The organism is Sphaerisporangium rhizosphaerae, from assembly GCF_042665155.1.
Lineage (GTDB): Bacteria > Actinomycetota > Actinomycetes > Streptosporangiales > Streptosporangiaceae > Sphaerisporangium > Sphaerisporangium rhizosphaerae.
The window spans coordinates 285,996-379,466 of the sequence record NZ_JBHTCG010000005.1 but is presented as its reverse complement, the minus strand read 5'-3'; the positions used below and the strand labels follow the sequence as shown (position 1 = coordinate 379,466).

Below are 93,471 nucleotides of genomic sequence, written 5' to 3'. Positions count from 1 at the left end.
CGCTGTGCCTCAACGTCGAGGTGCTCTCCAGCGACGGCATGTCCATCGAGATGCGCGACACCGACGAGGACGTCTTCCGCGCGGCGGAGGAGCTCGGCATCGACCTGTCCCGGCGCGAGCCGAGCAGTGTCGAAGAGGTCTGATTTTCAAGCGAGGGGATAACAAGTGCTCGACGTCAACTTCTTCGACGAGCTCCGCATCGGCCTCGCCACGGCCGACGATATCCGGCAGTGGTCCCACGGCGAGGTCAAGAAGCCCGAGACCATCAACTACCGCACCCTGAAGCCCGAGAAGGACGGACTCTTCTGCGAGAAGATCTTCGGTCCGACCCGCGACTGGGAGTGCTACTGCGGCAAGTACAAGCGCGTCCGCTTCAAGGGCATCATCTGTGAGCGCTGTGGCGTCGAGGTCACGCGCGCCAAGGTGCGCCGCGAGCGGATGGGCCACATCGAGCTGGCCGCGCCGGTCACCCACATCTGGTACTTCAAGGGCGTCCCGTCCCGCCTGGGATACCTGCTCGACCTCGCCCCGAAGGACCTGGAGAAGGTCATCTACTTCGCGGCGTACATGATCACGTATGTCGACACCGACATGCGTGCTCGTGACCTGCCCTCGCTGGAGGCCAAGATCTCCGTCGAGCGGCAGCACATCGAGCAGCGCCGCGACGCCGACATCGAGGCCCGCCAGAAGAAGCTCGAGTCCGACCTGGCCGAGCTGGAGGCCGCCGGCGCCAAGGGCGACCAGCGCCGCAAGGTCCGCGAGGGCGCCGACCGCGAGATGCGTCAGCTCCGCGACCGCACCCAGCGCGAGCTGGACCGCCTCGAGGAGGTCTGGAGCCGCTTCAAGAACCTCAAGGTCCAGGACCTCGAGGGCGACGAGCTGCTGTACCGCGAGATGCGCGACCGCTTCGGCCGCTACTTCCGCGGCGGCATGGGCGCCCAGGCGATCCAGGAGCGGCTGAACAACTTCGACCTGGCCGCCGAGGCCGAGTCGCTGCGCGAGACCATCCGCAGCGGCAAGGGTCAGAAGAAGGCCCGCGCGCTCAAGCGGCTCAAGGTCGTCTCGGCGTTCCTCACCACCCGCAACTCGCCCAACGGCATGGTGCTCGACTGCATCCCGGTGATCCCGCCGGACCTGCGGCCGATGGTGCAGCTCGACGGTGGCCGCTTCGCGACCTCCGACCTCAACGACCTGTACCGCCGGGTGATCAACCGCAACAACCGCCTCAAGCGGCTTCTCGACCTCGGCGCGCCCGAGATCATCGTGAACAACGAGAAGCGGATGCTCCAGGAGGCCGTCGACGCGCTGTTCGACAACGGCCGCCGCGGACGTCCGGTCACCGGGCCGGGCAACCGCCCGCTGAAGTCGCTGTCGGACATGCTCAAGGGCAAGCAGGGCCGTTTCCGGCAGAACCTGCTCGGCAAGCGCGTCGACTACTCCGGCCGTTCGGTCATCGTCGTCGGCCCGCAGCTCAAGCTGCACCAGTGCGGCCTGCCCAAGCAGATGGCCCTGGAGCTGTTCAAGCCGTTCGTGATGAAGCGCCTGGTCGATCTCAACCACGCGCAGAACATCAAGTCGGCCAAGCGCATGGTCGAGCGGGCCAGGCCGGTCGTGTGGGACGTGCTCGAAGAGGTCATCACCGAGCACCCGGTGCTGCTCAACCGCGCGCCGACCCTGCACCGCCTGGGCATCCAGGCCTTCGAGCCGCAGCTGGTCGAGGGCAAGGCCATCCAGATCCACCCGCTGGTCTGCACCGCCTTCAACGCCGACTTCGACGGCGACCAGATGGCGGTCCACCTGCCCCTGTCGGCGGAGGCCCAGGCCGAGGCGCGCATCCTGATGCTCTCGACCAACAACATCCTCAAGCCGGCCGACGGCAAGCCGGTGACCATGCCCACCCAGGACATGATCATCGGTCTGTACTGGCTGACCACGCAGCGGGACGGCGCCGAGGGCGAGGGCCGCGTGTTCGGCTCGGTCTCCGAGGCGCTCATGGCCTTCGACCGCCGCGAGCTGGACATCCAGGCCCAGATCCAGGTCCGGGTCAAGGACGTCCCGCCGCCGCGGGGCTGGTCGGCCCCCGAGGGCTGGGAGGCCGGCGAGGCCTACCGCCTGGAGACCACGCTGGGCCGGGCGCTGTTCAACCAGACGCTGCCCGACAACTACCCGTTCGTGAACTCCCAGATCGGCAAGAAGCAGCTCTCGGCGATCGTCAACGAGCTGGCGGAGAAGTACCCGAAGGTCGAGGTCGCGGCCGCTCTGGACGCGCTCAAGGACGCGGGCTTCCACTGGGCCACGCGGTCCGGCGTCACGATCTCCATCGACGACGTCGTCGCGCCGCCGAACAAGGCCGAGATCATGGAGTCCTACGAGCGCCGGGCCGACAAGGTCCAGCGCGAGTACGAGCGCGGTCTGATCACCGACGAGGAGCGCCGTCAGGAGCTCATCGAGATCTGGACGCACGCCACGGCGGACGTCGAGACCGACATGGTGAACGCCTTCCCGGCGACCAACTCCGTCTGGATGATGGTCAACTCCGGCGCCCGAGGCAACAAGATGCAGGTGCGTCAGATCGCCGGCATCCGCGGCCTGGTGTCCAACACCAAGGGTGAGACGATCCCGCGGCCGATCAAGTCCTCCTTCCGCGAGGGCCTGTCGGTGCTGGAGTACTTCATCTCCACCCACGGACAGCGCAAGGGTCTGGCCGACACCGCGCTGCGCACCGCCGACTCGGGTTACCTGACCCGTCGTCTGGTGGACGTCGCGCAGGACGTCATCGTCCGCGAGATCGACTGCGGCACCGACCGCGGCGTCCCGCTGCACGTCGGCGAGCGCGACTCGGGCGGCAACCTGGTCAAGGCCGAGAACGCCGAGAGCAACGTGCACGGCCGCATCCTGGCCGAGGACGTCGAGGTGGACGGCAAGGTCGTCGCGACGGCCGGCGCCGACATCAACGACGCCATCGTCACGGCGCTGGTCGACGCCGGCATCGAGACGGTCCGCACGCGCAGCGCGCTGGTGTGCGAGGCCAAGATCGGTGTCTGCGCCACCTGCTACGGCCGCTCCCTGGCCACCGGCAAGCTCGTGGACGTCGGCGAGGCGGTCGGCATCATCGCCGCCCAGTCGATCGGCGAGCCCGGCACTCAGCTGACGATGCGTACCTTCCACACCGGTGGTGTGGCGGGCGCGGACATCACCCACGGTCTGCCCCGTGTCCAGGAGCTGTTCGAGGCGCGCGTCCCCAAGGGCGTCGCCCCGATCAGCGAGGCGGACGGCCGGGCGCGCATCGACGAGACCGACAAGACCCGCAAGATCGTGATCACGCCGGACGACGGTTCCGACGAGATCGCCTACCCGGTGTCCATGCGGTCGCGTCTGCTGGTCAGCGACGGTCAGCGCGTGACGGTGGGCCAGCAGCTCATCGCCGGTGCGGTCAACCCCAACGAGGTGCTGCGCATCCTCGGCCCCCGGGCCGTGCAGCTGCACCTGGTGGCCGAGGTCCAGCAGGTGTACCGCTCGCAGGGTGTGTCGATCCACGACAAGCACATCGAGATCATCGTGCGGCAGATGCTCAAGCGCGTGAACGTGCTGGAGTCCGGTGACACCGACCTGCTGCCCGGCGAGCTCGTCGAGCGGCCGCGCTTCGAGATGGTCAACCGCGAGGTCGTCGCCGAGGGCGGCACCCCCGCCTCCGGCCGTCCGGTCCTCATGGGCATCACCAAGGCGTCGCTGGCCACCGAGTCCTGGCTGTCGGCGGCGTCCTTCCAGGAGACCACGCGGGTGCTCACGGACGCGGCGATCCACGCCAAGTCCGACAGCCTGCTGGGTCTGAAGGAGAACGTCATCATCGGTAAGCTCATCCCGGCCGGTACGGGCATGTCCCAGTACCGCAACATCCGGGTCGAGCCGACCGAGGAGGCCAAGGCGGCGATGTACACCGTCGGCGGCTACGACGGCTCGGCGACCGACTACACCTTCGGCACCGGCAGCGGCGAGGCCGTGCCGCTGGAGGAGTACGACTTCGGTCAGTACAACCGCTGACGGCGGGGCCGGCGGCGCCGGTCCCACCTCGCGGCAGGGCGAACGCAGGGGCGCCCGCTCCCGGCAACGGGGGCGGGCGCCCCTCGCCGTGTTCCAGGGCCGTCCGGTGGCGTCCTGAGGGCCGCCGGGCGGCAACACGGGAAATCGTCGAGACGGGTCCGTGGGTGGCGTAAACTTGTCTGGTGCCCGATAGCGGCCGGGGGGAAACCGGCCGCGGGCCACGACACGAACCGAGCGCACAAGCGGCTCGGCGCAGCCGTTTTGACGTGTTGCGATGGGCTGGGTAGTCTTGCCCTTCGTGCCCGTGGCTTCATGGGCTCACATGCGTGCGCTCGCCAGGCCCTTCACGGGCCGGCCGGTCGCCGTGTGATCTCCTCCACCGGGTGCCGGCCTCTTCGCCGGGCGAAGTCGGCAAAGATCGCGACACGCCCGAGCGCGTGGGTCGGAGCCGAGGGAAAAACAGCAGGTCATGACACCGGCAGAGCCTGCGAAACGCACGACTTTTCGAATCACCGGCCAAGCACGAACGGAGACGCGGTGCCCACGATTCAGCAGCTGGTCCGCAAGGGCCGCCAGGACAAGGTCAGTAAGACCAAGACACCGGCGCTCAAGGGGAGCCCCCAGCGGCGCGGCGTCTGCACGCGCGTGTATACGACGACCCCGAAGAAGCCGAACTCGGCCCTCCGCAAGGTGGCGCGTGTCCGGCTCACCAACGGCATCGAGGTGACGGCCTACATCCCTGGTGTGGGCCACAACCTCCAGGAGCACTCCATCGTGCTCGTGCGTGGCGGTCGTGTGAAGGACCTGCCGGGTGTTCGCTACAAGATCATCCGTGGTTCGCTGGACACCCAGGGCGTCCGCAACCGCAAGCAGGCCCGCAGCCGCTACGGCGCGAAGAAGGAGAAGAGCTGACATGCCGCGCAAGGGTCCCGCTGGGCGCCGACAGCTTGTCGCAGACCCGGTGTTCAACTCGCCGCTGGTCACCGCGCTCATCAACAAGGTGCTTCTGAACGGCAAGCGCTCGCTCGCCCAGACGATCGTCTACGACGCCCTCGAGGGCTGCAGGGACAAGTCGGGCAACGACCCGGTTGTCACCCTGAAGCGCGCTCTCGACAACGTCAAGCCCACTCTTGAGGTCCGCAGCCGCCGTGTCGGTGGCGCGACCTACCAGGTGCCGGTCGAGGTGCGCGCGGCGCGCAGCACCACCCTGGCACTGCGCTGGCTGGTGCAGTACTCCCGCGCCCGCCGCGAGAAGACCATGACCGAGCGGCTGATGAACGAGCTGCTCGACGCGAGCAACGGTCTGGGCGCCAGCGTGAAGCGGCGTGAGGACACGCACAAGATGGCCGAGTCCAACAAGGCCTTCGCCCACTACCGCTGGTAACCCCAGCGGCGACGACGAGACGACGAGGACGCGAGAGAAGTGGCGACATCGACCGCTCTTGACCTGGCCAAGGTCCGCAACATCGGGATCATGGCCCATATCGACGCGGGCAAGACCACCACGACCGAGCGCATCCTGTTCTACACCGGTATCAACTACAAGATCGGTGAAGTCCACGAGGGCGCTGCCACGATGGACTGGATGGAGCAGGAGCAAGAGCGCGGCATCACGATCACCTCTGCCGCGACCACCTGCGAGTGGCTTGATCACACGATCAACATCATCGATACGCCCGGCCACGTCGACTTCACCGTCGAAGTGGAGCGCTCGCTGCGCGTCCTCGACGGCGCTGTGGCGGTTTTCGACGCCGTGGCCGGCGTCGAGCCGCAGTCCGAGACGGTGTGGCGGCAGGCGGACCGCTACGGCGTCCCGCGCATCTGCTTTGTGAACAAGATGGACCGCGTCGGCGCCGAGTTCCACCGCTGCGTCGACATGATCGTGTCGCGCCTCGGCGCGACGCCGCTCGTCATCCAGCTTCCCTGGGGCGTCGAGGCCGACTTCAAGGGCGTCATCGACCTGGTGAAGATGAAGGGCCTGATCTGGAGCGCCGAGGCGGCCAAGGGCGAGATGTACGACACCGTCGACATCCCGGCCGACCACGCCGAGGTGGCGCGCGAGTGGCGCGACCGGCTCATCGAGACGGCCGCCGAGCACGACGACCAGCTCATGGAGCTCTACCTGGAGGGCGTCGAGCCCACCGAGGAGCAGCTCGTCGCCGGCATCCGCCGCGCGACGCTGGCCAGCGCGCTCAACCCGGTCCTGTGCGGCACCGCGTTCAAGAACAAGGGCGTGCAGCCTCTGCTCGACGCGATCGTCGCCTACCTCCCCGCCCCGACCGACATCCCCGCCTTCAAGGGGCACGCGGTCGGCAAGGAGGAGGAGGAGATCGAGCGTCACGCGGACCCGAACGAGCCGTTCTCGGCGCTGGCGTTCAAGATCATGAGCGACCAGCACCTGGGCAAGCTCACCTTCATCCGCATCTACTCCGGCACGCTCGAGACCGGCACCTCCGTGGTGAACTCGGTCAAGGGCAAGAAGGAGCGCATCGGCAAGATCTACCAGATGCACGCCAACAAGCGCGAAGAGCGCCCGTCGGCGCACGCTGGTCAGATCGTGGCGGTCATGGGTCTGAAGGACACCACCACCGGTGACACCCTCTCCGACCCGGCCAACCAGGTCGTCCTGGAGTCGATGACGTTCCCGGCGCCGGTCATCAACGTGGCGATCGAGCCCAAGACCAAGGGCGACCAGGAGAAGCTCAGCACCGCGATCCAGCGCCTGGCCGAGGAGGACCCCTCCTTCCAGGTCCGCCGGGACGAGGAGACCGGGCAGACGGTCATCTGGGGTATGGGCGAGCTCCACCTGGAGATCCTCGTCGACCGGATGCGCCGCGAGTTCAAGGTCGAGGCCAACGTCGGCCGCCCGCAGGTCGCCTACCGCGAGACCATCCGCCGCAAGGTGGAGAAGGTCGAGTACACGCACAAGAAGCAGACCGGTGGTTCCGGCCAGTTCGCGCGCGTGATCATCGACCTGGAGCCGCTGGGCGAGGGCAACGACGGCTACGAGTTCTCCAACAAGGTCAGCGGTGGCCGCATCCCCCGGGAGTACATCCCGTCGGTGGACGCGGGCGCCCAGGAGGCCGCGGAGTTCGGCGTGCTGGCCGGCTACCCGATGGTGGGTGTGAAGGTCACCCTCCAGGACGGTGCCTACCACGAGGTCGACTCCTCCGAAATGGCCTTCAAGATCGCTGGTTCGATGGCCTTCAAGGAGGCCGCCCGCCGCGCGGACGCCGTGATCCTGGAGCCGATGATGGCCGTCGAGGTCACCACGCCCGAGGACTACATGGGCGATGTCATCGGCGACCTGAACGGTCGGCGCGGGCAGATCCAGGCCATGGAAGACCGTTCCGGGGCGAAGGTCATCAACGCCCTGGTGCCGCTGTCAGAGATGTTCGGCTACGTGGGCGACCTTCGCAGCAAGACCCAGGGCCGGGCTGTCTACAGCATGCAGTTCAACTCCTACTCGGAGGTGCCCCCGGGCATCGCCAAGGAGATCGTCGCGAAGGCTCGGGGCGAATAAGCACCGGACCCGGACGGCCGGGGACGTCGAGCGATCGTCGTCCCCGCCGGCGGGGGACAGGGACGACAAGTCCCAGACCCAACCGGCTCGGGCGGCGACCACCGCCGCCCGGGGATCGGGCTCCGAGCCCGAGTGAGACTAGCAAGTCACGTCAGAATCTCTAAGGAGACAGAGCAGTGGCCAAGGCCAAGTTCGAGCGGACCAAGCCGCACGTGAACATCGGCACCATTGGGCACATCGACCACGGCAAGACCACTCTGACCGCGGCGATCACCAAGGTGCTCCACGACCGTTTCCCTCACCTCAATGAGGCGACCCCGTTCGACAAGATCGACAAGGCGCCCGAGGAGAAGGCCCGCGGCATCACCATCTCCATCGCGCACGTCGAGTACCAGACCGAGAAGCGCCACTACGCTCACGTGGACTGCCCCGGTCACGCCGACTACGTGAAGAACATGATCACCGGTGCGGCGCAGATGGACGGCGCGATCCTCGTGGTCGCCGCCACCGACGGCCCGATGCCGCAGACCAAGGAGCACGTCCTCCTGGCCCGCCAGGTCGGCGTCCCCTACATCGTCGTCGCCCTGAACAAGGCCGACATGGTGGACGACGAGGAGATCCTGGAGCTCGTCGAGCTCGAGGTCCGCGAGCTGCTCTCCGCCCAGGAGTTCCCGGGCGACGACCTGCCGGTCGTCCGCGTCTCGGCGCTGAAGGCGCTCGAGGGCGACGAGAAGTGGGGCGACTCGATCATCGAGCTCATGAACGCCGTGGACGACAACGTCCCCGAGCCCGTTCGTGACACCGACAAGCCCTTCCTCATGCCGATCGAGGACGTCTTCTCGATCACCGGCCGCGGCACCGTCGTGACCGGTCGTATCGAGCGCGGCATCGTCAAGGTCAACGAGACCGTCGACATCATCGGCATCAAGGAGAAGAGCACCACCACCACCGTCACCGGTGTGGAGATGTTCCGCAAGCTCCTCGACGAGGGCCGGGCCGGTGACAACGTCGGTCTGCTCCTGCGTGGCATCAAGCGCGAGGACGTCGAGCGCGGCCAGTGCATCATCAAGCCGGGCACGACCACCCCGCACACCGAGTTCGAGGCGCAGGTCTACATCCTGTCCAAGGACGAGGGCGGCCGCCACACGCCGTTCTTCAACAACTACCGCCCGCAGTTCTACTTCCGTACCACGGACGTGACGGGCGTCGTGACCCTTCCCGAGGGCACCGAGATGGTCATGCCCGGTGACAACACCGAGATGTCCGTCCAGCTCATCCAGCCCATCGCGATGGAGGACGGTCTCAAGTTCGCCATCCGCGAGGGTGGCCGCACCGTCGGTGCGGGTCGAGTCACGAAGATCATCAAGTAGCACGACCGCGGGTCGGCGGTCGGACTCCGAGAACGGGTCCGGCCGCCGCACCACGAAGGGGTCGCCTCGGCGGCCCCGGAGCCCACGGTGAGCTCCGAGCCCAGCCGGGCCCGTGATCTCGCAGTCGTCTCGGCCGCCGCGACCGAGATGACTGCAAGATCACGGAAGAGGTGGCGGGCCATGGGGCGCAAGTCACGTGGGACACCCATAGCGGCAAAAGGCCGCACGAAACTTTTGCAGGACGACAGCGAAGGACACCGAGGCCACTATGGCGGGACAGAAGATCCGCATCCGGCTTAAGGCCTATGACCACGAGGTCATCGACAGCTCGGCCAAGAAGATCGTCGAGACGGTGACGCGGACTGGCGCGAAGGTCGCGGGCCCGGTGCCGTTGCCGACCGAGAAGAACGTGTACTGCGTCATCCGCTCGCCGCACAAGTACAAGGACAGCCGTGAGCACTTCGAAATGCGCACGCACAAGCGGCTGATTGACATCATCGATCCGACGCCGAAGACCGTCGACTCGCTCATGCGTCTCGACCTTCCGGCCGGCGTCGACATCTCGATCAAGCTCTGAGGGAACGCACTGACATGGCTAAGCAGATCAAGGGCGTCCTGGGCAAGAAGCTCGGCATGACCCAGGTCTTCGACGAGGGCAACCGGATCGTCCCGGTCACCGTCATCGAGGCCGGTCCGTGCGTGGTGACCCGCGTCCGCACTGAGGACAAGGACGGCTACTCCGCTGTTCAGCTCGGCTACGGGCAGGTGGACCCGCGCAAGGTGAACAAGCCGCTTGGTGATTATCTGCGCAAGCACGACATCACCCCGCGCCGCTACTTCGTCGAGCTTCGGACCTCCGACGCCTCCGAGTACACGCTCGGCCAGGAAGTTCTGGCCGACACCTTCGAGGCCGGCCAGCACATCGACGTGACCGGCAAGAGCAAGGGCAAGGGCTTCGCGGGTGTCATGAAGCGTCACGGCTTCAAGGGCCTCAGCGCCTCGCACGGCACCCAGCGCAAGCACCGCTCGCCCGGCTCCATCGGCGGCTGCGCCACTCCGGGCCGCGTTTTCAAGGGACTGCGCATGGCGGGCCGGATGGGCAACGTCCGCACCACCGTCCAGAACCTCAAGGTTCACGCCGTGGACGCCGAGAAGAACCTCATCCTGGTCAAGGGTGCGGTCCCCGGCGCCAACGGCAGCCTGGTCCTCATTCGCACCGCTGCCAAGAAGGGGGCTGCCAAGTGAGCACCACCGTTGACGTCCTCGACGCGGCCGGGGCGAAGACCGGGAGCGTCGACCTGCCGGAGGACATCTTCGGCGCCAAGGTCAACATCCCGCTGATCCACCAGGTCGTCGTCGCCCAGCTGGCCGCGCGCCGGCAGGGCACCCACAAGACGAAGACCCGCGGTGAGGTCAGCGGTGGCGGCAAGAAGCCGTACCGCCAGAAGGGCACCGGCCGGGCCCGCCAGGGCTCGACCCGCGCGCCGCAGTTCACCGGCGGTGGCACCGTCCACGGCCCGCAGCCGCGTGACTACACCCAGAAGACGCCCAAGAAGATGAAGGCCGCCGCCCTGCGCGGGGCCCTCAGCGACCGGGCTTCCGGCGGGCGCGTGCACATCGTGGACAGCCTGGTCACCGGGGACACCCCGAAGACCAAGGCCGCTCTCGATGCGCTCCGCAACATCTCCAAGGCTCGCAGCGTCCTGGTCGTGGTCGACGCGGACGACGAGCTCACCTGGCTGAGCCTGCGCAACGCCCCGGAGGTCCACCTCCTGGACGCCGGCCAGCTCAACACGTACGACGTGCTCTGCTACGACGACGTGGTCTTCACGCGTGAGGCGTACGACCAGGTCGTGGCTCGGCTGGGCGGCAGCGGGAAGGAAGACGCCTGATGCAGAAGATCGCCGACCCGCGCGACATCATCATCAAGCCGATCGTCTCTGAGAAGAGCTACGGCCTGATCGATGAGCACAACAAGTACACGTTCTTGGTGCGCAAGACGGCCAACAAGACGCAGGTGAAGATCGCTGTCGAGCAGATCTTCGGCGTCAAGGTCACCAGCGTGAACACGATCAACCGCCAGGGCAAGCGTAAGCGGACGAAGTTCGGTTACGGCCAGCGCCCGAGCACCAAGCGGGCGATCGTGAGCCTGGTGGAAGGCGATCGGATCGACATCTTCGGTCAGATCAGCTGATCTCCGCCGCCGCATTGCCAAGCAACATCGACAAGGGATGAACGAAAAAGATGGGCATCCGTAAATACAAGCCGACGACTCCGGGTCGCCGCGGCGCGAGCGTCTCGGACTTCGCCGAGATCACGCGCAGCACGCCGGAGAAGTCGCTGCTTGCTCCCCTGCACAGCAAGGGTGGTCGTAACGTCCACGGCCGGGTGACCGCGCGTCACCAGGGCGGTGGGCACAAGCGTGCTTACCGGATCATCGACTTCCGGCGCCACGACAAGGACGGCATTCCGGCCAAGGTCGCTCACATCGAGTACGACCCCAACCGGACGTCGCGCATCGCGCTCCTGCACTACGCGGACGGCGAGAAGCGCTACATCCTCGCTCCCACGGGCATCAAGCAGGGCGACCGCATCGAGAACGGCCCTGCGGCCGACATCAAGCCGGGCAACTGCCTGCCGCTGCGCAACATTCCGACCGGTACCTTCATCCACGCCGTGGAGCTGAAGCCGGGCGGCGGCGCGAAGCTGGGCCGGTCCGCCGGCGCGCAGATCCAGCTGCTGGCCAAGGAAGGGCAGTACGCCACGCTGCGTATGCCCTCCGGTGAAATGCGCCAGGTGGACGTGCGCTGCCGCGCTTCGGTCGGCCAGGTCGGCAACGCCGAGCAGGCCAACATCAACATCGGCAAGGCCGGTCGTAACCGCTGGAAGGGCAAGCGCCCGACCGTCCGCGGTGTCGCGATGAACCCGGTCGACCACCCGCACGGTGGTGGTGAGGGCAAGACCTCTGGTGGTCGCCACCCGGTGAACCCCAAGGGCAAGCCCGAGGGCCGTACCCGTCAGGCCAACAAGGCCAGCGACCGACTGATCATCCGTCGGCGGAGCAAGAGGAAGAAGCGGTAGGAGCAGCCTAAATGCCACGTAGCCTTAAGAAGGGCCCGTTCGTCGACGGCCACCTGATGAAGAAGGTGGACACGCAGAACGAAAAGGGCACCAAGAACGTCATCAAGACGTGGTCGCGGCGCTCCATGATCGTGCCGGACATGCTGGGCCACACGATCGCCGTCCACGACGGGCGCAAGCACGTCCCGGTGTTCGTCACCGAGTCGATGATCGGTCACAAGCTGGGCGAGTTCGCGCCGACGCGGACCTTCCGCAGCCACGTCAAGGAAGACCGGCGGAGCCGGCGGTAAGCGCCTTAGGAAACGAGGAGTAAGCGATGGAAGCCAGGGCTCAGGCGCGGTTCGTCCGCGTCACGCCCCAGAAGGCCCGCCGCGTGGTGGACCTCATTCGCGGGCTGCCCGCTTCGGAGGCGCAGGCCGTGCTGCAGTTCGCCCCCCAGGCGGCGAGCGAGCCGATCTTCAAAGTGCTCACGAGCGCGATGGCGAACGCCGAGCACAACTTCAAGCTCGACCGCGAGACGCTGGTCGTGAGCCGGGCGTGGGTCGACGAGGGCCCGACGCTGAAGAGGTTCCGTCCCCGTGCCCAGGGCCGTGCCTATCGGATCAACAAGCGGACGAGCCACATCACTGTGATCGTCGAAGCCCGGCCTGAAGGCCAGGGCAGGCCGAAGGGAAGGACCCGCTAGTGGGCCAGAAGGTTAACCCGCACGGGTTCCGGCTCGGCATCACGACCGACTTCAAGAGCCGGTGGTACGCCGACAAGCTGTACAAGTCCTACGTCGCCGAGGACGTCTCGATCCGCCGCATGCTGCAGAAGGGCATGGAGCGGGCCGGCATCTCCAAGGTCGAGATCGAGCGCACCACCGACCGCGTCCAGGTCGACATCCACACCGCCCGGCCGGGCATCGTCATCGGCCGCCGCGGCGCCGAGGCGGACCGCATCCGTGGCGACCTCGAGAAGCTGACCAAGAAGCAGGTCCAGCTGAACATCCTCGAGGTCAAGAACCCCGAGGTGGACGCCCAGCTCGTCGCCCAGGGCGTGGCCGAGCAGCTGTCGAGCCGGGTCTCCTTCCGGCGCGCGATGCGCAAGGCCATGCAGTCGGCGATGAAGAGCGGCGCCAAGGGCATCCGTGTCCAGTGCGCCGGTCGTCTCGGCGGCGCCGAGATGTCGCGCTCGGAGTTCTACCGCGAGGGCCGTGTGCCCCTGCACACCCTTCGCGCGGACATCGACTACGGCTTCTACGAGGCCCGCACCACCTTCGGCCGCATCGGCGTGAAGGTGTGGATCTACAAGGGCGAGGCCCCGACCAGCCGCGCCGAGCGCGAGGCGGCCGCGGCCGGCGCGCGCGAGGGCGGCCAGCGTCGCGACCGCACCGACAGGCCGCAGCGCGGCCGGGGCGCGGGCGGCGGCGGCGGTCGTGGCCGTGACGGCGGCGCCCCCCGTGGCGGCGGCCGTGGCCCGAGGACCGAAAGCACCGCGCCCGCTGGGGCGCCCGAGACCGGCCCGGCGGAGCAGCCGGGTGCTGAAGGGAGCTGACCATGCTGATCCCGCGCAGGGTCAAGCACCGCAAGCAGCACCGGCCTGACCGCAGCGGAGCCGCCAAGGGCGGCACCAGGGTCGTGTTCGGCGAGTTCGGCATCCAGGCGCTTGAGCACCACTACGTGACCAACCGCCAGATCGAGGCCGCTCGTATCGCCATGACCCGGCACATCCGCCGTGGCGGCAAGGTGTGGATCAACATCTACCCGGACCGTCCGCTGACGAAGAAGCCCGCCGAGACCCGCATGGGTTCCGGTAAGGGTTCGCCGGAGTGGTGGATCGCCAACGTCAAGCCCGGCCGCGTCATGTTCGAGCTCTCGGGCGTCTCCGAGCCGGTGGCCCGCGAGGCCCTCCGGCGCGCGATGCACAAGCTCCCGATGAAGTGCCGGTTTGTTAAGCGTGAAGTGGGTGAGGCGTGATGGCTAAGGGCCTGACCGCCGGTGAGCTGCGGACTTCTGACCAGGACGAACTGGTCACGAAGCTGAAGGAAGCCAAGGAGGAGCTGTTCAACCTCCGCTTCCAGGCGGCGACCGGTCAGTTGGAGAGCCACGGGCGGCTTCGCGCCGTCCGCCGCGAGATCGCCCGTATCTACACCGTGATGCGCGAGCGCGAGCTCGGCATCGTCACGGTCGAGAAGGAGCCGAGCGATGGCTGAGACAACTGAGAGCACCGACAAGCAGGCGCGGAACTACCGCAAGACCCGTGAGGGTCTGGTGGTCAGCGACAAGATGGACAAGACCGTCGTCGTCGCCGTCGAGGACCGCGTGAAGCACCCGCTGTACGGCAAGGTCATCCGCCGTACGACCAAGTACAAGGCCCACGACGAGGCCAACTCCTGCGGCGTCGGCGACCGCGTCCTCCTGATGGAGACCCGGCCGCTGTCCGCCACCAAGCGGTGGCGGGTCGTGGAGATCCTCGAGCGGGCCAAGTAAGTCGCCTTGCGGGAGACCCCTCTGGAAGGGGGTCTCCCGCGCGGGCGTCCCCCCTGGCGCCGGCCGTGCCGGCGCCAGGGCGCATCAGACCGAAATCTAGTTCCGCCAGGCTCATGATTGAGAACCGGCGTGACACACGGGAGTTGACGTGATCCAGCAGGAGTCGCGGCTCAAGGTCGCCGACAACACGGGTGCCAAGGAGATCTTGTGCATCCGCGTGCTCGGCGGCTCGGGTCGGCGCTACGCGGGTATCGGCGACATCATCGTCGCGACGGTGAAGGACGCCCTTCCCGCCGCCGGCGTCAAAAAGGGTGATGTGGTCAAGGCTGTCGTGGTGCGCACCACTAAGGAGCGCCGCCGCCCGGACGGCTCCTACATCCGCTTCGACGAGAACGCCGCGGTCATCATCAAGGACAGTGGCGACCCTCGGGGCACGCGTATCTTCGGTCCGGTGGGTCGCGAGCTGCGCGAGAAGAAGTTCATGCGCATCATCTCGCTCGCGCCGGAGGTGTTGTAAATGCCGAAGCTGCATGTGAAGAAGGGTGACCTCGTCCAGGTCATCGCCGGTAAGGACAAGGGTGCCAAGGGTCGTGTGATCCAGGCGATCCCGCGGGAGGACCGCGTGATCGTCGAGGGCGTCAACATGATCAAGAAGCACTCCAAGGTCACCCACCAGGGACCGCGCGGTGCCAAGGAAGGCGGCGTGCAGACCATGGAGGCCCCCATCCACGTGAGCAACGTCAAGAAGCTCAAGGATGAGGCGAAGAAGGACGACAAGCCCGCCAAGAAGGCCGAGAAGGCCGACGAATCGGGTGAGGACAACTGATGACCGCCACCACAACTGAGACCGAGCGCGCGGTTCCGCGCCTCAAGGAGCGCTACCGCGCGGAGATCGCCGACAAGCTGCGTGAGCAGTTCGGCATCGAGAACGCCATGCAGATCCCCAGGCTCACCAAGATCAAGGTGAACATGGGCGTCGGCGAGGCGGCTCGTGACTCCAAGCTCATCGAGGGCGCGGTGCGCGATCTCACCGCCATCACCGGCCAGAAGCCGGCCGTCGCCCACGCTCGCAAGTCCATCGCCCAGTTCAAGCTGCGCGAGGGCATGCCGATCGGCGCGCACGTGACGCTCCGCGGCGACCGCATGTGGGAGTTCCTCGACCGGCTGCTGTCCCTCGCGCTCCCGCGCATCAGGGACTTCCGCGGCCTGTCGCCCAAGCAGTTCGACGGCAACGGGAACTACACCTTCGGTCTCACCGAGCAGGTCATGTTCCACGAGGTGGACCCCGACCGGGTCGACCGTCAGCGTGGCATGGACATCACGGTCGTGACCACCGCCACGAACGACGACCAGGGCCGGGCGCTGCTCAAGCTTCTCGGCTTCCCCTTCAAGGAGGCCTGATGGCCAAGAAGTCTCTGATCGCGAAGGCCGAGCGCAAGCCGAAGTTCGGCGTGCGGGCGTACACTCGATGCTCGCGCTGTGGCCGGCCCCGCGCCGTCTACCGCAAGTTCGGCCTCTGCCGCGTGTGCTTCCGCGAGATGGCGCACCGGGGCGAGCTGCCCGGCATCACCAAGTCCAGCTGGTAGTCCGCGTGCGGGCTCCTCTTCGAGGGGCTCCCCGAGGGACATCCCTCCGGGAGGGGCCCGCACGGCGCCAGCCGTACATATAAGTCATATCAACCGGGCGCTGCTTCAAGCGCCCACGACCACACCGTAGGTCCCGGTCACAGGGAAACCGCGGTGAGGAGGGCCACCGGCCATGACGATGACCGACCCGATCGCAGACATGTTGACACGTCTGCGTAACGCGAACTCGGCATACCACGACACCGTGGCCATGCCGTACTCGAAGATCAAGGCGCACATCGCCGAGATCCTCCAGCAGGAGGGCTACATCCAGGCCTGGGCCGTCGAAGACGCCAAGGTCGGGAAGAACCTCGTGGTGGAGCTCAAGTTCGGGCCCACGCGTGAACGGTCAATCGCGGGCCTGCGCCGGGTTTCCAAGCCCGGTCTGCGGGTCTATGCAAAGAAGGACAACCTGCCCCGGGTCCTGGGCGGTCTGGGCGTCGCGATCATCTCGACGTCCGGCGGGCTCATGACCGACAAGCAGGCCGGCAAGCGTGGTGTGGGCGGGGAAGTCCTCGCCTACGTTTGGTAGAGGGGAGGAATCACAGCATGTCGCGAATTGGACGGCTGCCCATCCCTGTACCGAATGGTGTTGACATCACCATCGACGGCCGGGATGTCACGGTCAAGGGCCCCAAGGGCACGCTTTCGCACACGGTCGCCGAGCCGATCGTGGTCGAGAAGGGCGAGGACGGCGCGATCGCCGTCACCCGCCCCAACGACGAGCAGAAGGTCCGTGCGCTGCACGGGCTCTCCCGCACGCTGATCGCCAACATGGTGGACGGCGTGACCAAGGGATACAGCAAGACGCTGGAGATCGTCGGCGTGGGTTACCGCGTCCAGGCCAAGAGCCCGGCGCAGCTGGAGTTCTCTCTGGGCTTCAGCCACCCGGTGATCGTCGACGCCCCTGAGGGTGTCTCCTTCCGCGTCGACCGGCCGACCCTGTTCCACGTGGACGGCATCGACAAGCAGAAGGTCGGCGAGGTCGCCGCGAACATCCGCAAGCTGCGCAAGCCCGACCCCTACAAGGGCAAGGGTGTGCGGTACCAGGGCGAAGTCATCCGCCGCAAGGTCGGAAAGGCTGGTAAGTAGTCATGGCCTTCACCAAGGTTGCCAAGCACACGGCCGCGCGCGCGCTGTCGCGCTCGCGTCGTCACCGCCGCGTCCGCAAGAAGGTCGTGGGCTCTCCGGCCCGTCCCCGTCTGGTCGTCAACCGCTCCGCACGGCACCTGTTCGTGCAGATCGTCGACGACATCGCCGGCCACACGCTGGTGAGCGCGTCCACGCTGGACACCTCCCTGCGCACGGCCGAGGGCACCAAGACCGACAAGGCGAAGAAGGTCGGCGAGCTCCTCGCTCAGCGGGCCAAGGCCGCCGGGATCTCCACCGTGGTCTTCGACCGCGGTGGCAACCGCTACGCGGGCCGCATCGCGGCTCTCGCGGACAGCGCCCGTGAAGGCGGGCTGGAGTTCTGATGGGGCGAGGATCGCAACTGATGTCTCCGGCCGGCATCGCAATCAAGAGCAACGAGGAGAGGAACCACTGATGGCTGCAGCTCCGCGTCGCGGTGCCGGCGGCGGTGGTGAGCGGCGGGACCGTCGCGACGATCGCCGCGGCGGCGCTGCCGAGAAGGGCGTCTCGTACATCGAGCGCGTCGTGAAGATCAATCGAGTGGCCAAGGTCGTCAAGGGTGGTCGGCGCTTCAGCTTCACCGCCCTGGTTGTCGTCGGTGACGGCAACGGCCTGGTCGGTGTCGGATACGGCAAGGCCAAGGAGGTGCCCGCGGCGATCGCCAAGGGCGTCGAGGAGGCCAAGAAGCACTTCTTCAAGGTGCCGCGCATCCAGGGCACCATCCCGCACACCTCGCAGGGTGAGGACGCCGCCGGCGTCGTCCTGCTGCGTCCGGCCTCGCCCGGTACCGGTGTCATCGCGGGTGGCCCCGTGCGCGCCGTCCTTGAGTGCGCCGGCATCCACGACGTGCTGTCCAAGTCGCTCGGCTCGGACAACCCGATCAACATCGTCCACGCCACCGTGGCGGCTCTGAAGGGCCTCAGCAGGCCCGAGGAGATCGCCGCCCGCCGTGGGCTCCCGATCGAGCACGTCGCCCCCGTGCGCATGCTCAAGGCTCGCGCCGAGGGCATCGCCGAGGCCGCCGCGGCGGCGAAGGCGGTGAGCTAGCCGATGGCTCGTCTCAAGATCACCCAGACCCGGTCGAAGATCGGTGGCAAGCAGAACCAGCGTGACTCGCTGCGCTCGCTGGGCCTGAAGCGAATCGGCGATGTCGTCGTCAAGGAGGACCGCCCGGAGATCCGGGGCATGGTCGCCGTGGTGACGCACCTCGTCGAGGTGGAAGAGGTCGACTAGTCATGGCTAACGCTGAGAACACCAGCGGCGGCACGCCGCTGCGCCTGCACGACCTGCGGCCGGCCAAGGGCGCCAACAAGGCCAAGATCCGCAAGGGTCGCGGCGAGGCGTCCAAGGGCAAGACCTCCGGTCGTGGCACCAAGGGCACCAAGTCCCGCACGAACGTCCCTCTCGGCTTCGAGGGCGGCCAGGTTCCGCTCCAGCGGCGGCTGCCGAAGCGCAAGGGCTTCTCCAACGCCATGTTCAAGACGACCTACCAGGTCGTCAACCTGGACAGGCTCGGCGAGCTGTTCCCCGACGGCGGCGACGTCTCGGTGGACACGCTGGTCGAGCGGGGCGCGGTCCGCAAGAACCAGCCGGTCAAGGTGCTGGGAACCGGTGACATCTCGGTGGCGTTGAACGTGCAGGCGCACGCTTTCTCCGCCTCCGCGAAGGAGAAGATCGCTGCGGCCGGTGGCTCCGTCACCGAGCTGTAGTCAAGGCAGTACGAGGCGCGGGGGCTCCGTGGGAGCCGCCGCGCCCGTAGTGCGTTAGAGTGCGCTGGACAAAGGCTGTCCAGGGCTCGTTGATCAGAGACGTGCCGATGCATCACTTCCAGACCTTCGCTGACCGACACCGCCTTACAGGCGCGCAGGAGGGACCGTGCTGACCGCGATTACCCGGGCGTTCCGTACGCCCGACCTGCGCAACAAGCTGCTCTTCACACTGGCCATCATCGTGCTGTTCCGGCTGGGTTCGGTGCTGCCGACCCCGGGCGTCAACACGACGAACGTGCAGCAGTGTCTGAAAGAGGCGCAGGCGGGCGACTCCGCCAACATCTATGGCATGGTGCAGCTGTTCAGTGGCGGCGCGCTGCTGAAACTTTCAGTGTTCGCGCTCGGCATCATGCCGTACATCACCTCGAGCATCATCCTTCAGCTCCTCACGGTGGTGATCCCCCGCCTGGAGGCCCTCAAGAAGGAGGGCCAGTCCGGCACCGCGAAGATCACCCAGTACACGCGTTACCTGACCATCGGCCTGGCCGTCCTGCAGTCGACCGCGTTCGTCGCGCTCGCCCGCACCGGGCAGCTGTTCCCGAACTGCCGTCAGCCGCTCCTGGTGAACAACGACGCCTTCACCATCGTCACGATGGTGGTCGTCATGACGGCCGGCACCTCGGTCATCATGTGGCTCGGCGAGCTGGTCACCGACCGCGGCGTCGGCAACGGCATGTCGATCCTGATCTTCACCCAGGTCATCGCGGTCTTCCCCTCGGAGCTGCTGAACATCTTCCGGCAGAACGCCTTCACCTTCGTCGTGGTGATGGTGGTCGGAGTGTTCATGATCGCCGCGGTGGTGTTCGTCGAGCAGGCCCAGCGCCGCATCCCGGTGCAGTACGCCAAGCGCATGGTCGGGCGTCGCATGTACGGCGGGACCTCGACCTACATCCCGCTGAAGGTCAACCAGGCCGGCATCATCCCGGTCATCTTCGCCTCTTCGCTGCTCTACCTGCCGCAGCTGGTGGTCTCGCTGTTCGGCAACAAGGAGAACCCCGGCCCGATCGTGCAGTGGCTCGCACAGAACTTCGTCCGAGGCGACCACCCGGTCTACATGGTCACGTTCTTCGTGCTGATCATCTTCTTCACCTACTTCTACGTGTCCATCACCTTCAACCCGGTTGAGGTGGCCGACAACATGAAGAAGTACGGTGGATTCATCCCGGGCATCCGCCCGGGCCGGCCGACCGCCGAGTACCTCAACTACGTGCTCATGCGGCTGACCGCTCCGGGTTCGCTCTATCTGGGGTTGATCTCCATGGTCCCGATCATCGCGCTCGCGGTGGCCGGGGCGAGCCAGAACTTCCCGTTCGGAGGCACGAGCATTCTGATCATGGTTGGTGTTGGGCTGGACACCGTTAAGCAGATCGAGAGCCAGCTTCAGCAGCGGAACTACGAGGGCTTCCTCAAGTAGTGCGCGTCGTCCTGGTCGGGCCCCCCGGAGCGGGCAAGGGGACACAGGCCCAGTTCATCGCATCGAACCTGTCCATCCCGAAGATCTCGACAGGTGACATCTTCCGTGCCAACGTGTCGGGCGGCACGGAACTCGGCAAGCTTGCCAAGGAGTACATGGACCGCGGCGACCTCGTACCCGACGAGGTGACCGTCGCCATGGTCCGCGACCGCCTCGGGGAGCCGGACGCGCAGGAGGGTTTCCTGCTGGACGGCTTCCCGCGAAACGTGCCGCAGGCGCAGATTCTGAACAAGATGCTGGCCGAGTTCGGCACCCACCTCGACGTCGTGCTCGAACTCGTGGTCGACGACGAGGAGGTCGTGCGCCGGCTCGCCGGCCGGCGCACCTGCCGCTCCTGCGGCAAGGTGTGGCACGTGGTCTTCGACCCCCCTTCCCAGGAAGGGGTGTGCGACGCCTGCGGCGGCGATCTGTTCCAGCGTGATGACGACCGGGAAGAGACCATCCGCCACCGGCTGGAGGTGTACCAGCAGCAGACGGCTCCGCTGGTCTCCTTCTACGCCGACGAGGGCATCCTGCACGGTGTGGACGCGACCGGTCCGGTCGAAGAGATCACCCAGCGGGCGATGGCCGAACTGCGCCGCTTCGCCGACTGAGAGCCGCCGAGCGCGGCGATATAGGCACCGACGCCACCTTTGGGCCCGTCCCAAGGGTGGCGTCCGGCTTGTCGGGGGACAATCGGGGGAATTGGGATGCCGGGCGGTCCGTTGATTCACCCCAGGGGGTGCCAGTAAGTGTTCAAGAAGAACAAGCACGGAATTCAGATCAAGACACCTGAGCAGCTGGAGAAGATGCGGGCCGCCGGTCTGGTGGTCGGGCGCACGCTCCAGCTCCTGCGCGAATCCGTGCGACCCGGGATGACGCCGCTCGACCTGGACGCCATCGCCGAGAAGGCCATCCGCGACGAGGGCGCGATCCCCTCGTTCAAGGGCTACCAGGGATACCCGGCGACCATCTGCGCCTCGGTGAACGACGAGGTCGTCCACGGCATCCCGAGCGACCGCCGTCCCCTGCGCGACGGTGACGTCATCTCCATCGACTGCGGCGCCATCCTGGACGGCTGGCACGGCGACTCGGCGATCACCGTCGCCATCGGCGAGGTGGACCCGAAGCTCGCCGAGCTGATGCGGGTGACCGAGGAGGCCATGTGGCGCGGCATCGCCGCGCTGACCGTGGGGCGGCACCTGTCCGACGTCGGGTTCGAGGTCGAGCGTTACGTGCGCTCTCAGGGGCGCTACGGCATCCCGCAGGAGTACGGCGGCCACGGCATCGGCACCGAGATGCACATGGAGCCGTGGGTGGCCAACCACGGGCGGCCCGGCCGGGGCCCGCGCTTCGAGACCGGCATGTGCTTCGCCGTCGAGCCGATGGTGAACCTCGGCACCGATCGCACCCGCGTCCTGGCCGACGACTGGACGGTCGTCACCATCGACGGAAAACCGTCCGCGCATTTCGAGCACAGCGTCGCGGTGACCGATAATGGTCCTTGGGTGCTCACCGCCCTTGACGGGGGGAAGGCACGCCTTGGCGAGCTTCTGGGAGAGAAGGCCGGCACCGACGGCAAGACGGAGTGAGGCACTCCTTTGACCCGCTCGTGGAACGGCTCGTTGGCTGACGTCTGCGCGGGAGTTGATGGTGATGGCGGCGACACCGGACATGAGGGCGTCCGACGGCGACAGAGACAGGGTCGCGGCCGCGCTACGTGAGCACTGCGCCCAGGGCCGGCTCACCATGGAGGAGTTCAACGAGCGCCTGGAACTGGTCTACGCCGGGCGCACCTATGGCGACCTGCGAAAGCTCACCGCCGACCTGCCGGACATCGACCTGAACAACCTGCCCGCGGCGCAGGCGCAGGCGCCGGAGCGGCGCCGGCCCACGGGGATGCATCCCGGGTTGAAGGCGGCCTGGACCTCGTGGGCCAGCGTGTTCGGCATCTGCGTGCTCGTTTACGCCATGACCGACCTCGGCGGATATTTCTGGCCGATGTGGGTCGGCGGTCCCTGGGCGGTGATCCTGCTGATCAGCACCCTGTCCGGCTCGGACCCCAACGAGATCGGCAAGAGCAAGAAGGACAGGAAGCGCAGGGAGCGCTGAGGCTCCGGTCTCGGCCCGCTCTGTGTAGTAATACACGCTCGGCGTTCTGTGCGTATTCGTACGCAGAAGGGAACGGCGAGCCTCCATAACGTGAGCGTCGTCCGGAACGAGCGGCACACAGAAAGCTCGGCCGGCACGGGGAATCCGTCCTCATCCCGAGGACGCTCGCTCACAGGAGGAAACCGTGCGCAAGATCCGCAACCTGCTCGTCGGCACCGCCCTCGCCGGTGCTCTGGCGGCGGGCGTCGCCGCCGCCCCCGCCGCCTCGGCGTCGACGGCGAGCGCCACCGCCGCCACCGCCGCCACCTCGGCCTCCCAGGCCCTGTCCCGCCACAGCTTCGGCCCGTACTTCTCCGACTTCGGCGGGCGCGAGGACCGGGGCGACCGCTCCTACGTCCGCGGCTTCTGGGGCCGGTCGGGCGGCCGCTACTACCTCGACTTCGACCTGTTCGACCGCGACCGCGACCGCCAGTACAGCTGGCTGGACGTCTACTACCACAACGGCAGCGGCTGGCACTTCTACAACCGCTACCGCACCTTCGGCCACAGCGCCAGCAAGATCTTCTTCAACCGCGGCGTCGACGGCTTCCGCTTCCGCGTGGGCGAGGGTTCCACCCGTGACTACGACTGGAGCGGCTGGCACCGGTTCTGATCCGGTCTCCTCGAAGCGGTGATCAGACCTCCCGGTCTCAGTGAGGGGGACCGGAGGCGGGGGAAACAGAGCGGGCGCTCCTGGGGGAGCGCCCGCTCTCGTCGTGTCCGGCGACATCGGCCGGGTCCGTCCGTGGGGACGCTCGACCGCCGCGAGGCGTCGAAGCGTCCCCGGGACCGCGGCATCGGCCGGCCGGGGCGCACCCGGAGGTATCGGATGTCCTGTCCGGCGGTATCGGACTGTTCACGGGCATTGGACGCAGGCTTTGCCGCTGATGGCAGTTTCCCGGGTTGTCGCCGGGTAGGTGATCTTTTGCGGGCACATCCCCTGCGCGCACGAGCACGCGCCCACCCAGGCCCGGTATCGGCGGTACCGTGCGGCCGGGTGGGCGCGTCCATCCCCTTTCCCGCTTCGCTGAGGTACGCTGGTGGTCGGTTGTGTCCGGACAAACGTCAGGCGTTTCGCATTTCCACGCCGGTTGTCGTACACTCCTTTGTCGGCTCACTATGACCAGACGCGTCGGCGGTCAGCTATCGCCGCTCTCTCACGCGCGTTCTAGGTCGCGGCTGCTTAGTGATCCGATACCTCAGACGACCGATCAGTGAAACGCGAGGGACATGGCCAAGAAGGACGGCGCCATCGAGATCGAGGGCACTGTGGTTGAGTCGCTCCCGAACGCGATGTTCCGGGTGCAACTCGACAACGGCCATAAGGTCCTGGCCCACATCAGCGGACGGATGCGGATGCACTACATCCGGATCCTCCCCGACGACAGGGTCGTCGTGGAACTGAGCCCCTACGACCTCAGTCGTGGGCGGATCGTCTACCGATACAAGTAAGCCCCCCGTCCCGGCGGCGAGGTAGAACCGCGTCCACCGTGCGCTTAGCACGGCGCGCGCGGGTCGACCCGGCCGGACCGGCGGGCGGGCCGTCTGAGGAACGACAGGGACTATGAAGGTCAAGCCGAGCGTCAAGAAGATCTGCGACAAGTGCAAGGTGATCCGCCGGCACGGTCGCGTCATGGTGATCTGCGACAACCTGCGCCACAAGCAGCGCCAGGGCTGATCGCGGCCCGGACGGGAGGGCGGCCCCAGCGGGCGGCCGGCCCGGCCGGAACAACGTAATCGCGCACCACACCCGCGCAGGCGGCCGCAAGGCCGAACCGCGCGGGCGACCCCCGGTCGGAGGCCGGGGCCCTCACCCCGGGCATGGGGAGGGGTAGTGGGGCGCAGGACCTCCGCCACATCGAAGGAGAATGCCCGACCATGGCTCGCCTGGTTGGCGTCGACCTCCCCCGCGACAAGCGGCTGGAGATCGCTCTCACCTACATCTACGGAATCGGCCGCAGCCGCGCCCTGGAGATCCTGAACGCCACCGGCGTGAACGGTGACCTGCGGGTGCACCAGCTCAGCGACACCGAGCTCGTGCCGCTGCGTGACTACATCGAGGCCACCTTCAAGATCGAAGGTGATCTCCGCCGCGAGGTTCAGGCCGACATCCGTCGCAAGATCGAAATCGGCTGCTACCAGGGCATCCGTCACCGCCGCGGCCTTCCGGTCCACGGGCAGCGCACGCAGACCAACGCGCGCACCCGCAAGGGCAAGAAGAAGACCGTGGCCGGCAAGAAGAAGCCCGGCAAGAAGTAGTCCGCGACGGGGCGCCGAGCCGGGTCAGTCACTGGCCCGATGCCGCGCCCCCGTCCACGCAGCAGGACCGACCACCTCAGGAGATAGCGCTACATGCCTCCGAAGAGCCGCCAGGGTGCACCGAAGAAGGTGCGCCGCAAGGAAAAGAAGAACGTCGCTCACGGGCACGCCCACATCAAGAGCACGTTCAACAACACGATCGTTTCGATCACCGACCCGAGCGGGAACGTGATCTCCTGGGCCAGCGCCGGCCACGTCGGCTTCAAGGGCTCTCGCAAGTCCACGCCGTTCGCGGCGCAGATGGCCGCCGAGAACGCCGCCCGCCGGGCCATGGAGCACGGCATGCGCAAGGTCGACGTCTTCGTGAAGGGCCCCGGTTCCGGTCGCGAGACCGCCATCCGGTCCCTCCAGGCCACCGGCCTTGAGGTGGGGTCCATCCAGGACGTGACCCCGGTTCCGCACAACGGCTGCCGTCCGCCCAAGCGCCGCCGCGTCTGAGGCCCAGGAGAAATAGAGAAATGGCTCGTTACACCGGAGCGGACTGCAAGCTCTGCCGCCGTGAGAAGACCAAGCTCTTCCTCAAGGGCAGCAAGTGTGAGTCCCCCAAGTGCCCCATCGAGATCCGTCCTTACCCGCCGGGTGAGCACGGCCGCGGCCGTCCCAAGGAGTCGGAGTACCAGCTCCAGCTCCGCGAGAAGCAGAAGACCCGCCGCATCTACGGCATCCTCGAGAAGCAGTTCCGCAACTACTACGAGGAAGCCAACCGCAAGTCCGGCAAGACGGGTGAGAACCTCCTCCAGATCCTGGAGAGCCGTCTCGACAACGTCGTCTTCCGCGCCGGCCTCGCCGTGTCCCGTGACGCCGCCCGCCAGCAGGTGCGCCACGGCCACATCACGGTGAACGGCAAGAAGGTCGACATCCCGTCGTACCGCGTGCGCGAGCACGACATCATCGAGGTCCGCGAGAAGGCTCGCAACCTCATGCCGTACGAGGTGGCCCGCGCCACCGTCGGCGACAGGACCGTCCCGGCCTGGCTCGGCGTCGTTCCGGACAAGCTGCGCATCCTGGTGCACCAGCTCCCGGTCCGTCAGCAGATCGACACCCAGGTCCAGGAGCAGTTGATCGTCGAGCTCTACTCCAAGTAAGGCTCGAGTGAGTCTGCCGCAGAGCTGTACGGCATCCTGGTGGAGGCCGTACAGCTTCGGCAGTGAAGAACCCAATCGCGGTGGTCAAATAGCGGGCCCCGCGGAACCAGGGGAGAACCCATGCTGATCGCACAGCGCCCATCCCTTCTCGAGGAGTCCATCGAGGAGACCAGGTCGCGGTTCGTCATCGAGCCGCTGGAGCCGGGTTTCGGCTACACCATCGGCAACTCGCTGCGCCGCACGCTGCTGTCCTCCATTCCGGGGGCGGCGGTCACCAGCATCCGCATCGAGGGCGTCCTGCACGAGTTCTCGACCGTGCCCGGGGTCAAGGAAGACGTCACCGACATCATCCTGAACCTCAAGGCGCTGGTCGTGTCCTCCGAGCACGACGAGCCCGTCGTCATGTACCTGCGCAAGCAGGGCCCCGGTGAGGTCACGGCCGCCGACATCGCGCCGCCCGCCGGTGTCGAGGTGCACAACCCCGACCTGCACATCGCCACGCTGAACGGCAAGGCCAAGCTCGAGATGGAGCTGACCGTCGAGCGCGGTCGCGGCTACGTCTCGGCCGCCCAGAACAAGCAGCCCGGCCAGGAGATCGGCCGCGTGCCGGTCGACTCGATCTACTCGCCGGTCCTGAAGGTGACCTACAAGGTCGAGGCCACCCGAGTCGAGCAGCGCACCGACTTCGACCGTCTGATCCTGGACGTCGAGACCAAGCCGTCGATGAAGCCCCGCGACGCGGTGGCCTCCGCCGGCAAGACCCTGGTCGAGCTGTTCGGCCTGGCCCGCGAGCTCAACGTCGAGGCCGAGGGCATCGACATCGGCCCGTCGCCGACGGACGCGGCGCTCGCCGCCGACCTGGCGCTGCCGATCGAGGAGCTGAACCTCACCGTCCGCTCCTACAACTGCCTCAAGCGCGAGGGCATCCACACCGTGGGTGAGCTCGTCGCGCGCAGCGAGCAGGACCTTCTCGACATAAGGAACTTCGGTGCCAAGTCGATCGAAGAGGTCAAGCAGAAGCTGCACGAGATGACGCTGTCCCTCAAGGACTCCCCGCCCGGGTTCGACCCGACGGCCGTCGCCGGCGGCGACTACGACGACGACGACGCCCGTTACGTCGAGACCGAGCAGTACTGACCTGACCGGCTCGCGCCGGAGGCGAGCGCCTTCGGCGCGGCGGCACGCGTCACCGCATCACCTCATCAACGGGAGCCCTGTCCGAACGACCAGGGCTCCCGGCCCGACCCCGGTACCTGACACGGCCGGAGCGGGTTATCCCAAAGGAGAAGGACCATGCCCAAGCCTGCCAAGGGCGCACGTCTCGGCGGCAGCCCGGCTCACGAGCGGCTGATCCTGGCGAACCTCGCCACCCAGCTGTTCCAGCACGGCCGCATCCGCACCACCGAGACCAAGGCCAAGCGCCTCCGGCCGCTGGCCGAGCGTCTGATCACCAAGGCCAAGAAGGGCGACATCCACAACCGTCGCCAGGTTCTGACCGTGGTCAAGGACAAGGGCGTCATCCACCACCTGTTCACCGAGATCGCGCCGACCTTCGCCGAGCGTCCCGGTGGCTACACCCGCATCACCAAGCTCGGCCCGCGTAAGGGCGACAACGCCCCGATGGCGCTGATCGAGCTGGTGTCGGAGCCGCTGAACGCGGTCACCACGACCCGCACCGCGCCGGCCGCCGCCCCGGCCGAGGAGATCGTCGAGCTCCCCGAGAACGACGCTCCCGCCGACGCGACCCCGGCCGACGAGGCCCCCGCCGACGCGGCTCCGGCCGACGAGAGCGCGGAGGCCGGCGAGAAGACCGAGTCCAAGAAGGACGAGGCCTGATCGCCTAGCGGCCATCCCGGGGGCGCCGACGTCCCCGGGCACGGCCGGAGCCATCCGGCCGCCGATCGCGAAGACGGGCCCAGCACACCACCTCGGTGCGCTGGGCCCGTCCGCGTTCACCCCGCACCTCCAGCCCGCCCTCGACCGATACCTTCGCTCCACCGAACGCCCCAACGGCGATCCCGGCACGCAGGGGGACGCAGTGCCCACACCACCGCCCGCAGAGTCCGCACCCACCGCCCCGTCCCGTCCCGGGAACTCCTCGACGGCCCCCCAGGACGCTCCGCCACCGGCGGCGGAGGCGCCGTCCGCGATGCTGCGGTTGCGGATGGATCTCGGGTACGACGGCACGGCGTTCTCCGGCTGGGCCCGCCAGCCCGGACAGCGGACCGTGCAGGGCGAGCTGGAGACGGCGCTCGGCCGCATCCTGCGCCTCGAACCGCCCCCCTCCCTCACGGTCGCCGGCCGTACCGACGCGGGGGTGCACGCGCGGGGCCAGGTCGCCCATGTCGACCTTCCCCCCGAGGCGCTCCGCGCCGTCGAGGGACGCCGCAAGGACGCCGCCCCGATGAGCGGCGCTCAGCGCCTCTCCGCGCTCACCCGGCGGCTGGCCGGGGTTCTACCGCCCGATGTACGGGTCCATGCCCTCAGACAGGCCCCTGAGGGCTTCGACGCCCGGTTCTCGGCGCTGTCGCGGCGCTACGCCTACCGTGTCTGCGACGCCCCCGGTGGCGGTGACCCACTGCGCCGTAACGAGGTCCTGTGGTACCCGCGCCCCCTGGACGTCGGCCGCATGAACGACGCGGCCGTCCATCTCCTCGGGGAGCACGACTTCGCCGCCTTCTGCAAGAGGAGGGACGGCGCCACCACCATCCGCGAGCTCCAGCGCCTCTCGTGGACGCGCGACGCCGAGGGCCTGCTCGTCGCCACCGTCGTCGCCGACGCCTTCTGCCACTCGATGGTGCGCGCCCTGGTCGGATGCCTGCTCGCCGTCGGCGAAGGCCACAGGGCCGTGGAATGGCCCGCCGGTGTGCTCCTGAAGGCCGTGCGCGACTCGGGGGTGAACGTCGCCCCCGCCCGTGGCCTGTGCCTGGAGGAGGTCCGCTACCCCGCCGACCCCGACCTGGCCCCCCGAGCCCGCCAGACCCGCCACCTCCGCACCCTCACCCCCTGACCCCGCGAGCCCCCTCACCTCAGTCGGTCGGTGGGTCGGACCCGGGCGGGAGGTGCTCACCCGGGTCGTCTCCGTCGGTCGGTGAGGTGTCAGTCGGTGACGCGCTTTTCGATCACTTGGGCGGTGTGGTCGCGGAAGGCGCCGCTGACCGGGCCGAGGTCCTTCTCCTGGCCGGTGGGGGTGTGACCGTCGCTGTAGGTGGCGAAGCTGAAGACGATGTAGTGCCCCCAGACCAGCCCCGCCGCGTAACCGCCGGAGATGTCGGCCTTGTCGGTGCCGGTTCCCGCGCCGCCCGCCAGTCCGCGGAACCAGACGGTCTTCGCGAGGTTCTTCTTCTTGTCCGCCGCGACGGCCGCCTGCTTGGTCGGGAACACGGCGATGCCGGTCGTCACCGCGTAGCGGCGCTTGTTGTCCACGTACGTCGCCCGCAGGACCCGGGTGCACTTCTGGCGCTTCAGCGCCGTGGCGAAGCCGCCCACGGCCACCTTGTCGCACCGCGGCGTGATGTCCACCTTGGCGCGGGTGTAGGCGCGTCCGCCGACGATCAACCGCCGCTGGGCGAACGCCTCCTTGAGGGTGAGCTTCTTCGGGTCGGTCTTCACCGAGTCAAGGATGGTGGTGGCCGCCGTGCTCGGCTCCGGGGAGGCGGTCTCGGTCGGCTCCTCCTCGGGCAGGCGCACGTCCACCGACGGCAACGGGTCGGGCATGGTCACCGGCTTGCCGGCCCCGCTGTAGGTCTGGTACCCGAAGTACGCGGCCGTGCCGATCGCCGCGATCGCCACGGCGACTCCGGCGGCCAGCACCACCCGCTTCCCTGAGCGGGGAGCCGGCTCGGCCGCGCCCGTACCTGCGGGCGGCTCGGGCGGCGTGGCGCCGGGCGGTACGAACGGCGGCCGTTCGACCGCGACCTCCGACGCCGTCGGACGGTCGCCGGCCGCGAAGCCTCCGGTGAGCCCGACGCCGGTGCCCGGCCCGGATGTCACCGTGGAGGCGAGACCGCCGGCCGCCACGGCGCCCGCCACTGCTCCCGGTGCCCCCGTTGCCGCCGGTCCAGACGGTGCTCCCGCGGGTGCCGCCGATCCTGCCGGTCCTGCGGGTGCCGCCGGTGCGTTCGCTTCAGACGGTTTTTCCGGTGCGTTCGGTGCCGCCGGTCCCGCCGACGCCGCGTCCGGTCGTGTCGTCGTGGGCCCCGACAAGGGAGATCTCGCGGAGGCCGGTGTCCCGCCGCCTGCCGGTGTGGCGCCGGTGCCGGCGCTGGGTGGCGAACCTGCGGCACCTCCGGTGGCGGACGGCGTGCCGCTGACGGGCGGCGCGCTCGCGATGCCGCCGATCGCGGACGGGGCGCCGGCGTCGGCCGTGGACAGGGGGCCGGCGGGCGTGGAGGGGATGCCGGCGGGCGTGGACGGGGTGCCACCGGTGGTGGGCTGGTCGCCGCCCGCCGCGGTGCCGCCTCGGCCTCGGGAAAGGCCGGTCGCGGGCGCGGTGCTCTCGCCGGTCCCGGCGCCCTCGGCGGGCGATGCGGTGCCGCCGGCAGGCAGGGGGAGCGGCGAGAGGGTACGAGGAGCGGGCGGAAGCGGTGTGCCCGGCGCGGGCGCGGGCGGAAGACCTCGTGCTCCTGGACCGGAAGTGGGTGTGCCTGGAGCGGAGCCCTGTGCGCCCGTGGGCTGGTAGGGCCTGCTCGAGGTCAGGCCCCGCGTTCCGGGGGCCGGGTCGGTGGCGCCCGGAGCCGGCTGCTGGGCCGACCCCTCGGCGGCATCGCGTGAGAGCGGGTTGCGGGAACGCGGCGTCAGCGCGTCGCTGGTCAGCGGAGCCGGTGGCAGAGGCGTGCCGGGCAGACGGGCCGGTGCGGTGGGGCCCTCAGGCTTCTGAGCCCCCTGCGACGGCGTGTGCGTCCCCTGCGAGGGGCGGTCCAGCGGGGGGAGTGACATGGGCGCGGGCGGCAGCGGAGTGCCCGGCCGATGCGGGGGAGGAAGGGCCGCGCGCGGCGGAGGACCGGCCTGCGAACGCGGAATGGCCGGCAGGCCCTTCGCCTCGCTCCGCTTCGCCGCGTCGGAGGTGCCCGACGATATGCCGGAGTCGTTGAACCTGCCCGTCCCCTCCGACGTACCAGACATCGTGGACGCACCGGTTCCCGGAGACGCCGCGGTACCGGATGGTGGTGGCGTGGCGGGCGCGGCGGGACGCGGCGCAGGGATGGACGGCGCCGGGATCGGGGGCGGTGACGGGGCCGGAGGCGGTGACGGCGCCGGGATGGACGGCGTCGGCCTCGGATCGGGGGCCGGCGCCGGAGCGGGTGACGGTGTCGGTCCAGGTGCGGGAGACGGCTGTGACGGCGGCACGGACCCGGGTGAGGTCTCGGCCTGTTCGGTACCTGGTGGGGTCTCGGACCGCTCCGCGCTTGGCGACGTTTCGGGGCGACCGGTGCTCGACGACATGCCGGACGACCCGCTGACGTAGGAGGAGGCGCCACCGGTGTGCCTGCCGCCCTTGGCATCGGGGATGTGTGCCACGTCCGGCACCTTGGGGCGCTCGCCGTCCGCCGATCCGGCCGAGTGCTTACCGTCCTTGGCATCTGTAGTGGGCGGCGTGCCGTCCTGGATGCCGCCGGGGTTCGTCGCGCCGAGACGATCGTCGTCCAGCATGCCCGGCGGCGGCCAGACCGGGATGTCGGGGTATTGCGGTGTCTGAGGACGCCACGTGCCGTCGCCCGAGCGGTAGCCGCCGTCCTGCCGGCCGCCTTGAGAGGATCGAGCGGCGTTCTGCCCGGTGAGAGGCGCATCCTGCGGCGAGGTGGCCGGCCCGTCCTGCGGCTTGGGGGACGCCGATGACGCGTCCTGCGGCGTGGGACGTCCCGACAGAGGGTCGTGTGGCATGGGTGGCACCGATGAGACGTTCTGTGGCGTGGGGCCGTTGGGCGGCAGGTCTTGTGGTGCGGGTGGCGCGTCGTGTGGCGTGGACCGGCCGAACAGGATGTCCTGTGGGGTGGGCGGCGCGTCCTGTGGCACCGAACGACTGGACAGTGGTGCCGGGGGCGCCCAGGAGGCACCTTGCGGCGCTGGAGGCCCCCAAGGGCCGTCCTGCGGTGGCGTGGGCGTCCAGGAAGCATCTTGCGGCGCCGGAGGCGCCCAGGGGCCGTCCTGGGGTGTCGGCGGAGTCCACGGGGCATCTTGCGGTGCCGGTGGTGTCCAGGCGCCGTCCTGAACTGATGGCGGTGTCCAGGGGCCGCTCTGCGACGCCGGAGGCGTCCCCTGTGATCCCGGCGGCGTTCCCTGTGACCCGGGTGGTGTCCACGGGGTGTCCTGTGGGGCCGGCGGCGCCCATGGGCGGTCCTGCGGGGTGGGCGACGCCCACGGCGCCTGCTGCGGCGCCGAACCGGCCTGCGGTCCGGGGAGGGGAGGAGCCGGCGCGTCCTGGGGAGCCGCCGCCCAGTGTGGAGCGGGCCGGGGGGCGTCCAGCGGCGACGATGACCAGTTCTGCCCAGGAGACGCTGACGGGTTCTGCGCAGGAGACGTTGACCAGTTCTGCGCAGGTGACGTTGACGGGCTCTGCGCAGGAGAAGGCGCGTCCTGAGGAGCCGGAGTCGAGGGGACAGGGGGGACGGCCCAGGAGCTCGGCGGGCTGAGCGCCGGCGTCGAGACCTGCGGCTCGGCCGGCGCGGTCTCATGAGGAAGGAGCACCGGCGCGGCCCACAGCTGGTGCACACCTGACGCGGCGGACGGCTGGTCACCTGACGGGGGGCGCGTCCCGTCGCCGGTACCACCGAATGGCCCGTTCGCAGGTGTGCCGATAGGGCTGTTGTGGGTGGCGCCGTGGGACCCGTCCTGTGGCACGCCGTATGGCCGGCCGGTGGTCGGGTCGTAGGGCGCGGGGGACTGCCATGCCTCCGGGCCGATCCGAGGGGCGCTGCCCGGCGAAGCACCGCTCGCCATGCCGCCGGGCGGACCCGCCGCGCCACCGGTAGGACTCGCCATGCCGCCGGTAGGACTCGCCATGCCGCCGGGCGGACTCGCCAAGCCACCGGTAGGACTCGCCATGCCGCCGGGAGGACTCATCGCATCACCGGGCGGACTCGTCGCGCCACCGGGGGGCGTGCCGGCCGGGCCGCCATGGGAGGCGGCGAGGCCCTGATGCGGGCTCGCGGGAAAGCCGATCTGGGACGGTGCGGGTTGAGCGGCGGGAGTGGGGCTGCCGGAGGAGCCGACGGAGCGGTAGTTGTGCTGGGGAGGCTGGTCGGGATCGAACCACTCGTAGTCCAGGGGGAACCGGTCGGCCGGCCGGGCGTCGCCGGGGCGGCGGGACACGGTGTCGCCGGCGTGGGCGGTCGGGGTGTCGCCTGGGTGGTGGGACATGGTGTGGCCGGGGTGAGCGGTCGGGGTGTCGCCTGGGCGGTGGGACACGGTGTCGCCGGAGTGGCGGGACGTGGTGTCGCCAAGGTGGGCGGTCGGAGTGTCGCCGGGGTGGGCGGACACGGTGTCGCTGGGGTGGGCGGGCGGCGTGTCACCGGGGGTGGGAGTGGGTGTCCCCTGGGAGGAGGACGGGCCCCGCGCCTCTCTGAGGGCGGAGGATCTCACGTCCTGGGTCGAGTCGGGGTCCGTCACGCTCTGGTCGGTCCCTGGCACGTGCGGGCGTACCTGCCCGAAGCTCGGGGGTGGCATCGAAGGAGCCCCCGAGCTCTCGGTCCCGCGTTCGTGCTCGGATCCGGAATCCTGGCCACGCATACGCGGAAGCGTATCCACAGTCAGAGATCGGCATACCGCTATGGGCGTTTCCTGGTCTAGCTCGACAGGTGATTTGTGCGCTTAAGTGCCCATAAAGGGTGGTTTGACGGTCAGTTGCTCCGGGCCCCGGTGAGCGCTCGGGTGTCCAGCGCGGAGAAGACGGTCGTCTCGGTGATGTCCATCGCCGCCCGGTTGAGCCGCTTCAGCTCATCCTTGGAGGGCTTGTGCCCGTCCTTGTACTGGAACCACAGCAACACCAGGTAGTGCCCCTGGGGCCACGCTGTGGCGTACGACTCGCCGCCGCTGCCGAGCAGCTTGGTGGCGGAGTCCTTGCCCTGGAGCGGGCTGACGTAGTCCTCCAGTTCGCCGCCGGTGCCGGTCTTGGCCGCCTTCTTCGCCCCGGCGGCGGTGTTCAGGTTGGCCACGCCGACCGTGCCGATGAGCTTGCCGTGCGCGTCGCGGAAGCTGGCCCGCAGGAACTGCGTGCACTTGCCGGCCGTGAGGACCTTCTGCATCTCGGTGCCGTGCACGGCGTCCTTGCACTTCTTGTCCAGCCGTCGCACCGTCATGAGGTACGAGCGCCCGTGGGTGGTGACCTTCTTGCGCCCGAACACCTCGCCGAGGGTGAGCGGCTGGGGATCGCTCTTGCGCGAGGCCGCGAAGCCGTACTTGCCGCCTCCGACGCGGCCCACCACGGGCGCCTGCGCCGTCGCACCGCTCGGGGAGGGAGCGGCCGTGCCGGTGGGCCGGTCGCTGCCGCTCATGATGGCGATGCCCACGACGATCACGGCGACCAGCGCCAGGACGCCTCCGATCATGAAGAGCGGAGCGCGCGACGTGCGGGGCACCAGGTCCGGCTCGCTCCTCCTGGCCTCCTTGGGAGGCGGCGGCACCGCCCCCGCCGACCCGGCCTCGGACGGCTCCGCCTGCGCCCGCGTCCTGTCGAAGGACCCGGTCTCTGCACGGCGGCTCTCGAAGGATCCGGTCTGCGCGCGGGGGCTCTCGAAGGCCCCTGTCTGTGCGCGGGTGTTCTCGAACGAGGACGTGGACTGGGACGGGGTGGCGGAGAAGGGGCCCGTCTGGGACGGGGCTCGGGTGAACGGATCGTTCTGCGCCGGCGCGGGCGGCTCGAACGGCCGCCGGCCGAGGTCTTCGAAGGGACGCGGTCGCGCCTGCCGTCCGGAGAGCGGCCCGCTCTCGCGCGGCTCGAACGAACCGCCACGGGGCTCGAAGGAGCCCGCACGCGTCTCGGGGGAACCGCCGCGAGGCTCGAAGGAGCCTGCACGCGTCTCGGGGGAACCGCCGCGGGGATCGAACGAACCGCCACGGGTCTCGCCGGGCGACCTGCCTCCCTGAGTGTCGCCGTACGCCCCGCCGCTCTGCGTCCCGCCGAAGGAGCCGCCGGGGCCTTCCGCGCCGTACGCCCGCGTCCGGCCGTAGGCGCCGTCCCCGCCCGTGTCGCCACGGGTCTCGCCGTACGCCGGCCGGCCGGACGCCGCCCCCGCGCCCGTGTTCCCGAACGCCGACCCCTCGCCGGTGCTTCCGAACGCCGAGCCCGCTCCCGTGTTGCCGAACGCCGAGCCCGCTCCCGTGTTGCCGAACGCCGAGCCCGCTCCCGTGTTCCTGAACGCCGGCCCCGCGCCAGTGTTGCCGGGCGCCGGGCCTTCGCCTGTGTCGCCGAACGCCGAGCCCGCTCCCGTGTGCCCGTACGTGGCGCCGTCGCCCGCCCGTGGGGCCTCGAAGGGGCGGACGTGGCCCGGCTGCTCGGGGAAGGCGGAGGTGCGGGGCGTGCCGTACGTGCGGCCGACGCCGAAAGTGGGATCGCCGGACGCGCCGGAGGGGTCGCCATAGGGGTGTGGACGACGCTCGTCGGCGCGGGCCCAGGAGGGCGGGTCAGGGTCGGGTTCCGGCGTGGCCGTCCATGACGCCGGCCCGCCCGCCTCCTCCTGCGGCTCGGTCTCCGGCCGGAGGTCGCCGGGCTGCCGAGGTGTCTCGTACGGCTGGTAAGGCTGGCGGCGTGGCTGTCGATCCCCGGGGTAACCCATGCGCCGAGACTAGCCGGGCACGACGACACGACAAGTCAGGAATAGCCGAAGTCCTGTGTCCACCATGTGTCTCCCGAACCGTACGCGACGCCCACCCCGACGGTGGTGATCCGGCAGTTCAGGATGTTGCGGCGGTGCCCGGTGTTGGCCATCCAGCCCTGCACGGCCTCCTCGGCCGATTCGTAGCCGCGGGCGATGTTCTCGGCCGCGCTGTTGCTGTATCCCGCGCGGGCCATGCGGTCCCACGGGCTGAGCCCGCCGGGCGAGGTGTGGCCGAAGTAGTTCTTCGCGGCCATGTCCATGCTGTGGGCGCGCGCGGACCGGGTGAGCCGCGGGTCGACGCGCAACGGAGCGCATCCCCGCGCGGTGCGCTCCTGGTTGGTGAGGCGGACCGCCGCGGCCTCGAGCCGGGCGACCGGAGGTGCTCCGTCGGGGGGCGCCTGCGCCGTGTCGTCTCTGCCGCTCGCGGTGCCGACGCTCGTGCCGGGCGGCATCTCCGACCCCGAGCCGTCGATGGTGTAGCGCCGCCTGGTGGCCGTGGGCGTGGGCTGCGAGCGCGCGCCCGCGGTGGGGGAGACGAGCGGGCGCGTGACGTGGCCGAGGGGCGCGCGGTCGACCGAGGAGGTTGCGGTGGGCCGGGGCGCCGCGAGGAGCCGGGTGCGGGTCGGCGCGGGAGGGCCGGTCTGAAGGTAGATCTCGTCGGGCCGTTCGGCGCCGTTCAGTCGCACCACCACGAAACAGGCGACCAGGGCCAGTGTCAGGCATGCCAACAGACCCACGTGGGTCCGCCGACGGGGGAACCGCTGGGTGTGCCGAAGGTGAGGGCGCTGACACATACCGCTGCCAATATAGAGAGGTCAGCTCATGTTAAAGAAGAGACGCGAGGGACTGGTTTTCGTTGAGGCATTGGTCCGATCACGGAGTAGACTCGCCGGGCGGACCCGTTGTGACGGTCCAGGTTCCGGCGTCGCCGTTTTGACCCGAGCCCGTCACCGGCGGTAGTCTGCACATTTGTTGTGTGCGAACTGGTCCCTCGTGACCGGTGCGCGGCGCGGTCCGGCGTCATCTCCCTGCTCGTGGAGACGGAAGGTCTGGGCTGTCGTGCGCCCGCCCACGACCTCCGCCAGACACGCCAACCCGACAGAAGGCTTACCACCGTGCGCACGTTCACCCCTAAGGCCACCGACGTACAGCGTCAGTGGTACGTCATCGACGCCACCGACGTCGTGCTGGGTCGGCTGGCCACCCAGGTCGCGACGCTGCTCCGCGGTAAGCACAAGCCGATCTTCGCGCCGCACGTCGACACCGGTGACTTCGTCATCATCATCAACGCCGACAAGGTGGCCCTGACCGGCAACAAGCTGGAGCAGAAGAAGGCGTACCGTCACTCGGGCTACCCGGGCGGTCTGCGCTCGGTCTCCTACAGCGAGCTGCTCGAGAAGCGTCCCGACCGGGCCGTGGAGAAGGCCGTGAAGGGCATGCTCCCCAAGAACTCTCTCGGCCGGAAGATGGCCAAGAAGCTCAAGGTCTACGCCGGTTCCGAGCACCCGCACCTGGCGCAGCGGCCGGTGCAGTTCGAGATCACCCAGGTCGCCCAGTAGTCGCACACCGTTGGCCGACGGCTGACGCCGAGATCGAAAGTTAGAGGAGAACCGTGGCCGAGCCCACCGGTGTCGAGACGCCCCTCGAGGGCGAGCTGGACATTGCGGACAACTCCGAGGAGTTCCCGTCCGAGTACACCAGCGAGTCCGCTCCCAGCAGCGAGGTCGCCGCACGTAAGCCCATCACCACGGGCAACTCTTACGGCACCGGCCGCCGCAAGGAGGCGATCGCCCGGGTTCGCATCATGCCGGGCACCGGCAAGTGGACCATCGAGGGTCGCTCGCTGGAGAACTACTTCCCGAACAAGGTCCACCAGCAGATCGTCAACGAGCCCTTCGTGACGCTCGGCGCCGAGGACCAGTTCGACGTCTTCGTCCGCATCGACGGCGGCGGCGTGACCGGTCAGGCCGGCGCCGTCCGCATGGGCCTCGCCCGCGCGCTCACCGCGCTGGACACCGAGGTCAACCGTCCGCCGCTGAAGAAGGCCGGCTTCCTCACCCGCGACGCCCGTGAGACGGAGCGGAAGAAGGCCGGTCTGAAGAAGGCCCGTAAGGCTCCTCAGTACAGCAAGCGTTGACGGGTCGGCTGTTCGGCACCGACGGGGTTCGTGGGGTCGCGGGTCGCGACCTCACGGCCGAGCTCGCCATGGACCTCTCGGTCGCGGCGGCTCACGTCCTCGGCGATGCCGGCGCGTTCGAGTCGAGCGTCGGGCGGCGTGGCCGCCCGGTCGCCGTCGTGGGCCGGGACCCGCGTGCCTCGGGGGAGTTCCTCGAGGCCGCCGTGGTCGCCGGCCTCGCGTCGTCCGGTGTGGACGTGCTGCGCCTCGGCGTGCTGCCCACCCCGGCCGTCGCCTATCTGACCTCCGCCCTCGGGGCCGACCTCGGGGTCATGATCTCCGCGTCGCACAACCCGGCGCCCGACAACGGCATCAAGTTCTTCGCCCGGGGCGGGTACAAGCTGCCCGACGCGGTCGAGAACGACATCGAGCAGCGGCTCGGCGAGAAGTGGAGCCGTCCGGTGGGCGCGGCCGTCGGGCGGGTGCGCGAGGCGTACGGCGAGGCCGACCGGTACGTCTCCCACCTGCTGGAAACGCTGCCGGGACGCCTGGACGGCCTGCGGGTGATCATCGACTGCGCGCACGGCGCCGCGCACATGGTGGCGCCTGAGGCGCTGCTGCGCGCGGGGGCCGTCGTCGAGACGATCGGCGCCTCGCCCGACGGCCTCAACATCAACGAGGGCGTCGGTTCCACCCACCTCGACGCTCTGCGCGAGGCGGTCGTGGAGCGCGGTGCCGACGCGGGCATCGCCTACGACGGCGACGCCGACCGCTGCCTGGCCGTGACGGCGTCCGGCGAGGTCGTGGACGGCGACCAGATCATGGTGGTGCTGGCCATGGCCATGCACTCCGCCGGCACGCTCACCAAGGACACCGTCGTCGCCACCATCATGTCCAACCTCGGCTTCAAGCACGCCTTGACCAAGGCCGGGCTGACCATGGTGGAGACCGCCGTCGGTGACCGTTACGTCCTTGCGGCCATGAAGGCGGGCGGGTACAACCTGGGCGGCGAGCAGTCGGGTCATGTGGTCATGCTCGACCACGCCACCACCGGCGACGGCCTGCTCACCTCGCTGCACCTGCTGGCCGAGGTCAACCGGTCCGGCCGCTCGTTGTCGGAGCTGGCCTCGGTCATGACGCGGCTGCCGCAGGTGCTGGTGAACGTCCGGGACGTCTCCAAGGCCAAGGCGGCCGCTTCGCCGGAGCTGGCGGCGGCCGTGGCCGCCGCCGAGGAGTCGCTCGGCGACGGCGGCCGGGTGCTCATCCGGCCGAGCGGCACCGAGCCGATGGTCCGGGTGATGGTGGAGGCCGAGTCCCAGGACGAGGCCGAGTCCATCGCCCGCAAGCTCGCCGACGTCGTCCGCGCCACCTGCGCCTGACCGGCCGCGACGCCCGCACGGGCGCCGGCGGCCCCGGTACGGCCGCGGCGCGGAGCGGACGGTCGTGGCCTTGACGCCGATGTCCCCCGTACGACCTCGTCGTGCGGGGGACCTTCGCGTCCAGGGGCGGACACGGGCGCGAGACGCAGGCCGGTGCCCGTGGCGCGGGCGCGGATTCGGAGCGCGGGTCAGGCGTGGGCGCGCAGCGCCGCGATGACCCATTCGAAGGACGGCACGCCCGAGGGGTACGGCGGGCGGCCGTTGAGCACGCACATCAGCTCCCAGTAGCGCTCCACCCGGCGATCGGTGAAGGTCTCCAGCCGGTCGGCCAGCGCGGCCCGTTCGGCGGCGGGCGTCTCCGGCGCGACGATGCGGTCCAGGACCTGCCGGCCCTCCGGCGACTCCGGGGCGACGCCCGCCGCGACGGCCGCCCCGGCGTGCTCGATCACCGTCTGCGCGTCGTAGGGCTCCGCCTGCCCGCCGCTCTCCGCGCCCGCGAGCACCATCTGGCGCACGCGCCGCTGGAACGCCTCGTCCGACAGCAGCCCGACCAGCTCGGACCACGCCTCGCCCAGCTCCTCGGCGGGGGCGTCCGGCAGCTCGTCGGGCAACCGGCGCATGGCCTGCCCGATGCCCGCTCCGGGAGCGTCGGGGGCGATGCCGGCGAAGGCCTGGTCGACGAAGCCGTCGACGATCCGCTGCCGTTCCGGTGCGGAGAGCTTGGCCAAATCGTGCATGATTTCTCGTCTCCTCAGTCATGTCCGCGAAGCATCGGTCAGGGCGATGCTTCGAGGGTCAAGACTTCACCTTCCAGTCGGTGGAGACTCAACCGCTTTTCCACATCCAGGGTGATCTAAGGTGGCTGCTCGTGGTCGGTAGGCGCAGGCACCAGGTGATGGCCGTCATCTCCCTTGCCGGAGGTGTGGCCCTGACATGGACGCTGGCGGCCACCGGCACCGACGGCGACTTCTTCCGTTCGCTGCTGTATCCGTGGACGTGCGCCGGGGTGCTGCTGGTCGCGGTCATCCTGGGCGCCGTCGTCCGCGTGGGGAGCGCCCTCGCCGTCCTGGTGCCCTTCTCGCTGCCCCAGCCACTGCTGGCCGTGTGGAACGGCATGACGCCCCGGCCCGACGGTGAGGGAGGCCTGTGGGTGCTCGGCTTCACCGTCTCGACGCTGCTGCTGGTCTTCTCGGTCGGGTGCGTCGCCATCGGAGTGTGCATCCGCCTGATGTTCCGCCGCTGAGTTCGCTTGGCCTCGCTTCGCTCGGCGGAGATCTCGGATCGGCGAAACGCCCCGTCCGCCGGGGGCGATTCCGGTTCAGTGGTGTCCGTGGGCCGGCGAGGGGGAGGGCATCGGTGCGGGGTCTGAAGGTCCTGGCGCGGGTGGTCGCCGGCGCGGCCGGCGTCGTCGCGGCCGGGGTGGCCACCAACCAGGTGCTCAACAACGGCGCGCTGAGCTGGAACTGGGCGTACGCCGCGTTCGCCCTGGCCCTGATAGCCGAACTGTCCCGGGAGTTGCTGGTCTCCCCGCCGTCGCCCGTCACGGGTGCCCGGCCGCCGCGCGGAAGCCTCGGCGTCTACCTGCGCCAGGTGCGCGCCAGCGTGAGCTACATGGAGACCCTGGGCGTGGCCACCCAGAGCGAGTTCATGCTGCGCACCCGGCAGGTGTACGTCGACGTCAGCCTGATGCCCAAGCCGACGCACGACACCGCCCGCGAGCCGTACGTCGGCGCAGTCCCCGCGCGGCCACAGGCGGTGCCTGGCGAGCGGCGGACGCTGGAGTCGTTCCTCGCGGCGGGGCACGACGGCGGCCGGGTGCTCGCGGTCATCGGCGGCCCCGGTTCGGGCAAGACGACCCTCGTCCGCACCACCACGCTCAACCTGAGCACGTGTACGTGGCGTTTCTGGAGAGGCGGCCCGCTGCCCGTCCTGCTCTATCTCCGCGACCACGCGGGAGCGCTGATGGCCGCGCAGCCCCCGGGGCTCGCCGCCGTGGCGACGTCGGCCGGCTGGCTGGCCGGGAGGATCCCCGCCGCGTGGCTGGAGCGGCGGCTCGACCGGGGCGGCTGCGTCGTGCTGCTGGACGGCCTGGACGAGGTCGCCGACGAGGACGACCGCGTCCGCGTGGTGGCGTGGATCCGGCGGCAGATCGAGCGGCATCCCCGCAACCAGTACGTCGTCACCTCCCGGCCGCACGGCTACCTGTCCAACCCCCTGCCGAGCGCCGAGGTGCTCCAGGTGCGGCGTTTCACCCACGAGCAGATCGGCCGCTACCTGCACGGCTGGTACCACGCCATCGAGAGCCGCGCCGCCGACGCCCCGGGCCCGGCCGTCAGGGAGATCGCCGCGGGCAAGGCCGACGATCTGCTGGCCCGCCTTCGCGCGGCTCCCGGCCTGTACGACCTGGCGGCCAACCCGCTGCTGCTCACCATGATCGCGAACGTGCACCGTTACCGCGGCCAGCTTCCGGGCGGTCGTGCCGCGCTGTACGCCGAGATGTGCGACGTCCTGCTGCACCGCCGCCAAGAGGCACGCAACCTGACCGACGCCACCGGCCTGCGCGGCCCGCAGAAGGAGCGTGTGGTCCGGCACCTGGCACTGGCCATGATGCGGGGCGGGGTCCGCGACATGGCGGCCATGGACGCGGGCAGGGCCATCAGGCGTGCGCTGCGCCAGGTGTCGGGGACCGTGACCCCCGAGGTGTTCCTGGAGGAGGCCCGCAAGAGCGGCCTGCTCGTGGAACGCGAGCACGGCAGGTACGCCTTCGCCCACCTGACCCTTCAGGAGTACCTGGCCGCCGCCCAGATCGGCCAGCACGACCCGGGCCCGCTCGCCGGCCACGTGGACGACCCGTGGTGGCGGGAGACCATCCTGCTGTGGTCGGCGAACGCGGACGCGACCCCGGTCATCGAGGCGTGCCTGGCCTCAGGCACCGTCCGGGCCCTGGCGCTGGCCTTCGACTGCGCCGAGCAGGCCCTCCAGGTGGATCCCGGCGTCCGGGAGCGGCTGGAAGCCCTGCTCGACGTGGGCGACGCCGAGCAGGACCAGGACCGTCGCAGGCTGCTTGCCGGGGTGAAGGCCGCGCGGAGCCTGCGCGAGGTCATCTGGCTCGACGAGAACACCGCCGTCTGCGCCCGCCCGGTCTCCCGCGACCTGTACGACATGTTCCTCCGCGACACCGGCGTACACGGCGACACCTGGTACGGCGCACGTGGCCGGGCGCCGTCCGGCGACGCCCCACCCTCGGGCGGTGGGGACGCGCCGTCCGGTGGCCGTAGGGACGTGCCGTCCGCCGCCCGTGGGAATGCGCCTCCCGAGGCGGCCGAAGAGGAGCCGGTGGTGGGAGTTCTCGCCGGTCACGCCCATGTGTTCGTCGGCTGGCTCAACGCCCTGCTCGACGGCGACCTCACCTACCGGTTGCCGACCCGCGAGGAGATGGGCGATCCGGCCCTGAGCCTCGTGGAGGGCGTGTCCGGCCACACCGTCTGGGTGCGCGACCCAGGCGACACCGGCGCTCCTGGTGCTCCCGAGCCGTCGGAGGTCACCGCCACCGCCGACGACATCGTCCTGCACCAGCCGGACGGCGTCCCCTCCCCGTACGCGCCCGACGTCTCGCGGCTCGTCGACTACCCGGCGCGCGATGTCGCCTTCTGTGGCGACCACCTGGCGTTGGTATTGGGCGCGGAGCCGTCCCCGGAGGCGTGGTCGTACGCGCGTGTCTTCGCCGCAGCGCTTGAATACGTTGAAGCGCCGTCGCCGGGCGCCGACCGAGACGCGTTCGCCCGCGTCCTGGTCCTGGCTTCGCACCTGGAACTCCAACGCCTCGCCGACCTCGTCCTCCAGCGTGCATCGCACGTTCGCCGTGCCGTGGTGCTCGTCCGTGTCATGCGGCTGGGACAGGCTCTTGGAGTGGATTTCGCGTCCCACGCCGGGCTCGCCGGATTTCTCACGCTCCAGGAGCTGGTCGAGGAGAAGCTGCTGTACGGGGCATTCCTGGCTTCCAGCGAACTCTCCTCGTTGGTTCCGGCGCTCGCTCGCCTCGCGCCACTGCACGCGCGGATCGACGGAACCCTGGGCCACCTCGATCGTCGTTGGCTGGACTACTCGGAATCGTCGTGGCGGGATTCGCTCGTGCCGGACCTGGAGGAGGCGGTTCGGCATGCCGCCGGTCTGGCTCACGCGGGGAGGCCCGGCCTCATGAGCGGTGGTCCGGCGATGGTGTTCAACCGCGCCGGTGCTCTGGGCCGGCTGTCCGGCCTCGCCGGGGACCCGGCTCACCGCCCGGACGGCCTCCTCGACTACTGCGACGGCGCGGACACCTCCGACCGTGATCACGACCTCAGGCGCGCGGTCGGCCTGGCCCTGGTGATGCACGACGACCGGTTCGAGGGAACGATGATCGCGCTTCGCGCCCTGCTCGACTTGTGGCGGCCCTTGTGGGGCGTGGATCCCATCACGCAGAAGGTCCAGGTCGACCGTCCCCCCACTCTCGATCGCGTGCTCGCCGACTTCACCAGCGACCTGTCCTTCACGCTCGGCCATCGCGGGAACCCGGTCGCGGCGCTGCGTGAGGGCATCGCCGTCCTGTCAGCGTCGAGCTCGACGGGTCGGTCCAGGACCAGACGCGAGCAGGCCCTGCGTCTGGCCGCGGAAGCCGAGGCCCTGATCGCCCCGGTGATGCTTGGGGGCGCCTCCTACAACGTGATCGACTTCGCCTGCGCGCGCGTGCGCCTGATCGCCGCCGTGGCGGTGCTGGTGCGCTCCGTCGGCGGGCAGTTCGAGACACCGGTGGTCTACGAAAGAAGGGCGGCCGAACGGCTCGCCGAGGCCATGGCCGGCCTCGCCGGTCTGCAGGACCGCTTCGAGGGCCGCCTGCCGGCGAACGAGCTCATCGTGCTGGTGCGGAGCTGATACCGGCGGGTCATTCGTCGCCGGTGAGGGAGAGGGAGCGTAGGCGGTTGCCGGCCCACAGGACGGCGCCGATGGTGACGATCAGGACGGCGGGGACGGCGAAGCCCATGGTGACGGTGGGCTTGAAGAAGTCGGTGGAGGTGAGCTGCCCGGCGAAGGTCTGCGCCCACTGCTGGATGGAGAAGTTGCGCGCCCCCGGCACCAGGCCGCCGACCAGGCTCTCCCAGACCACGGCGTAGATGATGCCGACCGTCACCGCGTGCCGGGTGATGACGCCGAGCAGCAGGAACACCGCCGAGTAGGCGATGCCGCCGATCAGCGCGCCCAGCGCGAACCCGGCGGCGATGCCGGACTCGTCGCGCAGCAGGAGGTACCCGGCCACGAACGTCGGGACGGCGGCGAACAGCGCGAGCAGCGAGGCGGCGACCGCGAACTTCGTCACGGCGATCACCGGGCGCGAGATCGGCTTGGACAGCAGGTGGATGATCGTCCCGTCGTCGATCTCGGGCGAGATGGTGCCCGTGCCGGCGATCAGGCCGAGCAGCGGCAGCATCGTGCCGATGGCGTAGACCTGCATGAGGGTGACCGTGGCCCGCTCGTCGGTGCTGCCCACCAGGCGCAGCACCACGGCCAGGCCGATGAGGACGAGCGGCAGCAGGATCAGCAGCAGCACCCGGCGGCGCCCGAGCACGGCGCGGTAGGTGATGCCGGCGACGACGGAGTTCATCGGACGCTCCGGAGGGTCAGGCGTGCGGGGGTCGGACGGCCGGTTCGGCCGGCGGTCACCGAGCGGTTAGGGAGATGAGGGCCGGTGGCCGGGTGCTCCAGGGGACGTGGGCCGGTCACCGAGCGGTCCAGGAGGTGCGGGCCGGTCATCGGGTGCTCCGGGAGATCAGGTAGGAGAAGACGCTCTCCAGGTCCTCGTCGGCGGGCGAGAGTTGCCAGACGCTGACGCCGGCGTCGCGCGCGACGCGGGGGAGCAGCCAGGTGAACCTGCGGAAGTCCACGGCCTGCACCTCGAGGCCGGCCTCGCTCAGCGAGACCGCGCCGGAGGAGGCGTCGGCGATCAGCGCGGCGGCCAGTTTCCGGTCGTCGCTGGAGCGCACGCGGAACAGGTGGGGCCGGTCGGTCATGCGCCGCCGGATCTCGCGGAAGTCGCCCGAGGCGGCGTGCCGGCCGGCGACCAGCACCTCGATCTGCTGGGCGACCCGCTCGACCTCCTCCAGGATGTGCGAGCTGAACAAGATCGTGCGCCCGGCGGATCCGAGCTCTCTGACCAGGTCCATCAGGTGCAGGCGCTGGCGCGGGTCCATGCCGTTGAACGGCTCGTCCAGCAGCAGGACCTGCGGGTCGTGGACCAGGGCGGCGGCGACCTTGACCCGCTGGCGCATGCCCTTGGAGTAGGTCTCGACGCGGCGGTCCTTGGCGTCCTCCATCTCGACCATGGCCAGCGCCTTGGCCGCGGCGTCCTCGGGAGACGGCAGGCGGTGCAGGCGGGCGCTGGACAGCACGAACTGCCAGCCGGTGAGGAAGCCATAGACGGCCTCGCGCTCGGGGACCAGGCCGATCGAACGGTAGATCTGGTGGTTGCGCCAGATCGGCCGCCCGTCGAGGGTCGCGGTGCCGGTGGACGGGGCGAGGAACCCGGCCATCATGTGCAGCAACGTGGACTTGCCGGCGCCGTTCGGGCCGAGCAGCCCGGTCACGCCGGGCCCGACGGTCATGGTGACGTCGTTGACGGCGACGACGTTGCCGTACCAGCGGGAGACCTGTGCCAGTTCGATGTTCACGATGAGGCCGCCTTGCGGTAGCGGAGGACGAGCGCGGTCACCGACACGGCGATGATCGCGAGCACGACCGCGGCGGCGAACGGGCCGCCCGCCCCGGCCGGGTAGCCGTCGCCGTTGTTGGGCGCGGTGCCGAACAGCCACACCTGCACGGCGTCCACCAGGAAGAACGGATTGACCAGCCAGGCCCACTGGGCGGCGCTGTCGCGGCTGACCGACATCAGCACGCCGACCAGCACGCCGGAGATGGCCGAGGAGAGCAGGTAGACCGCGATGACCGAGGCCACGCCGAGTCCGCGCCGCGGGGTGAACGACGCGAGCGCCACGCCGACCGAGGCCAGCAGTACCGCGTAGACGACCGAGGTCCCCAGCGCGGCGAAGTAGTCGTGGGTGTGCGGCGGCCCGGGCAGGTCGATGAGCAGCTCGCCGATGTAGAGGGTGGTCAGCGGCACAGCGACCAGCAGGAACAGCGCCGCGGCCATGGCCGTGAGCTTGGCCGCCACGTAGTCGCCGGTCTTGACCGGCCGCGACAGGTACAGCGGCAGCACGCGGAAGCGCAGGTCGGGGGCCACCAGGTAAGGCGCCTGGGCGGCGAGGAAGACCGCCAGCACCGCCTGCATCGTCACGGCGTAGGACGGGTACGTCAGTCCTTCGCGCTTGATCAGTGCCATGATCGCGATCGAGACGGCGGCCGGCAGCATCATGACCGCGCCCAGCCCGAACGGCATGATCTTGGCGCGGGCGGTGCGGCCGAGGCCGAAGACGCCGCGCAGGCTGTGCACCGCGAGGGCGGCGAAGGCGTGGCCCCGCCCGTGCCTCGGGCCCTCGTAGTGCCGGTAGCCGATGTCGTGGATCACGCCGGTGGGGGCGCCGACCGGCGCGGGGATGGTCTCAGACATGGGAGGCCTCCTCCCTGAAGACGTCCTCGATGCGGTGGCGGCCCTGCTCAAGGCGGACCAGGCTGAGATCCAGGTCGCACACGGCGTCCCGGACGACGTCGAAGGTGTCGGGGGAGCCGGCCTCGACGCTCAGCATGCGGCCGAGCGGGGTGACCTGCCGCCCGATCTCGCCGAGCCGCGCGGCCAGGCGGTCGGCGCCCTCCTCGACCTCGACGAGGATCGAGTGGGTGGCCTGGGTGAACTCCCCGATGGCCGAGGAGCGCAGCAGGCGCCCCCCGTCGATGACGATGACATGGTCGCACACCCGTTCGAGCTCGCCGAGCAGGTGGGAGGTGACCACGACGCTGATGCCGAACTCGGTGCCGATGCGCCGGATCAGCGCCAGCATGTCGTCGCGGCCCTGCGGGTCCAGGCCGTTGGTCGGCTCGTCCAGGAAGACCAGCTTGGGGTCGTGCACGAGGGCCTGGGCCAGCTTGACCCGTTGCCGCATGCCGGTGGAGTAGCCGCCGATGGGCCGGTAGCGCTCCTCGTACAGGCCGACGTGGCGCAGGGTGTCGGCGGCGCGTTCACGCGCGGCGGTGCGCGGCAGGCCGGACATCTGCGCCATGTGCACCGTGAACTCGGTGGCGGACACGTCGGGCGGCAGGCAGTCGTGCTCGGGCATGTAGCCCACGACGTGCCGGATGTCGAGGGCCTGGGTGCCGGGATCGAAGCCGAGGACGGTGGCGCGGCCCTCCGTCGGGGGAAGCAGGCCGAGCAGGATCTTGATGAGCGTGGACTTCCCCGCTCCGTTGGCGCCGACCAGGCCGGTGACACCCGACCCCGCGGTGACGGTGAGGCGGTCGAGCGCCGTCACGCGGGGAAAGCGTTTGGTGAGTCCCTCGGTCGCGAGGATGGTCATGACCTGGACACTATCCAAGCCCGCGCGGCCGGGCCTCCCTCACACGGAGGAACCCCGCCTCATCCGGGGGGCGGGCTCGGCGACGGTTCCCCCTAAGGGCTTCTTCAGGGCTCCGCGGACGCCGAGCGCCGCGAACGCGCCCGGGAGGGGTTCAGGAGCGCCGCGAACCCGCCCGCGCGTGCTGGACGGGGGCGCGCGTGATGCGCACGCCGTACTTCGACCAGAAGAAACGCTGGACCAGCAGGGTGAGCGTGCCCGCGATCACCATGCCCGCGATGTTGACCGCGAGCTGGACGACCGAGCCGCCGACGTCCCCCCAGCGGCCGAGCGCGAGGGCCACGGCGGCGTACCCGGCGGCCGGCACCGTGGTGACCGAGATGAACACGCCCACCAGCGCCGAGGACTTGCCGGCCGTGACCGACAGCACCCCGGCCCCTCCGGCGAGCAGCGCGACGATGAACGACCACTTGTCCGGCTTGACGATGAACTCCACCTCGGCGTGCCCGTCCAGGCTGTGCGGGGTGATCCAGCCGACGGCGGAGTAGAGCAGCGCGCACACGCAGGTGACGGCGATGGCCACGGCGAACCCGATGACGAGCGCCCGGGCGGCGCTGCCGATGAGCCGCCGGTCGCGGCGCAGCAGTCCGAACGAGATGCCGGCGACCGCGCCGAACTCGGGCCCGAGGACCATCGCGCCGACGATCAGGATGAGGGACGGGAGGAGCACGCCGATCGCCGCGAGCTGCGTGGCGATGGTGAGGAAGGCGAGGAACGCCCAGGTGACGCGGCAGTCGCCCGCCACCTGGCGGGAGAACTCCTCCCACACGACGGCGTCGTCGGGGGCGCCCGGCGCCTCGGCCTCGGCCGCGTCGGCGACCTGCGACAGCGACAGATCGACCCGCTCGACGGCGATCGAGCCGTCCTCGGGCAGGCGCAGCTCCTTCAGCCGTTCGATGATCTCGTTGGTGGCCTCCCGCGCGGCGTCGAAGAGCAGCACGTCCCCCTTGGGGCGGTGGCCGGCGCCGGGCATCACGACGATGTTGGTGACGCCGGTGGCGCCGTCCAGCAGGCTCAGCACGTCGGCCGTGCGGTCGGACGGGGAGATCACCCGTAAGTGCAACACGGGCGAAGCCTATGTGCGGCGGAGCTGGATGCGGCGCACCGAGTGGTCGGCCCCCTTGTGCAGGACCAGGCCCGCGCGCCCGCGCGTGGGGGCGATGTTCTCGATCAGGTTGCGCTCGTTGACGTCGCGCCAGACGTCCTTGGCGAAGCGGGTCGCATCCTGCTCCGACAGGTCGGCCAGGTAGGCGAAGTAGGACTTGGGGTCGGCGAAGGCCGTGCGGCGCAGCTGGTGGAACCGGTCGACGTACCAGGAGCGGATGTCCTCGACCCTGGCGTCCACGTAGATCGAGAAGTCGAAGAAGTCGTTGACGGCGAGCGCGGTCGGCGGGGCGGGCTGCAGCACGTTGAGGCCCTCGACGATCAGGATGTCCGGCCGGCGCACGGCCTGCGCGGCGCCCGGGACGATGTCGTACTCCAGGTGGCTGTAGACCGGGGCGTGGACCTCGGGCACTCCCGCCTTGACGTCGGCGACGAAACGCACCAGCGCCCGGCGGTCGTAGCTCTCGGGGAAGCCCTTGCGGTGCGGGATGCCGCGCTCTTCCAGCACCGCGTTCGGGTACAGGAAGGAGTCGGTGGTGATCAGGTCCACCCGGGGGTGCTCGGGCCAGCGGGCGAGCAGGGTGTGCAGCAGCCGCGCCGTGGTGGACTTGCCGACGGCGACGCTGCCCGCGATGCCGAGGATGTACGGCGGCGGCTCGCGGTCGTCGCCGAGGAAGGTGTTGACGGCCGCGCTGCGCTGCCGCGCCCCGGTGAAGTGGAGGTTGAGCAGGCGGGTCAGCGGCAGGTAGATGTCGGTGACCTCGGCCAGGTCGATCGGGTCGTCGACGCCGCGCAGCTCTTCGAGCTCCGCGGCCGTGAGGGTGAGAGGCGTGTTCTCTCGCAGGTCCCGCCAGTGCTCGCGGCTCAGCTCCACGTACGGGTTGGGTGCCTCCATGGCGGCAAACTCTACTGACGGCCCGGCCTTCGATCTCGGCGGGGCCGTGTTGCGGCAGAATGGTGCGGTGATCGTGGGGATCGGCGTGGACATCGTGGACATCGCGCGCCTGGGCGCCGCCCTCGAGCGCACGCCGACCCTGCGCGACCGCGTCTTCACCGACGCCGAGAAGGGGCTTCCCGTCGCGTCGCTGGCCGCCCGCTTCGCCGCCAAGGAGGCCGTCGCCAAGGCGCTGGGCGCGCCGCCCGGCCTCGGCCACCGCGAGGCCGAGATCACCGTGGCCGAGCACGGCCGGCCGGTGCTCGGGGTGTCCGGCCGGGTCGCCGAGGTGGCCGCGCGGCTCGGCGTCCGGCGCTGGCACGTCTCCCTCAGCCACGACGGCGGCCTCGCCATCGCCTACGTGATCGCCGAAGGCTGACCCCGCACCCCTGGACGATCGCGATGACACGACGGCGGTCGGGCGAGGACGGCCGGGCGACGGCGGCCGGGTGCGTGGCCCGGCGGCCGGTGACCGCGCGGCGGGTGCCCTTCGCGATGGTGATCGGTGCGGGCTACATTCGGTGAGATGCTGACCGCGTACACCTCCGACCAGATCAGGGCGGCCGAACGGGCGCTCATGGCACTGCTCCCCGAGGGCACGCTCATGCGCCGTGCCGCCTCCGCCCTGGCCGTGGCCTGCGTGAACGTCCTGCCCCGCGTGTACGGCTCCCGCGTCGTGCTGCTGGTCGGCAGCGGCGACAACGGCGGCGACGCGCTGTACGCCGGAGCCCTGCTGGCCCGCCGCGGCGCCCGGGTGCACGCCGTCCTGGCCGGGCGCAGGACGCACGAGGGCGGCCTCGCCGAGCTGCGCCGTGCCGGCGGCAGGACCGTGGAGGCGAAGGACGGCGACCCCGGGGCCGACCGCGAGCTCGCCGGGCTGGTCGAGCGGGCGGACGTCGTCGTGGACGGCCTGGTCGGCATCGGCGGCACCGGCGCGCTGCGCGAGCCGTACGCGGCGCTGGCCCGCATGACGGCGCGGGCGCCCGGCGTCGTCGTCGCCGTGGACGTGCCGAGCGGCGTCGACGCGAGCACCGGGGAGGTCGCGGGCGAGGCGGTCGCCGCGCACCTCACGGTGACCTTCGGCGGGGTCAAGGCCGGCCTGCTGATCGACCCGGGGGCGAGCCGCGTGGGCACGCTGCATCCGGTGGACATCGGCCTCGGGCCGCACCTGCCGGACCCCGAGGTCGTCGCGCTCACAGGCGCGGACGTCGCCGCCCGGCTGCCCCGGCCGGGCGCCGAGTCCGACAAGTACCGCAGGGGCGTCGTCGGCGTCGTCGCGGGCAGCGACCGGTTCACCGGGGCCGCCGTGCTGACGGTCGGCGGCGCCGTGCGGGCCGGCGCCGGGCTGGTGCGCTTCGCGAGCGCCGCCGAGCCGGTCGCCCAGGTGCGCGCCCGGTGGCCCGAGGCGGTGACGAAGGTCATCACCCCTGAGGAGGGGGTGGGCGACGTCGGCCGGGTGCAGGCGTGGGTGCTCGGGCCGGGCATGGGCACCGGTGACGAGGCGCACGCGCTGGCACGGTCGGTCCTGGCGAGCGACGTCCCGGTGCTGGTCGACGCCGACGGGCTGACCGTCGTCTCCCGCGACCGGACGCTGCTGCGCCGCGACGCGCCGACGCTGATCACGCCGCACACGGGCGAGCTCGGCCGCCTTCTCGGCGTCGCGCCCGCCGACATCGAGACCCGGCGCCTGCACTACGCGGAGCATGCGGCGCGGGAGCTCGGAGTGACCGTTCTTCTCAAGGGGTCGACTACCCTGGTCGCCGAGGAGGGCAGGCCGGTCCGCGTGAACGTCACGGGCACCCCATGGCTGGCCACCGGCGGTACGGGGGACGTGCTCGCCGGCATCGCGGGAGCCTTCCTCGCCGGGGGGTTGAGCTGCTATGACGCCGCTTCCTGCGCGGCCTACCTGCATGGCCTGGCCGGGCGGCTCGCGGCCGGGGATCCGCGGGGCGGCGAGGCGCCGATCGCGGCGCTCGACGTCGCGCTGGAGATCCCCGCCGCCGTCCGCGCGCTCACCGCGCGTGCCTGACCCCGGCCTCCGTCCAGGGCGACCCGCCCGGCGTCCGGCCGCCCGCTGAGGGGCGGCGTCCAAGGCCGTGACCCGGCCCATCCCGACAAACCGCACCACTGTGGCGAGCGCCACCGGCTCCCGTGCCGCCGACCGGCACGGGCACGGCCCGTCACTGCCAAACTGAGAGGGTGAGCTTCCCCATGGACGGTTCTCTCGTGACGCCGGCTCAGGCCCGGGTGGACCTCTCCGCCATCGCGCACAACCTCGCCGTGGTCCGCCGGCACGCGCCGGCCGCCGAGATCATGGCGGTGGTGAAGGCCGACGCCTACGGCCACGGCCTGGTGCCCTGCGCGCGCGCCGCCCTGGACGCCGGCGCCTCGCGTCTCGGCACGGCCTACATCCAGGAGGCGCTGGACCTGCGCGCCGCGGGCGTGACCGCGCCCATCCTGACGTGGATCATCACCCCGGGCGAGCCCATCGACGACGCCGTGGCCGCCGCGGTGGACCTGTCGGCGGGCGCCGTCTGGGTGCTGGACGACATCGCGGCCTCGGCCCGCCGCGCCGGCCGCACGGCGCGCGTCCACCTCAAGATCGACACCGGCATGACCCGTGGAGGCGCCACCGCCGGCGACTGGCCGGCGCTGCTCGAGCGGGCGCTGGCCGCCCAGGCCGAGGGCCTGGTCGAGATCGTCGGCCTGTGGTCCCACCTGGCCTGCGCGGACATCCCCGGGCATCCCGCGATCGAGGGCCAGCTCGCCGCGTTCGACGACGCCCTCGCGGTCGCCGAGAAGGCCGGGGTGGCCGGGCCGCGCGTCCTGCGCCACATCGCCAACTCGGCCGCCGCGCTGAACATCCCGGGGGCCCACTACGACATGGTGCGGCCCGGCCTCGCGATGTACGGGCTGAGCCCCATCCCCGAGATGGGCGACTTCGGGCTGCGCCCGGCGATGACGCTCACCGCCCGGCTGGCGATGGTCAAGCGGGTGCCGGCCGGGTCGGGGGTGTCCTACGGGCACCTCTACGTCACCGAGCGCGAGACCACCATGGCGCTGGTGCCCCTCGGCTACGCCGACGGCGTCAGGCGTGCGGCGACCAATCGCGGGCAGGTGTGGGCCGCGGGCCGGCGGCGCACGATCGCCGGCCGGGTGTGCATGGACCAGTTCATGATCGACCTGGGCGACGACGAGGTGAGCGAGGGCGATGAGGTGATCCTGTTCGGACCGGGGACGGCGGGCGAGCCGACCGCCCAAGACTGGGCCGATTCCCTCGGCACGATCACTCATGAGATCGTGACCAGCATCGGTTCACGCGTGCCGCGCGTTCACCGCTGATAGGAGGTCGTGAATGTCGACACGGCGCAGGGTCGGAATCGCCGGGGCGGTCGTCGGGACGGCGTCGGCGGGGCTCGCGGCCACGGCCCTGGCCAAACGGTACGTCGTGGGCCGCATCCGCCTGCGGCCCGACCTGGAGGCGAGCGAGCCGTTCGGCGAGCTGCGCGGGCGGCGCACGACCGTCAAGACCTCCGACGGCGTCGAGCTGTACGCCGAGGTCGACGGGCCCGAGGACGCCCCGCTCACCGTCGTGTTCTGCCACGGGTACACCCTGAACCTCGACTCCTGGCACTACCAGCGGCGCGACCTGCGCGACCGCTACCGCCTGGTCTTCTGGGACCAGCGCTGCCACGGGCGCTCGGCGCGCACTCCGGCCGACGACTGCACCATCGACCGCCTCGGGGACGATCTCGCCGAGATCCTCAGGCAGCTGGTGCCCGGTCCGTGCGTGCTGGTCGGCCACTCCATGGGCGGCATGACGGTCATGGCGCTGGCCGACAGCCGGCCCGAGCTGTTCGGCGACAAGGTGCGCGGCGTCGCGCTGATCTCCACCTCGGCCGGCAAGCTGGCCGAGATCACCCTGGGCTTGCCGGCGCTGGTGTCCAAGGTCGTCCACTGGGCGGCGCCGCCGGCGGTGTCGGTGCTCGGCCGCCGCGCCGCGCTCATCGACCGGGGCAGGCAGGCCGGCAACGACGTGTCGTTCCTCGCCCTGCGCTACCTGGCGTTCGGCGACCCGTCCAACGTCAGCCCCACGGTGGTCGACTTCGCCGAGTCGATGATCCGCTCCACGCCCACCGACGTCATCGCCGACTTCTACCCGGCGCTGATGTCGCACGACAAGCTGGCCGCGCTGGACATCGTGGGCAAGGTGCCGGTCGAGGTCGTCGTGGGCGACAAAGACTGGCTGACCCCGCCCGACCACAGCAAGGCGATCAACGCCGGCGTGCCCTCCTCGCGGCTCACCGAGGTCCCCGGCACCTCGCACCTGGTGCTGCTGGAGAAGCCGGCGGTCGTCAACGAGGTGATCGCCGAACTGCTCGAGAGGGTCGCCGCGGCCGGGCGGCCCGCCGAGGCCGCGGACGAGGCGGGGACGACCATGTCCGCCGTCGCCGCCGGCGGCTCGGGGAAGGCCGACGGGGCGGCGCCACAGCAGGACGAGGGCCCCGGCGAGGAGGAGGCCTCGTGAGCGGGCCTTGCAAGTACGGGGTACGGGGGGAGCGTTCGATGCACGGTTCGACCAGACACGCGGTGGAGGGACCACGATGAGGCGCGCGGCGACGACCGAGGAGATGTGGGCGCTGGGCGAGGAGGTCGCCCGTCTGCTGCGCCCCGGGGATCTCGTGGTGCTGTCCGGCCCGCTGGGCGCCGGCAAGACCACGCTGGTGCAGGGCATCGCCGAAGGGCTGAAGGTCCGCGGCCCGATCACCTCGCCGACGTTCGTGATCTCCAGGGTCCACCCGTCACTGGCCGGCGGCCCGGCCCTGGTCCACGCGGACGCCTACCGGATCGGGGGCGCGCTGGAGGTCGACGACCTCGACCTCGACGCCTCCCTGGAGGACTCCGTCACCGTGGTCGAGTGGGGAGAGGGCCTGGTGGAGGGTCTGGCCGACGACCGGCTCGAGATCACCATCGAGCGCGGCGACGCGGGCGACGAGCGGCTGGTGCGGCTGCGCGGCGTCGGGCCGCGATGGAAGGACATGCCCGGCTCCTTCGATTGACCGCCTTTCCGCGATCTAGACCGGTAATCTAGCCAGCCTTGACGCGCGCCCCTGTTGCTATGGATCATCGGAATGAAGATCGTTCCAATGGATTGCCCTTATTTTTCTGGGTATGCAGGTGGGGTAGCGCCTAAGCGTGGTCGTGTCGGGCGGGGTCGTATCGCAGGCGAAGTGGAGTGCGACGGTGCACAGGGTCGGGCAGGTCGCGGTTGCTGGAGCATTCCTACTCACGGGAGGCGTCGCCTGCACGGCGGAGGCGCAGAGCGGCGCCCCGACGCCCACCCCGAGCCCGTCGGTGAGCAGGCAGGACATCCGTGTCCAGCTCATTCCCGACCGGGTGCAGGGCGGGGCGACGCGGTCCATCAGGGTCCGGGCGTACTGCCCGCTGCCGCAGGGCGGCACCGCCTACCGTGCCACCGCGCGGTCCGACGCGTTCACCGGCCTGGTCACCCTGACCCAGCCGCCCCCGGCCAGCCCGGCCGCGACCTCCACCCCGGTGACCGCGGCCGCGCCGCCGCCGGAGGTGCACGGCTTCGCCCTCGTCGACGAGGACGCAAACCCCGGCCGCTACCAGGTCGAGGTCAAGTGCGAGGCCACCAACGACATCGGCAAGGCCACCCTCACCGTGGTCGCCCGGCCCAAGGCCACGGCGACCCCCACCCGCAACCGCGTCGTGCCCACCCGGGCGCCGCGCGCGGGCGGCGGCGGCACGGCGGCCGGCGGACCGGCCGAGGAGCCCTCCGGCATCCCCGGCGGGGTGGTCGCGGCGGCCCTCGCCGCGGCCCTGGCCGGCGGCGTCGCGGTGGCCCGCCGCAGGTCCAAGACCGGCTGAGCTTCGCGCCCCCGCACCACCCATGGCTGACTCCCCCAAGTGGCTGAAGGTCGTGGCGATCGGGTTCGTCACCGGGACGATCATGTTCGCCATGACCGACCGGGACAAGGACGCCGCCGCGCCCCGGCAGGCCGCCACCGTCCCCAAGCGCATCGACATCCCCTCACTGGACCTCAAGGCGCCCCTGATGAAGCTCGGGCTCTCCGACGACGGAGAGGTCGAGCTGCCGCCGTTCGAGAAGCCCGCGACGGCCGGATGGTTCGACCAGAGCGTCGTGCCCGGCGACGAGGGCGCCTCGGTGATCATCGGGCACGTGGACACCAAGACGGCCCCCGCGGTCTTCTACCGCCTCCGCGACGTCAAGAAGGGCGCCCTGGTCAAGATCCTGCGCAGCGACGGCAAGACGGCCACCTACAAGGTCGACGCCATCGAGCAGATCGCCAAGGACCACTTCCCCGCCCAGCGCGTCTACGTGGACGACGGCCTCCGCCTCATCACCTGCGGCGGCGTCTTCGACCGCAAAACCCACGAATACCTGGACAACATCATCGTCTACGCCTCCAGAACCACCTGAGGTCCGCCCCCTCAGCCGCACACCGGCATCCGAAGCTCCATCCCTCATGGCCCCAGGGCCTCGCCCCTGCCATGTCGCCCTCCGCCCCTCGCCCCGCTCATTACCGCGAATTCCCACGGCTTGGCCCCCCGCCCGAGCACCGCGCGATCGAAGGGAGCGCCATAGGCACAGCCAAACACCACTAGGCTTGATTCGTGCTGGTCTTGGCCTTCGATACCGCGACTCCGGCCGTCACGGCGGCGCTTCACGACGGCGAGCGGGTGCTCGCCGAGTCGACGACGATCGACGCGCGCCGTCACGGTGAGCTGCTCGTTCCGTCCGTGCGCGAGGTTCTGCGCGAGGCGGGGGCCTCGCTGCGCGATGTGACGGCGATCGTGGCGGGGGCGGGTCCCGGGCCGTACACGGGGCTGCGCGTGGGGCTGGTGACGGCGCAGGCGTTCGCCTTGACGGCCGGCGTCCCGGCGTACGGAGTGTGCACGCTGGATGTGCTGGCGTACGCGAGCGGCCTGGACGAGCCGTTCGTGGTGGCGACCGACGCGCGCCGCAAGGAGGTCTTCTGGGCCCGCTACGCGGACATGCGCACGCGCGTGGAGGGCCCGTCGGTGGACCGTCCGCAGGATGTGCCGGGCGGGTTGCCGGTGCTCGGGGCGGGTGCGCGCATGTACGCCGAGATCGTGGGCGAGGACCGGCTGGTGCCGGGCGCCGCCGACTATCCGGCCGCGGGCGCGCTGGCCGGGCTGGCCGCCGAGCGCCTGGCCGCGGGCGCCCCTGGGGACGACGGGGTGCTGACGGCGCCGCATCCGATATACCTGCGCCGTCCGGACGCCCGGGTGCCCGGTCCGCCGAAGAAGGTCACCGTATGACCGGCGCCACGCTGCGCCAGATGACCGAGAACGACCTGCCGGCGGTTCTGGCGATCGAGCGTTCGACGTTCCCGTTCGACGCCTGGAGCGAGGGCATGCTGCGGGGCGAGCTGGCCGACCAGCCGCGCACCCGGCACTACATCGTGGCCGTGGCCGCCGGAGAGGTGGTCGGGTACGCCGGGCTGGCGGCGGCGGGCGACCAGGCGGACGTGCAGACGATCGCCGTGAACGCGGGCCACCAGCGGGCGGGCATCGGCAGCGCGATGTTGCGGGCGCTGCTGGAGGAGGCCGGGCGCCGGGGCGCGACGGCGGTGTTCCTGGAGGTCCGGGCGGACAATCCGCCCGCGCAGGCGATGTACGAGCGGTTCGGGTTCGAGCGCATCGGGTTGCGGCGCGAGTACTACGACGACGGGACCGACGCGATCATGATGATGAGAAAGCTGGAGGAGGCGGGGAACGCGAATGGCTGAGGAACCTCTGGTCCTGGGCATCGAGACCTCCTGCGACGAGACGGGCGTCGGCATCGTCCGCGGGAACACGCTGCTGGCCAACGCGGTCGCCTCGAGCGTGGAGGAGCACGCGCGGTTCGGCGGCGTCGTGCCCGAGGTGGCGTCGCGGGCGCACCTGGAGGCCATGACGCCGACCGTCGAGCGCGCCTTGGAGCAGGCGGGCCTGCGCTTCTCCGACATCGACGCCGTGGCCGTCACCGCGGGCCCCGGGCTCGCCGGGGCGCTGCTGGTGGGGGTCGCGGCGGCCAAGGCGTACGCGCTGGGGCTCGGGGTGCCGCTGTACGGGGTGAACCACCTGGCGGCGCACGTGGCGGTGGACCAGTTGGAGCACGGTCCGCTGCCGAAGCCGTCGATCGCGATGCTGGTGTCGGGTGGTCACTCGTCTCTGCTGCTGGTCCCGGACGTCGCCAAGGACGTGATCTCCCTCGGCTCGACGGTGGACGACGCGGCGGGCGAGGCGTTCGACAAGGTGGCCAGGGTGCTCGGCCTGCCCTTCCCGGGCGGCCCGTACATCGACCGCGCGGCGGCCGAGGGGTCGGGGACGGCGGTCGCGTTCCCGCGCGGCAAGTACGACGACGGCACGCTGGACTTCTCGTTCTCGGGGCTCAAGACGGCCGTCGCGCGCTGGGTGGAGGCCAAGGAGCGCGCGGGCGAGCCGGTGCCCGTGGCGGACGTGGCGGCGTCCTTCCAGGAGGCCGTGGTGGACGTGCTGACGCGCAAGGCGTTGCAGGCGTGCCGGCGCTACGAGGTGGAGGATCTGCTGATCGGGGGCGGCGTGGCCGCCAACTCGCGGCTGCGCGCGCTGGCGCAGGAGCGGTGCGACGCCGCGGGGGTGCGTCTGCGCGTGCCGCGTCCGGGGTTGTGCACCGACAACGGCGCGATGATCGCCGCTCTCGGGTCGGAGCTGGTGGCGGCAGGGGTGGCCCCCTCGCCGCTGGACATTCCCGCCGACTCCTCCATGCCCGTGACCACCGTCCACGTCTGACGGCTCGCCACCCGATGCCCGTCGGGTGGGGCGGCGTGGGGCGGCGCCGGGATGGTCCGTCTTGAGGTGCCGCCGGAGTGGTCCGTCATGAGGTGCCGCCGGAGCGGTCCCGTTGGAGGGGCGGCGCCGGGCGGTCGGGAGGCGGTCAGTCCTTGGGGGAGCGGGCGGGGCGCAGGAGGGCCTCGGCGAGCGCCAGCATGGTCTCCTCCAGGGCTCCGAGCCTGCGGGTGAGGTCGCGGTGCGTCGGCTGGACGATCTGGTCGACGGTTTCCGAGAGCTGGTCGCGGTCGGGGCGGGCGCGGACCAGCTCCACCAGCTCGCCCAGGGGCGGCAGGGCCGCCGCGGCCTCGGTGAGCCGCTCGTCGAGCGTGTCGAACCGCCTGCCCTGGTCGTCGGCCTGGGCGCGGATCAGCTCGCCGACGCGTTTGTGCACCTCGCCGACCTCCAGCAGCGCGGGCAGCTGCCCCACCCGCTGGTTGACGGCCTCGACGCGGTCGTCCACCATCTCCAGCCGTTCGTTGACGTCCTCGAACCCGGCGTCGATGGCGCCGAGGCGTTCGTCCTGCTTGGACAGGCGGCCGTCGACGCCGGTGAGGTGCTGGGCCAGGTCGGTGAGGCGGCCGTCGGCGTCGGCGATCTGCTGTTTGACGCCGGCGAGGTTGCCGTCGACCCCGGCGAGGCACGACTGGACCGTCTCGATGCGGCCGTCGAGCCCGGTGAGACAGAACTGGGCCGTGTCGACGCGCCCGTCGAGCCCGGTGAGGCACGATTGGGCGGTCTCAATGCGGCCGTCGATGCTCTGCAGGCGGACGTCGACCGTCTCCAGCCGTCCCTCGACCGCCCCGACGTGGCTGTCGACCGTGTCGAAGCGGCCCGACAGGTCGCTCACCCGCCCGTCGGTGGTGTCCACCCGTCCCGCGATGGTCTCGAGCCGCCCGTCGAAACCGGCCAGCCGGTCACCCACCCCCGCGAGCCGACCGTCGACGCCGTCGAGCCGCCCGTCGACGCTCCCGAGGCGCTGGTCCACGCTCTCGAGCCGCCCGTCCAGCGCCTCCATCGGCGCAAGGCGGCCTTCGACGCCCTCCAGGCGGGCGGCCAGGCACGTCTCGGTCTCGGCGAGCTTGGCGGTCATGCCGTCGACCTTGCCGGCGAGCCGCTCGATGGAGCCGGTGAGGCGCTGGACGGCCGACGAGAGGGTCTCGTCCAGGCCCTCGCCGAGGTCCAGGACGCCGCCCTCGACGCGCTCCGTGCGCTGGGTGAGGTCGAGCAGGGCCTTGTCGATCCGGGTGAAGCGGCCTCCCGCGGCTTCCATGCTCGCGCCGAGCTGGGCGAGGCGCCTGGTCAGCTCGGGCATGCCCTGGGTGCCCTCCAGGACCGCCTGGAGGCGCTTGAGGGCCTCGGCGACGCCTTCGCGCACGGTGCCGAGGTCGGTCCACAGGCCGGGCAGCTCGGCGATGGGCTTGACGCGGTCGCCGACGGCCTCGATGCGGTCGCCGAGCCCGGCGACGCGGTTGCCCACCCCGTCGACGCGGTCGCGCACGATCTCGACGTGCTGCGCCAGGCCCTCCGCCCAGGCCGGGGGACGGCTGACCAGCTCGCCGAGCCGGCCGCTGACCCCTTCCAGCGCGCCGTTCAACCCGCCGAGCTCGCGTTCGCGGACCTCCCGCAGCAACCACTCCATGCCTTCCAGCCGCTGCCGGATCTCGTCGAGCACGGCGCCCTGGGTGCGCTGCTCGTAGACGTGGTCCTGCGCCGCCCTGGCGAGCAGTTCGCGCATGCGGTCGGAGATGGCGGTCTGGCTTCCAGCCTGGAGGAGGGTGTGGTTGGAGTGATCCACCGAAAGCTCCTTCACTCGCGGGCGGTCGGCCGCACGGCGGTGGGGTCGGTACGGTCGTTCTCTGTGGCGAATCGGGCGGGTGCACCATGGATCAGGCAGAATCCCGCGCGTTGGCCAACTGTAGTGGCTCGGCCGGTGACTTTCGGGTCCGACTTTAAAACATCGTGATTATCGCTGGATTGCCCCCATTTGTTGGCGGCGAAAGGCATCGTGGCAGGTCAGGATGGGTCGCAGATGATGGCGAAGGGACGTTCGCCGATGCGGGTCAGCACCACGACACACGAGTTATCCCCGGAAAGATGCAAATCTCGCCGCAGGCGCTCCAGGTCGAGCGCCGAACCGCGTTTCTTCAGCGTCACCGTGCCGACGCGGCGTTCCCGGAGTGCGGCGCGCAGGCGTTTGAGGGAGAAAGGCAGGGTTTCCCGGACTTCGTACCGCGACGCCCACGGAGTCGTGGCCGGGTCGTCCCCGGTGATGTAGGCGATGTGCGGGTCGAGCAGGTGGCCGGACACCTGGGCGGCGACCTCGGCCACGAGATGCGCCCTGATGGCCGCGCCGTCCGGTTCGTACAGATAGCGCGCCACCGGCCCGTGGCCGGGCGCGCCGAGGGACGGGTCGGCCGGCAACGTGTGACCGGAGGGCAGCAGGGTGGCCCTGCGCAGGATCGTCTCGGTGGAGCCCGGGTCCCCGCCCGCGGCGAAGGCGCCCGTCCACAGGACGGCCTCCTTGACCTCGCCGCGGTAGGACACCCATTCGGCCTCGGCGCCCTGCGGGATGAACTCGTAGGGGATGCCCGGCGCGACCTTCAGGCAGGCGGCGGGCGCCCGGGCCACCATGGCGAGCACGGCGGGCCACGGCGGCGAGTACCCCATCGGGTCGAAGACCCGCCTGCCGGTGGACCGCCGCGCCGGGTCGGCGAACAGCACGTCGTAGGCCGCCGGGTCCACCTCCGCGGCGTCCGCGGCGCGGACGGTGACGCGGTCGCCGAGGTCGAGCGCGAGGACGTTCGCCCGCGCGACCTCGACGGTGAGCGGGTCGAGGTCCACGGCGTCGACCTCGCATCCGGCGCGGGCCAGGGCGATGAGGTCGCCGCCGATGCCGCAGCAGGCGTCGGCCACGCGTGCGCCGGCGGCGAAGCGGCGGGCGCGGTGGGCGGCCACCTCGGCGCGGGTGGCCTGCTCCAGCCCGTCGGGGGTGAAGTACATGCGGGCGGCGTCGTGCCCGAACTTGACCGCGCCGCGCGCCCGGAGCCGTGCCTGGGTGAGGGCGGCCGCGGCGAGAGGGGCGTCGTAGGTCTTCCTCAGCCGGCTGGCGGCCGTCACCGGATCTGTGCCGTCCGTCACAGTGCCCACGGCCTCGCCGAGGGCTTTCTGCCCGCGGGGGGTCAGCAATTCGCGGAAGGCGTAGAGGTCCACGTCTCCCGACGCTATCGCGCTGCTCCCGCCTGCGTGGCAGGACCTCGTGAGCGCGCGGGGTCACCGCGACCGTGCGCCGAGGCTGCCCCCATAGGCGGACAATTCGGGCGAGTCGTACGGTGGCTCATGACCGGACTGACCTGGGGCGGCCTGTCCGTGTTGACTGTGTCGGCGGCCTTGCATACTGTTCAGTGTTGGCACTCGGCTAGTGAGAGTGCCAATCAATAATGCGACGAGGCAGGTCTGACACCCGCGACGGCAGGCCGCTGGTCGCCTCTTCAGCTCATCACCACAATCTGAAGGGGAGGTCCGATCGTGACGACCGCCACCAAGGTTCCCGTTAAGCCGCTCGGCGACCGCATCGTGGTCCAGCCGCTTGAGGCCGAGCAGACGACCGCTTCCGGACTGGTCATCCCGGACACCGCCAAGGAGAAGCCCCAGGAGGGCAAGGTCCTCGCGGTGGGCCCGGGCAACTGGGACGAGGACGGCGAGAAGCGCATCCCGCTCGACGTCAAGGAAGGGGACGTGGTCCTCTACAGCAAGTACGGCGGTACCGAGGTCAAGTACGGCGGCGAGGAGTACCTCGTGCTCTCCGCCCGCGACGTTCTCGCGATCATCGAGAAGTAAGCCCCGGGGCGCGTAAGCGACCACCTGTACGGAGCCTTACCCGAATACGCGTGTCAAGCCCCGGGCCCTTTCACGAGGCCCGGGGCCTGACGCTGGGAGGACCTTTTAATGCCCAAGATCCTGGAGTTCGAGGAGGACGCGCGGCGCGCTCTTGAGCGCGGCGTCAACGCCCTCGCGGACGCCGTCAAGGTGACCCTCGGGCCGCGCGGCCGCAACGTCGTCATCGACAAGAAGTTCGGTGCGCCGACCATCACCAACGACGGCGTCACCATCGCCCGCGAGGTCGAGCTCGACAAGCCTTACGAGAACCTCGGCGCTCAGCTCGCCAAGGAAGTGGCGACCAAGACCAACGACGTCGCCGGTGACGGCACCACCACCGCCACCGTGCTCGCCCAGGCGATGGTCCGCGAGGGCCTGCGCAACGTCGCGGCCGGCGCGTCGCCGCTGTCCCTCAAGCGCGGCATCGACCTGGCCGCCCGCGCGGTCAGCGACCGCCTCCTCGAGCGGGCCCGTCCCGTCGAGGACAAGAAGGAGATCGCCAATGTCGCGACGATCTCCGCGCAGGACGCCAAGATCGGCGAGCTGATCGCCGAGGCGTTCGACAAGGTCGGCAAGGACGGTGTCATCACCGTCGAAGAGTCCAACACCATGGGCCTGGAGCTCGAGTTCACCGAGGGTCTCCAGTTCGACAAGGGGTACCTGTCGCCGTACATGGTGACCGACCCCGAGCGCATGGAGGCCGTCCTCGAGGACGCCTATGTCCTGCTCCAGCAGGGCAAGATCTCCTCGATCGCCGAGTTCCTGCCGCTGCTCGAGAAGGTCGCCCAGACCAAGAAGCCGCTGTTCGTGGTCGCCGAGGACGTCGAGGGCGAGGCCCTGGCCGTCCTGGTCACCAACAAGATCCGCGGCACGTTCACTTCGGTCGCCGTCAAGGCGCCCGGCTTCGGCGACCGCCGCAAGGCGATGCTGCAGGACATGGCGATTCTGACCGGCGGCCAGCTGATCTCCGAGGAGCTCGGCCTCACGCTGGCCAACGCCGGCACCGAGGTGCTCGGCACGGCCCGGCGCATCGTGGTCACCAAGGACACCGCGACCGTCGTCGACGGCGCCGGCGACCCCCAGGCCATCCAGGACCGCGTCCGCGAGATCCAGCACGCCATCGAGCAGACCGACTCCGACTGGGACCGCGAGAAGCTCCAGGAGCGCCTCGCCAAGCTGTCGGGCGGCATCTGCATCCTGCGCGTCGGCGCGGCCACCGAGGTGGAGCTCAAGGAGAAGAAGCACCGCCTCGAGGACGCCATCTCCGCGACCCGCGCCGCGATCGAGGAGGGCATCGTCTCCGGCGGTGGCTCCGCGCTCGTGCACCTGGCCAAGGAGCTGGACGACCTCGGCCTGACCGGCGACGAGGCGACCGGCGTCTCCATCGTCCGCCGCTCGCTGGTCGAGCCGGCCCGCTGGATCGCCGAGAACGCCGGCCTTGAGGGCTACGTCGTCACGGCCAAGGTCGGCGAGCTGCCGGCCGGCCACGGCCTCAACGCCGCCACCGGCTCCTATGGCGACCTCATCTCCGAGGGCGTCATCGACCCGGTCAAGGTCACCCGCTCGGCCGTGCAGAACGCCGCGTCCATCGCCGGCATGCTGCTCACGACCGAGGCCCTCGTGGTCGACAAGCCCGAGGAGGAGGCTCCGGCCGCCGCGGGCCAGGGTCACGGCCACGGTCACGGCCACTGATCCGATCAATCGATCGAAGCACGGCTCCCGCCGCAGGGCGGGGGCCGTGCTTTTTTGCGTCGAATCGATTTTGCCGCCCCTCGATTTGACGGGACGGTAAACCGACCGGTGCGGCAGTGCGTCGGCCAGGGCGCTCCGCGCCGCCTGCGAGCTGGTGCGACATCTAACGAATATCCAGCGAATTCGGGTCGCGAGTGAAATATGCAAACACTACTGTGTTCGCTCGATTACCCTGCGTTATCGTCGCGTCAATGTGACCAATCCGTATCCGTTCACTATGACGACATGCGCGATCGTGGCGGGCATCATGCCTAACGTGACCGAGGGATGCGTCGCCGACGCCAAAGCTGGGGTAAGGCTTGCGACGAGATCGGACGAGTCCGACCTCAGGGATCTGACGAGCCTCGCCGTGCAAGGAGATCGCACCGCGATCGAGTCACTGCTCGGGCAACTGCGCCCGATGGTGGTGCGCTATTGCCGTGCCCGTCTGGGCCGGGTGTCCGGCCATTACCACATAGCCGACGACGTGGCCCAGGAAGTCTGCATCGCGGTGCTGGCCGCGCTGCCGCGCTACCGCGACATGGGGCGCCCGTTCGCCTCGTTCGTCTTCGGCATCGCCTCGCACAAGGTCGCCGACGCGCTGCGCAGCTCGGTGCGCTCCGCCGTGCCCACCCAGGACCTGCCGGACGGTCCCGACCAGGGGCCGGGGCCGGAGGAGACCGTGGTGCGCTACATCGAGGCCGAGCACGCCCGCGCGCTGCTGTCGCGTCTTCCGGAGAACCAGCGCGAGCTGATCATTCTGCGGGTGGTGTCGGGACTGTCGGCCGAGGAGACCGGTAACGTACTGGGTATGTCACCAGGTGCGGTTCGCGTCGCCCAGCATCGGGCGCTGGCAAGGCTGCGGGCGATGGCCGACATGGAGTCGATAGCTTGACCGCCCTCCACCCGGCCCGTTCACTGCGAAAACGGGGGTCCGACGCCGACGCCGACGTGGTCAGGACGGACGCGATCATCGACGCGCTCGCCGGGCGGCGGCCTCTCGACCAGGACGCCGACCCTGTGGTGGGCCTGCTCCAGGCGCTCACCAGGGACGTCGATCAGCGGCTCTCCTCGGTGTCGATCACCCCGTCGACGTAGCCTCTGGCGTACTCCCAGCTCACGTAGTCGGCCGGGTCGGGGGCGAAGGCCGGCTCGTGCACCTGGGGGCGGCCGTGGTCGATCATCTGCCGCAGGTTGCCGCGCAGCAGGTCCCAGTCGAAGTAGTGCCGTTCACCGCACTCGGGGCAGTCGAGGACCAGCCCGAGAACCCCCTGGGGCTCAAGGAGCGAGCGGAAGACCTCTACATCGGCGAGGTCGGTCAGCGCCTCCTCGCGTTCGGTCGTGGTGAGCGGCTCGGAGTCGTCGAGATCACCGAGCACGGAGGCAGGGTCGTTGGGGTCTTCCGCGAAGGGGTCGCGGGGGACGTCTTCCAGCACGCATTCCACCTTATGACCCCCACCTACCCTGATGAGGGCAAGTGGCGGGGATGCCCAGGACGCCCGCCACCTCGCCTTCGCCTCCCGTGGCACAGCGGTCACGGCGGCCACACGCCGCCTGACGGCGTGAGGAGCGCCGGCCCGGCGAGCAGGAGACCCCGATTCTCCAGGGAAGGGACGGTCTGCGCCGATGGGGCAGGGGTTCGCGGGCCGAGGGAAGCGTGACGCCTCGCCGTGCGTTGTCCACACCGGGCGCCAGGACTGAGATCTCCGCTCTCTGGTGCCGAAAAGATGACAGGACCTGAAATTTCTCTGTCCGCTGTGCCACATCGACCGGCCGCCCACCGAACCGGCAGATCATCGGATCTCTCGACCCGTTCATCCACAGGTACGGACGGCCGCCTGATCGTCGGGCCGGTTGTCCACAGGGTCGCCGAGCCGGTGATGAGCGGACCACTAAACTGACCGCAGGGGGCCGGCGCCTTTCCCCATCTTGAGAGCGCCATGGCAGGAGGGTTGCAGATGGCCAAGTTCACCGAGCCGGGGCTCACGTTCGACGACGTGCTCCTGGTGCCCGCGTACTCCGATCTGCAGCCGGGTGACGCCGACACCACCACCCGCCTGTCGCGGTCGATCACGCTGCGCATCCCCCTGGTCTCCGCCGCGATGGACACCGTCACCGAGGCTCGCATGGCCGTGGCGATGGCCCGTCAGGGCGGCATCGGCATCCTGCACCGCAACCTCTCCATCGAAGAGCAGGCCCAGCAGGCCGATCTGGTCAAGCGCTCCGAGGCCGGCATGGTCACCAACCCGGTGACCTGCTCGCCCGACGACACCCTCGCCGACGTCGAGCAGCTCTGCGCCCGTTACCGCATCTCCGGCGTCCCGGTCACCGACCGCGGCGGCGTCCTGGTCGGCATCGTCACCAACCGCGACATGCGCTTCGAGACCGACCAGAGCCGGGTCGTGCGCGAGGTCATGACCCCCATGCCGCTGGTCACCGCGCCGGTCGGGGTCTCCCGCGACCAGGCGTTCCACCTGCTGCGCCAGAACAAGGTCGAGAAGCTCCCCCTCGTCGACGCCGAGGGCAGGCTGCGCGGCCTCATCACGGTCAAAGACTTCACCAAGAGCGAGCAATATCCTCTCGCCACCAAGGATTCCGACGGCCGCCTGGTCGTCGGCGCGGCGGTGGGCGTCGCCGGTGACGCCGAGCAGCGCGCCATGGCGCTGATCGAGGCGGGCGTCGACGTGATCGTGGTCGACACCGCCCACGGCCACTCCCACGGGGTGTGCGACATGATCGCCAAGATCAAGGCCAACGGCAGGGTCGACGTCATCGGCGGCAACGTCGCCACGCGCGCCGGCGCCCAGGCGCTCATCGACGCCGGCGCCGACGCCGTCAAGGTCGGGGTGGGCCCGGGCTCCATCTGCACCACCCGCGTCGTGGCCGGGGTGGGCGCCCCGCAGGTCACGGCCATCTACGAGGCGTCGCTCGCCTGCGGTCCCGCCGGGGTGCCGATGATCGGCGACGGCGGCCTGCAGTATTCCGGCGACATCGTCAAGGCTCTGACCGCCGGCGCCAACACCGTCATGCTCGGCTCCCTGCTCGCCGGCTGCGAAGAGTCGCCCGGCGAGCTGATCTTCATCAACGGCAAGCAGTTCAAGTCCTACCGCGGCATGGGGTCGCTGGGCGCCGTCCGCAACCGCGAGCGCGGCGGCTCCTTCAGCAAAGACCGCTACTCCCAGGAGAACGTCGCCAGCGAGGACAAGTTCATCCCCGAGGGCATCGAGGGCCAGGTGCCCTACCGCGGCCCGGTGGCGGCGGTCGCCCACCAGCTCGTGGGCGGCCTGCGCCAGGGCATGTGGTACACCGGCTCGCGCACCATCGACGACCTCCACGAGAACGGCCAGCTGATGCCCATCACCTCGGCCGGCCTCAACGAGAGTCACCCCCACGACATCCAGATGACCGTAGAGGCCCCCAACTACCACGGCCGCTGACTCCGCGCGCGCCAGATGGGATGACGCGCCCCGTGGACGAACGGGGCGCGCGAGGGTAATGACGTACGAGGACGCGCGAGTACAGCGGCGGCTTCACCGAGGGACGGGAACGACAAGAGCATGACTCAGGTAGAGATCGGGCGTGGCAAGAGCGGACGCCGCGGGTACGCGCTGGACGAGATCGGCATCGTGCCGTCGCGGCGCACCCGCGACCCCGAAGAGGTCTCCATCGCCTGGCAGATCGACGCCTACCGCTTCGACCTGCCGGTCGTGGTGAGCCCCATGGACAGCGTCGTCTCGCCCAGGACGGCCATCCAGATCGGGCGGCTCGGCGGGCTCGCCGTCCTCGACCTCGAAGGTCTGTGGACCCGCTACGAGGACCCGGCGTCGCTGCTGTCCGAGGTCGCCGAGATGCACGGCGAGGCCGCGACCAAGCGCCTGCAGGAGATCTATTCCGCCCCGATCAGCGACGAGCTCATCGGCCGCCGCATCGAGGAGATCAGGTCCGCGGGCGTCACCACCGCGGCGCGGCTGTCGCCCCAGCGCACCGCCCAGCACTACAAGGCCGTCATCGACGCCGGCGCAGACATCTTCGTCATCCGGGGCACCACGGTCTCCGCCGAGCACGTCTCCGGCCGCGCCGAGCCGCTCAACCTCAAGCAGTTCATCTACGAGCTCGACGTCCCGGTCATCGTGGGCGGCTGTGCCACCTACACCGCGGCCCTGCACCTGATGCGCACCGGCGCCGCCGGCGTGCTGGTCGGGTTCGGCGGCGGCTCGGGCCACACCACCCGCACCGTGCTCGGCGTGGCCGTGCCGATGGCGACCGCGATCGGCGACGTCGCCGCGGCCCGCCGCGACTACCTCGACGAGTCGGGCGGCCGGTACGTCCACGTCATCGCCGACGGCGGGATGACCAGCTCCGGTGACATCGCCAAGGCCATCGCCTGCGGCTCCGACGCCGTCATGGTCGGCTCGCCCCTCGCCCGGGCCGCCGAGGCCCCCGGTCGCGGCCACCACTGGGGCTCCGAGGCCCACCACGGCGAGCTCCCGCGCGGCGCCCGCGTCGAGGTCGGCACCATCGGCACCCTCGAACAGATCCTGCACGGCCCGTCCACCGTCGCCGACGGCTCCATGAACCTCATGGGCGCCCTCCGCCGCACCATGGCCACCGCCGGCTACTCCGACCTCAAAGAGTTCCAGCGCGTCGAGGTAGTGGTAGCCCCCCACGTCCCCTGACCCACCCGCGTGGAGGCTGGGCGTCAGGGGTGGTCCTCGGCCGTCGGGCACTCGGGCCTCGATGGGTACCAAGCTGACCCTTACCGCCGTTCACGGCTGGGGGCTTTCGCCTTCCGCCGTGGACGGGTGGGAGTTTCGGCGCCGGGACGGTGGGGTGGTGGGCGGCGAGGACGGCGCCATGTGCGGCGGGAGACCCGCGCGTTCCACGGCACCACGATCAGCTACAGGAGTCCCGCGGGGGAGAGCCTCCCGGGTCATGGGGCGGTGATCCAGGTGCCGTGTCTCATGACGCGGTGGACGGTGAGGTCCTCGTCCAGGACGACCAGGTCGGCGTCCTTGCCGACGGCGATGGAGCCGACGCGGTCGTCCAGCCCCAGCACGCGGGCGGGGGTGAGCGAGGCCATCACGGCGGCGTCGGCGACCGACAGGCCGACCTCCCGCACCGTGCGGCGGAAGGCGACGTCCATGGTCAGCGTGCTGCCGGCGATGGCGCCGCCCTTGACCAGCCGCGCTGCGCAGCCGGACACCTCGACCTCCATCGGGCCGAGCCGGTAGGTGCCGTCGCCCATGCCGGCGGCGGCCATCGCGTCGGTGATCAGTACCGCGCGGCCGGTGCCCGCGGCGCGGGCGGCCAGGCGGAGCATGGCCGGGTGGACGTGCAACCCGTCGTTGATCAGCTCGACGGTGACGCGCTCGTCCTCCAGCAGCGCGGCGACGGGCCCGGGCTCGCGGTGGTGCAGCGACGGCAGGGCGTTGTAGAGGTGGGTGGCGACCGTGCAGCCGGCCTCGATGCCGGCGATCGCCTGGTCGTAGGTGGCGTCACTGTGCCCCAGGGCGGCGATCACACCGTCCGACACGGCCGCGCGGATGGTGTCGAGCCCGCCGGGCAGCTCGGGGGCGATGGTGAGCATGCGGACGTGCCCCCGTCCGGCCTTGAGCAGGCCGGCGAGCTCGCCGGGGGACGGGTCGCGCAGCAGAGCCGGGTCGTGCGCGCCGCAGCGGGATCGCGCGATGTAGGGCCCCTCGAAGTGGATGCCGGCCAGCACGCCGTCCTCGCACAGTTCCGCCAGGGCGGTGGTGGCGCGGGCGATGTCGGCGAGCGAGGCCGTCACCAGGCTCGCCATGATCGTCGTGGTGCCGTGCGCGGCGTGGAAGGCGGCGATGCGCCGCGCCTCCTCCTGGTCGCCGGACGGGAACGACCCGCCGGCGCCGCCATGAGTGTGGACGTCGACGAACCCGGGGACGACGTACCGCCCGTCGAGGCCGTGCCCGTCGCCGTGAGGGGCGCGTCCGCGGCCGATATGGGTGATGCGCCCGTCCTCGATGGTGATCCAGCCGTCGTGCACACCTGCGGGGGTCACGACGCGGGCGTCGGCCAGTGTGATGCTCATGAGGACAGGATCACAGATCGGGTCAGGTGAAGTGGCTGGTCGGGGTCCAGGCCGAGGGCCTTGGCGCGGGCCACCGCGACCCGCTGGACGCGGACCAGCTCGGCCATCGGATCGGCGTTCCCACCGACGAAGGCGCCCCCCGCCGCGCGCACGTCCTCGGCGATCCCTTCGGGGGCGGTGCCGAGCATCCAGGTCACGCGGCCGGGGCCGGCGATGCTGATCGGCCCATGGCGGTACTCCATCGCCGGGTACGCCTCGGTCCAGGAACGGGACGCCTCGCGCATCTTGAGCGCGGCCTCCTGCGCCAGCCCGCACGTCCATCCCCGGCCGAGAAAGGTGAACTGCTCGGCCGCGACGAAGGCCTCGGGAACCGGCTCGGCGATGGCGCGTTCGGCGTCGGCGATCGCCTGGCCGAGGTCCTCGCCGAGGTGGGCGCGCAGCAGGGCGAGCTGCGTGGTGGCGAAGCGCGTCTGGACGACCGACCGCTCGTCGGCGAAGTCGAGGACCACGACCTCGTCGGCGAGGGACATCACGGGGGTCCGCGGGTCGGCGGTGACGACGGTCACCGGGGTGCCGTCGAGGCGGCGCAGCAGGTCGAGCACCTCGGTGGTGGTGCCGGACCGGGTCAGGGCGAGCACCCGGTCGTAGGCCCGGCCGTAGGCGGCCCCGGCGCCGGGCGGGGCCGCGGCCGTCCGTACGGCGAGCGGGGCTTCGGCGGCCGGGGAACCCGCGGAGGTCGGTGTGGCGAGCGGGACTTTGGTGGTGTGAGCACCCGCGGAGGTGGGTGCGCCGAGGGGGGCTTGGCGGGTGCGGGGGCTCGCGGAGGCCGGCACGGCGATGGGCGCCTCGGAGGCGGCGAAGGCGTCGGTCTCGCCGTGACCGGCGCGTTCGCGCAGGACGGCGTACGCCTGGGCGATGAACCAGGAGGTGCCGCAGCCGACGACGGCCACGCGCTCGCCGGGCCGCGGGAGGGCCGCGGTGGCGGCCATCTCGGCTCCGCGGCGCCAGCAGGCCGGTTGCGAGGCGATCTCCATCTCGGTGTGCGTTGTCACGGGCCCTCCTCCACGCGTTTGCTCTCTTCTGCGGGTTTTATCACAGTAATGAGCATGATTGCGCAGACGAGGTCGGGCGGACAGGTGAATGTGGCCGGGTGGTGTGCGACGCTTTCGGACCATGAGCCGGTATGAACGCTGGAACTCCCTGCTGGAGCTCCTCGCCCAGCAGGGGCGCCTCACGGTGGAGGAGGCCGCGGACACCCTCGGGGTGTCGACCGCGACGATCCGGCGCGACTTCGACGAGCTCTCACAGCAGCAGATGCTCATGCGCACGCGCGGCGGCGCCGTCGCCCAGAGCGTCAGCTACGACCTGCCGCTCCGCTACAAGACGGCCCGGCACGCCGGCGAGAAGCAGCGCATCGCCGAGGCGGCGGCCGCCCTGGTCCAGCCCGGGGCCGTGGTCGGCATGAACGGCGGCACGACGACGTCGGAGGTCGCGCGGACGCTCGCCGTGCGGATTCCGGCCGGCGCCCAGATCACCGTCGTGACCAACGCGCTCAACATCGCCGCCGAGCTGACCGTGCGGCGGAACGTCAAGCTCGTCGTCACCGGCGGGGTCGCCCGGCCGCAGTCGTACGAGCTGATCGGCCCGCTGGCCACCGGGGTGCTCCAGCAGGTCACCCTGGACATCGCCTTTCTCGGGGTCGACGGCATCGACGCCGGGGCGGGCGCGTCAGCCCACCACGAGGGCGAGGCGAGCGTGAACAACCTGCTGATCGGCAGGGCTTCTCGCGTCGTCGCCGTGGCGGACGCCTCCAAGGTGGGCCGGCGCGCGTTCGCGAAGATCTGCGACATCGGCCAGATCGACACGCTGATCACCGACGCGAGCCTGACCGACGCCGACGCCGCCGCCTTCACCGACGCCGGCCTGCGGGTGGTGCGGGTCTGAGCGGCGGAAAGATCTACCGGTGGGAGGTGGGGCGCACGGGGATCGGTGGGGTGGTTGATGGAGCACGGCACGCGTGAGCCGGTCCATCGGCGATCCGCGCCGACCCCGGTGGAGCACGCCTATCGCATGCTGGTATCTACTCACGGGTAGAAATTGGACACGACGCGACAAGCCGCACCCCAGGGGGTCGCAGATGACAGCGCACACAGCCGGCGGGGCCGATGCGGGCACAGAAGCGAAGGCCGCGCATGGCGGCGACCCGGCGGCGCGAACGGGCGGGGACGCGTGGCAGCGGGCCCGACGGCGCGTAGGTCCGCGCGGGCACGAGGTGCCTGAAAGTGGCGTAGGCGTGGAGCGTGTCGACTCATCGGTTCAGTGGGAGGGTGCTGAGGTGGAGATCCGCGACGGCGGCATGCATTCGGCGCGCATGGGCCCGGCCGAGCGGTCGGCGGCGCTGACCCGGATGGCCGATCCCGACTACGAGCTGGACGTCTTCGTGGTGGGCGGCGGCGTGGTCGGCTCGGGCGTGGCGCTGGACGCCGTGACGCGCGGGCTCACCGTCGGCCTGGCCGAGGCGCGCGACTTCTCCTCCGGCACCTCCTCCCGTTCCTCCAAGCTGATCCACGGTGGCGTGCGATACCTGGAGCAGCTCAACTTCGACCTGGTGCGCGAGGCGTTGCAGGAGCGGGCGCTGCTCCTGCAGCGCATCGCCCCCCACCTGGTCCGTCCGGTGCCCTTCCTGTTCCCCCTGACCCACCATGTGTGGGAGCGGCCCTACGTCGCCGCCGGGCTGACCCTGTACGACACGCTCGGCTTCTCCACCGGGCTCACCCGGGGCATGCCGGGGCACCGGCACCTGTCGCGGCGCCGGGCGCTGCGGCTCGCTCCGGCGCTGCGCAAGTCGGCGCTCACCGGCGCGGTGCAATATTGGGACGCCCAGGTGGACGACGCCCGGTACGTCACGACGATGCTGCGCACGGCCGCCTCGTACGGGGCCCACGTGGCCTCGCGCACCAAGGTGATCGGCTTCCTGCGCGAGGGCGAGCGGGTCACCGGCGTCCGGGTGCGCGATCTCGAGGGCGGGGCGGAGCTGAGCATCCGCGCCCGGCAGGTGGTCAACGCGACCGGTGTGTGGACCGACGAGATCCAGGAGATGGTCGGCGGACGCGGCCAGATCCACGTCCGCGCGTCCAAGGGCGTGCACCTGGTGGTGCCGCGCGACCGCATCCACTCCCTGACCGGGATCATCCTGCGCACCGAGAAGTCCGTGCTGTTCGTGATCCCGTGGGGACGCCACTGGATCGTGGGCACCACCGACACCCAGTGGTCGCTGGACAGGGTGCACCCGGCCGCCTCCCGGCAGGACATCGACTACGTGCTCGACCACGTCAACGAGGTGCTGTCGGTGCCGCTGACCCGCGACGACGTCGAAGGCGTGTACGCGGGGCTGCGACCCCTGCTGGCCGGAGAGTCGGAGGAGACCTCCAAGCTGTCCCGCGAGCACGTCGTGACCCACCCCGTGCCCGGCCTGGTGATGATCGCCGGCGGCAAGTACACGACGTACCGGGTGATGGCCAGGGACGCGGTCGACGCGGTGGTCCACGGACTGGACCAGCGGGTGCCGGCGTCGTGCACCGACAAGATCCCACTCGTCGGGGCCGAGGGCTACCAGGCGCTGTGGAACGCCCGCCACCGGCTGGCGCGGTCGTCACGGCTGCACGTGGCCCGCATCGAGCACCTGCTCCAGCGGTACGGCACGATGATCGACGAGGTGCTGGCCCTGATCGAGCGGGATCCGTCGCTGGCCCGGCCGCTGTCGGGCGCCGACGACTACCTGCGCGCCGAGATCGTGTACGCGGCGACGCACGAGGGCGCCCGCCATCTGAACGACGTGCTGGCGCGGCGTACGCGGATCTCGATCGAGACCTTCCACCGGGGCACGGCCGTCGCCCAGGAGGCGGCCGAGCTGCTCGCCGGGCCGCTGGGCTGGGACGCCGAGCAGGTCAAGCGCGAGGTGGAGTACTACGCCAAGCGCGTCGAGGCCGAGCGCGCCTCGCAGGAGCAGGACACCGACCAGGAGGCCGACGCCATCCGCCTTGGCGCCCCCGACATCGTCCCGGTCCCCGAACCCGACACCAAACCGGTCTGATCCGTCCGCGATCCGCGCTCCGGAGATCGAACCTGCCTGATCGTCTGGTCCGCGCTCCGGAGGTCGAGCCGGTCTGATCGGTGCGGTCCGCGTTCCGGAGATCGAGCCGGTCTGATCGGTGCGGTCCGGAGATCGGGCCGGTCTGACCGGTGCGGTCTTCGGTTCCGGCGTCGAGCCGGTCGGTCGGGGCTGCCGTTGGCCGCACGTTCCGGCCCCTCGCGAGCCCGGAGCCGTGCGGCCCGGCACTCCGGGGCGTATTGCGCGATACGACCCGGAAGCTCCCCGACCTTCACCGGCGACCAGCCGCCCCGCCGGAGGCCTGGCCGTCCGCTCCGGCGGCCCGGCCGTCCCTGCGGGGCGGCGCGGTCAGCCGGTGAAGGGAATCCAGGACCGGTCGGCCAAGGTGGTGGCGTCGCTGGCCTTCAGGCCGCTGTCCGACAGGGTCCACAGGGTGTCGCCGACGATCAGGCAGCGCTGGATCGTCGGGGTGGCCGGCGCGAAGCCCTTGGGGCTCTTCTCCTTCGGGTGGGTGATCGTGCCGCGGCTGGTGATCGAGTCGTCGGTGACCTTCAGGACCAGGGCGGCGGTACGGTAGTCGTCGGTGTGGCCGCCCCAGCTGCCGAGCGGCAGCATGGCGAGCCCGGTCGCCGGCCAGTACAGGAAGGCGTGCGGGTCCCACTCGGCCTCCGAGCCGGACTTCTCCTGGTGGAAGCGCGCCAGCCTGGCCGGCTTGGCCGGGTCGCTGACGTCGAACAGGGAGATCTGGGTGCCCAGCGTCCTGCCCTCCTCGCTCGCCTCCTGCCCGACGCCGATCAGCCGCCCGTCGCCGGCGGGGTGCAGATAGGCGGAGAAACCGGTGATCTTCAGCTCGCCGGTGACCTTCGGCGCCGCGGGGTCGCGCAGGTCCAGGGTGTACAGCGGGTCCACCTGGCGGAAGGTCACCAGGTAGCCGACCGGGCCGATGAAGCGCACCGAGTAGATGCGCTCGCCCGCGCCGAGGCCGGTGACCTCGCCGACCTTGGACAGGGTGCCGGCGTCGAGCACGTAGACCGCGCTGGACCTCCTGCCGGTGGCCACGCCCGCCCCGTCGAAGGTGGTGGTGGCGATGCGAAGGTTCCCCTCGTACTCCGACAGCGCGTAGTGGTTGAGCAGGCGACCGGGCACCGCGCCGGAGGCGACGTACTCGGGCACTCCCGCGCCGCTGATGTCGAAGCGGTGCACCTCGGTCTGCTCGGGCGGCTCCGGGGCGGCCGTCGCGTTCGGCGCGCCGCTCGGCGTCCAGGAGGGCGAGGCGGAAGGGGTCGCCGCGCTGGGCGCGGGCGTCGAGGTCAGGGTGGGCGCGGGGCTCGCGTCCGGCGGGGTGGGGGTCATCGTCGCCGTGGGCTTGGGCAGCAGCGAGGGCATCGACGGGTCGTCGCTCGGCTCGATCTTCTCGGCGGGCGGAGTGCTCGGCGGGTCCTTGGGAGCGACCGTCGAGCCGTCCCCGCCGGGCGTTACCGGCGCACCGGTCTGGCCGGGCGCCACGGCCGAGGCGTTCCCGCCGGGTGTCACGGTCGCACCGGTCTGGCCGGGGGCCACGGCGGAGCCGCTCGCGCCGGGTGTCGCGGGCAGGTCGGTCCCGGCCGGGGTGACCGGGGTGGCGGGGGTGAGCGTCGGAGGCGGCGGGGGTGTGTCGTCGATCATGCCGTTCCGGAACCCCCAGCGGGGGTTGCTGGTGACGTACATGCTGGTCGGAGTGGCGTACACGGTGTCGCCGTCGGCGGCCACGCTGATCGGCTCGTCGCCGTCGAACCCGGCCTCCAACTCCACCGTGTGGACGGTCAGCATCGAGGTGCCGGAGTACTGCCGGGGGTGCCTGACCCGTTCACAGGCCACCTTGTGCTTGGTGGTCGCGCGCCTGGGCCCGGTGATCTCCCAGGTGGGCAGCCAGGCGTCGACCGGCGCCGCACGGACGATCTCCTGGTTGCGCCGGATCAGCTCGGCCTCGGGCTCGTCCGGGCCGGGCTGGTGGGTGAAGGCGATCTCCGGCTGGGACCGGACGACGATGCGCACGGTCGAGCCGATCATGCGGGCGTCCACATGGGACCCGGCGGTGGCCATCGACGCGAGGATCTTCATCTCCTTCAGGTCGACCAGTGTGTACTGAGGGCCCGGGCGTGCCGCGGGGCGCATGGCCCTGTCCCCGAACGGCACCATCCCGCCCTCGGTGAACAGCACGAGGGCGCGGTCGCCGTGGACCAGGAGGTTCGCGGGGGCGTAGCCCTTGTCGGCCGGGACGAGCCGCAGGCCGGCGGTGACCTTCCTGGACGCGGCGTCCACGACGCGCAGCACGCCCCGCGCGTAGGTGATGATGCGCTCGCCGTCGGTCTTCACCAGGTCGGGCTCGTCGACGCCCGCCTCGTGCACGTTGGTGGTGGAGTAACCGGGGACGGCGGACTTCGCGTCGGCGGTCATCCGCCCGTCGGCCGACCTGCCGGTGGCGGTGAAGATCTGGCCGGGGCCGATGCCCCAGGGGCCGACGTTCTTGACCGTCGCCTCGCGCAGCCCGGCCAGCATGTCGTCGCAGCCGGTGTAGGCGACCAGGCGGATGGCGCCCAGCGTCGCCGGCGGCACGTCCGGGGAGGCCGTGCGGCTCCCGGCGTCCGTGCACGCCACCACCAGCAGCGCGGTGGCGAGCGCCGCGGCGGCCGTACCGATCGAAGTCCTCATGCCCCTACGACGCACCGGGACGTGGCGCGGTTCAGGATCAGGGACGGGCGGGCGCCGGACGGCCGGTGGGAGCGGGCCGTCGGCGGGCGCGTTCCGGCGGGTAGAGGCGCCGATAGACTGTGGGGACCGCGGCGTCTTTCCTTTGGGGGTCCTTCCGGTGTCTGAGTTCGACACGGTCCTGGTCGTCGACTTCGGCGCGCAGTACGCGCAGCTGATCGCGCGGCGGGTCCGTGAGTGCCACGTGTACTCCGAGATCGTGCCCTCGACGATGCCGGTGAGCGAGATGCTCGCGAAGAACCCGAAGGCGATCATCCTGTCCGGCGGCCCGGCGTCGGTGTACGCCGAGGGCGCGCCCGCGGCGCCGGAGGGCCTGTTCGACACCGGGGTGCCGACGTTCGGCATCTGCTACGGCTTCCAGGAGATGGCCCGGGTCCTCGGCGGCGAGGTGGCGCACACCGGCATCGCCGAGTACGGCGGCACGCCGCTGACCGTGGGCAGCGAGGGCGTGCTGTTCGCCGGGCTGCCCGCCGTCCAGTCGGTCTGGATGTCGCACGGCGACAGCGTCTCCTCCGCCCCCGAGGGCTTCACGGTCACCGCGTGGACGCCCGACACCCCGGTCGCGGCCATGGAGTGCCCCGAGCGGGGCCTGTACGGGGTCCAGTTCCACCCCGAGGTGCTGCACTCCGATCACGGTCAGGCGGTGATGAAGCACTTCCTGGACGCCGCGGGCTGCCGCCCCTCCTGGACCATGCTCAACATCGTCGAGGACGCCGTCGAGGCCGTCCGGCGGCAGGTCGGCCCCGAGGGACGGGCCATCTGCGGCCTGTCGGGCGGGGTCGACTCCGCGGTGGCCGCCGCGATCGTCCAGCGGGCGATCGGCGACCGCCTGACCTGCGTGTTCGTCGACCACGGCCTGCTGCGCAAGGGCGAGGCCGAGCAGGTCGAGCGCGACTTCGTGGCCGCCACCGGGGTGCGGCTGCGGGTGGTGGAGGCCGCCGAGCGGTTCCTGAAGGCGCTGTCCGGGGTGTCCGACCCCGAAGAGAAGCGCAAGATCATCGGTCGCGAGTTCATCCGGGTCTTCGAGGACGAGCAGCGCGCCATCCTCGCCGACGGGCCGGTCGACTTCCTGGTCCAGGGCACGCTGTACCCGGACGTGGTCGAGTCGGGCGGCGGCACCGGCACGGCGAACATCAAGTCGCACCACAACGTGGGCGGTCTGCCCGACGACCTGCGGTTCAGCCTGGTCGAGCCGCTGCGCACCCTTTTCAAGGACGAGGTGCGCCGGGCGGGCGAAGAGCTCGGGCTGCCGCCGGCGATGGTGTGGCGCCAGCCTTTCCCCGGCCCCGGGCTGGGCATTCGCATCGTCGGCGAGGTGACCGAGGACCGCCTGGCGATCCTCCGCGAGGCCGACTCCATCGCCCGCGAGGAGCTGTCGCGAGCGGGTCTCGACCGCGAGATCTGGCAGTGCCCGGTGGTGCTGCTCGCCGACGTGCGCTCGGTCGGCGTCCAGGGCGACGGGCGCACGTACGGGCACCCGGTCGTGCTGCGGCCGGTGACCAGCGAGGACGCCATGACGGCCGACTGGTCGCGCGTGCCGTACGACGTGCTGGCGCGCATCTCCACCCGCATCACCAACGAGGTGCGCGAGGTCAACCGCGTGGTCCTCGACGTGACCAGCAAGCCCCCGGGCACCATCGAGTGGGAGTGACCGGCCACCCGGTCGACATATCGGACAAAGCGGAATGAGTGCCGGAGTTCAGGGTTTGGACGGTCGCTGACCGAGTAAATTCTGGCAAATGCTTACGGCTCAGCCGCGCACCGCGCCGTCCCCCGCCGGTCCGGGTTCCGGGCCGCGCCTGGCATGGCTGGACGCGATCAGAGGCGTGGGCGCGACGGCCGTGCTCCTGGAGCACATGTTCTACCGCTTCCTGCCAGGGCTGCGGCCGGGCTGGTTCAACCTCGGCATGTACGGCGTGCTGGTGTTCTTCCTGGTCAGCGGCTACATCATCCCCGCCTCGCTGGAGCACAGGGGCGATGTCCGTGCGTTCTGGGTCGGCAGGTTCTTCCGGCTCTACCCGCTGTACCTGCTGGTCACCGGGCTGGTGCTGGCGTCGCTGCCCCTGGTGCCGCTGCGGCCGGCCGTGGTGCCCGACGCGGCCACGGCGGCCGCGCACGCCACCATGCTGCTGGACGTGGTCGGCTCGGGCGGCGTCGCCGACACGATGTGGACGCTCTCCTACGAGATGGTCTTCTACCTGCTGGTGACGGTGCTGTTCGTCGCGGGGGTCCACCGCCGCAGCGGCCTGTGCGCCGTGGGGTTCGCCCTCGCGGCGCTGGTCGTCGGGCTGCTGCTGGCGGCTCCCGTCCTCGACCGCGGCCCGGCGGCGTTCGCCGCGCTCGGCGCCTTCGTGGCGGGCCTGGCCTGCGTGCTCGCCCCGTCCGGGTGGGCGCGCCGGGCCGGCGCGGTGCTCCTCGGCGGTCTGGCCGTGACGCTGGTGCTGCTCGGCAGCCGAACCCCGTGGCTCGGGCCGGCGATCCTCGCGGTGATGTTCACCGGCACGGTGATCCACCGCTGGGAGCGCGGGCAGACCGGCGGCCTGCGCGCGGTCGCCGTCGTGACGGCCGTGCTGGCGGCGGTCCCCTTCTTCGCCTTCCCCTCCGGCTGGTGGGCCCACCCGAGGGTGTGGATCACCACGCTCGCGCTGGTCGCGCTGACCTTCGCGGGCGGCATGGCCCTGCGCCGCCGCGCGGTGCCGCGCGCGCTGGTCAGGCTCGGGGTGATCAGCTACTCGGTGTACCTGCTGCACCATCCGCTGCTGAAGCTGTTCCTCGCCGTGTTCGGCGATCCCCGCGAGCGTCCCGTCGGCGTGCAGGCGCTGCTGGCCGTCGCCTTCCTCGTCGTGGTGCTGGCGCTGAGCCGGCTGACCTACCGCTTCGTCGAGCGCCCCATGCAGCGCGCCGGCCGGAGGCTGGCGCGGGCGTGGACGGGCCCGCGCCCGGGCGAAGCGCCCGGTTCCGGGGCATGACGGACTACGGGGGCGAAGGAAAGGAACGCGGTATGGAACCGACGCGGGTTCGCGTCCCGGCCCGGCGGCTGGCGTGGCTGCGCGGCGAGCTGGCCCGCTGGCAGGCGGAGGGCGTCATCGACGCGACCGCCGCCGAGCGCATCGCCGGCCGGTACGTCCCCGGGCGGAGGCTGAGCCTGGAGCGCGTCGTCCTGCTGCTCGGCGGCGGCTTCCTCGGCGTCGGGCTCATCTGGGTCGTGGCGGCCAACCTCGATCAGCTGTCGCCGCTGGCCCGTTTCGCCGGCATCACCGTGGTCTGGCTGGCCGCCGCGGTCCTCGGCGAGGCGCTCGCCGGCCCGGCGGTGAGATCGGCGGCCCGGCTGGTGGCGGTTCTGGCGGCAGGAGGAGTGGTCTTCCAGGCCGCGCAGAGCTTGCAGGTCCCGGCGTACGGCTCCGGCCTGCTGGGCGTCTGGGCGGCGGGCGCACTCGCGTACGCGTACGCGACCCGCGCCGCCGGGCCGCTGCTCGCGGCCCTCGTCCTCGGAGCGTCCTGGTACGGCTGGTGGGCCGGCGAGCAGACCGACTCGGCCGGAGGCGTCGCCGTCTCCCTGACGGCCGCCGGAGCGGCGGCCGTCTCCCTGGCCGTCCTCCACGAACGCCCCCGCACGCGCGCCGGGGCCACCGCCGGACCAGACGGCGCCGGCGGAACTCAGCAGGGCTCCTCCGGCGCCGGCGAAACGCATGACGGCCCCGTCCGTGCCGGCGGGGTCGTGACGGGCGGCCCCGTCCCCGCCGGGATCGTGAGGGACGTCGTCGCGCCGAGTCCCTGGTCCGGGCGGTTCGCGGCGGTCTGGCGGGCGGCGGGGTTCCTGCTGGCGCTGGCCGGACTGTTCGTCGCGGCCTTCCCCGGCGTCTCACAAGGCGAGATGTACGGCGCGCCGGCGCTGTGGGCGGGGCTCACCGCAGCGGCCGTGGCAGCGGGTGCGGCGCTCGTCCTCGGCGGCGCGGGGGATCGGCGCGAGGCGGCCGCGGCGCAGGTCCTCGGTCGCCCGCAGGACCTGCGCGAGATGCTCGCGAGGCGGGTCCTCGGCGGCAGGGGCGACCGGTACGAAGTGCTCGCGGCGCTGGTCATGGTCGTCGCCGCGGCGGGCCTGGTCGCGTGGGCCCCCGGCGACGCCGAGCCGGCGATGGGCGGGTTCACCGCCGCGCAGACCGCGCGGGCCGTGGCGGGCACGCTGGTGTACATCCTCGCGGCGAGCTGGTTCGCGGTCGCGGCGGCCCGGCGGGACGAGACCCACCTCGTGTTGCTCGCCACTGTGGCCTTGGTGGTCTTCGTCACGGCGCAGAGCTTCGCGGTGTTCCAGCCGCTGCTGTCGGGCGCGGCGCTGTTCCTGGCGCTCGGCGTGATCTTCATTGTCACCGGGGCGCTGGTCGAGTACGGGCGCCGGCGGCTGATGGAGGCGACCAGATGAGCGGATCGTCCTCACGGGTCTCCCGGCGCACCGCCGTCATGGTGGCCGCGGCGCTGCTGCTCCAGATGGCGTTGCTGGTCATGGTGCTGCGACCGCAGCTCTCCGCCCGGCTGACCGGGACCGAGTACCGTCTCGCGGCGGGGCCGGTGGACCCGGTCGACCCGTTCAGGGGCGCGTACGTGATGCTGACCTACCCCGGCCTGCCGTCCGCCGAGGGGCAGGCGGCGGGCCGGGTGTACGTGCCACTGGTTCGCGACGGCGCGCTATGGAAGGGGGCCGGCGTCGAGCGGCGGCGCCCGGCCGCCGGCCCGTACCTGGCGTGCCGCACCGGCGGGTACGGGGACCTGCGGTGTGGCATCGACAGCCTGTTCCTGCCCGAGGACAAGGCCCGCCGCGTCGGCTCCGAACTCGCGGCCGACCGCGCCGCGGCCGTGGTGAAGATCGACGACGAGGGCAACGCCGCCCTCATCGACGTGGTCCCCCGATAACGCCGACACGCCCTCCACAACCGTTCGCCAGGTCACCCACCGTAGAGCGGCGCCGTAACCGCCGTCCCCCACCCCGCCGCCCCGGCGCCGGTCACGGGTAGTGGATACCGGGTGGGGAGTGTGGCGCCGGTTTTGCCGGGTGGCGGGGAGGTCGCGGTCTCGTGTTCCGCCGATCCGGCGCCGGTCACGGGTAGTGGATACCGGGTGGGGAGTGTGGCGCCGGTTTTGCCGGGTGGCGGGGAGGTCGCGGTCTCGTGTTCCGCCGATCCGGCGCCGGTCACGGGTCGCGAACGCCCGGAGTGGGGGATCCCGGTCAGCCGGTCATGGGCGCCGGATTGACCGAGACGCCCCGGCTGCTCCGGCTTCCCCTTCGTCATGACCTGTCGGTCTTTTATGGCGCCGAAGCGGTGGGACGGGGTACGGCGATATCGGCGCCCGGGTACGGCGGAGAACCCGTACACCGTCCAAGGTGACGGTGCATGGTCATCGCGCTCGGTGCCTGGTGCTGCGAGGCGTCATTCCTGGTCGACCGGGTGTGCCGGGGTCGGTGGGGGCTGGTCAGTCGAGGCAGAATTCGTTGCCTTCGGGGTCGGTCATCACGATGTGGCCGGCGCCGAGTGGGGGTGTGGGGTCGTGGCGCTGGAGGCGGGTGGCGCCGTGGGAGACCAGCCGCTCGGCCTCCGCCTCCAGGGCGGCCATCCGCGCGTCGCCCTCCAGCCCCGGGGCCGCCCGCACATCGAGGTGCACGCGGTTCTTGGCCTGCTTGCCCTCGGGAACCCGCTGGAAGAACAGCCGCGGCCCGGCGTCGTCGGGATCGACCACCGCCGAGGCGTCGTTGCGGTTCTCGGGCGGCACGCCCATCGCTTCCAGGGCCTGCTCCCATGAGTCGAAGCCCTTGGGCGGGTCCTGCGTCCGGTAGCCCAGGGCCTCGGCCCAGAACGCCGCCAGCGCGGCCGGGTCGGCGCAGTCGAAGGTGATCTGTACGTCGCGGGCCATCTCAGCTCGCCTCCCGGCCGGTCAACTGGTGGGTGTGCAGGTGGAGGTCGCGGAGCAGGCACACCTCGGACAGATGGTGGATCAGCTCGCGGTTGATGTGCAGCACCAGCGTAGCCAGGGACCGGTCGGCGTAGGGTCCCTCCGCCTCGCCGCACGGGCGGGCAAGGCCGGTCTCGCCGAGGGACTCGACCCCGGCCAGCCAGGTGGCGTACTCCGCGTCGAGCTGGGCCAGCGCCGCGGCCGCGGTCGGGGCGTACTCGAAGGACTGGTAGTCGGTGCTCGCCCGGCCGAAGTGCGCGGCGTTGCGCACGGCCAGCACGCCGACGATCACGTGCCCGAGTCGCCAGGCGATCGTCGTGAACGGCGGCGGCTCGGGCATGGGCATCGCGAAGTCGATGGTCATCGCGCCCGACCCCGCCTGGATCGGTGCGGTGCCGGTGCCGCGCGGGCGGACGTTCCAGCAGCCGGGCGCCGGCTCCCAGAAGTACTCGTCATCGGTGAGCCCCTGGAGACGATCGCGCAGCTGCTCGGTCCAGTGCCAGGCGAACTGCTCGCGGAGCAGGGAGTTCCATGTCTGGTCGGTCATGGGACCAACCTCCCGCATATAGCGGACAGGATCGTTCCGCGATCTGTGGAACGATGGACGCGTGACCGTGGAGGCGACGACCGAGCGGGTGCTGCGGCTGCTGGGGCTGCTGCAGCGCCGGCCGTCCTGGACCGCGTCCGAGCTCGCCGCCGAGCTGGAGGTCACCGACCGCTCGGTGCGCCGCGACGTGGAACGGCTGCGCGCGCTCGGCTACCCCGTGCACGCGACGGCGGGCGTCGGCGGCGGCTACCGGCTCGGCGCGGGCACCCGGCTGCCGCCGCTGCTCCTGGACGACGAGGAGGCGATCGCGACGGCGGTGTGCCTGCGGCTGGAGTCGGGGGGCACGGTCGCCGGGGCGGGCGAGGCGGCGCTGCGGGCGCTGGCGAAGCTCGACCAGGTGATGCCGCCCCGGCTGCGCGCCGAGGTGCGGGCGGTGTACGGCGCCACCGCGACCATGGCCGTCCCCGAGGTCGCGATCGACGCCGAGCTGCTGGTGACGCTCGCGCGGGCCTGCCGCGACGCCGTGCGGGTGCGGTTCGGGTACACCGGCCGCGACGGCGGTGAGCGCGAGCGCACGGTCGAACCGGTGCGCATGGTGTCCACCGGCCGCCGCTGGTACCTGATGGCCTGGGACGTCGACCGCGACGACTGGCGCACCTTCCGGCTGGACCGCATGCGCGAGGTGGCGGCCACGACCTGGCGCTTCCGGCCGCGGGAGCATCCGGACCCGGTCGCCTACGTGCAGCGGTCGGTGACCGGGGCGCCGTACCGGTATGTGGCCCGGGTGCGGGTGCACGCCATGCCCGACCAGGTGCGGCGGCTGGTGCCGCCACAGGTGGGGCGGGTCGAGGACGACCGTGACGGGTGGTGCCTGCTCGTCACCGGCGGGGACGACCTCGACCGGCTCGCCCTGCACGTGGCGTGGCTGGGCTTCGAGGTGGAGGTGCTGGAGCCCGTCGAGTTGCGGGAGGCCGCCGCGGCGCTCGCCCGCCGCCTCGCGGCGATGGCCGAGGCGGGCGGCTAGGAGTCGGTCAGTCCCTAGTCGTCGAACTCGCCGTCGCGGACGCCGAGGACGAAGGCGTTCCACTCGCCCGGTGTGAAGCGCAGCACCGTGCCGTTGGGGTCGGCGGGGTTGCGGAGCGCGACCGCGCCGCCCGGCAGATAGGCGATCTCGATGCGGTCGTCGGACGCGCTGCCGGGGGCGCTGAGCCAGGTGACGTCCGAGATGTCCATCGCGTACAGCTCGGCCTTCTCGTGCCCGTCGTTCATCGCCGGCCTGCCTGGGTCGTTGCGGGAGGGGTCACGCGGGCAACGTTAGCAGCCGCCCGCCCTGACGGCCGGTCGGTTGCGACGGCCGCTCGATCGCGGTGACCGGTCGGTTGTGGTGACGGGTAGGTCGCGGCGATCCGCCGGTCGGCGCGGCGGGCCGGCCGGTCAGTTCCAGCCGCCCACGGGGTAGACCTCGCCGGCGGCCAGCGACCTGCCGCGCAGCAGGGCGGTCACCGGGACGACGTGGTAACCCTTCTTCTCCAGTGAGGTGAGGATCTTCGGCATGGCCTTCACCGTCTCGGGCCACACGTCGTGCATGAGGACGACGCGGTCGCGCTTGGCCAGGCCGAGCACCTTCTTGGTGATGGCGGCGGTGTCGCGGAGCTCCCAGTCGCGGCTGGTGCCGTTCCACAGGATCTGCGCCATGCCGAGCTCGGCCGCGATGCCGCCCACCCGCTCGTCGGTGTCGCCGTAGGGCGGGCGCATGAGGTCGGGCGCCCTGCCGGTGAGCTTCTTGATCGCGTCCCGTGGGCGGGTCAGCTCGTCCCTGATGTCGCCGTCGGGCAGGGTGGTCAGGTGCGGGTGGTCGTAGGTGTGGTCGCCGATCTCGTGGCCCTCGCGGGCCATCCTGCGCACGACCGAGGGGTACTTGCCGATCTGGGCGCCGACCAGGAAGAAGGTGACCTTGGTGTGGTGCCGCTTGAGCAGGTCCAGCAGCGTGGAGGTGTAGCGGCCGGGGCCGTCGTCGAAGGTCAGCGCGATGCACTTCACCTTGGCGCAGTTCACCTTGCCGGCGGCCGTGGAAGAGGCGGCGCCCGTGGAGGAGACGGCGCCCGTGGACGAGGCGGTGGCCGTGGAGGAGGCGGCGGCGGCTCTCGCTTGGCCGGTCCGCGCCGGGCCGGAGGCGGCTTGGCCGGTGGACGCCACGGCGGCGGGCGTGGCCGCCAGTGCCATCGTGGTCGCGATCACGGTGGGAATCCATCGCCGCATCGAAAATCCTCCTTGGCTCGGCGCCGCGTCACCCTATCCCAGCCGTACTTATAACCGGATAAGTGGCTCAATATCGGTATGGGTCCGGCACCAGGGGCGGAGCCCCGGGAGAGACGCGATTCGGCTTCGCGCGGCGGACGGCGGAGGGGAAGGTCAAGCCCTCGGAGGCGGTCGCCGGTGGCGGTCAAGAAACCATCTAGAGATCTCATGTTAGTTACAGACGGTGATTTTCGGTGGCTTCGCGTGGCCATGCTGGCAGTCATGAGGCCATATTCGCTCGATGACGTCCTCGCGACGCGCAAACGCAGAGACTCATGGTGGACGGTGTTCATGGTCGACCCGGTGGCCTGCCGGGTGGCACTGTTCGTAGCGAATCACACCGAGATCACCCCGAACGCCCTTACGCGCTTCTCGCTGGTCCTCGGCATGGTCTCCGCAGGCTGCTTCGCCATGGGCCACCTGGTGCTCGGCGCGGTGCTGTTCTATGTGAGCTTCATGATCGACTGCGTTGACGGCAAGATCGCCCGGCTCAAGGGCACCGGGACCCCGTTCGGGCTGTGGCTGGACTACGTCGGCGACCGCATCCGGGTGGTCTGCTGCGCGGCCGGCCTTGCCTACGGGCAGTACGCCGCGACCGGCCGGCTCGCGTTCGTGCTGCTCGGGGCGGGCATCGCCATCTTGGACCTGTTCCGGTACGTCAACGCCCCCCAGATGAAGCGGGTGCGTCAGACGGTGAAGGCGCGCAGGCGCGCAGCCCGCCGCGAGGAGCTGGACGCGGTCCGCGACGCGATGGCCGTGGAGTCGCTGGCGCTGGATCCCGAGTACGACATGCCCTACGCCGCCGCGGCGGCCGCGAACGAGCCGCCGGATCCGTCCGGCTACGACCCCTGTGATCCCTACGACCCGTACGACCAGATGGCCGACCCGGGTTACCGGTTCGAGGACGCGCCGCCCGGGCCGCGCGCGCCCGGACGGTCACCGGGCGAGCACATCGACAGGGCGGACAGCGCAGACAACACGGTGAACGCGGTGAACGCGGACAACGCGGACAACGCCGACCAGCCCACCGAGACCTACAACGGGCCGCTGATCCCCCGCCAGGCGTCCCCGTCCAGCGAGTACGGGCATACCTACCCCTACGACCGCGCGGCCCCCTTCGACCAGGCGTCCTCGCACGACTGGACGGGCCCGCACGGCCACGCGGCCTCCTACGGGCAGGCGGCGCCCGACGGCGCGACCGCCTCCTGGCACGCGGTGGACGCCCGGCAGGTCCCCTCGCCGCCGGAGGGGGAGGAGCCGCCGGCCGGCCTGCGTCAGCGCGTCGGCCTGTGCCTGGCCCGGCACCGCGTGCGCACGCACCTGATGAGCGGCATCGAGTTCCACGCGGCCGTGTTCATCGTCGGCCCGGTGCTCGGGCCCGCGGCGCTGCTGCCCGTCACCACCGGCGCGGGCGCGCTCCTCGTCCTCAACGAGATCTTCCTGGTCTACCGCATGTGGCAGTCCACCCGGGCCCTCGCGGCGGGGGCCGCGCCCCCGCCCGCCGGTCCGGACGACGAACCGCACGTGCGCACCGACCCGTTCTTCACGGGGGTGTAGCCGATGCGGACGGACCGGCCGGTCTTCGTGATCGGCTGCCCGCGCTCCGGCACCACGATGCTGCAGCTCATGCTGCACTCGCACCCGCGCATCGCGGTGCCGCCGGAGAACCGCTTCCTGCTCCAGGCGTACTTCCGCCGGCGCCTGCACGGGGACATGCGCGAGGCGGAGAACCGCCGCGGGCTCGCCGAGTGGATCACCACCGACCGGAGCACCAGGTTCGGCGAGCTGGGTCTGGACCGCGCGGCCTACGTCCGCAGGGCGGTCGAGGGACCCGGGTCGCTGGGCTCGGTGATCGGCGAGGCGTTCCGCGCGTACGCCGAGCGGTTCGGCAAGCCGCGCTGGGGCGACAAGCGGCCCTGCTACATCCGGCATGTGGGCGCGCTGCTGCGCCTGTTCCCCGATGCCCAGTTCGTCCATCTGGTCAGGGACGGACGCGACTGCGTCGCCTCGCTCAAGGAGATGACCTGGTACAAGCTGGACATCCTCCACGCGATCGCCACCTGGGCGGAGGCCGTCGACCTCGGGCGCCGCTACGCCGAAAGGCTGCCGGCCGGTACCTTCCACGAGCTGCGGTACGAGGACCTGACCGCGGACCCGCACGGCGAGCTGGCCAAGGTGTGCCGCTTCCTCGGCGAGGAGTTCGACCCCGCGATGTGCGAGCCCCGGCGCATGGCGACGGCGGCGGTGCCCTCCCACAAGGTGTGGCACAGCAACACCCACCAGGAGATCACCCAGGCCAGGGTGGGAAGCTGGACCACCCGGCTGGAGCCGTGGGAGATCGCGCTGTGCGACAGCGTCCTGGGCGGACGCCTGCGCGCCAGGGGCTACGAGCCGGCGGGCGGCCCGCGGCCCTTCGTCCCGCGGCTTCTCGCCTACCGCAGGACGGCGGCCCGGCGGTGGCTGTCGCTGCGCAAACAGCGCCTCCGCGACCAGGTGAACAGCCGCCGCGAGCCCGGCCCGGTGGCCGCCATGCTCACCTCCGGCCAGCTGTCCCTCCTCACCGTCCCCGCCCCCCGCGCCCCCTTTCAGGAGTCCACCCCTGTTCCGCGGGCCCCCTTCCAGGAGTCCGTCCCCGTCCCGAGGGTCCCCTTCCAGGACGACCGGTCAGCGGCGGATGTGCGCGAACAGGGTCTCCCAGCGGTCCAGGACGTTCTCCGGCCGTAACGCCGCGGCCCGTGCCCTGGCCGCGGCGCCCAGGCGTCCGCGCCGGGCGGGGTCGGCCATCAGCGCGCTCAGCGCGGCGGTGAACGTCTCGACGTCCGCGGGCGGCACCAGCGTCCCGGTCGTGCCGTCGAGCACGAGCGAGCGCACCCCGCCCGAGACATCGAAGGCCACCGACGGCATGCCGTACGAGGCGGCCTCGGCCACGGCCGGGGGAAGCCCTTCATGCTCACTGGACAGCCCTAAGATCGCCGCGTCGAGGAACTCCTGCCCCATCCGCGCGGCCGGCACCCGGCCGCGGAACACCACGCGGTCGCCGATCCCGAGCGAGGAGGCGTGCGCCCGCAGCCGGGTCAGCTCCGGCCCGTCCCCGATCAGGTGCAACTCCCAGTGTCCGCGCGTGCGGCCGGCGCGCGCGAAGGCGGTGATGAGCCGGTCGAACCGCTTGACCGGGGCCAGCCGGCCCACCCCGAGCACGCGCGGCACATCCAGAGGGGACGTCCTGTCCGGCCAGGCGCGCAGCGGGTTGGGCAGGTGGGCGGCGTTGGGCAGCAGCGCCTCCTCGGCGAACCGGCGGGCGTCCTCGGGGCTGAGGAAGACGGCCTGGTCCAGGGCGCCGTAGTCGCGCCGTACCGAGGCCAGGTGCGTGGTGCCGCGGGCGCGCTCGTACGAGCCGTGGTACTGCCCGATGGCGCGCAGCCGCGGCGGCAGCAGGTCGGCCAGCCAGGACACCGCTCCGGGCGAGGTCAGCACCGCGTACCCGGGGCCGATGGAGGCCAGCAGCCGGGCCACCCGGCCGCGCGCCACCCACCGGACGCCCTCGCCGAGCGGCCGCCCTTGCACGACGTGGCGCTCGTACAGCGGCCGCTCGACGTACCGGAACGGCTCGGGCGCCTGGTGCAGGCCGATGACGTGCACCTCGTGCCCGCGCAGGGCCAGTCCCTGGGCGACCGTGTGGGTCACCTGCTGCACGCCGCCGAGCGTGTCGGCGTCCATGCAGGCGAACACGACCGCGTTCATGTGCCCTTTTCGCCGGGCAGGCCGGAGAAGAACGCCTCCACCACACGCGCCGCCGCCTTGCCGGTCTCCTCCGCGCAGAACAGGGCGGCGAAGTCGGCGTACCGCTCGGCGTGCTCGGCGCTGACGGCCGGCAGGTCGCGCAGCGCGGCGACCAGTTCGGCCGTGGTCGTCAGGACGGGCCCGGGGGCGATCTCGCGCAGGTCGTAGTTGAGTCCGCGGTCCATCCGCACGTAGTCGTCGTGGTCGTCGGCGTACAGCAGGATGGGCCGCCCGGTGCAGGCGTAGTCGCAGATGATGGAGGAGTAGTCGCTGACCAGCGCGTCGGAGGCGAGGATGAGGTCGTTGACCTCGGGGTACGGTCCGGCCGCCCGGACGAGGTGGCGCACCCGCTCGGGCACGGTGAAGCGTTCTGCCGGATGGGTGCGCAGCACCACCACCCAGTGGTCGGCGAGCGCGCGGGCCAGGGCGTCCAGGTCGACGCGCACCGACGTGCCGCCGCGCCTGTCCAGGTCGCGGTAGGTCGGCGCGTAGAGCAGGATGCGGCGGTCCTCGGGGATCTCCAGGGCCTCGCGCACCCGCGGCCCCGCGCCGGGGTCCCCGTTCACCAGCACGTCGCACCGCGGCGAGCCGAACCCGAGGACGGCGCCGGTGTACTCGTTCGACGGCACGAAGACGCGCTCGAACTCCGGCCCGGGGGAGACCAGCGCGTCCCAGCGGGCCACCGCGGAGCGCCACCGCTCGCGCGGGCCGGGGAAGTCCCCGCGCAGGTCCGGCGACTCGAACCCGACCGTCTTCAGCGCCTGGCCGTGCCAGGTCTGCAGGTAGCGGGTGCCCTTGGGCTTGGGGAAGTCCAGCGGGAACCCGTGGCTGTCCACCCAGTAGCCCGCCCGCGCCATGGTCCAGACGTACCGCCAGCTCATCCGCCGCACGAGCGGCGCATCGGCGGGGAACCCGGCCGCCTTCGCCCGGGCCGACCAGCGCACCCGCAGCGGCAGGTCACGCCGCCGGATCTCCTCGTAGATGTAGCGGGGGTTGCCGGTATAGGAGGCGCCGAGGTCGGACTCGAACAGCGCCAGGTCGCGGCGGCGCGGCACCACCTTGATCAGTCGCCGGTACACCCACAGCTTCAGCTCGGTGCGCCCGGCCAGGTCGCGCAGCGAGCGCAGCCGCGCCGCCCGGCGCAGCGCCCGCGACGGCCGCCAGGAGACGCGCAGGACGGCGCCGTCGCCGCTCGGGGCGACGGTGACCTCGTGCCGCCCCGCGGTCAGGGTCAGGGGAGGGGTGGCCGGGTCGACCAGCAGGCGGTCACTGGTGCGGTGGCCGTCCGGGCGGACGTGGGAGACGCGCACGTCCCGGCCGCCGTCGAACCCCAGGCGGCCGAGCCTGGCCCGCGCCAGGTCCACCTCCACCTGCGTGAGGTAGCTGCCGTCCGGCTGCCGCCGCGGCGCCAGCGGCACGCGCAGCCCCTTGACGGTCAGCTCGGCGGTGGTCTTCCAGCGGCGCAAGACGGCGAAGGGGTCGTAGGTGCGGACCGTCATCGACACGACCGTCCCCTGACAGGAGATCTCGCCCACCTCGTGCCTGATCCGGGAGGCGGCGAAGGGCAGTTCGGCCAGCCGCAAGGGCGTGATGTCCAGCGCGGGGTGAGCGCGCGTGCCCCAGTACGTCCGGCCGTCCACCCGCAGGGCGTGGCGGGGGGCGGCTTTGGGACCGGTCAGCGACCGCGCCGCCACCAGCAGGTCCTCGGCCTGGTCGGCGGCGATCAGGTGGCAGCACACCCTGATCATCGGATCGGCCCGCTGGAGCACACCCGGCTCCAGTTCCGCGAGGTAGGGGCGTACGACCGAGGCGAACTCCTTGATCCACACCTTGGTGTGGCGGGGCAGCTTGTTGAGATGGACGCGCAGGTCCTGCGCGAGGAAGCGCTGCTGCCGGTGTCCGACGAGGTCGGAGCACCCGTTGTCGCGCAGCACCGCGTCGCTGATCTGCGCGGCCCGCACCCGGTCGCGCACACCGTCCAGGTCCCCGGCGGACGGCGGCGGGGAGGCCGGGGCGGCGGCCCGGTGCGACAGGTGCACCGTCCACGGCACGATCGCGAAGCGGCGGGCGGCGCAGAAGAGCGCGGCGGTGAAGACGTGGTCCTCGTGGTGCAGGTTCTCGGCGAAGCGCAGGCCCTGCTCGCGCAGGAACGCGGTGCGGTACAGCTTGTTGGTGGCGAACCCGTCCAGGAACAGGCGCGGCTCGGCGCGGATGCCGTCGACCACCCGGCGCGGGCGGAACAGCTCGGGGCGGTAGCGCTGCGTGCGCCCGGTGGCCCCGGCCGGCCGTGCGACCTGCCCGGCGGCGAAGTCGGCGCCGGTGCGCTCGACCTCCAGCAGCAGGCTCTTGCAGGCGTGCCGGGTCAGCTCGTCGCCGCCGTCGAGGAACATGACGTGCGGCGCGCGCGCCGCGTCCAGTCCGGCGTTGCGCGGCGCTCCGCGGTGGCCGCTCGGGGCGTCGCGGCGGACGTACCTGACCCGCGGGTCGTCCAGCCGGGACACCAGGGCGGCGGTGTCGCCGGCGCCGGCGTCGTCCACGATGATCAGTTCGAGGTTGCGCAACGACTGGCCGAGCACGGACGCGATGGCGCGCGGCAGGCGGGCGGAGTCGTTGACGGTGATGAGCACAACGCTGACGTCCGGCTGCATGCGTGGTCTCTCCCGAGTCGGCATTGCCCTGACCGGGGTATTCCCGGGCGGATGCCCGTGCCGGCGGCCACGGCGGAGTGCTGACCGGTGCTTGCCGCGACCTTTGACGCGACGGGGCGCGGCGCGGGGCGGCCGTGGCGATGCTGGGATATCGCCTTCCTTACGCCTGCGGGGGTTTCAGTGGTATATGTCGCCCTTTCTATGACAGTTGCCGTTAACGGGGCGGTCATGATCCTCGGCAAGGCTGCGGATGTCGCATCTTGATCCCATGGGGAGCCCCGCATGCCGCACCTCGACCGACGCTCCTTCCTCGTGACCGGCCTCGCCGCGGGCGCGATCGCCACCATCCCGGCGTCCGCCGCGCTGGCCGACCCCGACCCCGCCGCCGAGACCGCGCAGAGCCTCGCGAGCCGGGGCCTGCGTTCCGACCCGTTCACCCTCGGCGTGGCCTCCGGCGACCCCGACCACAGCGGCTTCGTCCTGTGGACCCGCCTGGCCACCCAGCCGCTGGCCGAGGACGGCATGGGCGGCATGCCCGCGCGGCCCTTCCCCGTGCTGTGGCAGGTGTACTCCGACGAGCGGTGCCGTCGCGTCGTGCGCTCGGGCGTCGCCGTGGCCGCCCCCGAATGGGGACACAGCGTCCACGTCGAGGTGGACGCCCTGCCCTCCGGGCGCGAGTACTGGTACCGCTTCCGCGTCGGCCCGTACCTGTCACCCGTCGGACGCGCGCTCACCGCGCCGCACCTGCTGTCCTACGGCTCGCCGCTGTCGATGGCGTTCGTCTCCTGCGCCCAGTACGAGCACGGCTACTTCACCTCCTACCGGCGGCTGGCCGAGGAGCACCCGGACCTGATCCTGCACCTCGGCGACTACCAGTACGAGTACACCAAGAACACCTACACCATCCCCGGCGGCAACGTCCGCGACCACGAGGG

At 71.1% G+C, this 93,471-nt stretch carries 92 protein-coding genes (1 of these 92 cut by a window edge); 70 read left to right on the top strand and 22 right to left on the bottom strand.

Annotated elements, in window-relative coordinates:
* Positions 1-165 precede the first annotated feature (165 nt).
* From ACFQSB_RS10760 to truA, 39 genes are all read left to right on the top strand, one after another.
* The gene (locus tag ACFQSB_RS10760) at positions 166-4,041 is read left to right on the top strand and encodes a DNA-directed RNA polymerase subunit beta' (protein WP_380825954.1); all 3,876 of its coding nucleotides are present in this window, start codon (positions 166-168) and stop codon (positions 4,039-4,041) included.
* Between the two features lie 537 nt (positions 4,042-4,578).
* Positions 4,579-4,953 (top strand): 30S ribosomal protein S12, encoded by a 375-nt coding sequence (gene rpsL, locus ACFQSB_RS10755; protein ID WP_061253213.1) that lies wholly within the window; start codon positions 4,579-4,581, stop codon positions 4,951-4,953.
* Between the two features lies 1 nt (position 4,954).
* A complete protein-coding gene (gene rpsG, locus ACFQSB_RS10750) occupies positions 4,955-5,425 on the top strand; it encodes a 30S ribosomal protein S7 (RefSeq protein ID WP_248964948.1) in 471 nt (156 codons plus the stop codon).
* 90 nt (positions 5,426-5,515) lie between these two features.
* Positions 5,516-7,564, top strand: coding sequence for an elongation factor G (fusA, locus tag ACFQSB_RS10745; protein WP_380825968.1), 2,049 nt, complete (start codon positions 5,516-5,518; stop codon positions 7,562-7,564).
* A 176-nt stretch (positions 7,565-7,740) separates the two neighbouring features.
* Entirely contained in the window at positions 7,741-8,934 is a 1,194-nt protein-coding gene (gene tuf / locus ACFQSB_RS10740; protein ID WP_354837590.1) for an elongation factor Tu, read from the top strand.
* A 268-nt stretch (positions 8,935-9,202) separates the two neighbouring features.
* Entirely contained in the window at positions 9,203-9,511 is a 309-nt protein-coding gene (gene rpsJ, locus ACFQSB_RS10735; RefSeq protein WP_012887830.1) for a 30S ribosomal protein S10, read from the top strand.
* Positions 9,512-9,525: 14 nt separating this feature from the next.
* The gene (gene rplC, locus ACFQSB_RS10730; RefSeq protein WP_354837587.1) at positions 9,526-10,179 is read left to right on the top strand and encodes a 50S ribosomal protein L3; all 654 of its coding nucleotides are present in this window, start codon (positions 9,526-9,528) and stop codon (positions 10,177-10,179) included.
* A complete protein-coding gene (gene rplD / locus ACFQSB_RS10725) occupies positions 10,176-10,826 on the top strand; it encodes a 50S ribosomal protein L4 (protein ID WP_380825952.1) in 651 nt (216 codons plus the stop codon). The genes rplC and rplD overlap by 4 nt, the downstream gene beginning before the upstream one ends.
* Positions 10,826-11,128: a 50S ribosomal protein L23 gene (gene rplW, locus ACFQSB_RS10720; RefSeq protein ID WP_248964952.1), complete on the top strand. Its 303-nt coding sequence runs from the start codon at positions 10,826-10,828 to the stop codon at positions 11,126-11,128. Before rplD ends, rplW begins: the two co-directional genes overlap by 1 nt.
* A gap of 50 nt (positions 11,129-11,178) precedes the next feature.
* The gene (rplB, locus tag ACFQSB_RS10715) at positions 11,179-12,015 is read left to right on the top strand and encodes a 50S ribosomal protein L2 (protein WP_214414915.1); all 837 of its coding nucleotides are present in this window, start codon (positions 11,179-11,181) and stop codon (positions 12,013-12,015) included.
* An 11-nt stretch (positions 12,016-12,026) separates the two neighbouring features.
* Positions 12,027-12,305 (top strand): 30S ribosomal protein S19, encoded by a 279-nt coding sequence (rpsS, locus tag ACFQSB_RS10710; RefSeq protein ID WP_262849229.1) that lies wholly within the window; start codon positions 12,027-12,029, stop codon positions 12,303-12,305.
* A gap of 26 nt (positions 12,306-12,331) precedes the next feature.
* Entirely contained in the window at positions 12,332-12,700 is a 369-nt protein-coding gene (rplV, locus tag ACFQSB_RS10705) for a 50S ribosomal protein L22 (protein WP_189162760.1), read from the top strand.
* Positions 12,700-13,551, top strand: coding sequence for a 30S ribosomal protein S3 (rpsC, locus tag ACFQSB_RS10700; RefSeq protein ID WP_380825950.1), 852 nt, complete (start codon positions 12,700-12,702; stop codon positions 13,549-13,551). Before rplV ends, rpsC begins: the two co-directional genes overlap by 1 nt.
* Positions 13,552-13,553: 2 nt before the next feature.
* Positions 13,554-13,973 (top strand): 50S ribosomal protein L16, encoded by a 420-nt coding sequence (rplP, locus tag ACFQSB_RS10695; RefSeq protein ID WP_184608221.1) that lies wholly within the window; start codon positions 13,554-13,556, stop codon positions 13,971-13,973.
* Positions 13,973-14,209 carry a 50S ribosomal protein L29 gene (rpmC, locus tag ACFQSB_RS10690; protein ID WP_354837577.1) on the top strand — a complete coding sequence of 79 codons (237 nt, stop codon included), beginning with the start codon at positions 13,973-13,975 and terminating at the stop codon, positions 14,207-14,209. Before rplP ends, rpmC begins: the two co-directional genes overlap by 1 nt.
* The gene (gene rpsQ / locus ACFQSB_RS10685; RefSeq protein WP_354837575.1) at positions 14,202-14,486 is read left to right on the top strand and encodes a 30S ribosomal protein S17; all 285 of its coding nucleotides are present in this window, start codon (positions 14,202-14,204) and stop codon (positions 14,484-14,486) included. The genes rpmC and rpsQ overlap by 8 nt, the downstream gene beginning before the upstream one ends.
* A gap of 148 nt (positions 14,487-14,634) precedes the next feature.
* Complete coding sequence (gene rplN / locus ACFQSB_RS10680) at positions 14,635-15,003, top strand: 50S ribosomal protein L14 (protein ID WP_189162756.1); 369 nt, start codon at positions 14,635-14,637, stop codon at positions 15,001-15,003.
* Positions 15,004-15,012: 9 nt separating this feature from the next.
* A complete protein-coding gene (gene rplX, locus ACFQSB_RS10675) occupies positions 15,013-15,312 on the top strand; it encodes a 50S ribosomal protein L24 (protein ID WP_354837627.1) in 300 nt (99 codons plus the stop codon).
* On the top strand, positions 15,312-15,887 hold the full coding sequence (gene rplE / locus ACFQSB_RS10670) for a 50S ribosomal protein L5 (protein ID WP_354837572.1): 576 nt from the start codon (positions 15,312-15,314) through the stop codon (positions 15,885-15,887). The genes rplX and rplE overlap by 1 nt, the downstream gene beginning before the upstream one ends.
* Positions 15,887-16,072, top strand: a complete 186-nt coding sequence (locus ACFQSB_RS10665) for a type Z 30S ribosomal protein S14 (RefSeq protein WP_114032742.1) — start codon at positions 15,887-15,889, stop codon at positions 16,070-16,072. Before rplE ends, ACFQSB_RS10665 begins: the two co-directional genes overlap by 1 nt.
* A 172-nt stretch (positions 16,073-16,244) precedes the next feature.
* Complete coding sequence (gene rpsH / locus ACFQSB_RS10660; protein WP_354837570.1) at positions 16,245-16,643, top strand: 30S ribosomal protein S8; 399 nt, start codon at positions 16,245-16,247, stop codon at positions 16,641-16,643.
* A gap of 17 nt (positions 16,644-16,660) precedes the next feature.
* Entirely contained in the window at positions 16,661-17,203 is a 543-nt protein-coding gene (gene rplF / locus ACFQSB_RS10655; RefSeq protein ID WP_354837569.1) for a 50S ribosomal protein L6, read from the top strand.
* 2 nt (positions 17,204-17,205) lie between these two features.
* The gene (rplR, locus tag ACFQSB_RS10650; protein WP_354837567.1) at positions 17,206-17,586 is read left to right on the top strand and encodes a 50S ribosomal protein L18; all 381 of its coding nucleotides are present in this window, start codon (positions 17,206-17,208) and stop codon (positions 17,584-17,586) included.
* A 70-nt stretch (positions 17,587-17,656) separates the two neighbouring features.
* Entirely contained in the window at positions 17,657-18,289 is a 633-nt protein-coding gene (gene rpsE / locus ACFQSB_RS10645; protein ID WP_347632437.1) for a 30S ribosomal protein S5, read from the top strand.
* Positions 18,290-18,292: 3 nt separating this feature from the next.
* Positions 18,293-18,475, top strand: a complete 183-nt coding sequence (gene rpmD / locus ACFQSB_RS10640) for a 50S ribosomal protein L30 (RefSeq protein WP_030451484.1) — start codon at positions 18,293-18,295, stop codon at positions 18,473-18,475.
* A gap of 2 nt (positions 18,476-18,477) precedes the next feature.
* The gene (gene rplO / locus ACFQSB_RS10635; protein ID WP_354837564.1) at positions 18,478-18,951 is read left to right on the top strand and encodes a 50S ribosomal protein L15; all 474 of its coding nucleotides are present in this window, start codon (positions 18,478-18,480) and stop codon (positions 18,949-18,951) included.
* Positions 18,952-19,117: 166 nt separating this feature from the next.
* Positions 19,118-20,425: a preprotein translocase subunit SecY gene (secY, locus tag ACFQSB_RS10630; RefSeq protein WP_380825946.1), complete on the top strand. Its 1,308-nt coding sequence runs from the start codon at positions 19,118-19,120 to the stop codon at positions 20,423-20,425.
* Positions 20,425-21,078, top strand: coding sequence for an adenylate kinase (locus ACFQSB_RS10625; RefSeq protein ID WP_380825945.1), 654 nt, complete (start codon positions 20,425-20,427; stop codon positions 21,076-21,078). The genes secY and ACFQSB_RS10625 overlap by 1 nt, the downstream gene beginning before the upstream one ends.
* Before the next feature lie 138 nt (positions 21,079-21,216).
* Positions 21,217-22,056, top strand: coding sequence for a type I methionyl aminopeptidase (gene map, locus ACFQSB_RS10620; protein ID WP_380825943.1), 840 nt, complete (start codon positions 21,217-21,219; stop codon positions 22,054-22,056).
* Between the two features lie 64 nt (positions 22,057-22,120).
* Positions 22,121-22,576 (top strand): DUF1707 SHOCT-like domain-containing protein, encoded by a 456-nt coding sequence (locus ACFQSB_RS10615; RefSeq protein WP_380825941.1) that lies wholly within the window; start codon positions 22,121-22,123, stop codon positions 22,574-22,576.
* A gap of 184 nt (positions 22,577-22,760) precedes the next feature.
* Positions 22,761-23,228, top strand: coding sequence for a hypothetical protein (locus tag ACFQSB_RS10610; RefSeq protein ID WP_354924606.1), 468 nt, complete (start codon positions 22,761-22,763; stop codon positions 23,226-23,228).
* 617 nt (positions 23,229-23,845) lie between these two features.
* Positions 23,846-24,067: a translation initiation factor IF-1 gene (gene infA, locus ACFQSB_RS10605; RefSeq protein WP_012887858.1), complete on the top strand. Its 222-nt coding sequence runs from the start codon at positions 23,846-23,848 to the stop codon at positions 24,065-24,067.
* Between the two features lie 112 nt (positions 24,068-24,179).
* Complete coding sequence (gene rpmJ / locus ACFQSB_RS10600; protein ID WP_003956441.1) at positions 24,180-24,293, top strand: 50S ribosomal protein L36; 114 nt, start codon at positions 24,180-24,182, stop codon at positions 24,291-24,293.
* 200 nt (positions 24,294-24,493) lie between these two features.
* Positions 24,494-24,874: a 30S ribosomal protein S13 gene (gene rpsM / locus ACFQSB_RS10595; protein WP_354837548.1), complete on the top strand. Its 381-nt coding sequence runs from the start codon at positions 24,494-24,496 to the stop codon at positions 24,872-24,874.
* Positions 24,875-24,967: 93 nt separating this feature from the next.
* Positions 24,968-25,372, top strand: a complete 405-nt coding sequence (rpsK, locus tag ACFQSB_RS10590; RefSeq protein WP_012887860.1) for a 30S ribosomal protein S11 — start codon at positions 24,968-24,970, stop codon at positions 25,370-25,372.
* A gap of 20 nt (positions 25,373-25,392) precedes the next feature.
* A complete protein-coding gene (gene rpsD / locus ACFQSB_RS10585; protein ID WP_380825936.1) occupies positions 25,393-26,019 on the top strand; it encodes a 30S ribosomal protein S4 in 627 nt (208 codons plus the stop codon).
* A 120-nt stretch (positions 26,020-26,139) separates the two neighbouring features.
* Positions 26,140-27,156: a DNA-directed RNA polymerase subunit alpha gene (locus ACFQSB_RS10580; protein ID WP_354837543.1), complete on the top strand. Its 1,017-nt coding sequence runs from the start codon at positions 26,140-26,142 to the stop codon at positions 27,154-27,156.
* Between the two features lie 156 nt (positions 27,157-27,312).
* The gene (gene rplQ / locus ACFQSB_RS10575) at positions 27,313-27,855 is read left to right on the top strand and encodes a 50S ribosomal protein L17 (RefSeq protein WP_380825934.1); all 543 of its coding nucleotides are present in this window, start codon (positions 27,313-27,315) and stop codon (positions 27,853-27,855) included.
* Positions 27,856-28,168: 313 nt separating this feature from the next.
* Complete coding sequence (truA, locus tag ACFQSB_RS10570) at positions 28,169-29,029, top strand: tRNA pseudouridine(38-40) synthase TruA (RefSeq protein ID WP_380825932.1); 861 nt, start codon at positions 28,169-28,171, stop codon at positions 29,027-29,029.
* Between the two features lie 89 nt (positions 29,030-29,118).
* Here truA and ACFQSB_RS10565 read toward each other — a convergent pair whose 3' ends face one another.
* From ACFQSB_RS10565 to ACFQSB_RS10555, 3 genes are all read right to left on the bottom strand, one after another.
* The gene (locus tag ACFQSB_RS10565) at positions 29,119-30,051 is read right to left on the bottom strand and encodes a hypothetical protein (protein WP_380825930.1); all 933 of its coding nucleotides are present in this window, start codon (positions 30,049-30,051) and stop codon (positions 29,119-29,121) included.
* A gap of 3,806 nt (positions 30,052-33,857) precedes the next feature.
* The gene (locus ACFQSB_RS10560; protein ID WP_380825929.1) at positions 33,858-35,792 is read right to left on the bottom strand and encodes a hypothetical protein; all 1,935 of its coding nucleotides are present in this window, start codon (positions 35,790-35,792) and stop codon (positions 33,858-33,860) included.
* Between the two features lie 35 nt (positions 35,793-35,827).
* Complete coding sequence (locus ACFQSB_RS10555; protein ID WP_380825927.1) at positions 35,828-36,571, bottom strand: CAP domain-containing protein; 744 nt, start codon at positions 36,569-36,571, stop codon at positions 35,828-35,830.
* Positions 36,572-36,949: 378 nt separating this feature from the next.
* Between ACFQSB_RS10555 and rplM the strand changes: the two genes are divergently transcribed.
* The 3 genes from rplM to glmM are packed head-to-tail and all read left to right on the top strand — an operon-like array spanning position 36,950 to position 39,329.
* On the top strand, positions 36,950-37,393 hold the full coding sequence (rplM, locus tag ACFQSB_RS10550) for a 50S ribosomal protein L13 (protein WP_354924594.1): 444 nt from the start codon (positions 36,950-36,952) through the stop codon (positions 37,391-37,393).
* A 53-nt stretch (positions 37,394-37,446) separates the two neighbouring features.
* Positions 37,447-37,971: a 30S ribosomal protein S9 gene (gene rpsI / locus ACFQSB_RS10545; protein ID WP_354837527.1), complete on the top strand. Its 525-nt coding sequence runs from the start codon at positions 37,447-37,449 to the stop codon at positions 37,969-37,971.
* Positions 37,968-39,329, top strand: coding sequence for a phosphoglucosamine mutase (gene glmM, locus ACFQSB_RS10540; protein WP_354924592.1), 1,362 nt, complete (start codon positions 37,968-37,970; stop codon positions 39,327-39,329). Before rpsI ends, glmM begins: the two co-directional genes overlap by 4 nt.
* A gap of 188 nt (positions 39,330-39,517) precedes the next feature.
* Here the strand turns inward: glmM and ACFQSB_RS10535 are convergent, their stop codons facing one another.
* On the bottom strand, positions 39,518-40,066 hold the full coding sequence (locus tag ACFQSB_RS10535) for a hypothetical protein (protein ID WP_380825925.1): 549 nt from the start codon (positions 40,064-40,066) through the stop codon (positions 39,518-39,520).
* A 131-nt stretch (positions 40,067-40,197) separates the two neighbouring features.
* Here ACFQSB_RS10535 and ACFQSB_RS10530 point away from each other — a divergent pair, with 131 nt between their 5' ends.
* Positions 40,198-40,572 (top strand): hypothetical protein, encoded by a 375-nt coding sequence (locus ACFQSB_RS10530; protein WP_354837521.1) that lies wholly within the window; start codon positions 40,198-40,200, stop codon positions 40,570-40,572.
* A 113-nt stretch (positions 40,573-40,685) separates the two neighbouring features.
* Positions 40,686-44,240 carry an NACHT domain-containing protein gene (locus tag ACFQSB_RS10525; RefSeq protein ID WP_380825924.1) on the top strand — a complete coding sequence of 1,185 codons (3,555 nt, stop codon included), beginning with the start codon at positions 40,686-40,688 and terminating at the stop codon, positions 44,238-44,240.
* Positions 44,241-44,250: 10 nt separating this feature from the next.
* Here ACFQSB_RS10525 and ACFQSB_RS10520 read toward each other — a convergent pair whose 3' ends face one another.
* From ACFQSB_RS10520 to coaA, 6 genes are all read right to left on the bottom strand, one after another.
* Positions 44,251-44,967: an ABC transporter permease gene (locus tag ACFQSB_RS10520; RefSeq protein ID WP_380825923.1), complete on the bottom strand. Its 717-nt coding sequence runs from the start codon at positions 44,965-44,967 to the stop codon at positions 44,251-44,253.
* A 145-nt stretch (positions 44,968-45,112) separates the two neighbouring features.
* Positions 45,113-46,030: an ABC transporter ATP-binding protein gene (locus ACFQSB_RS10515; RefSeq protein ID WP_354837515.1), complete on the bottom strand. Its 918-nt coding sequence runs from the start codon at positions 46,028-46,030 to the stop codon at positions 45,113-45,115.
* Entirely contained in the window at positions 46,027-46,926 is a 900-nt protein-coding gene (locus ACFQSB_RS10510) for an ABC transporter permease (RefSeq protein ID WP_380825922.1), read from the bottom strand. Before ACFQSB_RS10510 ends, ACFQSB_RS10515 begins: the two co-directional genes overlap by 4 nt.
* Positions 46,919-47,827: an ABC transporter ATP-binding protein gene (locus tag ACFQSB_RS10505; RefSeq protein WP_380825919.1), complete on the bottom strand. Its 909-nt coding sequence runs from the start codon at positions 47,825-47,827 to the stop codon at positions 46,919-46,921. Before ACFQSB_RS10505 ends, ACFQSB_RS10510 begins: the two co-directional genes overlap by 8 nt.
* Positions 47,828-47,978: 151 nt before the next feature.
* Positions 47,979-48,950 carry a DUF389 domain-containing protein gene (locus tag ACFQSB_RS10500; protein ID WP_354924582.1) on the bottom strand — a complete coding sequence of 324 codons (972 nt, stop codon included), beginning with the start codon at positions 48,948-48,950 and terminating at the stop codon, positions 47,979-47,981.
* Between the two features lie 9 nt (positions 48,951-48,959).
* Entirely contained in the window at positions 48,960-49,862 is a 903-nt protein-coding gene (gene coaA, locus ACFQSB_RS10495) for a type I pantothenate kinase (RefSeq protein WP_380825966.1), read from the bottom strand.
* A gap of 88 nt (positions 49,863-49,950) precedes the next feature.
* On the opposite strand from coaA, the gene ACFQSB_RS10490 reads away from it, so the two are divergent.
* The 10 genes from ACFQSB_RS10490 (at position 49,951) to tsaD (ending at position 58,745) form a co-directional block, all read left to right on the top strand.
* A complete protein-coding gene (locus ACFQSB_RS10490) occupies positions 49,951-50,301 on the top strand; it encodes a holo-ACP synthase (protein ID WP_354837507.1) in 351 nt (116 codons plus the stop codon).
* Positions 50,302-50,448: 147 nt separating this feature from the next.
* Complete coding sequence (locus ACFQSB_RS10485) at positions 50,449-51,951, top strand: NAD(P)H-hydrate dehydratase (protein ID WP_380825918.1); 1,503 nt, start codon at positions 50,449-50,451, stop codon at positions 51,949-51,951.
* A gap of 182 nt (positions 51,952-52,133) precedes the next feature.
* Positions 52,134-53,264, top strand: a complete 1,131-nt coding sequence (gene alr / locus ACFQSB_RS10480; RefSeq protein ID WP_380825916.1) for an alanine racemase — start codon at positions 52,134-52,136, stop codon at positions 53,262-53,264.
* 13 nt (positions 53,265-53,277) lie between these two features.
* The gene (locus tag ACFQSB_RS10475; RefSeq protein WP_380825914.1) at positions 53,278-54,450 is read left to right on the top strand and encodes an alpha/beta fold hydrolase; all 1,173 of its coding nucleotides are present in this window, start codon (positions 53,278-53,280) and stop codon (positions 54,448-54,450) included.
* Positions 54,451-54,526: 76 nt separating this feature from the next.
* Positions 54,527-54,982, top strand: coding sequence for a tRNA (adenosine(37)-N6)-threonylcarbamoyltransferase complex ATPase subunit type 1 TsaE (gene tsaE / locus ACFQSB_RS10470; RefSeq protein ID WP_380825911.1), 456 nt, complete (start codon positions 54,527-54,529; stop codon positions 54,980-54,982).
* A gap of 184 nt (positions 54,983-55,166) precedes the next feature.
* The gene (locus ACFQSB_RS10465) at positions 55,167-55,814 is read left to right on the top strand and encodes a hypothetical protein (RefSeq protein ID WP_380825909.1); all 648 of its coding nucleotides are present in this window, start codon (positions 55,167-55,169) and stop codon (positions 55,812-55,814) included.
* Positions 55,815-55,836: 22 nt separating this feature from the next.
* On the top strand, positions 55,837-56,388 hold the full coding sequence (locus tag ACFQSB_RS10460) for a class F sortase (protein ID WP_354837495.1): 552 nt from the start codon (positions 55,837-55,839) through the stop codon (positions 56,386-56,388).
* A gap of 194 nt (positions 56,389-56,582) precedes the next feature.
* Positions 56,583-57,251 carry a tRNA (adenosine(37)-N6)-threonylcarbamoyltransferase complex dimerization subunit type 1 TsaB gene (gene tsaB, locus ACFQSB_RS10455; protein ID WP_354837489.1) on the top strand — a complete coding sequence of 223 codons (669 nt, stop codon included), beginning with the start codon at positions 56,583-56,585 and terminating at the stop codon, positions 57,249-57,251.
* Positions 57,248-57,721 (top strand): ribosomal protein S18-alanine N-acetyltransferase, encoded by a 474-nt coding sequence (gene rimI / locus ACFQSB_RS10450; protein WP_380825907.1) that lies wholly within the window; start codon positions 57,248-57,250, stop codon positions 57,719-57,721. The genes tsaB and rimI overlap by 4 nt, the downstream gene beginning before the upstream one ends.
* Positions 57,714-58,745, top strand: a complete 1,032-nt coding sequence (gene tsaD / locus ACFQSB_RS10445) for a tRNA (adenosine(37)-N6)-threonylcarbamoyltransferase complex transferase subunit TsaD (protein WP_380825906.1) — start codon at positions 57,714-57,716, stop codon at positions 58,743-58,745. The genes rimI and tsaD overlap by 8 nt, the downstream gene beginning before the upstream one ends.
* 145 nt (positions 58,746-58,890) lie before the next feature.
* On the opposite strand, the gene ACFQSB_RS10440 is transcribed toward tsaD, so the two are convergent.
* Together ACFQSB_RS10440 and ACFQSB_RS10435 are read right to left on the bottom strand one after the other, a co-directional pair.
* The gene (locus tag ACFQSB_RS10440; RefSeq protein ID WP_380825905.1) at positions 58,891-60,582 is read right to left on the bottom strand and encodes a coiled-coil domain-containing protein; all 1,692 of its coding nucleotides are present in this window, start codon (positions 60,580-60,582) and stop codon (positions 58,891-58,893) included.
* 218 nt (positions 60,583-60,800) lie between these two features.
* On the bottom strand, positions 60,801-61,997 hold the full coding sequence (locus ACFQSB_RS10435; protein WP_380825902.1) for a class I SAM-dependent methyltransferase: 1,197 nt from the start codon (positions 61,995-61,997) through the stop codon (positions 60,801-60,803).
* Between the two features lie 315 nt (positions 61,998-62,312).
* On the opposite strand from ACFQSB_RS10435, the gene groES reads away from it, so the two are divergent.
* From groES to ACFQSB_RS10415, 4 genes are all read left to right on the top strand, one after another.
* Entirely contained in the window at positions 62,313-62,624 is a 312-nt protein-coding gene (gene groES, locus ACFQSB_RS10430) for a co-chaperone GroES (RefSeq protein WP_055482820.1), read from the top strand.
* Between the two features lie 108 nt (positions 62,625-62,732).
* Complete coding sequence (groL, locus tag ACFQSB_RS10425) at positions 62,733-64,355, top strand: chaperonin GroEL (RefSeq protein WP_380825900.1); 1,623 nt, start codon at positions 62,733-62,735, stop codon at positions 64,353-64,355.
* Positions 64,356-64,662: 307 nt separating this feature from the next.
* Positions 64,663-65,289, top strand: coding sequence for a sigma-70 family RNA polymerase sigma factor (locus ACFQSB_RS10420; protein ID WP_354837622.1), 627 nt, complete (start codon positions 64,663-64,665; stop codon positions 65,287-65,289).
* Positions 65,286-65,492 (top strand): hypothetical protein, encoded by a 207-nt coding sequence (locus ACFQSB_RS10415; RefSeq protein ID WP_354924561.1) that lies wholly within the window; start codon positions 65,286-65,288, stop codon positions 65,490-65,492. Before ACFQSB_RS10420 ends, ACFQSB_RS10415 begins: the two co-directional genes overlap by 4 nt.
* On the opposite strand, the gene ACFQSB_RS10410 is transcribed toward ACFQSB_RS10415, so the two are convergent.
* Positions 65,453-65,830 carry a DUF5319 domain-containing protein gene (locus ACFQSB_RS10410; protein ID WP_354837475.1) on the bottom strand — a complete coding sequence of 126 codons (378 nt, stop codon included), beginning with the start codon at positions 65,828-65,830 and terminating at the stop codon, positions 65,453-65,455. The genes ACFQSB_RS10415 and ACFQSB_RS10410 overlap by 40 nt on opposite strands.
* Positions 65,831-66,352: 522 nt before the next feature.
* Between ACFQSB_RS10410 and guaB the strand changes: the two genes are divergently transcribed.
* Positions 66,353-67,831 (top strand): IMP dehydrogenase, encoded by a 1,479-nt coding sequence (gene guaB / locus ACFQSB_RS10405; protein WP_354837473.1) that lies wholly within the window; start codon positions 66,353-66,355, stop codon positions 67,829-67,831.
* A gap of 120 nt (positions 67,832-67,951) precedes the next feature.
* Positions 67,952-69,070: a GuaB3 family IMP dehydrogenase-related protein gene (locus ACFQSB_RS10400; RefSeq protein ID WP_354924559.1), complete on the top strand. Its 1,119-nt coding sequence runs from the start codon at positions 67,952-67,954 to the stop codon at positions 69,068-69,070.
* 254 nt (positions 69,071-69,324) lie between these two features.
* Here ACFQSB_RS10400 and nagA read toward each other — a convergent pair whose 3' ends face one another.
* Entirely contained in the window at positions 69,325-70,461 is a 1,137-nt protein-coding gene (nagA, locus tag ACFQSB_RS10395) for an N-acetylglucosamine-6-phosphate deacetylase (RefSeq protein ID WP_380825897.1), read from the bottom strand.
* Positions 70,458-71,513, bottom strand: coding sequence for an SIS domain-containing protein (locus ACFQSB_RS10390; RefSeq protein WP_380825895.1), 1,056 nt, complete (start codon positions 71,511-71,513; stop codon positions 70,458-70,460). Before ACFQSB_RS10390 ends, nagA begins: the two co-directional genes overlap by 4 nt.
* 121 nt (positions 71,514-71,634) lie before the next feature.
* Here ACFQSB_RS10390 and ACFQSB_RS10385 point away from each other — a divergent pair, with 121 nt between their 5' ends.
* Both ACFQSB_RS10385 and ACFQSB_RS10380 read left to right on the top strand, forming a co-directional pair.
* Positions 71,635-72,405: a DeoR/GlpR family DNA-binding transcription regulator gene (locus ACFQSB_RS10385; protein WP_380825894.1), complete on the top strand. Its 771-nt coding sequence runs from the start codon at positions 71,635-71,637 to the stop codon at positions 72,403-72,405.
* Positions 72,406-72,817: 412 nt separating this feature from the next.
* Entirely contained in the window at positions 72,818-74,554 is a 1,737-nt protein-coding gene (locus ACFQSB_RS10380) for a glycerol-3-phosphate dehydrogenase/oxidase (protein ID WP_354837620.1), read from the top strand.
* Between the two features lie 366 nt (positions 74,555-74,920).
* Here ACFQSB_RS10380 and ACFQSB_RS10375 read toward each other — a convergent pair whose 3' ends face one another.
* Positions 74,921-77,263: a beta-propeller domain-containing protein gene (locus ACFQSB_RS10375; RefSeq protein ID WP_380825892.1), complete on the bottom strand. Its 2,343-nt coding sequence runs from the start codon at positions 77,261-77,263 to the stop codon at positions 74,921-74,923.
* Positions 77,264-77,405: 142 nt separating this feature from the next.
* Here ACFQSB_RS10375 and guaA point away from each other — a divergent pair, with 142 nt between their 5' ends.
* The 4 genes from guaA to ACFQSB_RS10355 all read left to right on the top strand — a co-directional run bounded on the left by guaA (position 77,406) and on the right by ACFQSB_RS10355 (position 82,228).
* Positions 77,406-78,971 (top strand): glutamine-hydrolyzing GMP synthase, encoded by a 1,566-nt coding sequence (guaA, locus tag ACFQSB_RS10370; protein ID WP_380825890.1) that lies wholly within the window; start codon positions 77,406-77,408, stop codon positions 78,969-78,971.
* Positions 78,972-79,059: 88 nt separating this feature from the next.
* On the top strand, positions 79,060-80,289 hold the full coding sequence (locus ACFQSB_RS10365; protein ID WP_380825889.1) for an acyltransferase family protein: 1,230 nt from the start codon (positions 79,060-79,062) through the stop codon (positions 80,287-80,289).
* Positions 80,290-80,321: 32 nt separating this feature from the next.
* A complete protein-coding gene (locus tag ACFQSB_RS10360; protein WP_380825888.1) occupies positions 80,322-81,740 on the top strand; it encodes a DUF2157 domain-containing protein in 1,419 nt (472 codons plus the stop codon).
* Positions 81,737-82,228, top strand: a complete 492-nt coding sequence (locus tag ACFQSB_RS10355) for a GDYXXLXY domain-containing protein (RefSeq protein WP_380825886.1) — start codon at positions 81,737-81,739, stop codon at positions 82,226-82,228. The genes ACFQSB_RS10360 and ACFQSB_RS10355 overlap by 4 nt, the downstream gene beginning before the upstream one ends.
* Positions 82,229-82,786: 558 nt before the next feature.
* Here the strand turns inward: ACFQSB_RS10355 and ACFQSB_RS10350 are convergent.
* Positions 82,787-83,224, bottom strand: a complete 438-nt coding sequence (locus ACFQSB_RS10350; RefSeq protein ID WP_380825881.1) for a VOC family protein — start codon at positions 83,222-83,224, stop codon at positions 82,787-82,789.
* A 1-nt stretch (position 83,225) separates the two neighbouring features.
* Complete coding sequence (locus ACFQSB_RS10345) at positions 83,226-83,810, bottom strand: DinB family protein (RefSeq protein ID WP_380825880.1); 585 nt, start codon at positions 83,808-83,810, stop codon at positions 83,226-83,228.
* 67 nt (positions 83,811-83,877) lie between these two features.
* Between ACFQSB_RS10345 and ACFQSB_RS10340 the strand changes: the two genes are divergently transcribed.
* A complete protein-coding gene (locus ACFQSB_RS10340) occupies positions 83,878-84,834 on the top strand; it encodes a helix-turn-helix transcriptional regulator (RefSeq protein WP_380825963.1) in 957 nt (318 codons plus the stop codon).
* Between the two features lie 14 nt (positions 84,835-84,848).
* On the opposite strand, the gene ACFQSB_RS10335 is transcribed toward ACFQSB_RS10340, so the two are convergent.
* Complete coding sequence (locus ACFQSB_RS10335) at positions 84,849-85,079, bottom strand: DUF397 domain-containing protein (RefSeq protein ID WP_380825878.1); 231 nt, start codon at positions 85,077-85,079, stop codon at positions 84,849-84,851.
* Between the two features lie 165 nt (positions 85,080-85,244).
* The gene (locus tag ACFQSB_RS10330; protein ID WP_380825877.1) at positions 85,245-86,069 is read right to left on the bottom strand and encodes a polysaccharide deacetylase family protein; all 825 of its coding nucleotides are present in this window, start codon (positions 86,067-86,069) and stop codon (positions 85,245-85,247) included.
* 261 nt (positions 86,070-86,330) lie between these two features.
* Between ACFQSB_RS10330 and ACFQSB_RS10325 the strand changes: the two genes are divergently transcribed.
* Entirely contained in the window at positions 86,331-87,665 is a 1,335-nt protein-coding gene (locus ACFQSB_RS10325) for a CDP-alcohol phosphatidyltransferase family protein (RefSeq protein WP_380825876.1), read from the top strand.
* 3 nt (positions 87,666-87,668) lie between these two features.
* Entirely contained in the window at positions 87,669-88,832 is a 1,164-nt protein-coding gene (locus ACFQSB_RS10320; protein ID WP_380825874.1) for a sulfotransferase family protein, read from the top strand.
* Here the strand turns inward: ACFQSB_RS10320 and ACFQSB_RS10315 are convergent.
* Both ACFQSB_RS10315 and ACFQSB_RS10310 read right to left on the bottom strand, forming a co-directional pair.
* Positions 88,773-89,849 carry a glycosyltransferase gene (locus ACFQSB_RS10315; protein ID WP_380825873.1) on the bottom strand — a complete coding sequence of 359 codons (1,077 nt, stop codon included), beginning with the start codon at positions 89,847-89,849 and terminating at the stop codon, positions 88,773-88,775. The two genes, ACFQSB_RS10320 and ACFQSB_RS10315, sit on opposite strands and share 60 nt — an antisense overlap.
* Complete coding sequence (locus ACFQSB_RS10310; RefSeq protein WP_380825870.1) at positions 89,846-92,536, bottom strand: bifunctional glycosyltransferase/CDP-glycerol:glycerophosphate glycerophosphotransferase; 2,691 nt, start codon at positions 92,534-92,536, stop codon at positions 89,846-89,848. The genes ACFQSB_RS10315 and ACFQSB_RS10310 overlap by 4 nt, the downstream gene beginning before the upstream one ends.
* A gap of 282 nt (positions 92,537-92,818) precedes the next feature.
* On the opposite strand from ACFQSB_RS10310, the gene ACFQSB_RS10305 reads away from it, so the two are divergent.
* Positions 92,819-93,471: the beginning of an alkaline phosphatase D family protein gene (locus ACFQSB_RS10305; RefSeq protein ID WP_380825869.1), read on the top strand. 1,030 nt of this gene lie beyond the right edge of the window; only the first 653 of its 1,683 coding nucleotides appear in the window; it begins with the start codon at positions 92,819-92,821; its stop codon lies off the right edge, out of view.

Bases quoted from the DNA above. Each gene is read 5' to 3' on its own strand.
- ACFQSB_RS10420 (WP_354837622.1), top strand. From the start codon at position 64,663: ATGCCTAACGTGACCGAGGGATGCGTCGCCGACGCCAAAGCTGGGGTA.
- rplO (WP_354837564.1), top strand. From the start codon at position 18,478: ATGGCTAACGCTGAGAACACCAGCGGCGGCACGCCGCTGCGCCTGCAC.
- ACFQSB_RS10460 (WP_354837495.1), top strand. From the start codon at position 55,837: ATGGCTGACTCCCCCAAGTGGCTGAAGGTCGTGGCGATCGGGTTCGTC.
- tsaD (WP_380825906.1), top strand. From the start codon at position 57,714: ATGGCTGAGGAACCTCTGGTCCTGGGCATCGAGACCTCCTGCGACGAG.
- rpsE (WP_347632437.1), top strand. From the start codon at position 17,657: ATGGCTGCAGCTCCGCGTCGCGGTGCCGGCGGCGGTGGTGAGCGGCGG.
- ACFQSB_RS10520 (WP_380825923.1), bottom strand. From the start codon at position 44,967: ATGAACTCCGTCGTCGCCGGCATCACCTACCGCGCCGTGCTCGGGCGC.
- rplQ (WP_380825934.1), top strand. From the start codon at position 27,313: ATGCCCAAGCCTGCCAAGGGCGCACGTCTCGGCGGCAGCCCGGCTCAC.
- rplR (WP_354837567.1), top strand. From the start codon at position 17,206: ATGGCCTTCACCAAGGTTGCCAAGCACACGGCCGCGCGCGCGCTGTCG.
- rpsQ (WP_354837575.1), top strand. From the start codon at position 14,202: ATGGCTGAGACAACTGAGAGCACCGACAAGCAGGCGCGGAACTACCGC.
- ACFQSB_RS10385 (WP_380825894.1), top strand. From the start codon at position 71,635: ATGAGCCGGTATGAACGCTGGAACTCCCTGCTGGAGCTCCTCGCCCAG.
- ACFQSB_RS10375 (WP_380825892.1), bottom strand. From the start codon at position 77,263: ATGAGGACTTCGATCGGTACGGCCGCCGCGGCGCTCGCCACCGCGCTG.
- rpmC (WP_354837577.1), top strand. From the start codon at position 13,973: ATGGCTAAGGGCCTGACCGCCGGTGAGCTGCGGACTTCTGACCAGGAC.
- ACFQSB_RS10400 (WP_354924559.1), top strand. From the start codon at position 67,952: ATGACTCAGGTAGAGATCGGGCGTGGCAAGAGCGGACGCCGCGGGTAC.
- ACFQSB_RS10310 (WP_380825870.1), bottom strand. From the start codon at position 92,536: ATGCAGCCGGACGTCAGCGTTGTGCTCATCACCGTCAACGACTCCGCC.
- ACFQSB_RS10350 (WP_380825881.1), bottom strand. From the start codon at position 83,224: ATGGCCCGCGACGTACAGATCACCTTCGACTGCGCCGACCCGGCCGCG.
- ACFQSB_RS10505 (WP_380825919.1), bottom strand. From the start codon at position 47,827: ATGACCATCCTCGCGACCGAGGGACTCACCAAACGCTTTCCCCGCGTG.
- ACFQSB_RS10360 (WP_380825888.1), top strand. From the start codon at position 80,322: ATGGAACCGACGCGGGTTCGCGTCCCGGCCCGGCGGCTGGCGTGGCTG.
- ACFQSB_RS10615 (WP_380825941.1), top strand. From the start codon at position 22,121: ATGGCGGCGACACCGGACATGAGGGCGTCCGACGGCGACAGAGACAGG.
- truA (WP_380825932.1), top strand. From the start codon at position 28,169: ATGCTGCGGTTGCGGATGGATCTCGGGTACGACGGCACGGCGTTCTCC.
- rpsG (WP_248964948.1), top strand. From the start codon at position 4,955: ATGCCGCGCAAGGGTCCCGCTGGGCGCCGACAGCTTGTCGCAGACCCG.
- nagA (WP_380825897.1), bottom strand. From the start codon at position 70,461: ATGAGCATCACACTGGCCGACGCCCGCGTCGTGACCCCCGCAGGTGTG.
- rplE (WP_354837572.1), top strand. From the start codon at position 15,312: ATGACCGCCACCACAACTGAGACCGAGCGCGCGGTTCCGCGCCTCAAG.
- rpmJ (WP_003956441.1), top strand. From the start codon at position 24,180: ATGAAGGTCAAGCCGAGCGTCAAGAAGATCTGCGACAAGTGCAAGGTG.
- rplC (WP_354837587.1), top strand. From the start codon at position 9,526: ATGGCTAAGCAGATCAAGGGCGTCCTGGGCAAGAAGCTCGGCATGACC.
- ACFQSB_RS10665 (WP_114032742.1), top strand. From the start codon at position 15,887: ATGGCCAAGAAGTCTCTGATCGCGAAGGCCGAGCGCAAGCCGAAGTTC.
- ACFQSB_RS10475 (WP_380825914.1), top strand. From the start codon at position 53,278: ATGTCGACACGGCGCAGGGTCGGAATCGCCGGGGCGGTCGTCGGGACG.
- ACFQSB_RS10510 (WP_380825922.1), bottom strand. From the start codon at position 46,926: ATGTCTGAGACCATCCCCGCGCCGGTCGGCGCCCCCACCGGCGTGATC.
- ACFQSB_RS10355 (WP_380825886.1), top strand. From the start codon at position 81,737: ATGAGCGGATCGTCCTCACGGGTCTCCCGGCGCACCGCCGTCATGGTG.
- ACFQSB_RS10335 (WP_380825878.1), bottom strand. From the start codon at position 85,079: ATGAACGACGGGCACGAGAAGGCCGAGCTGTACGCGATGGACATCTCG.
- ACFQSB_RS10315 (WP_380825873.1), bottom strand. From the start codon at position 89,849: ATGAACGCGGTCGTGTTCGCCTGCATGGACGCCGACACGCTCGGCGGC.
- ACFQSB_RS10560 (WP_380825929.1), bottom strand. From the start codon at position 35,792: ATGGGTTACCCCGGGGATCGACAGCCACGCCGCCAGCCTTACCAGCCG.
- rpsS (WP_262849229.1), top strand. From the start codon at position 12,027: ATGCCACGTAGCCTTAAGAAGGGCCCGTTCGTCGACGGCCACCTGATG.
- ACFQSB_RS10320 (WP_380825874.1), top strand. From the start codon at position 87,669: ATGCGGACGGACCGGCCGGTCTTCGTGATCGGCTGCCCGCGCTCCGGC.
- rplV (WP_189162760.1), top strand. From the start codon at position 12,332: ATGGAAGCCAGGGCTCAGGCGCGGTTCGTCCGCGTCACGCCCCAGAAG.
- rpsD (WP_380825936.1), top strand. From the start codon at position 25,393: ATGGCTCGTTACACCGGAGCGGACTGCAAGCTCTGCCGCCGTGAGAAG.
- rimI (WP_380825907.1), top strand. From the start codon at position 57,248: ATGACCGGCGCCACGCTGCGCCAGATGACCGAGAACGACCTGCCGGCG.
- ACFQSB_RS10485 (WP_380825918.1), top strand. From the start codon at position 50,449: ATGCTGACCGCGTACACCTCCGACCAGATCAGGGCGGCCGAACGGGCG.
- rpsH (WP_354837570.1), top strand. From the start codon at position 16,245: ATGACGATGACCGACCCGATCGCAGACATGTTGACACGTCTGCGTAAC.
- infA (WP_012887858.1), top strand. From the start codon at position 23,846: ATGGCCAAGAAGGACGGCGCCATCGAGATCGAGGGCACTGTGGTTGAG.
- ACFQSB_RS10535 (WP_380825925.1), bottom strand. From the start codon at position 40,066: ATGCACGATTTGGCCAAGCTCTCCGCACCGGAACGGCAGCGGATCGTC.
- rplF (WP_354837569.1), top strand. From the start codon at position 16,661: ATGTCGCGAATTGGACGGCTGCCCATCCCTGTACCGAATGGTGTTGAC.
- ACFQSB_RS10345 (WP_380825880.1), bottom strand. From the start codon at position 83,810: ATGACCGACCAGACATGGAACTCCCTGCTCCGCGAGCAGTTCGCCTGG.
- fusA (WP_380825968.1), top strand. From the start codon at position 5,516: ATGGCCCATATCGACGCGGGCAAGACCACCACGACCGAGCGCATCCTG.
- alr (WP_380825916.1), top strand. From the start codon at position 52,134: ATGGACGGTTCTCTCGTGACGCCGGCTCAGGCCCGGGTGGACCTCTCC.
- ACFQSB_RS10380 (WP_354837620.1), top strand. From the start codon at position 72,818: ATGCATTCGGCGCGCATGGGCCCGGCCGAGCGGTCGGCGGCGCTGACC.
- guaB (WP_354837473.1), top strand. From the start codon at position 66,353: ATGGCCAAGTTCACCGAGCCGGGGCTCACGTTCGACGACGTGCTCCTG.
- ACFQSB_RS10330 (WP_380825877.1), bottom strand. From the start codon at position 86,069: ATGCGGCGATGGATTCCCACCGTGATCGCGACCACGATGGCACTGGCG.
- rplW (WP_248964952.1), top strand. From the start codon at position 10,826: ATGCAGAAGATCGCCGACCCGCGCGACATCATCATCAAGCCGATCGTC.
- rpmD (WP_030451484.1), top strand. From the start codon at position 18,293: ATGGCTCGTCTCAAGATCACCCAGACCCGGTCGAAGATCGGTGGCAAG.
- rpsM (WP_354837548.1), top strand. From the start codon at position 24,494: ATGGCTCGCCTGGTTGGCGTCGACCTCCCCCGCGACAAGCGGCTGGAG.
- ACFQSB_RS10325 (WP_380825876.1), top strand. From the start codon at position 86,331: ATGAGGCCATATTCGCTCGATGACGTCCTCGCGACGCGCAAACGCAGA.
- groL (WP_380825900.1), top strand. From the start codon at position 62,733: ATGCCCAAGATCCTGGAGTTCGAGGAGGACGCGCGGCGCGCTCTTGAG.
- rpsK (WP_012887860.1), top strand. From the start codon at position 24,968: ATGCCTCCGAAGAGCCGCCAGGGTGCACCGAAGAAGGTGCGCCGCAAG.
- ACFQSB_RS10365 (WP_380825889.1), top strand. From the start codon at position 79,060: ATGCTTACGGCTCAGCCGCGCACCGCGCCGTCCCCCGCCGGTCCGGGT.
- rplP (WP_184608221.1), top strand. From the start codon at position 13,554: ATGCTGATCCCGCGCAGGGTCAAGCACCGCAAGCAGCACCGGCCTGAC.
- ACFQSB_RS10580 (WP_354837543.1), top strand. From the start codon at position 26,140: ATGCTGATCGCACAGCGCCCATCCCTTCTCGAGGAGTCCATCGAGGAG.
- tsaE (WP_380825911.1), top strand. From the start codon at position 54,527: ATGAGGCGCGCGGCGACGACCGAGGAGATGTGGGCGCTGGGCGAGGAG.
- rplB (WP_214414915.1), top strand. From the start codon at position 11,179: ATGGGCATCCGTAAATACAAGCCGACGACTCCGGGTCGCCGCGGCGCG.
- rpsJ (WP_012887830.1), top strand. From the start codon at position 9,203: ATGGCGGGACAGAAGATCCGCATCCGGCTTAAGGCCTATGACCACGAG.